This is a genomic window from Acinetobacter sp. FY731 (genome assembly GCF_059515905.1).
Window position 1 is genome coordinate 1 of the sequence record NZ_JCAKNB010000005.1, and the last position, 115,343, is coordinate 115,343.

The following is a 115,343-nucleotide window of genomic DNA, read 5'->3' on the forward strand; positions in this document are numbered from 1 at the left end:
GAATTAATGAGCTGGCGATGACTTACTCTCACATGGGTAACCCCACACTACCATCAGCGCTAAGAGGTTTCACTTCTGAGTTCGGGAAGGGATCAGGTGGTTCACTCTTGCTATTGTCGCCAGCACAACTGTTTATGGACTTATTCGGGTCTTATTTACATCAAATGATGTATGCCTTACTTCGTACCAAATAGAATTCATTAACAGATTATTTGAGTTAAAGTATAAGTTCTAGCGTATTCTGAATCAAGATCAGTCAGTGTTGACTGTTTGGTTTTGAATCGATTTCAGCTTTATACAACAACTGTTTGGGTGTTGTATAGTCAAGCCTCACGAGCAATTAGTATTGGTCAGCTTCACATATCACTATGCTTCCACATCCAACCTATCAACGTCGTAGTCTTCAACGGCTCTTTAGAGGAATAAATTCCTAGGGAAATCTTATCTTGAGGTAGGCTTCCCGCTTAGATGCTTTCAGCGGTTATCCCTTCCGAACATAGCTACCCGGCGATGCGACTGGCGTCACAACCGGTACACCAGAGGTTCGTCCACTCTGGTCCTCTCGTACTAGGAGCAGATCCTCTCAAATTTCCAACGCCCACGGTAGATAGGGACCGAACTGTCTCACGACGTTCTAAACCCAGCTCGCGTACCTCTTTAAATGGCGAACAGCCATACCCTTGGGACCTGCTTCAGCCCCAGGATGAGATGAGCCGACATCGAGGTGCCAAACACCGCCGTCGATATGAACTCTTGGGCGGTATCAGCCTGTTATCCCCAGAGTACCTTTTATCCGTTGAGCGATGGCCCTTCCATACAGAACCACCGGATCACTAAGACCTACTTTCGTACCTGCTCGACTTGTGGGTCTCGCAGTTAAGCGCGCTTTTGCCTTTATACTCTACGCGTGATTTCCGACCACGCTGAGCGCACCTTCGTACTCCTCCGTTACTCTTTAGGAGGAGACCGCCCCAGTCAAACTACCCACCAGACATGGTCCTCGCTCCAGATTATGGAGCAGAGTTAGAACCTCAATATTACCAGGGTGGTATTTCAAGATTGGCTCCACCGAAACTAGCGTCTCGGTTTCAAAGCCTCCCACCTATCCTACACAAGTAAGATCAAAGTTCAATGTCAAGCTGCAGTAAAGGTTCACGGGGTCTTTCCGTCTAGCCGCGGGTACACCGCATCTTCACGGCGAATTCGATTTCACTGAGTCTCTGCTGGAGACAGCGCCCCCATCATTATGCCATTCGTGCAGGTCGGAACTTACCCGACAAGGAATTTCGCTACCTTAGGACCGTTATAGTTACGGCCGCCGTTTACTGGGGCTTCGATCAAGAGCTTCGCTTACGCTAACCCCATCAATTAACCTTCCAGCACCGGGCAGGCATCACACCCTATACGTCCACTTTCGTGTTTGCAGAGTGCTATGTTTTTAATAAACAGTTGCAGGGGCCTGGTTTCTGTGGCTGTCAATAGCTCAGGAAGCAAGTTCCATCACCGTCAACAGCGTACCTTCTCCCGAAGTTACGGTACCATTTTGCCTAGTTCCTTCAGCAGAGTTCTCTCAAGCGCTTTGGTCTACTCGACCTGACCACCTGTGTCGGTTTCGGGTACGATTCCAGTGTAACTGAAGCTTAGAGACTTTTCCTGGAAGTATGGTATCAGCCACTTCGCTAGTAAACTAGCTTGCTATCAGATCTCAGCATAGAGCACCCCGGATTTGCCTAAGATGCATGCCTACTTCCTTCCACCTGGACAACCAACGCCAGGCTGACTTAACCTTCTCCGTCCTCTCATCGCATTACACTGAAGTATTGGAATATTAACCAATTTCCCATCGACTACGCCTCTCGGCCTCGCCTTAGGGGTCGACTCACCCAGCCCCGATTAACGTTGGACTGGAACCCTTGGTCTTTCAGCGTGCGAGTTTTTCACTCGCATTGTCGTTACTCACGTCAGCATTCGCACTTCTGATACCTCCAGCATGCTTCTCAACACACCTTCATCGGCTTACAGAACGCTCCCCTACCACTTGCAATAAATTGCAAATCCGCAGCTTCGGCATATAGTTTTAGCCCCGTTACATCTTCCGCGCAGGCCGACTCGACTAGTGAGCTATTACGCTTTCTTTAAAGGGTGGCTGCTTCTAAGCCAACCTCCTAGCTGTCTATGCCTTCCCACATCGTTTCCCACTTAACTATAATTTTGGGGCCTTAGCTGGCGGTCTGGATTGTTTTCCTCTTGACTACGGACGTTAGCACCCGCAGTCTGTCTCCCGGATAGTACTCATTGGTATTCGGAGTTTGCATCGGTTTGGTAAGTCGGGATGACCCCCTAGCCGAAACAGTGCTCTACCCCCAATGGTATTCGTCCGAGGCGCTACCTAAATAGCTTTCGGGGAGAACCAGCTATCACCGAGTTTGATTAGCCTTTCACCCCTATCCACAAGTCATCCCCTGGCTTTTCAACGACAGTGGGTTCGGTCCTCCAGTTAGTGTTACCCAACCTTCAACCTGCTCATGGATAGATCACCCGGTTTCGGGTCTATACCCAGCAACTAAACGCCCTATTAAGACTCGATTTCTCTACGGCTCCCCTATACGGTTAACCTCGCTACTGAATATAAGTCGCTGACCCATTATACAAAAGGTACGCAGTCACCGAACAAGTCGGCTCCCACTGCTTGTATGCATGCGGTTTCAGGATCTATTTCACTCCCCTCACAGGGGTTCTTTTCGCCTTTCCCTCACGGTACTGGTTCACTATCGGTCAGTCAGGAGTATTTAGCCTTGGAGGATGGTCCCCCCATATTCAGACAAGGTTTCACGTGCCTCGCCCTACTCGACATCATCATATAAGCCCTTTCGTGTACAGGACTATCACCCACTATGGTTGCACTTCCCAGAGCATTCCACTAGAACTTATATGACTTAATGGGCTGTTCCCCGTTCGCTCGCCGCTACTGAGGGAATCTCAATTGATTTCTTTTCCTAAGGGTACTGAGATGTTTCACTTCCCCTCGTTCGCCTCATAAACCTATGTATTCAGTTTATGATACCTACCTTATGGTAAGTGGGTTTCCCCATTCAGAAATCTCCGGATCACAGGATATTTGCCGCCTCCCCGGAGCTTATCGCAGGCTATTACGTCTTTCATCGCCTCTGACTGCCAAGGCATCCACCACATGCACTTAATTACTTGACTATACAACCCCAAACAGTCGTTAACCCTTACAAGTTAGGTTAGCAACAGAGCTTGTCTTACGACTTGCTCATACAGTTGGCGTCTTGTGCATTTAAGCACCGTACAGCTTCAATTAGATTCATATACCAAAACGCTTGATTCAGTTAATTTCGCTAGTACTCATTCTTTCTTTCGATTGAATGAGCATGAACAAATTATTTCAACTCAAATATATTCTGTTAATGATTAATCTAGCCTTCGTCAGGTCTAGACGCTGTGATAAATCACAGAACTTAATAAACAAGATCTTCGATCTCTTTTACTAAATTCTATAATCTAGCAACTTATCTTAATGTATGGTGGAGACTAGGAGAGTCGAACTCCTGACCTCCTGCGTGCAAAGCAGGCGCTCTACCAACTAAGCTAAGTCCCCAGCTTATCATATAGATTCGATGTCTCTGTGTTCTGTACTAATTGCTTAGGTAATCAGATTTGGTGGGTCTGACAAGACTTGAACTTGTGACCCCACGCTTATCAAGCGTGTGCTCTAACCAACTGAGCTACAGACCCTCAGATACATCTTCATGAAGAACAACTTGTTGTGGATTCTTACCAATCGTCAATCTTTCGTTAAGGAGGTGATCCAGCCGCAGGTTCCCCTACGGCTACCTTGTTACGACTTCACCCCAGTCGTCGGCCACACCGTGGTAAGCGTCCTCCTTGCGGTTAGACTACCTACTTCTGGTGCAACAAACTCCCATGGTGTGACGGGCGGTGTGTACAAGGCCCGGGAACGTATTCACCGCGGCATTCTGATCCGCGATTACTAGCGATTCCGACTTCACGCAGTCGAGTTGCAGACTGCGATCCGGACTACGATCGGCTTTTTGAGATTAGCATCCTCTCGCGAGGTAGCAACCCTTTGTACCGACCATTGTAGCACGTGTGTAGCCCTGGTCGTAAGGGCCATGATGACTTGACGTCGTCCCCGCCTTCCTCCAGTTTGTCACTGGCAGTATCCTTAAAGTTCCCACCCGAAGTGCTGGCAAATAAGGAAAAGGGTTGCGCTCGTTGCGGGACTTAACCCAACATCTCACGACACGAGCTGACGACAGCCATGCAGCACCTGTATGTAAGCTCCCGAAGGCACCAATCCATCTCTGGAAAGTTCTTACTATGTCAAGACCAGGTAAGGTTCTTCGCGTTGCATCGAATTAAACCACATGCTCCACCGCTTGTGCGGGCCCCCGTCAATTCATTTGAGTTTTAGTCTTGCGACCGTACTCCCCAGGCGGTCTACTTATCGCGTTAGCTGCGCCACTAAAGCCTCAAAGGCCCCAACGGCTAGTAGACATCGTTTACGGCATGGACTACCAGGGTATCTAATCCTGTTTGCTCCCCATGCTTTCGTACCTCAGCGTCAGTATTAGGCCAGATGGCTGCCTTCGCCATCGGTATTCCTCCAGATCTCTACGCATTTCACCGCTACACCTGGAATTCTACCATCCTCTCCCATACTCTAGCTTCCCAGTATCGAATGCAATTCCTAAGTTAAGCTCAGGGATTTCACATCCGACTTAAAAAGCCGCCTACGTACGCTTTACGCCCAGTAAATCCGATTAACGCTCGCACCCTCTGTATTACCGCGGCTGCTGGCACAGAGTTAGCCGGTGCTTATTCTGCGAGTAACGTCCAAGCATCTAGAGTATTAATCTAGAGCTCCTCCTCCTCGCTTAAAGTGCTTTACAACCAAAAGGCCTTCTTCACACACGCGGCATGGCTGGATCAGGGTTCCCCCCATTGTCCAATATTCCCCACTGCTGCCTCCCGTAGGAGTCTGGGCCGTGTCTCAGTCCCAGTGTGGCGGATCATCCTCTCAGACCCGCTACAGATCGTCGCCTTGGTAGGCCTTTACCCCACCAACTAGCTAATCTGACTTAGGCTCATCTATTAGCGCAAGGTCCGAAGATCCCCTGCTTTCCCCCGTAGGGCGTATGCGGTATTAGCAGCCGTTTCCAACTGTTGTCCCCCACTAATAGGCAGATTCCTAAGCATTACTCACCCGTCCGCCGCTAGAAATCAGTAGCAAGCTACCTATTCCCGCTCGACTTGCATGTGTTAAGCCTGCCGCCAGCGTTCAATCTGAGCCATGATCAAACTCTTCAGTTTAAAATCAGTAGTACCTTTAAAGGGTACCAATCTTGGCTCATCAATTTTCTGACAAATATTTCTCAAATAAACTTCGAGTAATTTCTACCATTAAATCAATGAAAATAATTTCGATTGATCAACCAGTAAAAATCCACACAAGTTGTTCTTCATAATCTCTTAATGATCTTCTTAAAGCTTCGTCAGCCTTAAGACCAACCCAACCATTTAACGTTTCGTTTAATGCATTGCGTTGGTGTGCTGCGTATTCTATACAGTTTCAAAACAAGAGCAACCCATTTTTCAAAGAAAATCATAAAAAATCATTCATGTGATTACTTTTCATACAAAAATATCCAAATTAAGGCAAAATCACAGTTGAAACCGACCAAAAAAAACACCAACACCAATGTCTTTATATAAAAAAACCACATCATCTGTGGCTTTTCATATCGTTATTCTTTATTGCTCTGCAAGCCAAGTCATAAACTTTTGTTTTTCTGCTTTTGTAGATTTTTTCCAAATCTGAATTAAGCGTTGATCTTGTCCATTTTGTATATTTAAATTTGACTGTTCTTCATTTTTTGAAAAACTCAGATTCGCTTGAGCTGTGTATTCAGGTGATGGTTGTGAAATTACTTGATTTCTACCTGCTAATTCACCTTCAACAAATAAATTACTCACAATTCCCAAATTTGATGACTTAGCACCTTGTTGTTTTACCAATAATTGATTCTTACTATTATACAAACCAAATATTGGTTGCTTTGCATAATCTCGAGCTGCATCTACATTTTGTGGATTATCTATAAGTGATAAAACGTAATTCTGATTATCATCTAATAATGGCGTTTTAATATTTACGATATTTGATCGAATAATTTCATGAGTTCCCATATTTTTATTTTCTTCAAAATATTGGGTGTATCTTACAGAGATTACATTTTCACCTACTTTTAATTGATGTGAATTTTTCTTAGAGCTAAAGATACCACTATTCACTTCCTGCCCATTAATCGCCGCAACTTTAATTTCTTCTGGTGTAGTTAATGTAATTGCAGCAAATGCAGGTATATTCATCATGAGTAAAGTTGCAAAAACAGACCATCTTTTTTTCATTAATACATATCTCATCATTTTAAGTTTGTCGAAACTATGAATGAGCTTAATGACACTTTCATTACAATGATGAATCACTTTATTTTTAAATAAAAAAAAGAGTGCCTTAGCACTCTTTTCCGATTAAGTAATACTACTTAAATGATTTAAAACGTTCTGCATCATCCATAAATGCTTTTTCACCTGCAGGCGCTTCGATAGAACCAAATACAAGCTGGGCACGTAACTTCCAATGCGCTGGAATATCAAATGTTTCTGCAACTTCCGCATCAACAATTGGATTGTAATGTTGCAATGATGCACCAATATTTTGTTCTGCTAACGCTGTCCATACAGCAAACTGTGCAATTGCTGTCGAATGTTCAGACCAAATTGGGAAGTTATCTGCATACGCTACAAAGTTTTCTTGTAAACCTTTAACTACAGCCTGATCTTCATAAAATAAGACCGTACCCTTACCTGCAGCAAAGCTTTGAATTTTAGCTTCTGTTGGTGCAAATGCATCAACAGGTACAATTTTACGTAAAGTTTCTAACGTAATATTCCAAAATTTAGCATGCGACTCACCAAACAATGTCACCACACGTGAAGTTTGTGAGTTAAATGATGATGGACTTAAGCGTACTGCTTGTTGAATTATTTCTTCAATTTCTACATCTGTTTGTTCTAAATTTTTTCCAATTGCATAAATTGTACGGCGTTTTTCTATATGTTTTAAAAATGACATTAAAGTTCCTCTTTGATCTTAAGATCAAGCTTTATTCGTTAAACATATCTTATTGTTTTTAATTTTTAGATAAATACCCAATTTCATTACATTGTGTTTTATTAATAGAACAATCTATCAATATTTAAACATTTAACTATGATAATGAGGCACATAAAATATCAATTATATGCACCTCGATTACTCATTCAAATTAATAAAAAATCTTAAATTGTTGTTGATAGTCTATATGTAGTTTTTCATCCACTTCTTGCTCAATAGAACCAAATACAAGTTGAGCTCGCAACTTCCAATTGGTATCAATATCAAAAGCCTGCGCAACATCCTCATCAATAATTGGATTGTAATGCAATATGGAAGCACCCATGTCTGAATCTGCCAATGCTGTCCATACGGCGAATTGTGCCATTCCAGAGGTTTGTTCAGACCAGATTGGAAATTCATCCGCATCAAAAGGACGTTTCTTTTGTAATTTCTTAATTACAGACTGATCCTCATAAAATAAAACAGTCCCATACGCCTTTAAACTCTGATCAATTTTAACTGCAATACCTGCAAATATATGATCTGGAACTATTTTGCGTTGCATATCTTTCACAATACCCCAAAATTTAGAATGTGATTTCCCATACAAAACCACAACACGAGTACTTTGTGAGTTATGTGCCGAAGGACAGCTACGCACAGACTCTTGAATAAGTTCAGTAATATAAGTTTGGCTAAAGCGAATCTTATTACCTAGTCGATTAACATTCCGTCGCTTTTTAAGCTGATCAATAAACGTAAGCGTATCTTCAGACTCATTGTTTTTCTTCTTCAACTTAAAGTCTTTTGTAATATCCGACGTTAAAACATGACCAATTTTATCTAATAATGCCATTACCTTCTTTTCCCCAAAAATCGGCATGAATATAATCTTTATTGTAATAACTTTATTTTCAATTACTTATCTATAAAACTTGCGACTGATGTTTTTTAAAACAGTTACTTAGCTCAAAAACAATAAACTCCGCATTTAGCGGAGTTTATGTGATGTAACCAACAATCTATTTAAAAATAAATATTTTTTATTTATCTGTTTCAAATAGTGCTGCCACAAATGATTTAGCTGAAAATGGACGTAAATCATCAATCTTTTCACCCACTCCAATAAAGCGAATAGGCACATGTGTACGACTTGCGATATTAAATAATACACCACCTTTTGCCGTACCATCCAACTTAGTAATCGTAATACCTGTTAAGCCAACTGCTTCATCAAACATTTCAACTTGATTAATTGCATTTTGCCCAGTACCTGCATCTACAACCAACATCACTTCATGTGGTGCTGTAGCATCACTTTTTTGCATCACACGCTTAACTTTAGTAAGTTCTTGCATAAGATGACCTTTGTTATGCAAGCGTCCAGCAGTATCTGCAATCAGAACATCTACCCCTTTTGCACGCGCACTTTCAAAAGCATCAAAAATAACAGAAGCACTGTCTGCACCATGACCTTGTGCAACAACAGCAACATCATTACGCTCACCCCAAATTTGAAGTTGTTCAGTTGCCGCTGCACGGAAAGTATCCCCCGCCGCAAGCATTACTTTTTTACCTTCGCCTTGAAGACGTTTTGCTAATTTACCAATAGTTGTTGTTTTACCAACTCCATTTACACCCACCACCAAAATTACATACGGCGATTTGTTAGGATCGATATGCATTGGTTTTACACGTGGCTCTAATAAAGCAACTAATTCTTCTTGCAATGCTTTATATAAAGAGTGCGAGTAAATCAAATCTCCACGATTTGTACGTTCCGTTAAGTTTGCAATAATCGTTTTCGTTGCTTCTACACCAATATCAGCAACAAGCAACTGCTCTTCAACTTCCTCTAATAACTCATCATCAATTTCTTTACCACCGATGAGAATATTAACCATACCATCGGCAAGGTTTTTACGTGTTTTGGTTAAGCCGTCTTTCATTCGGCTAAAGAAACCACCTTTTGCCTTTGTTTCTTCTTGTGCAACTTCTGTCGAAACACTTTCTACTGTTGGCACTTTTTCAACAATAGGCACATTAATTGAAGGTAAATTCGGTAAAGTAACATCGTCATCACCGATGTCAGCATCAATTAAAAACTTACTCTGCCCATTAGATTGCTGTTGCATGCCGAATCCCTAAAAACACTGCATTAAAATAAAAATGAAAGTCTAGCATAAACCATATAGTTTTACGTTGTATTGATTTACATAGATTTACCCAAAGATAAGCCCTATCGATCCTCAATAGACAAAGCAGGGAGCTCAGTTGCTTTACCAACTTCCACTTGATGAGCATGCATTAGGCGAAGATATTGACCAAAAATAATTTTAGGGTGCTGTAATAGACGCTCTGCCATTTCTTGGCTTTCAGGATATATCGGTTGACTGGCTATCATTCTAATTTGCTGAAATCTATCTGCATCTATAGGACGATACAAAGCAACTGTCGAAAGTAGCAAAATAATTGAAATAATAAAGATAATGAATGCGTTATAAATTTGCTCAAGCCTTAACTGAGCATAAAATTGCTTAATTTTTTGAATTTTACTGTACATGACTTACCTCGATTAAGAGGTAGTTTATGGTTGTCTTATATTATTCTCAAGGTATTCAGCTCAATTCTATCTATATTTCTAGCTAAAATTGAGCCCGAAACCATATTTAATGTAAAACTGGTGCTAGGAAAACAAAATATAAGACAACAGCAACAATCAACAATACACCGCACATCATTTTGACATAAGTTGAATTTTCATCTTCATGATGATGTGGATTCTCGTCTATCGCTAAACGCTGTAATTCATCATTATAGGTTTGATAAAACTCTGCCCGCTGCTCAACATTTAATTCACGCGTATAATCATAAACACGTTTTCTTTGTGCAAGACAAAAATCCCCCAAACGTAATTCGTTATGATAAATCGCCTCATCTAATTGTTTTCGATGTAATTGTGCTAAGCCGATAACTTGAGCTTTAATTGGCGGTAAATCTAAAGAAAGTCCATCTATTGTTGGTGCCATTTTTATTCCTCTCTTTTTGTAATAATTACTTAATAAATCGTTCACATATCATGCATACGACTATTATTTAATCATTTAAACCTAAATTAATATGACTTTCAAGGTTATTTGATTGACAATTCAAGCAATCTGTAATAATAGTTTAATAATAGAGTGTTAAAAATATCTAAAGACTCAAGATTGGTCTTTATAGTTTGAACATAATTACAATAAGGAGTTATATATGATTCAACAATTCTCTCAACAAGACTTAGAACATGTTTACGCAGATGCGGTAAATACAATCCAATACGAAATGAACTTTTCAGAAGCAGTCTCACAATTGGAAGGTGCAGCACGAGCTGGGCATGGTAAAGCGGCAATGTTTTTAGCAGAACTTTACTATCAAGGTTTCCGCGTAGAACGTGATTCACTTAAAGCGCAATTCTGGCAAAACCTAGCCACCATGCGAGCATAATGAAACGTCACTTAGGTGGCGTTTTTTATTACCTTTTTCATATAATTTTACGATTTTACGCAAAGCTTAAACAATACTGTCATTAGTAGCCTTTACAATATAGTCAAACAAACAACTAAGAATGATTATGTACAAGGTGAATCAATTAGATCCTTTACCCAAAGATTTTTTTCTAAAAATCACTATTTTAAAATCGATGATGTATTGTGGCGTACTTTGGGGTTTATATCATGAGGGTTGGGCAATGACGTCCGACCAAGAACATCATATCTTCCCCTTTTGGCTAAGCTGCTCACAAGCACAAATACATTCTCAAAAAAATTGGCCAAATTACATACCACGTAGAATTCCACCTGAGGACTTCCAAAAATCACTATTACCTACGCTAGCCCGCTTAAATGTAACACCAACGCTATACGACTCGAACCATCAAAAATTTAAATTTAGCTCGCAACTAATGAAATATTTTTTCTTCAACAATCCAGATAAATTACTTGCGTAGCAACATTAAATGCTTATATAAACAATACAAGGACATATTTAATATTCACAATTTCTGACGATAAATGTCTTTGTATTTATAAGATTTCACGTTAAGTTGAAGTAAACCACAAGAACAATGAGAAGAGGATAAGTTTTAATGAGCAATGTAGCACATGTTTTAAAAGATAAAGGTAATATTGCTATATATACCGTAAAACCAAATGCAACCGTACTTGAAGCAATTAAACTCATGGCCGAAAAAGGTATTGGTGCACTTGTTGTAACTGATGATAACGACAAAGTTGTAGGTATTCTGTCTGAGCGTGATTACACACGCAAAGTTATACTTATGGAACGTACCTCTAAAGATACAACTGTTAGTGAAATTATGACTGCCAAAGTTTTAACAGTAGAGACAACTACAACCGTGAAAGAATGTCTAAAATTAATGACAGATAAGCATTTACGTCATTTACCTGTTGTTGAAAATGAAAAGCTCATTGGTCTTGTTTCAATTGGGGATTTAGTTAAAACAGCAATGGATGACCAGAAAAAGTTAATTGATCAGTTACAGCAATATATTTCGGGTTGATTACTCACCCCAAACAGCATGTTTTCATTTTTTATGATGATTCATGCTGTTTTTTATTAGGCATTCCACAATGAATACAATTTCTTCTTATTATTAAGCTTAATCCATCAACATAAACACCTTGACCGAAAAAGCCTTGCTTACACCATGGACAAATCATTTTAGCTAAAAATATTAAACTTCCAACTAATGCATATGATAGAGCAAGCAAGATAAGCACCAATGTAATTACACTCTCACTCCCCCCAAAAAAAGCTAAAATACAATAAATACTGTATAAAAATATTGGCAATCCAATAAATAAACTCAATATAAAAATCAAGCGAAATCGTATCAAACTCCTATATTTTTCTTGCATACCCAACCCTATTCTTCTTATAAAAAGCCCCGAAACTTTCAGGGCTTTTTAACGTCAAAACTTAATTCAAACCCAATTTATCTGCAACGTAGTCAGAGTCTTTATCACCACGACCCGATACGTTTACAACAATTTTTACATTTTTAGGCAACTTCCCTGCTTCACGAATTGCCCACGCTACCGCATGTGAGCTTTCTAGTGCAGGCACAATACCTTCTACACGTGAAAGTGTCATAAAAGCATCTAAACATTCCCGATCTGTTGCCGTTGTATATTCAACACGACCTAAATCTTTTAATAAACTATGCTGAGGCCCCACACCAGGATAATCCAAACCAGATGCAATTGAATGCACAGGTAAAGGTTCACCTTGCTCATCTTCAAGAACATAACATGCCATACCATGAATTTGACTTGGCTTACCTAACGTCAAAGTCGCTGAATGCATATTTGTATCAAGCCCATGACCAGCGGGTTCCACACCCACCAGCTTTACATTTGGCTCATTCAAAAATGCAGTAAATGCACCAACTGCATTTGAACCACCACCCACACATGCAACAACATAGTCAGGATTTGCACCAAAACGCTCATTGGTTTGAACTTTAATTTCATCACCAATAATAGATTGGAAATCACGCACCATCATTGGGAAAGGATGTGGACCAACCACTGAGCCAATCGCATAAATGAAGTTTTTCGGATCTTTTAAATATTCATCAAAAGCACTATCCACAGCATCTTTTAAAGTTGCTGTACCACGCGTTACAGAAATTAAATTTGCACCCAAAATTTTCATTTTCACAACATTTGGATGTTCTTTTTCAATATCTACTTGCCCCATGTGAATTTCACATGGAATACCCACAAGTGCACACGCTGTTGCCAATGCCACGCCATGTTGACCTGCACCTGTTTCTGCAATCACTTTCGTTTTACCCATGTATTTAGCAAGCAATGCTTCACCTAAACAATGGTTAATTTTGTGTGCACCCGTATGGTTTAAATCTTCACGCTTTAGATAAATTTGAGCACCGCCCAATTTTTCAGATAAACGCTTTGCATGGAACAATGGACTTGGACGCCCCACATAATGTGCAAATAGTTCATTTAATTCATTTTGAAATTCGGGAGTTTTCCGAATTTCTTGATAGGCAACGTTAATATCATCCATTGCTTGTTTCAAATCAGGCGGAATAAATTGACCACCGTAATTACCAAAAAATCCATCTTCATTTGGCAAAGCAATGCCATTAATTTGATGATCCATAACGATCCTTAAACTTTCAATGTATATCAATAAAAAAGTGGTTTTATCATAAAACGATTTTGAGAAAATCTCTAATCACTCTAGATAAAACCACGTATAAATGTTTGGAATCAGCGGGCAAGATATTTTGTTAGATCTTCAACACCTTTGAGCGTCATTGGATACATCTTATCTTCAAAAATTTGCTTAATAAGTCCAATGGTCTGTGTATATTGCCAATAACTTTCTTCTTCAGGATTTAACCAAGCTGTTTTTTCAAAATGCTGACGCAAACGCTGTAGCCAAACATGCCCTGCTTCATCATTCATATATTCAACCGAGCCACCTATAGATTGTAGTTCATAAGGTGCCATACTTGCATCACCAACGACAATGACACGGTAATCTCGCCCATAAGTATTAAACAAATCCAATGTATTCATACGTGAAGATGATCGACGAATATTATCTTTCCATACATAGTCATATAAACAGTTATGAAAATAGAAATATTCAAGGGTTTTAAATTCTGTTTTAGCGGCACTAAATAACTTTTCACACTGAGCGATATGCGAATCCATAGATCCACCAATATCAAACAACATTAAGACCTTAATACGGTTGCGACGCTCAGGGACAAGTTGAACATCCAAAATACCCTGCTTTGCAGTTTCACGAATCGTGCCATCAATATCAAGCTCTTCGGCTGCACCTTGACGGGCAAATTTACGCAAACGACGTAATGCCATTTGCATTTGGCGTGTACCAAGAATCTGCTCATCATCTAAATTCCGATATTGGCGTTGCTCCCATACTTTTACAGCAGAGCGTTTACGTCCAGGTCCACCAATACGCACACCTTCAGGATGATCCCCATAAGCACCAAATGGTGATGTACCACCCGTGCCAATCATCTTGTTACCACCTTGATGCTTTTTATGTTGCTCGCGTAAACGATCTTCGAGCATTTTCATCAATTCTTCAAGTGAGCCTGCTTTTTTCAATTCTTCACGTTGTTCAGGCGTTAAATGCTTTTCTATCAGTTCTAAATCGAACCAATCTTTTGGGAGTTTATGAACTTGATTAAGCAAATCATCTAAATCGAATGTTGAAATACCATCAAAATAATCTTTCATCGCACGGTCAAATTTATCGAAATAACGTTCATCTTTAATCATTATGGTTTTAGCAAGTTGATAAAATTCCTCTTGATTCGCAAATACTAAACCTTCTGCTACAGCCTGATTTAAATCTATTAACTCGCGTGTTGAAACAGGCACACCATATTTTCTTAATGTATAGAACAATCTTACAAACATGATGAGCTTATTCCTTTTATTCAACCTAAACTATAATTGCATATTTGCAATAATTCTCTTTGTATTATCATTAAATGCCGATTATGAGTAAAGCGAGATTCATAGACGAGCCTGTCATCTTCACTTCAAAAATGAAGTAAATTTTGACAAGAAATAAATGATGATTAAGTTTGAATTATTTTTATACGATATAAAATATGAGGAGAAACCTTTATATCAACATATAAAAAGCCCCATAATTTGGGGCTTTGAATGATCCATTACAGCTTTTCAACTAAAATTCTATCTACAAGCTTGTTTCCAGTTTGCTTTTCATGGTTTTTACGGCGTACTTTCAGAACTTTCTCTTCTTGCAAATCTTGTAGCATTAATTCTACTGCTACCATAGCTTCAAGCTCTAAATCTTGCCCAATCCACTTTTGCTCACCAGCATCCATTAATACGATTTCATCATTTATTTGATCATACAGGCTCATAATTTCCTCACTTATCGCATTTAAACAGCATTTACTACCGAATGAATGGGGACACTATATACCTATTGATAAAAACTGCAACGTGTTCTGTGTTTCAATGATTTCAAATGATTTCAAATGATTTCAAATGATTTCAAATGATATAAACTGCGCTTGAAATACGAGATAATGACTATAAACTCAACAATAATGTGCCAATATTTCTCTACTACCACATAAAAGAAGTCTTAAATGAAGTTTAATCAAAAAATTATCTTTTCAACTGCCTTAGTTCTTTCATCAATTAGCATGACAACTCACTCTAAGCCAACTCAATTTTACAAACCGTATAAAAGCACTGAAACGGTTGAAAACATTCAACCTCGACTGTATAAAATTAATGATTTAAGAGTAAATTTAACAAGTCGTATGGAACGACCTGAATATTTAAATCAGGAAAGTATGACAACTCTTTATAAAGAAAAAATTGAAAGTAAATTAAAAGAAAAAAATATGCTTGCTGATGAAAACACAGTCACGCCAATTCATTTAAATTTAGAAATTAATCATAAACGTGTATTTATGGGCGAAGGTTTTTCTAGAGTTGGTAAAGAGGTACTTGTAGGTAATTATGCCTCTGGTGAACTTCAATATAATGCTACGATTACAGCCCACAATGTAGAACTTGCAAATTATAAATCGGAAAAATATATTGGTATTGGCAACCAAGGTACTTTCGGGAAAATGTTTAGAGACTTAGCAGGAAAAGGTAAACCTGAACATGAAATAATGGATGTAGATGCTTTTTCTAATAAAATAGTCAATGAATTACCAAAATAAAAAACCGCCTCAATTGAGGCGGTTTTTTATTTCATGCTTAAAAAATTAAGCAGTAATTTCATTTACAGCGGCAACTACAGCTTCAGTTGTAATACCGAAGTGTTGGTATAAATCTTTTGCAGGTGCAGATTCGCCGTAAGTTGTCATACCAATTACGCGACCATCTAAACCAACAAATTTCCACCAGTAATCTACATGTGCAGCTTCAACAGCTACACGTGCACGAATGGCAGCAGGTAGAACAGCTTCACGGTAAGCCGCATCTTGCTTAACAAATTCTTCAGCACACGGCATAGAAACAACACGCACACCTTCAAGTTGTGCATGAGCTTCCATTGCAAGTGAAACTTCCGAACCTGTTGCAATAATAATTGCTTTTAATTCACCTTTTTCTTTCGCAAGAACATAACCACCTTTCGCAACATCAGCAATTTGAGCATCTGTACGGGTTTGGAATGGTAAGTTTTGACGAGAGAAAATTAATGCTGTTGGACCTTCAGAACGTAACAATGCAGACTTCCACGAAATAGAAGCTTCTACAGTGTCACATGGACGCCATGTATTTAAGTTTGGTGTACCACGTAAAGATGCGATTTGCTCAACAGGTTGATGTGTTGGACCATCCTCACCAAGACCAATAGAATCGTGTGTATAAACATGAATTACGCGTTGTTTCATTAATGCAGACATACGTACTGCATTACGTGCATATTCCATAAACATAAGGAATGTTGCAACGTAAGGAATGAAGCCACCATGAAGTGCAACACCATTTGCAATTGCAGTCATACCAAACTCACGCACACCATAGTGAACGTAGTTACCAGCAGCATTTTCCTGAACGCCTTGAGCACCTTTCCAAAGTGTAAGGTTAGAACCTGCTAAGTCTGCAGAGCCACCTAGAATTTCTGGAAGTTGTGGTGCAAATGCTTGAATTGCATTTTGACTTGCTTTACGTGTAGCAATTGTTTCTGCTTTTGCATTTACTTCAGCAATATAAGCATCTGCAGTTGCAACAAAGTCAGCAGGTAAATCACCAGATAAACGGCGTTTTAACTCAGCAGCCTCTGTTGGGTATTTTTCAGCATACGCAGCGAATGTTTTATCCCATTCAGCTTCTGCATGCTTACCTTTCTCTTTAGCATCCCATGCTGCATAAATATCAGCAGGAATTTCAAATGCTTCTTCTGCCCAACCTAGTGCTTTACGTGTTAAAGAAATTTCATCGTTACCCAATGGAGCACCGTGACAATCTTCTTTACCTTGTTTGTTTGGAGAGCCTAAACCAATAATTGTTTTGCAAATAATGATGGTTGGTTTAGTCGTTTCAGCTTTTGCTTCCAAAGTTGCAGCACGTAAAGCATCGTTATCATGACCATCAACTTTAAGAACTTGCCAACCGTAAGCTAAGAAGCGTTGTTCTGTATCGTCAGAGAACCAACCTTCTACTTCACCATCAATTGAAATACCGTTGTCATCATAGTAAGCAACCAGTTTACCAAGACCTAAAGTACCTGCCAATGAACATGCTTCATGTGAAACACCTTCCATTAAGCAACCATCACCAAGGAAGCAGTAAGTGAAATGATCAACAACTTTAATATCATCTTTGTTGAATTGAGCTGCTAATGTTTTTTCAGCAAGTGCAAAACCAACAGCATTTGCAATACCTTGACCTAAAGGACCAGTTGTCGTTTCAATACCTGGTGCATAGCCTAATTCTGGATGACCTGGAGTTTTAGAGTGTAATTGACGGAAAGATTTTAAATCTTCAATAGAAAGATCATAACCCGTCAAATGTAACAATGCATAATGAAGCATTGAACCATGACCATTAGACAATACGAAACGGTCACGGTTAGCCCATTGTGGGTTTGATGGATTATGATTTAAAAATTCACGCCAAACTACGTCAGCGATATCTGCCATCCCCATTGGAGCGCCAGGATGTCCTGAGTTTGCTTTTTGCACAGCATCCATTGCCAATACACGAATTGCATTTGCAATACGACGTTCATTAAGCGGGGTTGTCATAGGTAGTATCCAGATATAGCGTTTAAATAAGTTAAAATGAATATAAATTCAAAGATAGGCCTATTGTCTTAAAAAAATACCCTAGCGTAAAGTGTGATAGACAACATTTATCCATTAGATACACAAAAGATTAAAAAACAGCCTATTTTTTAGCATAAAAGTCATTTTTAAATTTTTTAGCATACTTTACTTTATTCCTATTAATAAAAGTAATGATTACGCAGAAATACAATATTCCCATCAATTATCAGTATTACAAATTACAATATCAATTAAATTGATTAAATATTGGATCAATTTAAATACTTTTCGATAAGTTAAACTAGTCCACAATGTAAAGAAGTTGTACTATATTGCAACTTTAGAATTTAACTGTGTTAGGACTTATGCGCGAGTACGCTGTATTTACTTCAGAATCTGTAAGCGAAGGCCATCCTGATAAAATGGCTGACCAAATTAGTGATGCAATTCTGGATGCAATCTTAAAAGAAGACCCATATGCACGTGTTGCATGTGAGACGCTTGTAAAAACGGGTGCGGTAGTACTTGCTGGTGAAATCACAACAACTGCGAATGTCGACTTTGAAGCAATTGTTCGTAATACTGTAAACGGTATTGGTTACCACCATTCAGATCTTGGCTTTGATGGTTCTACTTGTGCCATTCTAAACATGATTGGTAAACAATCTCCCGAAATTGCTCAAGGTGTTGATCGTCAAAAACCTGAAGATCAAGGTGCTGGTGACCAAGGTTTAATGTTCGGTTACGCAAGTCGTGAAACAGATGTACTTATGCCTGCGCCTATTTCATACGCACACCGTTTAATGGAAAAACAAGCTGAGCTACGTAAACAAGGTACGCTTTCTTGGTTACGTCCAGATGCAAAAAGCCAAGTCACTTTTGCATACGAAAATGGTAAACCTGTACGTTTAGATGCTGTTGTACTTTCAACACAACATGATCCTTCTATTACTCAGTCTCAATTAAAAGAAGCTGTAATTGAAGAAATTGTGAAAAAAGTGATTCCTGCTGAAATGTTCCATGCAGAGACTAAATTCCATATCAACCCAACAGGTATGTTCGTAATTGGTGGCCCTGTAGGTGATTGTGGTTTAACAGGTCGTAAAATCATTGTAGATACTTACGGTGGTATGGCACGTCATGGCGGTGGTGCATTCTCTGGTAAAGATCCATCAAAAGTTGACCGTTCTGCTGCTTATGCAGGTCGTTATGTAGCAAAAAATATTGTTGCTGCAGGTCTTGCTGATAAGTGTGAAATTCAAGTGTCTTATGCAATTGGTGTTGCTGAGCCTACTTCTATTTCAATCAATACATTCAATACTGCTAAAGTATCTGAAGATTTGATTATTGCTTTGGTTCGTGAACATTTCGATTTACGCCCATACGGCATTACGCGTATGCTTGATCTGATTCAACCAATGTATCAACAAACTGCTTCTTACGGTCACTTCGGCCGCGAAGGTTCAGATACTGCATTTACATGGGAAAAAACAGATAAAGCTGAAGCACTAAAAGCTGCTGCTGGTCTTTAATCTTTAGATTTTCTAAAAAAGCCTGCATTTATGCAGGCTTTTTTATTTCATATTTATTTGTGCTTATCACTAATGATTTGCACAATACTGTGTGTTATTGGTATTTCTCTGTGATCTGTAAAATATAATTGCGTCATTTTAAGAATAACGACAAGCACCAAACAAGTTATCGAACAAAAAATCCAAAAACCATAAGGGCTTCTAATATTATGTGAACCACAATTTTGACATTCTTTTTCTGACGCCGTAACCGCTTGATTACAGCAGCCACAACGATACTGTGTAGATAACATAGAACCTCCTCACTCTCTTTATTTTCTTTTTTTATTTTTATTCCACAGTTTAACCAGCTGTGTTCAATAACAATATTTGATTACTAATTAATCATCAAGTTACATTTATTAATTTTTACATAACAACACAAATATGTCAGTTTAGAATTTAGGTGTACAATCCACCACTGTAAAGGAGCTAAATATGATTCAGTTAATTAAGAAAGGTGGTTTAAGAGAAAGAGCAAATCGAAGTCGCAAATACCTCGGCTCAGAAAACACTGAAACAACATTACAGCCAAATACATATGGGAATACGCAAAAAAAAGAGGAAACCATTGCTCCCCCATCTTTAGAGCATTTGAAATCTAAGCAAAAAAGTGATTAAAACATAGCAAAGGTTTCATAGCACAGCACAATTGCAAATATTAAAAATAAACAGCCGGATAATACATCGATATATGCACCCGCTCGCTGATAAGCATCTTTAATTTTAGGTTGCGACACAATCATCATTAAGATTACAAATGTAATAAAGGTTTGAATAGGAATAATGAAAGCCAATTGAGCTTTTAAATGCGCTCCAGCATTTACACTTAATGCTAAGGAAAATACACTACTAAAATAAATTAATGTTTTAGGATTCGCAAGATTCGTAAACAGTCCCAATAAAAAGTAATTTTCTTTCTTCTTTTCTACAACCATCTCTTCTGTTATTTGTACTTTTTCTTTAAGTAACTTTAAACCACCTCGCAACATCGCCCAGCCCATTTTTGCTAAAAACAAACTCCCCACAAACATTAAAACCTGTTGAATCCATGGAAACTGTTGTATTAATACTGTAAAGCCGAGTAATGTTAAAACTACCCAAACAACAATACCCAAAGAAATACCTAAAATAATTTTTAATGTATTTGTACGTGTTGTAGATGCTGCACTTTTTGCAATAAGTAAAACATCGGGACCTGGACTTAATTGAGCAATAAAGTGCAGTAAGCAAATCGTGATTAATAAAGACATTTTCTATCAAAGCAAATAGGTTCTAAGCATTATAATGCTAGCTGTACCAACAATCGTTTAATTAATTATAATTTTTTAAAATAGTGTGATTAAACCAAAAATTATTAATGCCAAGCTCTGTCTAGGACTAAAAAAAAACCCAACTTTGCTAAGCTGGGCTTTCATATACATTAAGTATTATAAACTTTCTACTTACAATTAATTAACATCTTTGAAATTGTTTACATCTTTAACATCTTTCATACCAATTTTTTTTGCATCAGGTGTAACTTCACGCGCCTCACCTTCAATAATTGTAGAATCATGACCACCTTGATGATTCTGCATATCTTGCATCTGGCGCATCATATCTGCAAAAGGATTTTGACCTTGAGCACCGCCCATACCATTCATATCGCCCATCATGCCACCCATCATTTTATTCATCATGGCTTGTTGACGTTTCATCATGGCGTTCATCATCGCTTGCTTAAAGATATTTTGCACACCAGGAATTAAAATAAGTACAGCTATCACATCTGTAATTAAACCTGGAATCATCAATAAAAAACCAGCAATAATTTTAGGTAAATTTCCTGTTAAAGCAGGATCTGCGCCCATCTGCCCCATTTGCATTTGTTGCATCTGTGGCATTACACCAGCTGAATATTTACGGATCATATTCAAGCCAATAAAAAATGCAGCAACAAACCAGAAGAAGACATACCACATACTGCCAACTAGGTCACCTACGCCAATCCATACCAAAACTTCTAGAATTAAGCCTGCTAATACAATAAGAAATAATTTCATGAAAATTAATCTGATCTCAATAAAATAAATAAAGTTTACCGATCAACTGCTTAACTACTATCAAGCTTTTTTGATGCGTTTTTATAACAATATGGGCATTCTAAAATTTTTAAAGGGTTTAAATTAAATCATGACCTATTTTTTTAAAATAATTTAAAAAATCTAATATTTAAAGCGGCAAAGGGTTCAGATCAGCTCAAGAATTATTCTTTACTTCAAGCTTTTATGAAAATACATACCATATTCATTGCCCTTATTATAATATTCATATTACATCCTTATATTATCCTTATAAATTCATGGCATTAATTATTGGTATTGACCCGGGTTCTCGCCTTACAGGCTACGGTATTATTGAACATGAAGGTTCAAAGCTCCGCTTTATTGATGCAGGAACAATTCGTACTGAAACAACAGAAATGCCTGAGCGATTAAAGCGAATTTTTGCTGGAATTGATCGTATTGTTAAATTCCATGGTCCTACCGAAGCAGCTGTAGAACAAGTTTTTATGGCACAAAACCCAGATTCCGCTTTAAAACTAGGTCAAGCTAGAGGGGCTGCCATTGCCGCCCTTACCAATTTGGATTTAAAAGTTGCGGAATATACAGCACGCCAAATCAAGCAATCTGTCGTTGGTTATGGCGCTGCAGATAAAGAACAAGTTCAAATGATGGTGATGAAACTTCTCGATTTAAGTATTAAACCTCAAGCCGATGCTGCCGATGCTTTAGCTGCTGCAATTTGTCACGCACATGCCTCTGGCAGCATGAGTAAACTTGCAGTTTTAAATGCTCTTGGCGGAATGGCACGTGGTCGAAGTAGAAGCTCTAGCCGCCGTAGATAATCTTACGTCACATAAAATTGCCTTCATTTATGAATACATGAAGGTAAGAATTCTTGAAAAATAAAGTAATAATTTATAGAGATTAAAACCTGATAGCATAAACATTCAAACATAAAAATAAAATTGAATCTGTCAGGATAAATAAAATGAAACATCTCTTTTTATTAGCACTGCTTTCAACGCCTTTCATCGTTTCAAATTATGCTCATTCTGGAATTTATCTTCAAAATTATGAAGCTCCACAAATTGTAAAATATGGCGTAAATACTGTTGTCTTTATAGAGCCTAAAAAAAATGCCTGTTTGAAAAAAATGTGTGCTGTTGTCACCCCTAAATGGAATTCTAGTGAACCTAAAAAATTACAATTAAGAAGTCATGTTGCACAATCACATGTCAATATTAGCTCCGCATCTATTCTTATTGATGGACAAGAAATTATTTTAAATACTGAAAAAGGAACAATATTAAGTGAAAATTTAGATGGTAGTAATAAGTTAAGTATGCAAAATCATTATGCACATTACGACATTATTGACCGAATTATCAGTGCTCAAGAGGCAACTATAAAAATACGAACCGCCAATGGAGAAACTGAATCACTTATCAAAACAAAGGGATTATTAAGCCAACAAGGGGAAGTCTTTGAAGCTTTTAAATCCAAAGTAAATTCAGAAAAGTTAAAACTAGGTATTGAATAACTCCAGCTTCTAAATTTATGAGCACTTATAACTTTAAATGTTGTGCAAAATCTTTTTTCATTTCTCGTATAGAGGGTTGCTTAGGATAAGTGGCGATCAGTATTCTGCCACTAAAGCGAATATTTTTTTGCTGATTAGAATCTATACGGATAAAAACCAGTTCATCTAGCTCATTTCGATGATCAATCTCACAGATCATCATTGTTCCATTTCGCTCAATTACAGAAAATTGAGGAAAATTGTTTTGAATAATTTGTTTAAATGATTGGCTTTTGGAGGAGTCTCCATCCATTTGTGTATACATAATCAGTGCAATACACAACAAAACCACCAACAAAACAATCGCATACTTATCCATTATTCTTCACGCCATAAAATTTAGATTACAATGTAATTACTTTGTATTAACTTTTCGATTTATCGTTTCATAAATTGCCTTAGGCATATTAAACGCCTGAATACCACACATTCCATTTTCAGCTAAACGATCCCCTGCAATGGCATGCAAAGTTACAATTTCATGTAAGGTAATTTCACTATCAAACTGTGCTTTTAAACTTGCAGCCATTCCCGATAAAACATCCCCCATTCCACCTGTTCCCATGCCCGAATTTCCAGCAGTACAAATCCAGAGTTTATTGTTTTCTAAAATTAGACTCCCTGAGCCTTTAAGCAACCATTGTCCACTATATTTTTCTTTTAGTGAATGAATGGCTTTTATTCGATCTTTTTCAATATCTAAAACCTGGCAATTTAAAAGTTTTGCAGCTTCGCCAGGATGTGGCGTTAAAAAAACTTTATCATTCACCTGTTGTGGATTTTCCGCCAAAAACCACAAAGCATCGGCATCTAATACAATGTCTAAATTTGATTTCAAAAGTAAATCAAACCACAAATTATATTGATTTTTAGCCCATTCATCACGCCCCAAACCCATGCCAAAACAAACAGCATCAATTTGGCTAAGTAAATTTTTAATCTCAATAATACTTAGGCTATTTATATCTTTAAGCATAATATTAGGTGATCGTGCCAAAATAGCCACATGATGCCGTACATCACAAACTACTGTCACTTTTCCTGCACCTACCGCAAAGGCAGATTCAGCCGCCATAATAACAGCACCGCCCATTTCAGCATGCCCACCCACAACTAAAACATGACCATAACTGCCTTTATGCCCAAAAGCTTTGCGTGCAGGTAAATGGATATTGGTTGATGCTAGTTGAGCAATTGGATGAATTTTTGAATCTAAAGGAATAAGAGAAATAGTATCTATTTCACCTGCATATTCCTTAGCTTTTCCTGTAAATAACCCTGCTTTTAAGCCTAATACTGTAAATGTATGATCTACCTTAATAGCATTAGGTAAAGGCTGACCTGTATTGGCTTGCAAACCACTAGGAATATCAATTGCAATTTTAAGAGCATTTTGAGCATTAATGCTATGAATCACTTTTTGCCATTTTTCATCTAATTGACGGTTTAATCCAATACCAAATAAAGCATCTACAAAACAGTCATATTTATGTTGAAAACTAAAATCTGATATTATTTTAATCTTCTCTTCTTTTGCTTCTTTATATGCACGATGTAAATCTTGTGAATCACCTAATTCAGCAGCATAAATATCAACATCAATTCCTTGGAGTTTTAAATATTTAGCAACCAAATAACCATCGCCTGCATTATTCCCCTGCCCACAACACACAGCAACACTTGAAACTTGATGGTGATTAAACAATGACATAAGACGCTGTGAAATTAACCAAGCAACTTGTTGCATTAAGCCATAAGAACTATTTTGATGAGCAAACCAACGCTGTTCCCATGCTTGTATATCGTAGCTATGATAAACTTGCTGATGCATTGTTATTCCTTCTTATTTCATTATGACATCATCCACAGCCAGTCAAAAAATTCCTGTCAATCAACAGGATCCTGAAGCGCTTAAGGCGTGGATTAAAGCTCAAGCTTTAGAACTCGGCTTTGCTGATTGTGTCATTGCACGTCCAGATGCTCAAGAAGAATTACCACGTTTACAAGAATATTTAGATCGTGGTTATCATGCAGATATGCACTTTTTAGCAGAAAATTTAGAGAAACGTGCCAATCCAATACTCTTAGTCCCGAATACCAAAAGCATCATTTGTGTGCGTATGAACTATTTGGTTGAATCACCAAAGCCTCGTTATGTACCCAATGAACCAAACTCTGCCATTATCGCGCGCTATGCACGTGGACGTGATTATCATAAAACCATGCGGGGTCGCTTAAAAACTTTAGCTTCTCGCATTCGTGAAAAAGTGGGAGATTTTGAATCTCGTCCTTTTGCAGATTCTGCGCCTATCTTTGAAAAATCTTTAGCTGAAAATGCTGGAATGGGATGGACAGGTAAACATACTCTTCTTATTCATAAAAAATCAGGCTCATTTTTTGTTTTAGGTGAATTGTTTACATCGCTCGATTTACCCTTTGATTCGCCCACTACAAAACATTGTGGTTCTTGTACTGCATGTATTGATATTTGCCCAACTCAAGCCATTGTAGAACCTTATATGCTTGATGCACGCAAATGTATTGCTTACCTCACGATTGAGTATCAGGGCATTATTCCAGAAGAATTACGCCGTGGCATAGGCAACCGCGTATTTGGATGTGATGATTGCCAACTCATCTGCCCATGGAATGGCTTTGCAAAAACAACACCTATTGAAGACTTTTACCCAAGACACGGCTTAGATCAAGTATCTCTTCTTGATTTATGGCAGTGGGATGAAGCAACCTTTTTAGCTAAAACTGAAGGTAGTCCGTTACGTAGAACAGGCTATCAAAGTTTTATGCGAAATATTGCAATTGGCTTAGGTAACGCACCATTTAATCAAGCAATTATCGATAGTTTAGAAAAAAGTAAACTACAGCATGATGATATTGTGCAAGTCCATATTGATTGGGCAATTCAAGAACAGCAAACAAAGCAACACAATATTTGATTTTTTATTCATCGATATTCAAAAACTATAAGAATAAAACCACCTTTCCACTTAAAAGCTAAGTTTGCAATATATGCGAAACATACAATCACAATCACAGCAAAATTAAAATTAAAGAAAAATAACTTTGTAAGCAATTAGGCGAAAAATACACTAATTTTGTAAGTATTTTAACATTTATCTTTTTTCTAATATTTAGTTTCACCATCGATAGATACTATCAAACTTGGTCTATATTGCCTTTTTATTGGTTCAAATCTTGCTATGATATTTGTAGATTAATTAATCATGGACTTTAATAATGATTCGTAATGATTGGACGCGTGACGAAATTCAAGATTTATACAACCAACCTTTTCTAGATTTGGTCTTTCAAGCACAACAAGTGCATCGTCAGCATTTTCCTGCAAATACGGTTCAGGTCAGCACCCTACTTTCAATCAAAACAGGTAAATGCCCTGAAGATTGCAAATATTGCTCTCAATCTGCACATTACGATTCAAAACTTGAAGCTGAAAAACGTATTGCTGTTACTAAAGTTATTGAAGAGGCAAAACAAGCATTAGATGCAGGTTCTACCCGTTTCTGCATGGGGGCTGCATGGCGTAATCCACACGAACGCGATATGCCTTACGTTCTCGAAATGGTTAAAGAAGTGAAAGCATTAGGCTTAGAAACGTGTATGACGCTTGGTATGCTAAACCAATCTCAAGCAGAACGCTTAAAAGATGCAGGTCTAGATTATTACAATCACAACTTAGATACATCTCGTGAATATTATTCAAATATTATTAGCACACGTACCTTCGATGATCGATTAACCACCATTGATTTTGTACGCAATTCGGGTATGAAAGTATGCAGTGGCGGTATTTTAGGTTTAGGCGAACATCAGAATGATCGTGTTGGCTTATTGCATGAACTTGCTACTCTCCCTATTCACCCCGAATCTGTGCCTATTAACATGCTTGTTCCTATTGAAGGAACGCCTTTAGCAGAAGTTGAAAAACTTGATGTAACTGAGTGGATTCGTAGTATTGCTGTAGCACGTATTATTATGCCAAAAAGTTATATTCGTTTATCTGCAGGTCGTGAGTCTATGTCTGACTCAGATCAAGCACTTGCATTTATGGCAGGTGCAAACTCTCTATTTTCAGGTGAGAAATTATTAACCACACCAAATGCAGGTGAAGGTAAAGACAAAATTTTATTTAAAAAACTTGGAATTAATACTGAAAAAGCTAAACCAAGTGTAAAAGAATTAAGCATAGATGCCATGTCTGCATAATGCTTTTTCTCTCATTCTATGTTTTAATAGACTTAGTATGAGATGAGCCTCTTACAGTATTTAGACTTAGATTCTAAATACGACTAGCCCCTAACCATGGGGCTTTTTATTGTCTAAAAACTTTATAAATACATTTTCTATCAGCTACACTATAAAAAACTCAATAACTCATTTTTATAAAAACTAATCACCAATATCAAACTGGATAAGTATGACAACTATATGCTTAAACATGATCGTTAAAAATGAAAGTAAAATTATTACAGATGCTTTTGACAATATAAGAAAGAATATCAATATTGATTTATTTATTATCAGTGATACTGGCTCAACAGATCACACTATTTCAGTAATGAAAGACTATTTTGAACAAAATAATCTTAACCATGAAATTCATTCAAATAAGTGGATTAATTTTGAGCACAATCGAAATATCGCTTTACAGTATTGTCTAAATAAAAGTGACTATATTTTATTTTTTGATGCAGATGATCGATTTATTAATCAAATAAGTTTACCTAAAAAATTAACAGCAGATGTTTATTCTTTAAAGTATAAAAGTGCACACAACTCTGGTTTCTTTTATTATCGAAACAGCTTAGTTAGAAATAATATTGGGCACTGGATTAGCGTTATCCATGAATCATTTATAATCACTAAAAAGAACTATACAAAAACAAATATTGATGGTGATTATTATATTCAGATTGGTCATTTTGGTGACCGCAGCCAAGATCCCAACAAATATTTAAATGATGCCCTTTTACTTGAACAATCTTTTTTAGAGCAATCAAACACTTCATTTTTAAAAGCACGTTATGCTTATTATTGTGCAACATCTTACTATAGTCATGGAGAGCCTAAAAAAGCCGTTGAATGGTTTAAAAAGCGTATAGAGCTAAAAGATATTTCTTTCGATTTTAATGAAGAATATTTAGCTTATAAGCATTTAGGTATGATCTATAAAGAATTAAATGATCATGCCAATGCAATTAACACTTGGCTTTTAGGTTGGAATAACCACCCAACAAAAGCTGAATTATTATATGAAGCTAGTCTTTTATATTCAGAAAATCAGCACTTTTTCTTGGCTTATAAAATTGCATTATTAAGTGAACAACTTTGCATAGAACCTATAAATACCGAATATTGTTATGAAGAAAATGTTTATCACTATGGATTAAATTATCAAATTTCAAAATATGGTGTGCAATATCATTTTTATAAAGAAGCCTTGCGTGCATTAATTCGCATTACCACAAAACCCTTTTTCTCTAAAGAACTGGTCGATCATGTTCTGGAATCTTTACTTCTGTTGGCACAGAAGAATATTTTAGACCATATATCTAGTGAGACCATCGAGCATTTAATGAATTATGCTCAATCAAATGAATGCACAAAAGTATTCATCAGGAATGAATTAATTGAGAAGTTAACTCAAATAAAATGATAAATTAATTTAGACATGAAGTTTTAAATACCTACCAAACATTTTATATAACTTTTTGATATAAAAGATAAACCTAAAATATTAATTCGGGGATAAATTTTTCTAACATCAAACTAAAAGTCTGCAATGTATTCGCTGCTACAATTGCTATCACAATTATTACTACTGTTTTTTCTATTATTTATCTTGGATGTCAAAAAAATCCAACCCCTATACTAAGCTCATTAACTTTAATTGGTAGCTTTATAGGTGCATTTGCAACATTAATAGCGGCTTATATTGCCTCATTACTATATAACGATTGGCGAAAGCCAATTATTTTAGAAAAAATATCAATTGAACAAAAAGATACATATTTATTAAGTCGTAAAATGAAGAGAAATATTGATGCTTCATTATTATTTTTACGAACTCAATCACCATCCCCTCTCACAGGTCTAAATAATGGTGACGAATTCTCACTAAAATATCAATTTTTAGTCAACAATATTTTAGATGATATAGATGACCTTTCTGGATTAGTAAAGCGTTACGAATCACACATCAATCCAAAATTAAAAAACTCTGAAATACATTTAAAGCAAATAGATAAATATATGAACTCGACCAAACAAGTTTACAAATTATTAGCTGAACCAAATCCTATTCTAGGCTATATCGAGTCCTACATGCAGGTTAAAGATGCGTATAATTCTAGAGATATATTTCAACCATTCGAAGATATTACTATAGGCTTACCAGATGAACTCTCTGAGTATTATTCAACCCTAATCTCCTACTAATAAATAATCTCTTCTAGATAAAACCACAAAAAACCCACGCTAAACGTGGGTTTTTCAAAACTAAAACGCTTAACGTCTTGCCATAAATGCTAAACGCTCAAGCAATTGAACATCTTGTTCATTCTTAATAAGTGCACCATAAAGTGGTGGAATTGCCTTCGTTTTATCTGCATTGCGAAGTACATCTTCAGGCATATCATCTGCCATTAACAAACTTAACCAATCAATTAATTCTGAAGTCGAAGGTGGTTTCTTCAAACCCGGAACTTTACGCAATTGAAAGAAAATTTGTAAAGCTTCATTGACCAATGTCGCTGAAATATTATTGAAATGTACATCAATAATTTCACGCATTGTTTCTTCATTTGGAAACTCAATGTAGTGAAAGAAACAACGACGCAAGAATGCATCTGGCAATTCTTTTTCATTATTTGAAGTAATAATTACAATTGGCCGCTGAGTCGCTGTAATGGTTTCCCCTGTTTCATAAACAAAGAAAGACATTTTATCGAGTTCATGCAACAAATCGTTCGGAAACTCAATATCTGCTTTATCAATTTCATCAATTAATAAAACACAACGCTCTTCACTAGTAAAAGCTTCCCAAAGTTTGCCCGGCTTAATGTAGTTTTTAATATCGTAAACACGATCATCACCCAACTGACTATCACGTAAACGTGAAACAGCATCGTATTCGTATAAACCTTGCTGTGCTTTGGTTGTCGACTTAATATGCCAAGTCATTAGCTTTAAACCAAGGCTCGATGCAACTTGCTCTGCAAGCAAAGTTTTACCCGTTCCTGGTTCACCTTTAACTAAAAGTGGCTTTTGCAAACTACGTGCAGCTTTAACAGCAAGTTTTAAGCTATCTGTAGCAATATATTGATCTGTACCCGAAAATTGTTGCGTATCAACCGACATGACTAAACCTTATTTTTTTTAATTTAAAGTGGCGAACTTTTTGTACTCTTTTCAATGCCTGCTTTGTTTGCACTGTATTTAGTCCATAAATAACCAATAACAGCTCCCAAACCAATCACAAACAAAATAAGAGAGGCATTTAATAAAATTAAAGGCGTGTCTTTGGTTAATACCCCAAAAACAACACCAAAAAATGCAGGCGCAATAGAGGCATTATTACCATCCGATGCTGTTGGTGTCAGCAATACTGCAAACACCACAATCCAACTCAAACCACCTAAAATTTTAGGTAGTCGTATTGCAATACCATACCAACACGCCAAAACAAGTACACTACCGAGTAAGTACACAGTAATAGCAATTGATTCTTCAGGAATTGCGTCCAACATTGAAAGAAAATTATCCACGGCACAACTCCTGAATTAAATTAAGCACCACGCAAGCCTTCAGGTGCAGCAGCATTTGGATTGATTAATCCTTCTGGCGGCACTTGAATAAAGAAACCTTTTGTTTCAATGGAATCCATCACATGCAAAACATTTACGCGTGCAAGTTTACGAGATTCACTTAACTCTAAATCCATAACAAAAGTTGCACGACCAAATGCTGTACGCATTGCTTCAGGCAAAACTTCTAAAGGATCTGTAGTTTCAGCTTCGTTTTCGCTTACTTCAGGACGGGCAATATAAAGATACATCTCATCTTTTTTGCTAGATTTGTAGATTGAACACAACATATTCGAATTAATACTCTTTTAACGCACAATAAAGCATACAACAAAAAAAAGACCGAAACATTAACGATTATTAACGCATCAGTCTAGATTTTGTATAAATGACATAAGTTTGAACGGTTTGTATGTATTTTATACAGAAACTTTCATTTGAGTTGATAAATAGTCGACATCATTATGAAGCGCATTTATTAATGGTTTCGTTAATAAATCATATCGCCAACCCAGTAAATAGTCTGGAAGGTCTTGTTCATCACTTTTAAATACAATGTGTTGATACAGTGCATTGAACCATTTTTTACGTAACAACACTTCTTTTGGAATTGTTGTTTCTAAAGATACTTGATCAATAATAGCATCTAACTTATCTGAAACTTCTTTAGAAGAATGACGAATTGGACGTGCCATACGTAAAGGCCATTCTTCTTGTGGCGGTAAAAACCTCAATAAATCGATAATTGTTTTACCATATTCACGAATAATATTTGGACGAATTTGCTTAATATTTGACAATAAAAAGTTGTTTTTTGGATTGCTTTCTACCAAATCAATCATTGTCGCATTTTTCAAAATAAAACTACGTGGTTGATTCAATGCTTTCGCCATTTGCTCGCGCCAAACCGCTAAATGCTGTAATTGCATAAGCTGACGGCGTGAATGTCTATAATTACCAACTTCAGCATAAAGTAGCTCTGTTGGTACTTCTGTACCAATTTCTTTGGTCAAATTACAACAATCTTCTAACGCAAATGAAAGAATATTTTTAGCTGAAAGTTCAGCCTGAATTTTCTCTGAAAGTTGCATAATATAAAGCACATCATTAGCAGCATAGTTCAACTGCTCAGTTGTGAGAGGTCTTGCCAACCAGTCTGAACGTGTTTGATCTTTATCAATATCAATATCTAAAACTGTTTTTAATGCATTTTGATAACTTACTTGCAGACCATGACCTAAAAAAGATAGCCCCACTTGAGTATCAAATACATTTGTTAAGTTTTTATTTTGCGCATAATGATAAATTAAATCGATATCTTCACTACAAGCATGGAAGATATTTTGTTTTGCGTTAAATAATTTATCCCAAAAGTCAGACAGCTCTAATGCTGTTCCATCAAGTAGATAAACTTGACCATCTACATTTATTTGAAAAACACCAAGTTTTGGCCACAGGGTATCTACTTTAATAAACTCAGTATCAAGTCCATAAGTATTGTATCGACTCATTAATGCTAAAACATTTTCAAAGTCTTTTTGTTGTTGAATAAATTGAAACATAACGACGAGATATGATTAAAGATTCTCTTTATCCTATTGTAAACAATAAATATGATTTAGCTATATGAAAACGTGGAAATAATCGTATTTTTATTGTCATTTACTGTGAATATTCACATTTTATTATTTGATTAATACTTTAAAACTATTAATAAAAACATATTTTATACCAATCAGTATATTTTATAATTAATGAAATAAACTTCGTAAAGCTTATTTCATTTGCATCCGATTATGAACAGCTTGACTCAGTGTATGGCTATCGACATATTCAAGCTCACCACCTTGTGGCACACCTTGCGCAATACGTGTTACATGTATAGGCAAATACTTTGTCGCTTCGACCAAATAATGCGCTGTAGCCTGACCTTCAACCGTTGCATTTGTTGCAAGAATCACTTCTTTTACTTTGCCATCGCTTAAGCGTTGAACCAAGTAAGGAATACCAATTTCATCAGGCCCTATACCATCTAATGGAGATAAATGCCCCCCCAAAACATGATATTTTCCTCTAAAACTGCCACTTTGCTCTATTGCCATCACATCTGCAGGTGATTCCACCACACATAATAAGTGCTCATCTCTTTCATGAGATACGCAAATATTGCAGACTTCATCTTCTGTTAAAGAATGACAAATGGTGCATTCATGAATATAACTTGTCGCCTCATTCAGCGCATGTGCTAAACCAACAGCACCCTCTTTATTTTTCATAATGAGGTGTAATGCCATACGCTGAGCCGATTTTGGCCCAACGCTTGGCAAAATACGCAGTGCTTGTACAAGTTGATCAAAACGATCACTAAACACTAATGCGATTCCTTAGAACAAGCCCGCTAAACCTGGTGGTAAACCCATGCCAGAATTTGCAGCTTTCATTTTTTCTTCAGAAACAGCTTCTGCTTGACGCGCAGCATCATTCATTGCAGCAGCAATTAAGTCTTCAATCATATCTGGATCATCTTGAAGAAGTTCAGGATTAATCTCGATACGTTTTACGACATTACGACAAGTCATTGTTACTTTCACTAAGCCGCCGCCTGCTTCTGCATGAACTTCAGTTTGGGCAAGTTCTTCTTTTGCCTTTTTCATGTTGTTCGCGACTTCTTTTTGCATGCGTTGAGCTTGCTGCATTAACATATTTACGTTCATAAAAAACTCCGAACAAATCTTAAATTAAATCTAAACCACGACGAATGTCGGCAATAATATCATTAATATCTTCCAAACCAACAGATACGCGAATTAAACCTTCACTAATTCCAGCTGCAACTTTTGCCTCAGCAGACATTCTGCCGTGAGATGTTGTTGCAGGATGCGTAATTGTAGATTTTGTATCACCTAAATTACTTGTAATAGATAAGAAATGTGTATTATCAATCACTGTCCATGCACCTGTACGCTCGCCTTTCACGACAAAAGATACAACACCACCAAAACCTGACTGCTGTTTTTTCGCCAATTCATGCCCTGGATGATGTGGTAAACCTGCGTAATATACTTTTTCTACGTTAGGATGTGCATCTAACCACTCTGCCAATATTTGTGCACTTGCACAATGCGCTTTCATACGCAGGCTTAATGTTTCTAAACCTTTTAAGAAAATCCATGCATTAAATGGGCTTAAAGAATTACCTAATGTACGAATAACACCTGTAATTTCTTCCATAAGTTTAGCGCTACCCACTACAGCACCACCCAATGCACGACCTTGACCATCGATGTATTTTGTTGATGAATAAATCACAAGATCTGCGCCAAATTGAATTGGACGCTGTAATACAGGTGTACAGAAGGTATTATCTACTGCAAATAAAGCACCATGCGCATGGGCAATATCAGCAATAGCTTGTAAATCACCCACTTGAGCCAATGGGTTAGATGGTGTTTCAATAAATAATAAACGTGTATTTGGACGAATTGCTTGTTTCCATGCGTCTAAATCACCTAAATCTACAAATGTCACTTCTACGCCAAACTTAATGACATATTTTTCAAACAAAGAAAGAATTGAACCAAATACTGCTCGCGAACATACAACATGATCACCAGACTTTAAGTACGCCAAAGTCACAGCATGTACACCAGCCATACCTGAACTTGTTGCTACAGCAGCTTCTGCACCATCTAAAACAGCTAAACGCTTTTCAAAAGCTTGAACCGTTGGGTTGGTATAACGTGAATATGTATTACCTTCAATTTCACCCGAGAACTTAGCAGCAGCATCCGCTGCGCTATCACATACAAAAGATGAAGTTAAGAAAATGGGTTCACTATGTTCACCTTCTGCGGTACGGTTATGCCCTGTGCGAATTGCTAAAGTTTCTAATTGGTATTGACTGTCGTCTTGTTGGCTCATTTCAATTATTCAGTCTTTGGACTGCCTTTGTAAACAATTGCCAACATTTTGAGCGTCTAAGGCATTTATGGTCAAGGTATAATATTGAAATATTGTTTAGTCTTCGTTCAAATCGGCAACGCTTGTGATAGATTTTTATATGAAACCATTAAAATTAATTCTTGAAAATCCAAGTAAAAAATTAAGAAATTTATCTATTCGAGTATTTCGACGAGAATCTTTGGTTCAATCTGAACAAACACCTTATGAAATTATTGATACTTATAAAAATACTCTTATTCGTTATTACGCATCTTCGAATAAAAAACACAAAGAACCTTTGATATTTATTCCACCTTTAGCAGTCAATACTGCAATTTATGACTTACATCCATACAGATCTTTAATTCACTACTTTCAAAATCAAGGTTTTGATATTTACCTATTACAATGGGATCGCTTCAATTCTAGTCATCATGCACTTAATTTTTTATATTTTATTGATGATTTAATCCCACATTGCATTAAACGCATTCAAACACATGCAAACTCTCAGCAAATTTCACTACACGGATGGAGCATGGGTGGGACATTTGTCACGCTTTATACGGCGCTTCACCAACCAAAATTTGTTAAAAATTTGATTGTTTTGGGCAGCCCTATTAACTCACATGCATCTGGCAAAATTGGGAAACTTTTTAAATACAGCCGCACATTCATCAATAAAAAATCAACGCTTAAACACTTTATTGCTAACGAAAATATTGCAACACCATATATTCATACACCAGGTATTATCAATTCAATTGGATTTAAACTGATTAACCCAAAATCTTGGATAGACAGCAAAATTCAACTGTTTAAAAAATTAGATAACACTCTATTTATAAGTGAACATGCCACTATGTCTCATTTTTTAAATCACATGATTGATTATCCTGGTGGCGTAAACAAAGACATGGTTTTAAATCTTTGGCTGAAAAACCCACTCAAATATGGACATATACAATTAGCGAATAAGCTCATCGAATTAAAAAATATAGACTGCTCTCTCTTTGTTGGCGCAGGAGACAACGATCAAATTGTTTCGGCAGAAGCAGCCAAGCCTTTAATTGAATTGACAAACAGTCAAGATGTCACGTTTACTCTTATCCCAGGCGGACATTTAGGGTTAATGTCTAGTCAGAAAAGTGCTGAACAATTTTGGCCCGTACTATCAAACTGGCTCGCACTTAGGTCTACAAAGTTATAGGGAAACATCATGATTCAATCAGTTGCATTTATTGGTTTAGGTGCTATGGGCTACAGAATGGCGGCACATCTTCCTAAACATTTCGACACAGTTTATGTTTGGAACAGAAACTTCGAAAAAGCCAAGCAACATGAAATTGAATATGGCACCCGAGCAGTAGACTTACAACAAGCTGTTCAGGCAGATATTATTTTTTCATGCTTACCTACAAGTAAAGATGTTGAAGAGTTAATTGCACGTACTCAATTAAAAGCAGGTTCAATTTGGGTCGATTGCACCAGTGGCGTACCCGAATCTGCGAAGCAACTTGCAGAACAACTCGAAAAACAAAATGTAACTTTCTTAGATGCACCTGTGAGCGGACAAACTATTGGTGCAGAAAATGCCACCCTTACGGTAATGGTTGGTGGAGATATAAATGCTTTTAACCAAGCGCTACCTGCAATTCAAGCATTTGGTAAGCTCATTAAACACGTAGGTACATCGGGTGCGGGTTTTGCTGTAAAAGCTGTAAATAATATGCTCTTGGCTGTTAACTTATGGTCTGTTGCTGAAGGATTCACAACACTAAAAGCACATGGTGTAGATTTAACAGAAGCACTCGACTGTATTAATGCTTCTAGTGGGAAAAGCGGTGTTACTGAAAATGTATTACCACAGCGTATCTTAAATAGAAGCTTTCCTTTAACTTTTGCCTTACCATTGCTTGCAAAAGATACAAGTATTGCTTTAAATTTAGCCCAAGATGTTAAATTACCTACTCCACTTTTGAGCTTAACTCAAAATCTCATACAAACAGCAAACTTAATGGCTGACACTGATGCCGATTTTTCTGCTGCAATAAAGTTGTATGAATCATGGAGTAAAATTACAATTAGCTAAATTCATGCCATTGATTAATACACATCGTACGTATTATTTTGATGTGTATTAATGATAAGCAATTACCTAGGATACTCTTATGAGAAAGTTAACTATTGCTGCCATAGCAAGCCTTACAACTTTAATTGGGGTAAATACTGCTTTTGCTTCTGAACAAGAATGTGCAAAACTGAAAAATGATTCAGATATTATTTATGCGTCTAAAGGTTTCTGTTTTAAAGATCCTGAAGCAAAATCACGCTTTAACAATAATGCTGATTGTTTTACAGATAAGCCAAAATTTTCTGATGCAGAGCAAAGAAAGCTTGACGCCATAAAGGATCGTCAGAAAGAATTGAAATGTAAATAATTACATTCGCAATATTCAATCAAGGAGTCCTCATGGCTTACGATGACCAAAACATTTTTGCAAAAATTCTTCGTGGTGAACTACCTGCTATTAAAGTTTATGAAGATGAACAAGTTCTTGCATTTATGGATATTATGCCTCAAGCAGATGGTCACACATTGGTTATTCCTAAATCACCAGCAGTCACTTTGTTAGATTTAGAACCTGAAACAGCAGCTTATACCATCCAAACAGTACAAAAAATTGCAAAAGCCATTGAAAAAGGCTTAGATGCTAAAGGTATTGTCCTTATGCAACTGTCAGGTACTGCAGCTGGTCAAACTGTTCCACATGTTCATTTCCATTTAATTCCAAGCTCTGTTCATGAACTTGGCAAACATGCACTTCAAATGGGTGATCAAGATAAAATTAAAGCGCTTGCTGAAAGAATTAAAGCTGCACTTTAAGATAAATATCAGTAAAAAAAGGAGCTCTTTTGAGCTCTTTTTTTATATCTAAATATTTAATTACTAATAAATTAACTCTCTCCAAAACATGAATCACAGTTAAATGTAGTTCCTGCATCTTTAATATTTTTGAAATAAATTCTTAATCTTACTGACTTATTTGTCATCAATACTGAGCTCCAAAGGAATGATGTAGTTACATAAAACTACCTCTACTCACGAATTTTAAGATCAATTCACAAAAAATCTGTATTGGAGTTACAAATGAAAAAGACACTTTGCGCATTAGCAATTGGGGCAACAATTTTTACACCTATTATGGCTGCAGCAGCTGACGTACAAGTTTATGGTCGCGCTCATGTATCTTTAGATTATTTAGATGATGGTAAAGACTATAACGAAGTAAACTTATCTTCAAACTCTTCACGCTTAGGCTTTAAAGTAAACCAAAAAGTAAATGATGACTTAAATGTTTTTGCTCAAATTGAACAAGAAATTAACTTCGCTAGCGGTGGTAATGACTCTAAAGGCGTAGACTTCGCAACTCGTGATACATTCGTTGGTTTAAAAAGCAATAGTTATGGTCAAGTACGTGTAGGTCGTTTCGATAGCCCATTTAAAGTTGCACGTAGCCCTATAAACCATTTTGGTGACATGGTAGGTGACGTTCGTAATGTTACTCGTCAAGGTAACTTAAAATTTGATGAGCGAAATGCCAATACAATTGAGTACAAATCACCAGGTTTTGGCAATGGTTTTAATGTTCTTGCCGCAATTTCAATGCATGACAAAACTCAAATTGAAAAAGAAGCAGATGGCAATAGTAAAAATAAAAATAAAGCCTATGACCTTGCTTTAACTTATAAGGCTGGTGCAATTGATGCAGCTGCTGCATACGAAAAATATGAAGAAAACTCATCAAATAAAGCAGGCAAAGGTCGTGATTCTTTCCGTATCGCAGGTGCGTACAACTTCACAGAACAATTTAACTTAGGTGCAATGTATCAAATCTCTCAACATGACGATGATAAAGCTAATCCTGATGTTCAAATTTTTGGTGTATCAGGTGAATATAAAATCACACCTAAAACATCAGTTCGTGGTGAATACTTCTACCGTGATGTAGATACTAGTAATGCCAATGCAAGCTTAATTGCAATTGGTGTAGAGCATAAGCTTGATAAAACATTACGCGTATATAGCAACTTATCAACAACTTTAAATGATACAGAATCTAATATTGTCCCTTGGAAAGAAGGTCGTAGTACAGCAGTTGATGGTGCTAAAGGAAAAGATGCAACTGCTCTTTCTCTTGGCTTACGTTACGACTTCTAAGTCCAAACGACACCCATAAAAAAACACGCAATTGCGTGTTTTTTTTATTTCTAAAATAAATTACTTATTTAAAAAGCCTGAAACTAGATTCATAACATTTGCAATATCTGAATTTGCTTCCGTATTACTGCTTTGCTCACCTTTCGGTGTTAATGAGTCAATAATTTGCGGTAATACCGTAGAAATAGCACTCAATACATCTTGCTTAGGTGCTTGAGCTTGCTGTGCCACTTGTTCAATGTCAGCATCTGAAAATAGGCTCTGAATATGCTGTGGATCTACCGCTGCGTTATCACCCTCACCTGTAGATACCCAATCCTCAACTTGGCTTGTTAAACCCTGTCCTTTTAAGCTATCTAAAGCACCTTGTAAACCACCTTGCTTCTGAATCCATGCAAGTACCAATGGCAGTACAGCAATAAGCAATTGAGTGCCACCACCTGTGTTTGAGCCTTGTTGAGATTGCCCACCAAACTGACCTAAAACAGAACCTAAAATTCCACCCAAACCACCTGTGTTAGATTGCTGATTTTGCCCACCTAATTGACCTAGCACAGAACCCAGAATACCGCCAAAGCTACTGTCTTGCTTTTGTTGCTGACCACCGCCAAGTGCCTGTTTAGCTAAAATTTCTACAATGTTATTTAAGTTTGTCATTTTTAGTTATTCCATAATATGTACATCGCTAGAATACCCTGAAAAATAAAAAAACATCTACCTTCATCGCTAAATTTACACACTTTTTAATATCGCTAACTCACCAACGAAATTTATCCCAATTTTCAGGATTTGCCCAAAATTTAGAGTTAAACCAATCAGGTACATGCTTATAAGTTAAAATATTAAATTGCCATAATGCAAAATCACGATCATGTATATTTTGATCAATCAGCTGAGTTAAGCCTAAAGCTCTTAGAAGTGATTCGTCTTGTCGTTTACTCACTACAACCAATCTCTTTGCCATCAAATCTCTTAATTTCACAAGCAGTTGAGATTTTTGTTGTACATCTAAATGCAAAGTTTCATCTGTATCAAATAATACAAATGCAAGATCATAACGTTGTGTAAATGGCAGATTTAAAAAATCAGATACGTTAAAATACGACCATTGAATTGATTGATGAAAACTGTATTGCTCTAGATTTTGACCAATACAAATTGCAGTGTGAATTGGCTGTTCTTTAGATAAATCGTCTAGCATTGAAGTGATGACGTTAAGTTCAGCCATAGCTGCTTCCTGTTATTAAAGTGAGTATCTTCATGGAATTACAAGGCATTTGCCACAAAATGCACGCTGGCCTCAAGGATGTTAGTTTAACTGATCATCAGACTCACAAAGCAAATGTTGAATATAAATTTATTTTAGATCGAACAGAATTTGACCTTCCATTTAGTTTAGGTCAAGAACTTGAAATTGAAACAACGGGAAACATCTACTGTATTTCTTGTGGTAGCAAAACATCGAAGTCTTTTTCACAAGGTCACTGTTTTAAATGTTTTAAAACTAAAGCATCTTGTGATATGTGTATTATGAAGCCTGAAACTTGCCACTACCACTTAGGTACATGTCGTGAAGAAAGCTTTGCCCAAGAGGTCTGCTTTCAACCACATATCGTATATTTAGCCAACTCAAGCGCCTTAAAAATTGGTATCACGCGCTTAGGGCAAATGCCTACCCGTTGGTTAGATCAAGGTGCAACCCAAGCCCTTCCTATTATGAAAGTAGGCTCACGTCGCCTTTCAGGCCAACTAGAAATTATGTTTGGTACTCAAGTTGCAGATAAAACAGATTGGCGTAAGCTTCTTAAAGGTGAAGCAGAACCACTAGATCTCATTCAGCTCAGAGATGAGCTTTTAATTGAGTTTGAACCACAAATTGAAATGATTCGTGATGAGTTTAGTATGAGTTTAGATTTCAATGAAAATGTTGAGATTCTAGAAGATGAGCTACCTCGAGAATTTGTTTACCCTATAGATTATTATCCTGAAAAAATTAAATCGCATAATTTAGATAAAACTCCAATTATTCGAGGAAAACTTCAGGGTATTAAGGGGCAATATCTAATTTTAGATACAGGTGTTATTAACATTCGAAAATATACAGGCTATGAATTAAAAGTTAGATCTGAATAAAATATTTTTATATTTAAGCGGATGTAGCCCTTTAGCTACATCCGCTTAAATTTTTTAAATCAGAAGTTTCCGAATATCCCTATAACCCGACTCTATTTTAATAAAATTTGCTTACACAAACACTACACTCAATAATGTAGATTTTCATGCTATTCACTACAGAAAACAACATCTTATATTTTTACAAAATGAAAAAATAATTCATTAGAGTAAGTAATTTATATCATAATAAATATTTATATATTTAAAACTTTGCTTACAATCTGCTAGCTTCATAGGCTAATAGTCCCTAAACCCTCGCTACAATTACATTATAAAAATCAAAAAAATGATACGAAACACCCATCAAAGCTACATATCTTAAGAAAATCGAAACGGGTATTAAATATTCTATCTACTTTCATAGTCGATAAATTAAATACTAACTATTCCAAAGCAACAGGATGTTGCTTTGAAGACATTTAAACGTGTCTTCGCTTTATAAAAGGTTCTTTAAATGCAAAAGTCAACAAAAATTCTTTTTGCAACCATTATTCCTACCCTACTTATCTCAAATACCTATGCAAGCGAACAAAGTGAAACAAAAGGCTTTTTAGAAGATACAAAGGGTTCCGTACTTTTTCGAACTAGGTTAAATACCCGTGATAAAAAAAATGGAAAAATGGATCAAAACTCGGCAGGACAAGGTGCCATTTTTAACTTAGATTCAGGCTTTACCCAAGGAACGGTTGGTTTTGGTCTGGGGGTCTTAACTGATGCTGGTTTTAAAATTGGTGATAATAGCCATGCTGGAACAGATATGATTCCCGCTGAGAATAATGGTGCAACAAATCAATTTGGACATGTAACACCAAAAGACCATTGGCTTCGAGGTGGTGGATATGTCAAAGCACGCATGTCAAACACTACGCTTGTCTATGGCACACAAATTGTTAATTCACCTGTTTTTGCAAGTAATATGGGACGTATTGCACCGGAATATTATGAAGGTGTTTCTATTACAAGTCATGAAATAGAAAACTTAGAATTAACCGCAGGGAAATACACTAAAAACGTACGTTCAGGTCAAACGAGCTCAGATGCAAATAATCTTGGCAAAGCTGTCACTTGGGGGGCTAAATACAAATTTAATGATCAACTAAGCACATCTTATTATGGCTTAGATATTAAAGACCGTCTGAAACGACACTATGTAAATACCAACTTTAAACAGCTACTAACCCAAGACAGCGCTTTAACTTACGATTTTAATGCTTATCACACCAAATGGGATGCTGAGGGAAATACATATTCTGAAACCACCAGTGATAAAAACAATCGTTTTAACTCGATTTGGGCACTATCTACAACCTATACCAAAGGTCCTCATGCCCTTATGCTCGCATATCAGCAAAATACGGGCAACACAGGTTATGACTACAATAACAATGCTGATGGTGGTGCAAGTATTGCATTACCAAACTCATATTTATCGGACTTTGCAGGTGCTGGTGAAAAATCTGTAAATATTCAATACAGCTTCGACTTTGCTGCGTTAAACATTCCAGGTTTATCATGGACAACCGCTTATGTTTATGGCTGGGACATCAATGTAGCAAATGCAGATCGAAGCCAATTAATTACAGACAATGCCAAAGAAACAGAGTTTTTTAATCAAATCAAATATACTGTTCAATCTGGTTTTGCAAAAGACGTAAGCTTACGTGCTCGTAATTATATTTATCGAGCAGATGAGGCTTACCGTAATAGCTATATGCCAAATACCAATGAATGGCGAATTTTTTTAGATATCCCAATTCAATTATTCTAATTTTTTCATAAAAAAACTCGGATCTAAATCCGAGTTTTTTTTATTGCTTTACACTATATCAATTACTTGATTTTAGCTTGAGACTTTAAATAAGCAGTATAAGCATCTAGCTCTTGTTGAGCACGAAGCTGTTGATACAGCTTAGACACTTCTTGAACTTGTTCTGCTGGTAATAAATCTGCCGCTGGATCTACAACATTAGACACAGCAACCACCACCATTTCATCAGGTAATTCTGCCGTAGTTACAGACCACATACCTTCTTTCGGTGGCATTACACTAAAAGCAGCACGCTCAATTGGACGCTTCAACAAACCATCAGCACGTGTAAATGTACCCGCATTTTCAAACTTAAGTCCACTTTCAGCAACAGCTGTTGCTGCAGGTTTAGTTTTAAAATCATTTAATGCTTTTTGAATTTTAACTTTTGCAGCAGCATACGCTTTTTGCTCAATTAATTTCGCTTTCACACGAGGTGTCGCATCTTTTAAGCTTTGTACGCCTGCATCCTGATAGTGACGAACTTTCACCCAAGCAACATCACCATTGGCAAGTTGAATGCTACTCGTAGCATTACGATCGCCATTTTTCACGTCATCATTAAATAATTTAGACTTAACACTGTGGTCACTTAATACAGCATGTTGTGAACCTAAAGTGAAATTGTTAACAGACTCTGTTTTTGCAGCTTTAACTTCTTGTGCCACAACATCCAAAGAGTCACTACCTACCACCATTTCATTTAAACTATTCACTGCATCAGCAAATGCATTTTCAGTTTTTGCTTTTTTAGCTTCAGCCGTTAAACGCTCTTTTTGACTTTCAAAGCTAGGAACCGTCACACTTGGTGATAAAGTTTGAATAATTTCATAACCAAACTGTGTTTTTACTGGCTTAGAAATTTCACCTACTTTTAATGATGCAACAGCTTTATCAAACTCATCACCAAATAAGCCTTTATCATAAGCAGCCAATTGACCACCGCTGTTTTTCGAAGTTGTATCATCAGAATACTTCTGAGCCACAGCCGCAAAAGTCGTACCACTGTTTAATTCTGCATAAGCAGCATCAATCAATTTTTTCGCTTCGGCATCTGTTTTACCATCTGTAGCAACTAAAACATGTTTAACTACAGGTTCAACTTTCGCTTTTTCAGCTTCAGCAAATTTTTCATACGCTTGCTGTAAGTCAGCATCGGTAATGACTACATCGTTAGCATCAAACATTGCAGGTGTAACAAGAATGTAATCTGCATCTACACTCGCAACTTGTTTAAATTGTTGAGTATGTTTGTTGTAATAATCTTGAATTTCTTGAGGTGTTACAGTGATATTTTTCTTGTAATCATCCAGTTTAATACTTGCTAAATGCAAAGTACGCTTTTCAGTTTGTAAATCTACAATTTGCTTCAGATCCACTTTACTCACTAAAGCATAATCAGAGATTGCAGCTGTCAAGTTTTTCAAAGCATGATCTTGTCTAATATTCATAATAAAAGACTGGGTATTTGGAAAACCTTGCGAACTTAAATAATTTGCAAATAACTCTTCTGAAAACTTACCATCTTTTTGAAAACTTGGCTGTTGTGCAATCATTTGCTCAATTTGAGCATCACTCAATGAAATACCCAATTTTTCAGCTTGTTGTAACAATAACGTGCGTGCAACAAGCATATCTAACGCTTTATTTTTAATAAAAGGTTGGTTCAGAAGTGTTTCATCTCCATTCGTATATTGAAGATACTGCTGCTGAAACGATTTCGTCAGTGCGTCTAATTCTTTTTGTGAAATATCTTGACCATTTATCGATTGAACAGAGTCTTTAGAATTACCGCCACTAAAATACCCTTCAATACCCACAAGCGCTAAAGGCGTCAAGAACAAAACGAGCAATACTTTGCCCAACCATCCTTTAATGACTTTACGAAACGATTCCATAAGTATTCCAAATTTTATTTATGCGCGATTTTAACCGAAAAACGATCTCGAATGAATCTGTACATCTAGTAATTGATCGTGAATTATAAAAAAACGCGCCGTAGCGCGCTTTTTTTGATTTAAAAAAGATTATGCAACAGAATCTTTTAAACCTTTACCAGCTTTAAAGCTTGGAACTTTACTTGCTTTAATTTGCAAAGTAGCACCAGTTTGTGGGTTACGGCCTGTGCGTGCAGCACGTTCTTTCACAGCGAAAGTACCAAAACCAACTAGAGTAACAGTGTCACCCTTTTTTAGAGCTTCTGAAATTGAAGCAATTGTCGCGTCTAAGGCTTTACCTGCATCAGTCTTAGACAATCCCCCTTTTTCTGCAATCGCATCAATTAATTCTGATTTATTCATGAAGATTAAGTCCTCTTAATTCGTTTATTTAAGGTACAAAAGTTTAATTTGAATTACCGTAATGCCTTTATAGCAATGGTTTAAGTGTAAAAGCAATACTTCATATACCGTTTTATGCAAAATAAGTTGTAAAAAAACGCCTAAAAAGCGTGAAACAGTTATTTCTATTTCATTTTTCCGTGATGAGTCTTTTTATTTCCTTATTTTCTTCTAACAAAGAATCCACTTTGTTGCTCAATTCTAATACGATTTTCTCTAAATGGTGAAGATCTTTTATCGAAACTAGACCAATTTTATTTAAAGAATGATGAATACTCTGATCTAGCAATCTTTCAAACTTATCCTTCGTTTCAAAAACAGACTCTTTCGCCTTCAAAGAAGTATCTTCAGCTGTATTTCCAGCACTTTCAGATGTTTTTAACTCCAGTTCTTCCCCAAACTGCACTAATGAGTCAAATAACTTATTTCCTTCTTCTTCGGCACGAGAGAATGCACCTAATCCAGCTAACCATATTTGCTTCGTATATTTTCTAAAGTCCAACTTCAATTTCTTTGAAGCCCTTTTGTTTATGGTCTTTTCATTTTCAATTTGAGTATTTTGAGAAATATCCTCTGAATCATTTTTTATTGATTTCATTCGAAAACTCACTGAATTATTTTATACCCTGTAAATGTATAAGATTTAATATTTATCCCATAATAACAAAATTAGTACTTGATCCTTTATCAAAACTGTTCTACAAAGCAACATTCTACATATTTAATGTTCTTACTATTTAAAAGGACATACTTGTTTTAGAGGGAATAATTTTCATGAACGAATCGCAACAAAGACAAAATGAAACACATTTGTTGCTGAATACAGTTCTCATTATTTTGGAAACTATATTTACACTAGTCCTCAAACATGATCGTGTTATTGCATTACAAGCAAAAAAATTTGTAGAAAATCAAATTTCTATTAAAGTTAACAGCTACATTCCTTTTTTTGATATTTACGTTCAATTTAATGAACACGGTATTCTTTTAGATCTAAAAGCACCTGCACAAGCAGTGGACTTAGATGTCCGTACATCTTTAATAGACTTAATTAAAATCTTTTTATTAGGCAATAAGCGTAGCATTAAGGCTATGCGTATAGATGGTGACATCACACTTAAAGATGAATTTAAGGATTTATTACTACTATTTAATGTACCCAAAATTTTATCTGATTGGAAACAATGGCTCAAAGAGCCTGTTGATGAACAAAATATTGAGACATCTAAAAAGAGAATTGCACCACTTTTAGAAAAAATTGAACATCAACGCACCAAAATTAATGAGCAACATGTCAAAATAAAGCAGTATAAAAATCGAATTCATCGCATACAGCGAAATCAAAAGCGATTAAACATACTATTTATTACAATTATTGCGCTTTTATTAACTTTATTAGTATATAATATGTTCGCATAAAAATTAGTAAAATAGCATGCTCTCTCGTAACACTTTCTCACCTTAAAAATACTTGACTATTTTAGTCAGGATTCATAGAATTGAACCATCTAGTCTAACCATGTGTATCGAATCATGCGCTTAACCACTCGCGGTCGCTACGCAGTGACTGCTCTTCTTGATTTAGCTTTGCAGCCAACTGAACAAACGATCACTCTTGCTGAAATTGCATCTCGACAATCTATTTCTGTGGCTTACCTTGAACAACTGTTCGCTAAATTAAAACGTCACGGCTTAGTTTCAAGTATTCGCGGTGCAAATGGTGGTTATCACCTTGCGCGTAGTGCTGAAGATATTACTGTGTTAGCCATTATTGAAGCTGTAAATGAAGCTGTTGATGCAACTCGTTGCGACCATAAAGGTAACTGCCAAAATGGCGCAATGTGCTTAACACATGATTTATGGCAAGAGCTCTCCCATCACATTGCCGATTATCTAGAAAAAATCACACTTGCTGATCTTGTAGCTAGAGACAACGTTCAAACCGTTGCAATTCGCCAAAATTCAGCTTCTTTTGATTCAGACTTATTATCGGTTACAGGTATTTGACATGAAACGTCCAATTTATCTAGATTACGCAGCAACAACTCCTGTTGACCCTCAAGTTGCGGAACGCATGGTTGAGTGTTTAACTTTTGATGGTACTTTTGGTAACGCAGCTTCTCGTTCACATGCTTATGGCTGGCAGGCAGAAGAAAAAGTTGAATATGCACGCGAACAAGTTGCTAACTTAATTAAAGCAGATCCTCGCGAAATCGTATGGACTTCTGGTGCTACAGAATCTGATAACCTTGCTCTTAAAGGTGTTGCTCAATTCTATGCATCTAAAGGCAAACATATCATTACAAGCAAAATTGAACATAAAGCAATTTTAGATACTTGTCGTGAATTAGAAGCAGAAGGCTTCGAAATCACTTATATCGAACCACAGCCTAAAACAGGTTTAATCACACCTGAAATGGTTGAAGCTGCAATTCGTCCAGATACAATTCTTGTTTCTCTTATGATGGTAAACAACGAAATTGGTACGGTAACTGACGTTGCTGCAATTGGTGAAATCACTCGTGCTAAGAAAATCTTCTTCCACGTAGATGCTGCTCAAGCTGCTGGTAAAATCGAAATCGATCTTTCTACAATGAAAGTAGATTTAATGAGCTTCTCTGCTCACAAAATTTATGGCCCTAAAGGCATTGGTGCTCTTTATGTACGTCGTCAACCGCGTGTACGTCTAAAAGCTCAAATGCATGGCGGTGGTCATGAACGTGGTATGCGTTCAGGTACTTTAGCGACTCACCAAATTGTTGGTATGGGTGAAGCTTTTGAATTAGCTGGTAAAAATCTAGCATCTGAACAAGCACGTATTCGTATTCTGCGTGACAAACTTTGGAATGGTTTACAAGGTTTAGAACAAGTCTTCTTAAATGGTCACCCGACTCAAAGCGTTGCGAACTACTTAAATGTAAGCTTCAACTTTGTTGAAGGTGAGTCTTTAATGATGGCACTAAAAGATGCTGCAGTATCTTCAGGTTCTGCATGTACATCTGCAACATTAGAACCATCTTATGTCCTTCGTGCACTAGGTCTTTCAGACGAACTAGCTCATAGCTCAATTCGTTTCAGCTTTGGTAAATACACAACTGAAGCAGATATTGACCATGTTCTTGAAGTGACTAAAACTGCTGTTCAAAAATTACGTGATCTTTCACCTCTTTGGGATATGTACAAAGACGGTATCGATCTTTCAACTGTTGAATGGGCTGAACATTAATTCATCCCCAAACAAGATAGTTTGAAATCAAACTATCTTGTTGATTAACTTAAATTCATCCCCATTAAATATTTGGCTGACCCCGAGTTTTGGAGACGCGTCATGGCTTATAGCGAAAAAGTAATTGATCATTACGAAAACCCTCGTAATGTTGGTGTTTTAGACAAAAACGCTGAAAATGTTGGTACTGGTATGGTTGGTGCACCAGCTTGTGGTGACGTAATGCGCTTACAAATCCAAGTTGATGACAACGGTGTAATTGAAGAAGCACGCTTCAAAACTTATGGTTGTGGTTCTGCTATTGCTTCTAGCTCACTTGTAACAGAGTGGCTAAAAGGCAAAACACTAGATCAAGCTCAAGAAATTAAGAATATTGATATCGCAACTGAACTTGCTTTACCACCAGTGAAAGTACACTGCTCTGTTTTAGCTGAAGATGCAATTAAAGCTGCTGTAGAAGACTACCGTAGCAAAAAAGCAAAAGCTTAATCGTTTTGCGTATTGAACAAAGTATCACGGAGTTTTCATGATCAATTTAACTGAAAATGCGGCTGCTCACATCAGCAATTACCTGAAAAATCGTGGTAAAGGTGAAGGCATTCGTGTTGGTGTGAAAACTTCTGGCTGTTCAGGTTTGGCTTATGTACTCGAATTTGTTGATGAAGTCGATACTCATGACCAAATGTTTGTTCAGCATGGTGTAAATGTTTTCGTTGACCCGAAAAGCTTGGTTTATCTTGATGGTATGGAGATGGACTATGTTAAAAATGGCTTAAATGAAGGTTTCGAATTCAATAACCCAAATAAAAAAGGCGAATGTGGCTGTGGCGAATCGTTCACAGTTTAATTTTCATTAGCCTTTTCACGTATTAAAACAGTGTCCAACACTGTTTTAATCGTATTTAATCTATATGATTTGCAAATTTATCGTGGACACAATTTCCCATGAATCATTTTGAGTTGTTCAATCTTCCCGTTGTTCTTGATATTAATTTAGCGACGTTAAAAGCTGAATTTTTAAAGCTTCAGCAGCAATATCATCCAGACAAAGCCGAAGATAAAGACCAAGCACTGATTAAATCGAGTGAAATCAACCAAGCTTATAAAGCATTATCAAATGTAGATAGCCGCGCGGCATATTTGTTAAGCTTAAAAAAGCAAGATTACCATTTAGATCAATCTATTGGTGATTTCGAATTTCTTCAATCTGCTTTAGAAATCCGTGAACAACTTGATGAAGCCCACTCTGCCGATGATCTGCAATCTCTTAAAAAAGAAGTTCAGCAGTGGATAGATGGCTTGGTTCGTGAGTTTAAAATTGATTACGATGATGAAGATTGGGCTGAAGCACGCGATACTGTTCGTAAACTACGCTTTTTCCAAAAAGTTTTGGCAGATATTAACAAAGCTGAAGATCGTTTCTTAGATGATGACAACTTCGACTTAGATGATGAATTTTAAGTTTTAAAGCTATTTAGCTTAAACAATTCAAGCATTATTTATTTTTTTACTTTTTAACGTGCAAAGGATGTAACACAATGGCTCTCTTGCAAATTGCAGAACCAGGTCAATCAAGTGCACCGCATGAACACAAAATTGCAATTGGTATCGATTTAGGTACAACACACTCATTGGTCGCAACAGTTCTTTCAGGTAAAGCCAAAGTGCTCAATGATGAACAAGGTCGCGTGTTACTTCCCTCTGTCGTACATTATGCTGATCAAACAACGCAATTTGGCGATGATGCAAAACCATTCTTAACAACAGATCCTAAAAATACAATTACATCTGTAAAGCGTTTTATGGGTCGATCAAAAGCCGACATTAAATTTCAACACCCATACACTCTTTTGGGTGAAGACAATCAAATGCCAGCATTTGAAACAGCACAAGGCCATAAAACACCTGTAGAAATTTCTGCTGAAATTTTAAAACAGTTGAAAGACCGTGCTGAATCTAGCTTAAAAAACCCGATTAATGGCGCTGTTATTACAGTTCCTGCTTACTTTGATGAAGCTCAACGTCAAGCAACTCGCGATGCTGCACAGCTTGCAGGTTTAAATGTTTTACGCTTATTAAATGAGCCTACTGCCGCTGCGGTAGCTTATGGCTTAGACCAAGAAGCAAATCTAGAGCATGATCAAAACTATGTGATTTATGATTTAGGAGGCGGTACATTTGACGTTTCAATTCTACGCTTCTCGCAAGGCGTCTTTGAAGTGTTAGCAACAGGTGGGCATACAGCACTAGGCGGTGATGACTTAGATCGTCTTATTGTCAAATGGGCAAAAAAACAGCTTAGTATCGATACCTTAGATGACACTGAATATGCACATGCAATAGTTGCTGCACGCCAAGCAAAAGAAGCATTAACTCATCAAGAAATTGTAAAACTAGAACTTGTTAATCAAGCTTTAACTCTTGATCGCCCAACATTTGAAGAAATTATCAAAATTGCGTTAGATAAAACTATCAGTGTTTGTAAACGTGTAATGCGCGATGCAAAACTTGATTTAGAAGATATTCAACGTGTGGTGTTGGTGGGTGGCTCTACTCGCTCTTATGCTGTTCAAAAAGCAGTACGCGAAGTTTTCAATCAAGAACCTCTTTGCACAATCAACCCCGATGAAGTTGTTGCAATTGGAGCATCTATCACCGCAAACCAACTTATTGGTAACTCTACAGATGGTTCGCTACTTTTAGATGTAACCCCACTGTCACTTGGTTTAGAAACCATGGGTGGGCTAGTTGAGCGCTTAATTTCACGCAACACCGCCATTCCCGTTGCACGTCGTCAAGAATTTACAACATATCAAGATGGTCAAACAGCCATGTTGATTCATGTTGTTCAAGGTGAACGTGATTTAGTTGAACACTGCCGTAGCTTAGGTCGTTTCGTACTTCGTGGTATTCCTCCAATGACTGCTGGTCAAGCACGAATTGAAGTAACATTCCAAGTAGATGCTGATGGCTTGTTAAGCGTTTCTGCCAAAGAAACAACCTCAGGTGTTCAAGCTCAAATTGATATCAAGCCATCTTATGGTTTATCTGATACAGATATGGAGCGTTTGCTAGTAGACGGTTTCAAATATGCAGAAGAAGATAAAAATCTTCGTCACTTACAAGAAACTAAAGTTGAAGCTAAACGCGAACTTGAAGCATTAGAACAAGCTTTAAAAGTTGATGCTCACCTTTTAGGTCAAGATCAACTTAACCAATTAACTCGTGCAAAAACACATTTAGAAACTCAAATTGAAACATCAGATATCAAAGCTATTGAAGATTCGGTTGAGCAGCTTAAAATACACAGTGATGCATTTGCTGCTGCTCGCATGAATCAACATATTGATGCCGCTTTAAAAGGCACCAAGCTTGATGACTGGTCAAACTCAAACTAATTTAAGGTAAAGAATATGCCACGTATTAAAGTTCTTCCACATGCGGTAATTTGCCCCGAAGGTGCTGAGTTTGAAGTTGAAGAAAACGCTAACCTTTGCGAAAGCTTACTCAAAAATGGTATCAAAATTGAACATGCTTGCGATATGTCAGCTGCATGTACAACTTGCCACGTTGTTGTACGTAAAGGCTTCGATGGCTTAGAAGAAATGAATGATGTTGAAGCAGACTTACTTGATCGTGCTTGGGGGTTAGAACCAGATTCTCGCCTCTCTTGCCAAGTTAAAGTTGTTGATGAAGACTTAGAAGTTGAAATTCCGAAGTACACGATTAACCATGCTTCTGAAAATCACTAATTCATATTTCAAAAAAAACCATGCAAAAGCATGGTTTTTTTAATCTAATAAAAATAAATATTAGTCTTCAACTATAACTTCATCAGATAAACGAAGTTTAACAATACCTTGCGAGTTCGTTAAAGCTTGTTGAGTTTGAATACGCTTAATCATTTTCTCTAATACATCAATGAGTTTTGAATATTCAAAGTTTTGCACTTCATCAAAGTTTAGCAACAAATGAAAACCTTTATATTCATAATCAAACCACTGCTGATATTCGGTTACATCTGACTTATACTTTTCCATTACCTGCCATGTTGGAACAGGCTCTTGTATCCCTTTTAATGAAATCGGCGCTCTTGGTGCACATAAATAGCTACTTTTCACTAAATTATATGTACTTTCTGATACCAAAATTTCATCAACTTCGGCTGCACTTTGCAAACGAGCCGCCAAGTTTGCATCACGCCCAACAATGGTATACGCCATACGGTATGCAGCACCATAATTACCAACGTGACAATAACCCGTACTAATTCCCATGCGAATATGTAACGCAGGATAACCCATTTTAATCCAACGTTCGCGTAACAGCTTCATTTGCTGACGCATCGCAATTGCCATTTCTACACATATCTTGGCATCTTGCTCTGGGCCTTGAGAATTTGGGTCGCCAAAGAAAATAAGAATGGCATCACCCATAAACTTATCTACTGTTGCTTCATAATGCTTAGCAATTTCGGTCATATGACTCAAATAATCATTTAAAACAAATGCCAAATCATCAGGAATAAGTGTCTCTGATAGCTCGGTAAATCCTTGAATATCAGAAAAGAAAATTGTCATTTTCTTACGCTTATATTCAATTTTTGCCTCAGACTCACCTTTCATAATAGATTGCCACAACTGTAAAGGCGCATAACGACTTAACTGATTAGCAAATTCCATATAACGGTGCATTTGAGAGTAATAATATTCTTGTTTTGCTGTTGCCATTTTTACACGGCGAATTTGATAAATTGAACCCATACCAAAAAAACCAATCACGCATAAAAATGCAAGAACAGTTAGCTCAACACTAGTTTGTTGAAAATATGGACCAAAACCAAATAAAAATATATTCGAAAAATAAAATATAACTATGCCAAAAAGCCCAGACACAGCAATAATAATGAATGGAACTTTAACATTAATTACCGTATACAGCAGCGAGACCAATGTTAAAAAAGTCAAAACAATATTGAGTTGAATCGCTGAAAGCGTAACGGCAACAATTGCAATATCAATAAGAAAAAAGATGTTTCTTCTTGCACGCACACCATTATATTTATATTCAAGCCACTGGCTTAACTTAGGCGTAAAAATAAGGAAAATGATAAGAAATAATGGAATATAGAGTTGATAGGTCGTATCGGGATAAGTGAAATAATAAACAATAAGAATTAATGCAAGACTACTATACCCTACAACTCTATGTAGGTATTCAAATTGCTTTGGATCTCTATCCATCAAAGTGTCTAATGACAAATCCTTTCTCCCCAAGGATTAAAGCCACGAAACCCCCTCGTGGCTTAACTAAGTCAATCAGTCCATTCTCCAGTCAAATGGCATTTCACCTTGACCACGTAGAGCAAGCATTAAAGTTTGACGCATATGCGCAAGTACTTCATTGCTATATGGAACTGCTTGAGAACCCCAAACAGGTTTAGGCCAAGCCACATCGTTTTGGTAACGAACAACATGATGAAAATGCAACTGAGGAACCATATTCCCAAGTGCAGCAACATTCATTTTATCCGCACGAAATACGCGTGATAATTGACTTGATAACCAGCTAGATTCACGTAAAAATTGTTCTTGATCTGCCTGACTAAGTTCATACAACTCTGTTATTCCTGGCACACGTGGAATCAAAATAAGCCAAGGAAATTGCATATCATTCATTAAACGACATGTTGATAACGGAAAGTCGCCGACAAAAAAAGTGTCTTGAGCAAGTTGTGGATGCAAACTAAACATATCTTTATTAATGATGCAAATTAGAATGATGGCTAATACTATCACATCCCAAAGGGTGTGAATATTCTATATAACGTGTTTCACTACAAATAACTGCTCATTTGTTTTGAACTCGGTCATACATTCATTTTTAATATTTTATTCCTAGGAATACAAGTACCTATTAAAAAATAATATAAATTTATGACCGATGGCAGCTTTCATTTCCTCGCTTTACGATGCTTTTAATTCATTGATCAAATGATTCAACACATCGTTTATAAACTGTAAACGCTTTGTGTGATCTTGAAGCATTACCGTAATTTTCAATCTCTGACCACCATCCATACGATAATAAGTCGGCTGCTTCTGCATCATTTGAATAATACTCATGGCTTGTACTGGCGTATCTGGAGAGAATTCAATATGTCCTCCATTCTCACCAATATCAACTTTGGTAATTCCCAAAGTTTCTGCTTTTAAACGTATTTGATGAACAGCAAATAATTGCTTAACCGATTGCGGCGGAATACCAAATCGGTCTATCAACTCCATTCGAATATTATCAAGTTTTTCTTGTGTATCCGTATTGCTAATGCGTTTGTAAAATAATAAACGCTGATGTACATCTCCTAGATAATCATCAGGAATTAATGCAGGCATATGTAAATTAATTTCAGCAGTTAATGATAATGGTGCATCAAAATTTGGCGTTTTACCTTTTTGAATGGCTTTAGTCGCCTTTTCAAGCATTTCCATATACAAACTATAACCAATGGCTTGCATCGAACCACTTTGCTGTTCACCAAGTAACTCACCTGCTCCGCGAATTTCCAAGTCTTCTGTTGCAAGCATGAAACCTGCACCCAAAGTAGACGCACGCTGAATAGCATCCAAACGCTTCTCTGCATCGCCTTTCAAGCCTTTAATAGATGGAACTAGCAAATAGGCATAAGCTTGATGATGCGAACGCCCTACACGTCCACGCAATTGGTGTAACTGAGCCAAACCAAGTTTATCTGCACGTTCAATTAAAATAGTATTCGCACTTGGAACATCAATACCTGTTTCAATAATTGTTGAACAAATCAATACATTATATTCTTTGTGATAGAACTGCTGCATAACCTGTTCAAGCTCACGTTCTCGCATTTGGCCATGTGCAACCGCAACACGTGCCTCAGGAACTAAATTACGAATGTTTTCTGCTGTTCGTTCAATCGTATCTACTTCATTATGTAAGAAATACACCTGACCACCACGTAATAATTCACGCAATATTGCCTCTTTAACTGCGTCATCTGTATGTTCTTGTACAAAAGTTTTTACAGCCAATCGACGTGCAGGTGGCGTTGCAATAATAGATAAATCACGCATACCACTAAATGCCATATTCAGCGTACGTGGAATAGGTGTTGCCGTTAATGTCAGCATATCGACATCAGCACGCATGGCTTTAATACGTTCTTTATCACGCACACCAAAGCGATGTTCTTCATCAACAATCATTAAACCTAAGTTTTTAAACTGAATGTTTTCTTGAAGAATTTTGTGCGTTCCAATCACAATATCCACTTTACCATCGGCTAAATCTTCAATGGTTTTGTTATGTGTTTTTGTAGAACCAAAACGAGAAAGCACTTCTATACGTACAGGCCAATCTGCAAAACGATCTTTAAACGATTCATAGTGTTGCTGTGCAAGTAAAGTTGTCGGAACAAGTACTGCAACTTGCTTATTATTTTGTACAGCCATAAAAGCAGCACGCATTGCCACTTCCGTTTTACCAAAGCCAACATCACCACAAACCAGCCGATCCATAGGTTTTGCAAGCTGCATATCATAAAGTGTCGCTTCAATTGCATTCGCTTGATCTAAAGTTTCTTCATAAGCAAAGCCTGAAGCAAATTGCATATACAATTTCTCATCACGCTCAAAACCAAAACCTGGCTTAGCCTGACGACGTGCCTGAATATGCAAAAGTTCTGCAGCAACATCATGTATTTGCTCTAAAGCTTTTCGTTTAGCCTTAGACCATGCATCTGTACCTAGCTTATGCAAAGGTGCAAGATCTGGATCACCACCGCTATAACGACTAATTAAATGCAAATTGGTCACAGGCACATAAACTTTTGCAGCATCGGCATAATCGAGCTGTAAAAACTCATGATCTTGATCATCAATACTTAAAGTAATTAAACCTGCATAACGCCCTACGCCATAATCAATATGAACCACAGGTGCGCCAATACTCAGCTCAGTTAAACTTCTAACCAAAAACTCTTCGGAAACTTCTTGCTGACGTTTACGACGACGCTGAACAACTCGATGCTCATATAATTGATTTTCAGAAATAACACTAAGTTTTCCTGAAAGTACCAAACCTCGGTCTAAAGGTGCACTTGTAATTGCAATAGACTGTGCCGATATCTGAAATTGCTCAAAAGTATCGACATTTGGAATATCACCTAAAGATGTGCGTAATGCATCTTTTAACGTTTCTCGTCGACCTGCACTTTCAGCGACAATTAAAACAGGATAAGTCGAGTCATCTACATATTTTTTTACAGCAGCAAATGGTTGTTCTTGCTTCGGATCTACAGGTAAACGAGGTGGAATTTCCGTATTTAAATTGGTAACACCTGCTTTTTCATCAAACACTTCTGCCGATACAACAATACGACCAAAACTATTTATTTGCTCTAGCACCTGATTTGGCTGTAAAAATAAATATTCGGGAGGCAAAATGGGTTGATCAACATTGTGACGACGATCTTCATAACGACGAACAATATCTTTCCAATAGTTAGTTAACTCATCATCTAAATGTGAATCTGTAATGACAATGCCATTCTTTGGTAAGTAAGATAGCAAGGTACTTTGGCTTTCCATGTCCTTTTGTTCAAAAAACAATGGGAAATAATATTCCAAGCCTGGGGATGCAATGCCCTCTAATGCATCTTGATAAATCGGATTCCGCTTAGGATTTGCCGATGGAAAAACCTCGGCATAACGATCTCTAAAGATAGATCGTCCCTCTTTAAGTGGAAACTCTTTTGCAGGCAAAACCACAAATTCTTTTAATGCTTCTGTTGTACGCTGTGTTTCTGGATCGAAAAATTTTAAGCTTTCAATTTCATCGTCAAATAAATCTATACGAATAGGTGCATTTTGCCCCGAAGCATAAATATCCATAATACTGCCACGTACAGCAAACTCACCATGATCATATACGGTATCTACAAGATGATAGCCAGCCTGAATCAATCTTATTTTTTGTTTTTCTAAATCAAATTTTTGCCCAATCTTAATATCAAAATGCTCACCTAAAACCCATGTGGTTGGTGCAACACGTTGCGCTAAAGTTGTAGCTGAAATAAGTAAAATACCTTGCGTTGGCATATTCGATAAAATAGATAAACGCTCAGACACAATATCTTGATGTGGAGATAATCGGTCATAAGGCAAAATTTCCCAATCAGGGAAAATAGTCGGCTTTATGCCATAGAATTCAAGCTCACTTTCAAGTTGCCCCAAATGCTGATTATTACGTGCCACAAGAATAAATAGTTGCTTATTTTGCTTGCTGATTTCTTTAAAAAGTAGTGCAGCTGCAGAACCTTGTAAATTACCTATCCAGCGTTTTTCACCTGTTTTAAGGCGTGGCAAATTGAGTTGAGCTATTTCTTGTTGGAACATTTATCTGACTTTTAAAGTTAAACAACGTGGTCGTATCTTAACACGATGCTTTTTTAGTTTAGATGAATTTTTATATTCAAGACTCAATAAAAAAGGCTTATATTTCTACAAGCCCATTTTCTTATATATTTTATTTTTTATCTCTTAAAAAATTTCGATAATATTCATTAAGTAGCTTTACCACCTGTTTAAGTTCAAGCAAGTTTTCTTTTGTATTTCCTAAACGAGCAACAAATCTTTGCGATGTAATTTCTAAATCAATTTTTTCATTAATAATCATACCCGCATCATAAAGGGCTTTTAAATCATCAAATTTTTTTACTCTACGATTCGATAAATACTCTAAACGTTCCGACCACTCATTAACAACAATGCTATCAATAATAAAACCCTGCTCTACATTATATTCAATATGATTTTCTTTTAAAAAAATCTGTTCGGGTGTTTCTTTATCACTTTTAAAAAAATCTACAATTTTATTTAGCATTTCAAATCAAATTTCATACAACTCTTAGCACTATATCTTAGTACTGCTCATGTATTTTCGCTATTTCTAATTACATGTAAAAATGGCGAACACTTATAGTTCGCCATTTTCACGCTTTATTTTATTTTTAAGTGTAGATTTCACCCAACTTATTTATTAAAGGTCAACTAGTTTAGTTTTAGAGACAATAACTCCATTATTGTCTGCATAAACATAATCACCTGAATTAAAGCGCACGTTACCAAGTGAAATTTCAATATCTACTTCACCCACGCCTTTGCGCGTACTTTTTTGTGGAATAGCAGCCAAAGCATGCACACCTAAATCAAGTTGAGCAATCGCATCTACATCTCGCACACAACCGTAAATAATCACGCCATTCCAATGATTTTGAACAGCAGACTCTGCAATCATATCTCCCATTAAAGCACAGCGCATAGATGCTCCACCATCTACAACCAAAACCTTTCCTGTACCGTCTGTTGCGAGTAACTCTTTTACACGAGAATTATCACCAAAACATTTGACAGTAACCACCTCACCACCAAATGTTTTACGTGCACCATAACTATTAAGAAACTTACCATCTAATGATGGAATCAAAACTTGAATATCTAAATCTGGATGATCATCCAATAAATCACAAGTTACAAATGGCACATTCGACACAGCGTAATCCCTCTATTTAGTTTTATGTATTGTTAAATTATCATAAATTTTAAATTGTTCAGTTTGATAAAGTGCAGCCTCGACCATAGTATAAGCCACCTGATCAGATGTCACTGGCTTATATTTAAAAGTCGATGGCACCAAATGCGAGAACTTTAAATATAATTTTTGAGTCAAATCTTCCAAAGTTCGCTGTTCATCTCTATGACCCAACAATAATGAAGGCTGAATAATAGAAACCTTTGAAAGTTGTAGACCCTGAATATATTGTTCTAGCTGACCTTTAACTTGATTATAAAAAAATTTAGATTGGGCATTTGCACCCAACGCACTCACCAACACATAGTGTGTTTTCGTATTTTGAAATAGATGTGCAAAATGTACATTCAGCTCATAATCAATATGAAAGAAATTTTCTTTAGAACCTGCTTTTTTTATCGTTGTCCCTAAACAACTAAATGCATGCGTATATTCTTGAACATCCGATGAATTGAGCAAAAAGAAATCATTCATTACAATTTGATGCACTTTTTTTAATTTTTTTAGCTCTTCATTTTCATTTCGAACAATTGCTGTAATTTTGTCACAATGTTGCGATTCATTTAGCAAATTGAGCAACCGCTTTCCCACCAAACCTGTTGCACCTATGACGATGGCACTTTTTATTGAGTTGATCATTTTAAAAGCAAACTCCTTTAATATTCCATAATATAACGCTTTATTCGTCTTTTTTATGCATCTAAAATGTAGTCAAACCAAGTCAAGACTTGACTTAACTGCATTATTTAATCAAAATATGGCACTTGTTTACGGGCTGGTGATCATTCTTCTGGAGATGGTTTTCAGATGCAATTTCAGCCCGCCCAGACCAATCTAATTCAAGGAGTGCACGAGTGGCAAACTCTGCTCAAGCTAAAAAACGTGCTCGTCAAAACGTTAAAGCACGTAAACACAACGCAAGCTTGCGTTCTATGGTTCGTACTTACATCAAACGTACAGTAGCTGCTATTGCTGCTGGCGACTATGCTGTTGCATCAGAAGCGTACAAAACTGCTGTACCTGTGATCGACCGTATGGCTGACAAAGGTATCATCCATAAAAACAAAGCTGCTCGTCATAAGAGCCGTTTAAACGCACAAGTTAAAGCATTAGCTAACTAATTTGTTGCAGTAAAAAAAGCCCTTTTAGGGCTTTTTTTATGCCTTTTATTTTTAAGTCATAATACCTACCAAACACATAAGACTTACGTTAATATTAGCCATTTTTTACTTTTAATATATATAAAGGCTTAATTTAAATGGGGTTTCGTGAAGATATTAACGGATTAAGAGCAATAGCCGTTCTCGCTGTTGTCTTATTTCATTTTAATCCACAATGGCTACCTGGTGGATTCGCTGGAGTTGATGTTTTCTTTGTCATTTCTGGCTTTTTAATGACCTCCATTATTTTCAGTGGTGTAGAAAAAAATACTTTTAATTTATTCAACTTCTACAATGCTAGAGCAAACCGAATTATTCCCGTACTTGCAGCCATGTCTGCAGTGTTACTTGTATTCGGTTGGTTTTACCTACTACCAACTGATTACCGTGATTTAGGACGTCAAGTTGAAAAAAGCTCTCTATTTATTTCGAATCTACTATTCGCAAAAGGTGGTGGGTACTTTGATACTGCAGAACATACTAAATGGCTTCTTCATACCTGGTCTTTATCTGTTGAATGGCAATTCTATATTTTTTTCCCAATCATCATTATTACGCTTAAAAAGTATCTAAGTTTTAGTAACTTGAAGCGTGTAGTTTTAGGCTTGTTCTTGGCAAGTTTTATATACTGTATTTATGCAACTTATAAAGACAGCAAAACAGCTTACTTTTTACTTACAAGCCGTGCATGGGAAATGTTACTTGGTGGTTTAGCATTCCTCTATCCCTGGTCACTAAAGAATAAGTCACATCAAAGAGTTACTCAGTGCTTAGGTATAGTCTTAATTATTGCCTCATATTTCTTAATTTCAAAAGATACGCCTTGGCCAGGATACATGGCACTAATACCAGTATTAGGTGCATATTTAATAGTCGTTGCTAACTATCAAAATAACTTCCTAATAAACAACCCTATTTCAAACCATATTGGTAAATGGTCTTATTCTATTTATGTTTGGCATTGGCCACTTGTAGTTTTAGGTTTTTACTTTGCGTTTGAAAATTGGTGGATTTATGGTATCCCATTATCTCTTTTACTTGGGTTCCTAAGTTATCAATTTATTGAAAAAATTAATTTCCTAAGATATTCATCTTGGAAAGATATCTTCAAAGTTAAACCTTTTTATATGTTTTTAATTATTGTAATTTGTGGATATATAATTAAAGAATTTGATGGCTTTAAAACCCACTATCCCCAACAAGTAATTAAGATATTGAAAGAAGGTGAAAACAACAACCCATATAAATGCGATTCCTCACTCCGAGATCGTAGCGTTGAAGAATGTATCATTGGGAATAAAAATAATATTAAAGCTATTATAATAGGTGATAGCCATGCAAATTCACTAACCACATCTGTTTCATCCATATTCAATACTAAAACTCAAGGCATAATTTCAATAACAACTTCAAGCTGCCCTTTTTTACTCGATATCAACATTAAAGATTTAGATCATAATGATGATTGTTATCAAATAAATAAAAGTCGCTTACACCTAATACAGTCATTAAAATATCAAAATACACCTATTGTTCTAATCTGGAGATCAAATGCATATATCGAAGGTCAAAATGACCCTGAACGCATTGAATACCCCAACAACCCAAATATTTTCTTAGAAGATAAATATCCCCTATCTAGAAAAGAAGCCTATGATGCTTTCAATAAAAGCCTCTCAACGACAATTTGTACTATATCTAGAACTAATCCAATATATATAGTACAACCAGTTCCAGAAATCCCCCTTAATGTTCCCAAAAGAATGGCTCTCAATCTATTATGGGACGTGAATCAACCAATTTTATACCCATACCAAGATTATCTAACTAGATCTAGTAAAACTAGAGAAATTATAAATAATGTCGCACAAAAATGCGGAGCTAATGTATTAGATCCCGCAAAAATTTTATGTAAATCAGGTCAATGTATTTCTGAACACAAAGGGCTCCCAATCTATCGAGATGGTGACCATCTCAGTGAGTATGGAAATAAACTTCTAACACCAATGTTTAAAGAAGTCTTAAATCCATAAAATAAAAAAAGCCCTTTTAGGGCTTTTTTTATGCCCGTACTTTATTAAAAGTAAACAATACTCATTCCATTTTTTATTCAAATTACCAATTCAGAGAATAATAATCCCATAAAAAAAGTATGGTATTATTTTTTAGTCGTTACATTCCATATAAGCAAATTTTCTTAATTTGGGGCAACATAATGATTAATAAATTTCTACCAACACTCGACAAATTTCAAGAAACAGAAAATCAGTATATTGAATACTTCAATTCAAAAGGTGAAACCGACATCATTGGTAAAGTCATTTCTAATATGAAAGGCACTGCTGAAATTCAAGCCTCCCAAGGTGTCGACTCATGGTTAGGTTACGGTGTTTACTTACCTGCCATTGAACGGATATTTGCCCTACATGAAGGTGAATCTGAAGAAGAATTCTATTCACGCACAAAATACCCTAAAGATGTTGTACACGCCTACACCATTCCAGAACATGATATTGCAACGCTAATTGCCGCAGACAAATACAATCGAATCCATCAACAAAGTATCCCTGTAAATACCTATGTCTGGCCTTTAAATGATGATGGCTTTACGATTAATTTATTGAAATTTGAAAATCGATTAAAAGCAAAAATATGATATTAAAAAAGCCAGTTACTCTTTAAATAACTGGCTTTTTTGAATAACTCGCTTTTTAAAATTTTAACCAACCAAACCATTGTTTTTTTCAAAATCACGTATATCAAGCTGATGTATTTCACCACGCCAAATCCATTTTAGCTGAGATTCTAAAAATACATCTCCTTCAAACCAAACAAATAAACCTTCCATCATTTTTGGCCAATCTTCTTTGGTAATGACTGAACGACCCGAAATTACAGCTAAAATTGCCGCCAAAATCGTGTCGTGACTCACAGCCAAACTTAATCCATTTTTTTGCTCAGGATGCGTATTATAAATAAGCTCAAGTACATCTACCGCACCATGAATGGGTTTTTTCATACCTGGTAATGCATTGTTTACAAAGCTATTAATAAAACCTAATGCGCCCTGCTCTTTGAAATATGGACCTGCTTGCTTAATATCAAGTACAAAACTTCCAGGCTCTACCAACAATCCCTGTTCAATAATTTCAATATTATGTGTATGCAGCGTCTCACCGATATCATCAGCTCCCTGAATCATCAGTGCTGCCGTGTCAATACATCGTTGAATTGGGCTAGATATACAATGTTTTATTGAGCGATCTGTATTTTTAATTAAATACCCACCCCATGCTTCCGCAAGATCTCGACCTTGATTCGTGAGTTGTAAGTCATATCCAGCCAAGCCTTTACCAGCCACTTCTTCACGAATTGAATGACGCGTAAATAATGTTACAGGCACTTTTGTATCAGGCAATAAATCAATTGCCTTTAACATACTTGCTGGAAGAAGATCTAATGCCATAATAAAAACATTGAAAGGATTTACCCCACTATATCACGAAGCAATATTTGCTCAATGCTTACTAGCCATAAGTTCTACTGCTTGAAATGCCAATTTTTTCATATCTTCATTCTTATATGCGATGAAACCATCATTTAACAATGTTTCTCTTTGATTATATAAAAATGCACGACCTTTAAAGTCAACCAAGCCACCACCAATACGTTCAAGCAGACATTGCCCTGCACTCGTATCCCATTCACATGTAGGATGGAATCTTGGATAAATATCAATTTGATCTTCAAGCATCATACAAAACTTATAAGCACTTCCCGCCTTAAATTCCGAATAGGCTGTTAATTCAGATATTGCTTGTAAATATTGCTCATATTTTGGTTTTTTTTGACTACTTTGACTTAAACCAATTTTAATAATTGTATCGTCACCCTTCTTTGAATAAATTGACCATTGTCGTGTTTCTATTTCATATTTAAGAGGAAAACCACTTTCAGGTGCAATATACAAAGTTCGCTCACAAGGAATCGCAAGAACGGCAAAACTTGTATTTTCTCCATCAACTAAACTTAAATTAATGGTAAATTCAGGTCGCTTATGCAAAAACTCCTTGGTTCCATCTAAAGGGTCTAACATCCAAAATTTTTGCCAATTTTGTCGAGTTAAATGATCACCTTCTTCCGAAAGCAAAGGTAATCTAGATATTTCCGCCAAAACTAATGTCAAAAAATGATTCACTCGATAGTCTGCCTGCGTTACAGGTGTATTGTCTTGTTTTTTCTCTATATCAAAAGCCGAACCTGAGCAATATTGTTGATATTCTTCTCGCAAAATTTCACATGCTTGTGTCAGAATGGGAACAAGCTGTAAAGTCAAACTATCTTGCGGCGCTGTTGTAGGCTTAAACATAGATTACCTTTAAATATGTCAAATCACTCTAAAAAACCAACAATCATTTTCGACATGGACGGAACTTTACTCGACCTTGCTTATGATGATTTTATTTGGAATCACCTATTACCCATTCGTTATGCAGAAATGCATCAATGCACAATAGAACAAAGTAAAAATACACTTTTTGAATTTTACCAAGAACATAATCATACGCTAAATTGGTACTCTTCACGCTTTTGGACAGCAAAAGTTGGAGTAGATGTTTTGGCTATGCAAATTGAATATAAAGATAAAGTCAAAAAACGTGAAGGTTGTTTAAAGCTCCTCAACTATTTAAAAGATAACAATTATCCAATTTGGTTAGCGACTAATGCAGATAGCGCAGGCTTAAAATTTAAATTAGAAAAAACGCATTTAGCAGAATATTTCGATGTAATTGTTAGTTCTGAAACAATTGGTCACGCCAAAGAATTTGTTGAATTTTGGCAAATACTCGCCAAACAACATCCTTTTGATGCTGAAACAAGTTATTTTATTGATGACACTGAAAAAGTGCTCAATGGCGCAAAAAACTTCGGTATTCAAAACCTTTTTAGTATACAGCAACCCTCTTCCGATAATGCTCCGCGCACGGAATTTGCATATCCTATGTTAAATAACTTAACTGACTTAATTCAACATTTAGAACAATCCGAGGAACGTGAAAAATATGCGTAAATCGAACCTAGCACCAGATGCTGTTGGCATGCGTGTCGATAAATGGCTTTGGGCTGCTCGCTTCTTCAAAACACGCTCTATTGCAAAACATGCAATTGAAGGCGGTAAAGTTCATCAAAACGGTGAACGCGTGAAAGTATCGCGTGAAGTTCGTATAGGTATGGAACTTACAGTTCAGCAAGGCATAGAAAAAAAATCTGTGATTGTTAAGGCACTGTCTGATGTTCGAGGTCCTGCACCCGTTGCACAACTCCTTTATGAAGAAACCGAAGTCAGTATTGCACGACGAGAATTGATTAATACCCAAAGAAAGATGCATAATCTAGCTCGACCTGATCACCGCCCAAGCAAAAAAGATCGTAGGGATATCAGCAAGTTCAAACAAGAAAATGATCAACAATTTGACCAGTCTTGGTCTTATAATGATGATTGATAGAAGCGTCATATTGTGTCGCACACAATATGATTTCAATAGAACATAAGTAAACTTTCTGTCACTATAGGCATGTGGAAATCGATTGAATCAAATACATCCACTTGAATATATTATTTAGTGACATCGTGTTGAGGTTATAAGATGGATGAGAATAAAGGTAAGGCGCTAAATGCTGCACTTAGCCAAATTGAAAAACAATTTGGTAAAAACACAGTTATGCGTTTAGGTGATAACACTGTACAAGCTGTAGAAGCAATCTCAACAGGTTCACTCACTCTTGATATCGCACTTGGTATTGGTGGCTTACCAAAAGGTCGTATCGTAGAAATCTACGGTCCAGAATCTTCTGGTAAAACAACCATGACATTACAAGCTATTGCTGAATGTCAAAAAGCTGGTGGCACATGTGCTTTTATCGATGCAGAACACGCACTTGATCCTCAATATGCACGCAAACTTGGCGTAGATATCGACAATTTACTTGTTTCTCAACCAGATAACGGTGAACAAGCACTTGAAATTGCAGATATGCTTGTTCGCTCTGGTGCAATCGACATGATCGTAGTCGATTCTGTTGCCGCACTTACACCTCGTGCAGAAATTGAAGGCGAAATGGGTGACTCTCACATGGGTCTTCAAGCACGTTTAATGAGCCAAGCACTTCGTAAAATTACAGGTAATGCTAAGCGCTCTAACTGCATGGTGATCTTCATTAACCAAATTCGTATGAAAATTGGTGTGATGTTTGGTAGCCCAGAAACAACAACAGGTGGTAACGCTTTAAAATTCTACGCGTCTGTACGTCTTGATATTCGTCGTGTTGGTCAAGTTAAAGAAGGCGATGAAATTGTTGGTTCTGAAACAAAAGTTAAAGTTGTGAAGAACAAAATGGCTCCTCCTTTCCGTGAAGCATTATTCCAAATTCTTTATGGTAAAGGTGTTAACCACCTTGGTGAATTAATTGATCTTGCTGTACAACAAGAAATTGTTCAAAAAGCAGGTGCTTGGTATTCATATCAAGGCGATAAAATTGGTCAAGGTAAAAACAACACCATTCGCTATTTAGAAGAACATAAAGATTTAGCTGAAACAATTGAAAAACTAATTCGTGAGCAACTGCTTACAACAGGTACAGTTGTTGAAGATACAGATGAGCAAGAACCTGATCTTTTAGATGCTTAATTCCATCATTTAGATCATCTTTAAGCATTCATACAGAGCGCCCTTCGGGGCGTTTTGTTATTATATCTAAGTATTTATTCGCAAATATTTTTCACTGAGAAAGTCATGTCCGACGCAAAGTTTAATAAACTTCTCGATTATGAAATGCTAAAACAACAATTTGGTGATGAGGAGGATCAAGCTCAAATATCATCAGCACCTTCTGGTTTAGCCTTTAATCCTGAAGAGCGTCTTTTTAGCCACACAACTACTGAAGATAAAAAACCTGGCTTAACAGGCTCTCGCTTGCGTTCTTATGCCTTTGCAGTACTAACACGTAAGGAATATTCAAAAGCGGAACTCATCGAAAAACTCGCGCTATATGCAGACAATCGAGATGAAGTTCTCGAGCTTGTCGATGAGTTATCTAAAGAAAACTACCAAAGTGACCAACGTGTTGCTGAAATTATGCTTTCAAGCCAAAAGCGTAAGGGGAAAGGCCCAAATCAGATTAAAATGAAACTGAAAAATAAAAAAATTGATGCGGCATTAATTGCAGATGAACTCAAAGAAACAGACTGGATTCAACAAGCCTACGAACTAAAAGTCAAAAAGTACGGAACTGAAGTCACTAAAGACCCAAAAATTAAAGCCAAGCAAATACGTTTTTTGATGTATCGAGGTTTTGAAATGGATGCAATTATAAAAGCAATTAATAGAAAGCCGAATGATTTTGAATAAATAGAGATAAAAATTTAGAAAAGGAAGGTTTAAATATTTTTATTATAAAACTGGTGGCAACCCTACCAGCAAGACTTCGGCACATCATTATTCTGTTACCGTTGCTACCTTCCGGTCCTGGCGGGGTTCACAGAGAACAATTGCGAAGTAACCGGCAGGGCTACCATTGCAAGGACAGAGTATAGAGATTTTTAATGAACTTGCAAGCGTACAAGGTTAATTTTCAGCAATGATTCATCCAATTGATTATTAATAAAACAAAATAATTTTTTATACACTTTGTCTTCAATATTATTCACTACAATCAATAACACTTAAAATAAAGTAACATTGTAAAAGCATATTGCAATTCACTGTTCAGACGTTTTAAATGTCTACATCAAACAAATCTTTGGTCATACCTATTGATCAATACTGCAATCTAAAATGGATATTACATTATGCTAAAAAAGCATACTCTATTTACAATAACATTGCTCTGCTCTGCTCCACTCTACGCAATTCCTATTGAATCTCGTGGATTGAGCCAAGATGCTGGAAATTACACAGCAACAACAGCAACTGCCATTAATGTATCAAATTCACCAAATGATGACTCTACTATTACGCCCACTAATATTAATTGGCAGCTCATGCAAAAAGCAGAGCGCTTAGAAAACGAATTACGCAGCTTACGCGGAAAGATAGAAGAACAAGATAATGAAATTGCTCAACTCAAACATGACTTGCAAAATCGCTATACAGATTTAGATCAGCGTTTAGAGTTACTTCAAGAAAAAGTTGACCCAGACTCTGTTGCTAAAGAGGAGGATAACCAACAAGATACTGTACCCAGTACAAAATAAAGTAGAAGCTACTCCTCAAGTTCAACCTAAAACAGTACAAACTTCGGTAGCACCTAAAACCACCAATAACACATCAACAACCAGCTCCGACAAAGCTGCATATACTGTTGCCCTAGAAGCATATAAGCAAGGTGGTGCGAAAAAAGCCATAGCCCCAATGCAAGCTTTTATCAAGAACCATCCTAATAGTGCTTATATTAGTAATGCATATTTTTGGTTAGCAGAGTTTAATTTAGGAATCGATCCAGCAAATTATATTGAAGCTAAAAAGAATTTTGAAATTGTTGCAAATAAATACCCAAATTCATCAAAAGCTTCAAGTGCATTATATCGACTGCATAGCATTGCACTTAATGTTGATAAAAACACCGCTTTAGCCAATAAATATAAAAGCCAAATTTTAACGAACTACCCTAAATCGGAAGAAGCAGGTTTTCTTAAAAAATAAGACTTAGAAATAAAAAAAGACACTAAAAGTGTCTTTTTTTTATTTCTTAAAACATCTATTAGCGGACAATACCACGCTTAGATTGCTCTACAGAATCAATAAAACGCTGAACCTCAGGAACCGTTGGTAAAATTTCATTACGGATTTTCTCAACCGCTTCCGTTGTCGTTAAACCAGCTTTGTAAATCAATTTAAAAGCATCACGAAGCCCTTGAATAACTTCTTTCGACCATCCCTTACGACGCATACCTTCAACATTCATTGCAGAAGCATGCGCAGGATTGCCTGACACCATAACATAAGCAGGAACATCTTTTAAGATTAAAGATGCACCACCAATCATGCTATAAGAATCAATTTTACAGAATTGATGTATACCAGAGTTACCGCCAATAATAACAAAATCACCTATATGCACATGTCCTGCAACACCCACATTATTTGCGAAAATATTATGATCTCCCACTAAACAGTCATGTGCAATGTGTGTATTTACCATAAGTAGGTTATAACTACCTACTTTTGTTAAGCTATTATCTTGTATCGTACCTCGGTGTAAGCTGCAATGCTCACGAATCGAGTTATGATCACCAATTTCTAGCCATGTTTCTTCGCCAGCATATTTTAAGTCTTGGCAAACTTCCCCAACACTTGCAAATTGAAAAATTTCGTTATTTTTTCCAATGCGCGTATACCCACCAACAACAACGTGTGAGTGTAACTTTGTGCCTGAGCCAATACTAACCTTAGGGCCAATAATACAATATGGACCGATTTGCACATCTGCTGCAATTTCAGCAGATGGGTCAATAATAGCCGTTGGGTGAATAAGTTCGTTATTACTCATGCCTGCCCTGTTCTTTGGTGTGAAATTATGATTTCTGCAGCTGCGGCAACAACACCATCAACTGAAGCAGTACAATGATACTTGTAAATGCCACGCTTTTGCATCACTAATTCAGATTTTAATACAAGTTGATCGCCAGCAACCACTTGTTTCTTAAATCTAACTTTCTCTGCACCAGCAAACAAGAACAAAGAACCCGGTCTTGGTTTCTCATCATTCATGATAAAACCTAAAACACCAGACACCTGTGCCAATGCTTCAATAATAAGAACACCCGGCATAATAGGATATTCAGGGAAATGTCCTTGAAAAAATTCTTCATTAATTGTGACATTTTTATAGCCAACAATCGAATTTTCAGTCACCTCAGTTACACGATCAACAAGTAAAAAAGGATATCTGTGTGGAAGATATTCACGAATTACATTAATGTTCATTGGTAATGTCGGGATCGTGAATGTTGTAGTATTAGACTCTGTCATCATAGTTATTTACGCAATTTAAATGTTGATTCAAGGGATTCAATTTGTGATTGCATATGATCAAGTCGTTTGACCAATTGGGTCAATGGCACATCTGCTAATTGTTTAAAGCGAACTGCAGCCTTTTTCCAGGAATTTGACTCCATCAGCGCAGTACCCGATGAATAACTACCAGCTTTAGAAATATTATTTGTCACCATTGACATTCCTGTGATTGTTACATTATCGGCAATATTAATGTGACCAACAATACCAACCGCACCTGCAAGCACACAGTTTTTGCCAATTGTTGTACTTCCAGCAATACCACATTTTGCAGCAATTGCCGTATTTGCTCCAATTTTCACATTATGAGCAACTTGCACAAGGTTATCAATAATGACACCATTTTCTAAAATAGTGTCATCTAAAGCACCACGATCGATACTACAATTTGATCCGATTCGTACATCATCACCCACAACAACTGAACCTAATTGTACAATTCGATGCCACTTTCCTTGATATGGAGCAAAACCAAAACCTTCTCCACCAACAACCGTATTTGCATGAATACGAACACGATTACCAATTTTACATGCGCCCGTTAAAGTCACATGTGAGTCGATAAAACAGTTTTTTCCAACCTCAACAAAATCATCAATTTTCACATGAGAGTGAATAATGGAATCATCACCTACAACACAATTTTCACCAATCACAACATAGTGACCAATATATGCAGTATCTGAAATTATTGCGGAAGGATGAATCTGCGCGGTATTTTCAATACCACGCTCAATTTGTTTACGCTCAAATACATGTGTCAAAATTGCAAATGCAAGATACGGGCTATCTACAACTAAAAAATTAGAATGATAACCCTCAAGCAAATCTTTATATGCTGATGTCACAATTAAGGCACCAGCTTTTGATTCTTTCGCCTGATTAATGTATTTCTCGCCATTTACAAACGCAAGCTGATGTTCATTTGCATTTTCAAGACTAGCCAATCCTTTAAACTTAAGATCAGCCTGTCCCAACACCTTCGCTTGTACTTGCTGTGCAAGAGCATCTAAGCGATAAAATTGATGATTCATAAATTATTTAATTGCATTAACCTTTTGAATGATTTTATCAGTTAAGTCAGTGCCTGCGTCAGCTGCAAGTACTGAATTTTTGTTTAAAACCAAGTCCAATTTATTTTCTTTGCGTAATTGTTCAGCAGCAGTTTTTACACGCGTTTCAAATGTTGTATTTGTTGCTTGCATAGTTGATTGAACTTTAGACTGAACTTGTTGCTGCAAAGAATTCAATTGAGTAGCTTTTGCTTCAAACTGCCCTTTTAAAGCATCAATTTCAGCTTGAGTTTTAGCAGTATTACCTTTTTGTTGAATACCTGCCAAATCTTTTTGAAGTTGTTCAATTTGAGTTGTTTGAGACTTAATTGATTGCTGCAAGCTACTTTGTTGCTGCTTTAAATAAGTACTACCTTGTACGACTTTTTCAACATCAACCACACCGTAATCTGCTGCTTGTGCTGCTGTAAATACAAAACCAGAAGCCAATGCTAGTAATACTTTTTTCATTTTTTAAAATCCTAAATTGATATAATAATATTAGCCGTACTTAGAAAGTACGACCAATTTCAAATTGAATGCTCTTTGTTTCATCACCTGGCTTATCATTTAGTGGGTATGCATAGCTCAGAGATAATGGACCAATCATAGTAATCCATGTAAATCCAACACCTACGCTATAACGCATATTACCCATATCAAAGCCATTATTATCTTTACAATATTGCTTACCTTCAGCTGAGCTTGGTACATTACATTGCGTATCAAATACCTGAGCACCTTCAGCAAAAACAACTGGTCTAAATTGACGTGCCCAATCTCCCTTAAATGGAACTGGTAAGGCAAGCTCTGTACCAAATTGCACTAAAGCATTACCACCAACTTCTTCCTCATTCTTATAACTACCGCCATTTTCATAGTCAACACTCGGATATTTAGGGCCTAATGTACTATTATCATATCCGCGTACTGAGCCATAACCACCAGCATAGAAGTTTTTATAGAATGGCAAATCATTACCATAACCTAACTTACCATAACCACGGATAACAAAATCTTTACCTAATGGGAAAAAGACCTGAGCATCATAAGTTAACTTTTGGTATTCAACATCACTTCCTGGTATTGCAATTTCAGCATTAATACGATGTGAAGTACCTGATGTTGGAAATAATGGACGGTTAAGCGTATTGTAAGACCAACCCAAATTCAGGTTATAGGTTAAAAAATCACCTTTAAATTCCGTACCCGTTTCACAAACAGGTGAACCAACTGTACCTCGAGGGCAAGCATTGCCATACTTCGTTGTTTTACCACCATTTTCTAATAAATAATCACGGATATAAGTTGAAACGTAAGGACCAGTCGTTACTTCAGTCTTATCAATATTTAAACCCATGCTCACGCTTTGGTTTTCATCAATTGGATAACCAAATGTTAAACCACCACCCAAACTATCTGTAACGTAATTATTAACGTTATAGTTATCATCTAACTTTGTTTTACGGTAGTACATGTTATATCCACGACGAACACCATCGATGGTGAAGTATGGATCAGTAACACTTAAGTTGTAGTAATCTTGTGTTTGCGAACGAGATAAATCAATTGCAACACTATTACCTGTACCAAAGAAGTTCGTTTGACTTAAACCCGCTTGGTAGGTCATACCACCGCTTTGTGAGAAACCAACAGCCAATGTACTTGTACCTGAGTGTTGCTCTTCAACAGCAACATTTAAATCAATCTGGTCAGGTGCACCTGGTACACGCTCAGGTTTTACATCAACAGTTTTGAAATAACCCGTACGCTCTAAACGCACTTTAGATAAATCAATTTTCTCGTTACTTGCCAATGCGCCTTCCATTTGACGCATTTCACGACGAAGTACTTGATCATCCGTTTTAGTATTACCAGCGAAGTTAATACGACGCACTGTAACTTTCTGACCTGGATTGATATAGTAATTTAAGCCGACTTGCTTTGTTTCATTATTAATTTCAGGAACAACATTTACTTCTGCATAGTAATAACCAGCATTGCCGTATTTACGCAGTAGCAATTGCTTTACATTATTTACTTTTTCTTGCGAATAAATGTCGCCATCTTTATAAATTTGTAGCGCCTTCAATTCATCAGAAGAGAAAAGAGCATCACCTAAAAACTTAGTTTCAGCAAATTTGAATTGCTCACCTTCGTCCACAGACACTTCAACAAAAATATTTTTCTTATCTTCACTAATATTCAAATGAGAGTTATTAATATTGAAATTAATGTAACCTTTGTTTAAATATAAAGCGCGAAGTGACTCTAAACTTGCAGCCATTTTTTCACGTGCATAACGATCATTACGCGTAATAATCGAATTCCAACCGCTTTCTTTAATAGCAAATACTTGTTTAATATCATCGTCTTTAAAAACAGTATTACCAATAATATTAATATCAACGACTTTAGACGCTTTACCCTCAACAAATTCAACCGTTAAATCTACACGATTGTTTGGACGTGCTGTAGTAATAACTTTAACACTAGCTTCATAGCGACCTTGTTGCATATATTGCTGAGTTAATTCTGATTCAAGCGTTTGAATTACAGATTGTTTTAGAACCTCACCTTCAGCAACTCCCATTTTCTTTAAGCCTTCTTGCAGGGCTTCTTTAGGAATAAGCTTGTTACCCTTGAATTCAACTTTAGAAATAATTGGGCGTTCTACAACACTGTAAACCAGCACATCATTTTCATTTGATACCTTAATATCATCAAATAAACCTGATGCATATAAAGAACGAATCGTGTCTGCTAGAACAGCATCATTCACACGATCACCGCTATTTACAGGAATCAAACCATAAACACTGGCTGGCGTTAAGCGAACAAGTCCATCTATTTTTATATCTCTAACGACAAAATCATTTGCTGCATATACTTGTTGTGCTGCTGCCATCGCACTGATAAGTGCTAAAGGCATAAAAAGGTTTTTGTGATGCATGCCAGTGTTTTCCAATGTTAATTTATATCATCCACGTTTTTATAAACGCATAAAGTCGTTAAATAACGCCAAGAGCATCATGCTCCCTAGCAATACCATACCAATTTTCAAACCAACTATTTGTATTTGTTCAGAAACTGGTTTACCTCGAATTAGTTCTATAAAATAATAAACTAAATGTCCACCATCAAGCATAGGAATTGGTAATAAATTTAATATACCTAAACTTACACTCATGAGCGCCATAAATGAAATAAAAGTTTGCCACCCCATTTCAGCACTTTGCCCAGCAACTTTCGCAATAGTGATTGGACCAGATAAATTATCCAAACCAATTAAACCACGAAACATTTTAACAATTGAATTTAAAATCATCCCTGAAATTTGACCGGTCTTATCTACCGCCATGGTCATTGCTTCAAGTGGAGAATATTGAATCATTTGTTTATATTCAGCAGGTACTTTAACCTTTCCAGGATCACTTTGTACACCAAGGACACCAGAAATATTTCCCATATTATCTCGTTTACCCTGAGGCATAACTTCAAGATGAACCAGTTTATTCTGTCTTAATACATCAATTTTTAGTAACTTTTCAGGAGATGCTTGTACAACTCGTACAACATCAAACCAATCATTCATTTTAACGTGATCAATTGCAACAATTTTATCGCCTTCTTTCATACCTTGACGAATTGCAGCACCATCATCACTTAATTTAGTAATAACCGCAGCAATATGTGGTCGATATGGCGTAAAGCCTAAAGTATCTAAAGGTGATTTGCTTTGATCTTTTAAAAAGTCTTGAATAGGTAACTTGAAATTCTGTGCTTGTCCAGCTCTATCGGCATCAACACTAATAACACCTGTTTCACCCGCGCGGTCCACAAGTGCAAAATTCAACTTTTCCCATGATGTAACATCTGTCCCATCAATCGCTGTAATTTTATCGCCCACTTGCATTTTAACAGTTGCCGCAGGAGAATTTGGAGCAATGCTTCCTACTCGAGTATTCAACTGTTCTTGTGAGGGTAAGAATAAAATCCAAAATAAAAACACAGCAAAAGCTAAATTAATTAATGGTCCTGCAGCAACAATCGCTATGCGCTTCCAAGGATGCTGTCGATTAAATGCTTTGGGTAAATCTTCTTCTGCAACATTACCTTCTCGCTCGTCTAACATTTTGACGTAGCCACCCAAAGGTAATGCCGACAACTGATACTGAATACCTGATTTTTTTGAAGTCCATTTTAAAAGCGTTGGACCAAAACCAATTGAATAAACAAGAACCTTAACACCTAATTTTCGTGCTACAAAATAATGACCAAATTCATGAATCGCAATTAAAGGACCAAGTAATAAAATAGCAGCGACGATTATAAAAATAGCACTCATCTTATTCTTCCTTTAATAACCAACCACAAACTTTTCAGCAACTATACGAGCTTGTTGATCAATTTGTAAAATTGTTTCAATTGAATCCGCAGATCCATTTGCAATATTGTCCAATGTTTTTTCAACGATTTTAGGTATTTCCGTAAATTTTATTTTACTTTCCAAAAATGCAGCAACCGCAATTTCATTTGCTGCATTTAAAATAGCTGGTGCTAGACCACCCACTTTCATCGCTTGTCTTGCTAAATTTAGTGCAGGAAAACGCAAGGTGTCAGGCTCTTGAAAATTCAACTGATTATTAACAAATAAGTTAAGCGGTGGCACATGTGTCTGAATACGCTCAGGCCATGCTAAAGCATGAGCAATAGGCGTACACATATCAGGATTACCCATTTGCGCCAAAGTTGAACCATCCACATATTGAACTAATGAATGAATAATACTTTGTGGATGAATGACAACTGTAACAAATTGTTCTTCAATCGCAAACAGATGACAAGCTTCAATTAGCTCTAAGCCTTTATTCATTAAAGTTGCAGAGTCAACAGATATTTTTTGACCCATAGACCAATTAGGGTGCTTACAGGCCTGTGCAGGCGTAACAGATGCCAACTGTTCTAGAGTGTGATTTAAAAAAGGACCACCCGAAGCTGTAAGGAGTATTTGAGAAACACCCTGCTTTGGTTTCCCATTACGCTCAGTTTGTAGGTAATTTTGCGGTAGGCTTTGAAAAATTGCGTTATGTTCTGAATCTACAGGTAAAAGCAAAGCATTAGATTCACGTGCTGTTTGCATCATGATATCGCCAGACATCACCAAAGCTTCTTTATTTGCAAGTAATACTCGCTTACCCGCCTTTACAGCAGCCAAAGTTGGCATTAAACCAGCAGCACCTACAATTGCAGCCATAACCACATCCACAGATGGATGCTCTGCAACAGCAATTAAACCTGCTTCATCAGATAAAATTTCAATATCAGATAAATTTTCAGCTTTTAATTTTTCTCTTAATTCATCTACTTTTTGCGTAGGAACTACAGCAATTTTAGGATGAAACTGTTTACATATTTCTACAAGCTCATTAATTCGACTATATGCAGTCACTGCAAAAACAGAATATTGATCTGGATGTTGTTGCAGTATTTTTAAAGTACTTTGACCAATTGAACCTGTAACACCTAATATACAAACAGTTTGAGACATTTATAAATCTACGCCAATAAGTTTTAAAACATACATACCTGCTGCGAACACAGGAGCTGCTGCAAGCAAAGAATCAATTCGATCTAATACACCACCATGACCTGGTAAAATACGACCTGAATCTTTAATACCAGCACGACGTTTAATCATAGATTCTAATAAATCTCCCAATACCGAACTAAAAACAGTAAGGACTGAAAGAATTAAAAATAAAATATGTTGTGCAATCGTTAAATCAAGGTAAATTGCTTCAACAACCACAATAATAGCCATTGAAACAAATACACCACCCAATAATCCTTCAATAGATTTATTTGGACTTACATGTGGTGCAAGTTTACGCTTTCCTAATTTACGCCCAACAAAATACGCTCCACTATCGGCACCCCATACCAATAAGAATAGGTACATAAGCCACCAAGGTGAACTATCCCATACAGAGAAAATTGCGGTGATTGCAGCAGAAATTAATACAAAACCAATCAGTTTAAGGCTTGCATTGTACCAACCATCATATTCAGGATAAGACTTCACCCAATGAATACTTAGTACCCAAATAAAAATTGATGCTATCCATAGCAACAGTGCAATTTCACTGTAATAGAGAGCAAGAGTAGATAGTGCAGCAGTAACAATACCAAAGCCCCAAGCTATTGGCTTAATTACATTTGTAGAGCTTCTTGGCATAAGCTTAAACCACTCATACCCTGCAACCCCAGCAGCAACAATCATTAGCACAAGCATTGGGTAATGTGATTGCGTTGCAAACATACAACTTAAAACCACAGCAACCAAAACCAATGCGGTAATAATCCGCTCTAACATGTATTAATTCTCGAAATTTTTTTGTTGAACTTGCTCTGATGTTTTACCAAAACGACGTTCACGACTTACAAACTCTGCTATCGCAACATCGAATTCTTCAACAGTAAATTCAGGCCATAATGTTTTTGTGAAATATAATTCAGCATACGCTGCTTGCCACAATAAGAAATTAGATAAACGATAATCACCACCTGTTCGAATGAGTAAATCCACCGCAGGCAAATCACTTAAACTTACATACTGACCAAAAAGATCTGTATCGATGTCATTTATTTTTAATTTTTCATTTTGAACATCAAGGGCTATTTGCTTTGCCGCTTGCGCCATATCCCACATACCACCATAACTAATTGCAATAGTTAAAGTCATACTGTCGAACTTAGCAGTCCTTTCTTCAGCTTGCAACATAAGGTCGCGTAATTTAGGAGATAAAGGAGACCTATCCCCAATAAAACGCAAGGAAATATTAAATTCTTCCATACGTGGAATCTGCTCAAGAATTGTATCTTCCAACAATTGCATGAGTAAATCCACCTCAAATTGAGGGCGATTCCAATTTTCACTTGAAAAAGCAAAAACCGTCAGTGCCTGAATATTTCTTTTACGGCAGTGCTCTACAATTGGATCTAGGACATTTTTACCTTCACGGTGTCCACCACCTGTATCCAATTGATTTTTTTTAGCAAAACGATTGTTGCCGTCCATAATAACGGCAACATGTTTCGGAAGATATAAACAGTCTTCAACTTGGGTCATTTAATCAGACCTTCATTAATTCTGCTTCTTTCGCAGCTAAGCGTGAATCTACTTCTGCTACGAATTTATCTGTCATTTTTTGAACATCATCACCTGCACGGCGTTCATCATCTTCAGAAATTTCTTTTTCTTTCAACAATGCTTTCACATCGCCCAAAATATCACGACGGATGTTACGAAGTGCAACTTTTGCATTTTCAGCTTCTGAACGTGCAACTTTTTGCATGTCTTTACGTGTTTCTTCAGTCAATGCTGGAAGTGGTACACGAATCGCATCAGCAGTAATTGGGTTTAAGCCCAAATCTGATTCACGAATGGCTTTATCAATTGCAGAAACCATTGTGCGTTCAAATGGTTGAACTAACAATGTACGTGAATCTTCAACACCCACGTTTGCTACTTGGTTCAAAGGTACGTCTGAACCATAATACGGTACCATTACACCATTTAGAATTGATGGATGCGCGCGACCTGTACGTACTTTAGCAAAACCTTGATCTAAAGACTCGAGAGTCTTATGCATGCGTTGTTCGCCGTCTTTTTTAAGATCGTTAATCATATGATCTTCCTTACTAAATTCTTAAAAGATGTAATTTCAAAATAGCTTGTAGTATAAAGAGCTTTCAGGCTCACGTACATTAATTCGTAACGTGAGTACCCTCTTTTTCGCCCATTACAACTGAAAGTAGAGAACCTGATTTATTCATGTCAAATACTTGAAGTGGTACATGGTGATCACGACATAAACAAATTGCCGTTAAATCCATCACACCTAATTTCTCATCTAACACTTGGTCAAATGTTAAAGTATCGTATTTAACAGCATCATCAAATTTACTTGGATCTTTGTTGTATACGCCATCAACTTTAGTTGCTTTCAAGATTAAGTTTGCTTCAATCTCGATACCACGTAAGCATGCTGCTGTATCTGTTGTGAAGAATGGATTACCCGTACCTGCAACAAATACACATACTTCGCCTTGTGTTAAATGACGAATTGCATCACGGCTTGAGTATTGTTCAACAACCGCACCAATTGGTAATGCAGACATTAAACGTGTTTTGATATTACGGCGCACTAACGCATCACGCAATGCCAAACCATTCATAACAGTTGCAAGCATACCCATTTGGTCACCTGTTACACGACCAACTAAGCCGTCTTTTTGTAACTGGCTACCGCGATATAAATTACCACCACCAACAACAATACCGACTTGAACACCTAAACCCACTAAGTGAGCAATAGATAACGACATTTGATCGAGTACTTGTGCATCGATACCCATATCTTTATTACCAGCAAGTGCTTCACCTGATAGCTTCAATAAGATACGTGCATAACGTGGTTTTTTTGAATCCAACATCATAAAAAGCTCCGATTCTTTACAAACTATTTTTATATTTAACTTTATTAGGCAGATTTGATGCGAATTAACTTAGCAAACAAGTCATACTCATCTGCATCAGTAATTTCAACTTCAAGTAAATCACCCGCTTTGATTTGTGTCTTGTCGATATCTTCAACAAAAACATTACCATCAATTTCTGGTGCATCTGCATAAGAACGTGCTACAGCAACTGGAAACTCTTCTTCCAAATCATCTACAAGCACAGTCATAATTTGACCGATACGTTTTTGAAGTTTAGCGGCTGAAATTTCTTGCTGAACTTGCATGAAACGCTCATAACGCTCTTGTTTGATTTCTTCAGGCACATGATCAGGCAAGTCATTTGCCGTTGCACCTTCTACAGGTGAATACGTAAAGCAACCAACACGATCTAACTGTGCTTCTTTCAACCAATCCAATAACATTTGGAAATCTTCTTCAGTTTCACCTGGGAAGCCAACAACAAATGTTGAACGAATAACAAGATCAGGACATTTTTCACGCCAAACTTTTAAACGATCTAAAGTATTTTCACTATGAGCAGGTCGCTTCATAAGTTTTAATACTTTTGGACTTGCGTGCTGGAAAGGAATATCCAAGTAAGGCAAAATTTTACCTTGTGCCATTAGATCAATAACAGCATCTACATGCGGATATGGGTATACATAATGTAAACGAACCCAAATACCTAACTGACCTAAAGCTTCACACATGTCGAAGAATTTAGTCTTAACAGGCTGACCATTCCAAAAATCGAGTTTGTACTTGGTATCTAAACCATAAGCAGAAGTATCTTGGGAGATAACTAATACTTCTTTTACACCCGCATTTTTTAATGCTTGTGCTTCGCTTAATACAGAACCAACAGGACGAGAAACCAAATCACCACGCATACTTGGGATAATACAGAATGTACAACGATGGTTGCAGCCTTCTGAAATCTTCAAATAAGCATAATGTTTAGGCGTAAGGCGAATGCCTTGCTCTGGAACTAAGTCGATAAATGGATTATGTTTTGGTGGCTCAGGCACATATTCGTGCACAGCTTCCATCACTTCTTGATATGCCGCCGCACCTGTAACTTTTAATACATTTGGATGCATTTGGCGAATTTTGTCTTCGTCTTTACCCAAACAGCCTGTCACAATAACACGACCATTTGCACTCATGGCTTCGCCAATTGCGTCTAAAGACTCTTGCACTGCAGATTCAATAAAACCACAGGTATTTACAACAACTAAATCCGCACCGTCATAATCTGACGCTACATCATAACCTTCAGTCTTTAACTGAGTTAAAATTCGTTCGGAATCTACCAATGCCTTAGGACAACCTAAAGAAACAAAACCGACTTTGGGGGATTTCATGAATCTGCGCTCCACTAGAATGCGCATATTGTATGTCTTTTCTGAAGATAAAAATAGTTATAAAGCCCACTCTTTACATGTCGCACCAAAATACAGCCATAAAAATAAACACATATTCACACACGCACCATTATTGTGCATAAGCTATTTACATTATTCAGCCTATCCGCTATACCTTTTTAAATAAGAACAATTTCAGGGCGGTTTTATGTTTTTAGCAACAATTTATGCCCAATTTAGACAAGTTGGCGCAGATGTTGCAGTAATTTGGCTCAATTAATGTTCTTCATTCAAAATTATTGCTTTACGAAGATGCTTAAGCATTATTCAAACAGGACTTTATAACAAATGGATCAAGACTCAACTATCGACTATCGTTTGTTGGTAGATAACTTGGCAACAGCCATTCTACTTGTCGACAGTAATCTTAATATTTTTTATCTCAACTCATCTTGCGAAGCTTTGTTTGATATTAGTTTATTACGCGCTGAAGGTCAGCCTGTTCTTAATTTACTTCATGTTCCAAGCGATGAATTTAACACCAAAGAAGCCTTAAATAATTCTATTCGTACAGGGCAACCCTACACACGTCGTGAAGCAACCATTAATGTGAACTTCAAAGACATTCACGTTGATTACTCTGTCTCATTACTTAATTATGCTAAAACTTATCATCCTTTGCTTTTAATTGAACTAAATCCAATTGATCGAATGTTGAAAATTTCAAAAGAAGAAAATTTAATTCAACAACACCAAGTGGCTCGCCAGTTAATACGTGGCGTTGCACATGAAATCAAAAACCCACTAGCAGGAATTCGCGGCGCGACACAATTATTAGCACGTAGTTTAAACGATCCTCAATATGCAGAATTTACCGACATTATTATTAGTGAAGTAGATCGTTTACGTACACTTGCAGATACCATGCTTGGTTCACGCCAACTTCCAAGTTATGAACCAACAAATATACATGAGCCATTAGAGCGTGTTCGCTCACTCATTGCCAATCAAACCAAAAAGAAAATTAAAATTACACGTGATTATGATCTATCACTTCCCTATGTACTTGCAGATCGAGATCAACTCATTCAAGTCATGCTAAACATAGGTGCAAATGCTGTCCAAGCCATAACAGAAAATAAAGAATTCTTTATAGAACACCAACCCGAACTTATTCTTAGAACTAGAATTCAACGCCTGGTAACCATTAACAGTGTATTGCACCGTTCTGCCGTACGTATAGATATTGAAGATAATGGACCCGGTGTCCCTGAAGAAATTGTGGAATCCGTTTTTTATCCACTTGTAACAGGTCGTGCTAAAGGCACTGGGCTTGGTTTAAGTATTGCACAAAATATTATGCATCAACATAACGGAATGATTGAATGCCAATCAGTTCCTGGAAAAACAATCTTTAGCTTATATTTACCTTGGGAGTCGAATCATGTCGCGAAATAAAATATGGGTAATTGATGACGATCGCGCCATGCGCTGGGTACTAGAAAAAACATTTAGAGAAGAAGGTTTCGATGTTACAAGTTTTGAAGAAGCACAATCTGCTTTAGATCAACTTACATTAGAAGCACCCGATGTAATTTTAACTGACATTCGTATGCCGGGTATCGATGGTCTTACTTTCTTAGGAAAAGTTAAAGCTAACTTCCCCGACCTTCCTGTCATTATTATGACGGCGCATTCAGATTTAGAATCTGCAGTTTCAAGTTATCAAACAGGTGCTTTTGAGTATTTACCAAAACCATTTGATATTGACGAAGCTCTAGCTTTAGTGAATCGTGCAATTTTACACATTACCAAATTACAGCAACAAGAATCTGCAAAAACAACATTGCCTATTCAGTCAACTGAAATTATTGGTGAATCACCTGCTATGCAGGAAGTATTCCGTGCAATTGGTCGTTTATCACAATCACATATTACCGTTTTAATTAATGGCGAATCTGGTACTGGTAAAGAACTTGTTGCACATGCACTTCACCGTCACTCTCCACGTAGTAGCAAACCTTTTATTGCGCTCAACATGGCTGCCATTCCAAAAGATCTGATTGAAACGGAATTATTTGGACATGAAAAAGGTGCATTTACAGGGGCGAATACACAACGTCAAGGACGCTTTGAACAAGCCAATGGCGGCACGCTATTTTTAGATGAAATTGGCGATATGCCATTTGAAACACAAACACGTCTATTACGTGTTTTAGCAGATGGTGAGTTCTACCGCGTTGGCGGACACATTCCTGTAAAAGTTGATGTCCGTATTGTTGCAGCAACACATCAAGACTTAGAAAAATTAGTGCATGATGGACGTTTCCGTGAAGACTTATATCACCGCTTAAACGTTATTCGAATTCATATTCCAAAACTTGCACATCGCAGTGAAGATATCCCTATGCTCGCACAGCACTTCCTTGCACGTGCAGGCAAAGAACTTGGTGTAAGCCCAAAAATCTTACGTCAAGAAACACAAGAATACATTCAAAAACTGCCTTGGCCGGGTAACGTGCGACAGCTTGAAAACACATGTCGTTGGTTAACCGTCATGATTACAGGTCGAGAGGTTTATCCTGAAGATTTACCTTCCGAGCTCAAACAAATTCCATTGAACAAAATGCCTGAAGGTGAAATTCCACCAAATATTGAGCGCATTACTATTCATCACTGGGATGAGTTATTGGGTCAGTGGGCAGGTCAAAAGCTTCAAAATGGTGAAATGAAAATTTTAGACATTGCCATTCCTATGTTTGAACGCTCACTCATTAATGCAGCACTGCAACAAACACGTGGTCGTAAGCGCCATGCTGCCGAATTACTTGGCTGGGGGCGCAATACTCTTACTCGAAAATTAAAAGAACTTGGTATGGACACCACAGATGATGATGTTGAGGAGGAAGTCGAAACATCGAATTAACATCATCTCCGATAAATAAAAAAGCTCCTTAATGGAGCTTTTTTATTTATTTAAAATTTTAATTAGTAGTCCATTAAGCTTGAACAAAGCCCACATATCTAGAAAGATTTTGAGCACCTAAATCACTTTGATAAATCATATAATTTGGATAGTTTGTTTCCGTTAATTCTTTAAACATATTAAGCTGATCATCATGTGCATGAATTTCATCTACACTACGTGACATACTTTGCTCAAATTCATCTGAAATATATTCAAAACCTAAATCCATCGCAATAAACAAAACATGTTCACATGGCTGAACATATTGCTCTTCAGACCAGTCAATCACAGCATGCTGGCAATGAGGACATGTAATATTATCTGTTGCATTTATATTAGTTTGAATAAGTTGATAAGCCATTTGAGTCACAGCAAAAAATTTGAATGTGCAATAGTATAAAAGAATCTATAACAAAACTTAATTAAAGAATTCAACCACTGCCGTATCCATACTAAACATAGCTGCAACAATTTTTAATTGCATACACTCAACACGATTTTTAAGAAAACTCGAGTTTTCACATAATCCATTCACAATATTCAAAGCATTTTCTTTAATAGCTAACTTCGCAATTTCACATAATGCTGCTGTTTTATTATTTTCATAAACACTCATAACCGTAGGTTTAATATCATCTACAATATGCTGTAAATTTTCTGGCAATACATGATCTAAATCATGTAAGGCATTAATCGTTGAGGTAATTGCCCCACAATCACTATGCCCCAACACAACAACAAGCGGAATTTCGTATTGCTTTATAGCATACTCAATACTCCCAATTTGAGATGATTTTGCAATATTTCCAGCAACTCGAATCACAAATACATCACCAAAACCTTGTGAAAATATTTGCTCTGGCAATACCCTAGAATCCGAACAGCTTAATATCACAACTTGTGGAGATTGGTCAGATTTCATAATTTGTTGTGCATTTTCAAAGCAGTGAGTAGCTATTTCCCCTGAACAAAATTTACGATTACCCTCTACCAAAATATTTAAAGCTTGCTCTGCCGTGTAACGCATAATGAGAACTACAAAATAAAATCACCGCATATTAGAGATAAGTAAATTAAGCAACAAATAAATCCTGCTAAAACACACTATTTTAAAACATAAGTGCATCGCTTTCTTATATTTTAGCCATTAAAAAAAATTGTAATTACTTTAAAAATTTACCAATTAAAAATTGACTTTATAGAACAATAAAAATTTAATAGTCTTATTGTTGCATAAAGAGAATATTAAAATGCTCACGGATTTAGATGATTTTTTTTGCTTTTCTGTCGTTGTAGAACATGGTGGATTTAGCGCCGCCGAACGTGCAACCGACATTCCAAAATCAAAATTAAGTCGTCGTGTTTACAATCTTGAAGAGCGATTAGGTGTTCGTCTTATTCAACGTAGTTCTCGCCATTTCGCAGTAACCGATATTGGAATGAATATCTATCGTCACACACAAGTCATGCTAAATGCAGCTCAAGCTGCACATGACCTTGTAGATCATTTAAGTGCCGAACCTAGAGGCGTCATTAAAATAAGTGTGCCCGTTACCATCGCACAAAATGAAATGGCAAAAATACTTCCCCATTTTATTAAAAAGTATCCTGAAATCAAACTACAAATGATGGTGACCAACCGTAGAGTTGACATCATAAATGAAGGTTTTGATATTGCTTTACGTGTTCGCTCGAGTTTAGATGATGACCCTAGTTTAGTATTACGTCGCTTCGCCACCATTGAGCAACATCTATTTGCAACTCAAGCCTACTTAAATCAGCATGGTGAGCTAAAAAAACCTGAAGACTTAGCGGAACATCAAATTTTAAGCATGGCAGATGAACATTTAGATCAATTTATTACTGTTCACAATAGTAAAAATGAACAGAAAAAAATTAAGGTCAACCCAACCATTATGGGTTCGGACTTACTCATGCTAGCCCAACTGACTAGCCAAAATTGTGGTGTAGCATTATTACCAGATAGTATTGCAAGCGATTACATACAAAGCGGAAAACTAGTACGTGTCTTACCAGACTGGAAAGCCCAACATGGTATTTTTCATGCAGTATATCCATCTAAACGTGGTTTACTTCCTGCTGTTCGTGTATTTATTGATTATCTTGTTGAGCAGCTTAGTAAGCACTAAATTAATGTCACCCATGAAACAAAAAAAAGCCCATCCTTGATGGGCTTTTTAAATAAAAAGCTAAATTATTTTTTAAATTTCAAGATAAGAACCTACACCTTCAGGCCATGGTGTTAATAATTCAAAACCTGTATCGGTTACAACAACCATATGCTCCCATTGCGCCGACAATGAGCGATCTTTAGTTACTACAGTCCAACCATCTTTAAGCTCTTTAACACCAGATTTACCTGCGTTAATCATCGGCTCGATAGTAAACACCATTCCTTTTTTAAGAATCATGCCCTGACCAGCTTGACCATAGTGTAAAACGCTCGGTTGCTCATGATAAGTAGTACCAATACCATGACCACAATATTCACGTACAACAGTATAACCATCTCTATGTGCAACAGATTGAATAGCAAAACCAATATCACCTAATGTTGCACCTGGCTTAACAGCATGAATACCAGCAACCATTGCCTCATAAGTCGTATCACATAGTTTTTTTGCAGCAGGAGAAACGCTACCAACATAATACATACGGCTTGTATCGCCAAAGTAACCATCTTTAATAATTGCGACATCAATATTAATAATATCGCCATCTTGCAGAACTATTTTTACAGATGGAATACCATGACACACGACTTCATTTACAGAAATACACGTAGTTTTTGTATATCCATAATAACCAACATTGGCTGGAATAACTTTTAGTGTATTTATAATATAATCGTTACAAATATCATCTAAATATTCAGTCGTGACACCCGGTTTTACATATTCCCCTATCATCGCTAAAACTTGTGCAGCAAGTCGCCCCGAAATACGCAACTTTTCTATATCTTGCTCAGTTTTAATTTTAACAGCGGAAGCTCGCATTTCTTTATGTCCAAAATTAAGTGAATACTTATTATAAACCTTTTAAATACGTATGTGAGATACACCCTCAAATTATCAAATACATCTGATGATTGGTTTTTAAACACTTAACCTTTTTTTACAAAATATATTTCAATTCATTTTTATAAGAAAATATCGAAACAATATTTAATTTTATTTAATTAACAATTTAAAATCATACAGATAATTTAAACATCATTTTATTAATAGTTTTATTTTATATTTCGCACACTAAAAGCCCTCATTTTTCAATATATTTTGATTAGAAAATAAGAGTTTATTCCTCTAAAATCGCCCTTTTTGTTATTAACCGATCTCCTTCATGACGAATTTACGTACACGGGATATTATTGCCTTAGGTTTCATGACCTTTGCACTATTTATCGGTGCAGGCAACATTATTTTCCCACCTATCGTGGCACAACAAGCTGGTGAACACGTTTGGTTATCAGCTTTTGGTTTCTTAATCACAGCAGTTGGCTTACCTGTTATCACAATTATTGCTCTTTCACGTGTTGAAGGTTCAATTGAAAAATTAAGTTCTCCTTTAGGTAAAGTAGCAAGCTTAATTTTAACAATTTCATGTTATTTAGCTGTTGGTCCGCTTTTTGCAACGCCGCGTACAGCGACAGTTTCTTATGAAATTGGCTTCTCTTCTTATTTTGGTACTTCTGCATCAAGCTTGCTTATTTATAGTGCAATTTATTTTTCACTTGTAACACTTGTTTCTTTATACCCAAACAAAATCTTAGATACTATTGGTTATTTTTTATCTCCATTAAAAATTCTTTCTTTAGTTATTCTAGGTGTTGCTGCATTTTTAATTCCAGCAGGAACTATTCCACCTGCAATTGGTAATTATATAGAAAGCCCAGTTTCAGAAGGTTTTGTAAATGGTTATTTAACCATGGATACTCTTGGTGCTTTAGTTTTTGGTATTGTGATTATTAATGCAATTCGCTCACGTGGCGTAACAGATGCAAAACTCACAACCAAATATGCTGTTATCGCAAGTATTATTTCAGGTATTGGCTTAACCCTTGTTTATCTCAGCTTATTCAAACTTGGTTTAGGGAGTCATGATGTAGCAGCAAATGCAACAAATGGTGCGGTTATCCTACACGCATATGTTCAACACGCATTTGGTGACTTCGGCTCTATTTTCTTAAGTGCGATGATCTTTATTGCATGTATGGTTACAGCAATTGGCTTAACATGTGCATGTTCAGAATATTTCTCTCAAATCACTAAGATCTCTTATAAAACTTGGGTGTTCATTTTAGTTGGTTTCTCATTCGTTATTTCCAACTTAGGTTTGACAAAGCTTATTGCTTTCTCGGTACCAGTTTTAAGTGCAATTTACCCTCCTGCTATTGTCGTTATTCTTTTAGGTTTCTGCTGGAAGTTCTTTAATAACCCATCACGCGTAATTACACCTGTAACAGCAATTGCTTTGTTATTTGGTATAGCGGACGGCTTAAAAGTTGCGGGCTTTGAACAATTCTTACCTGATGCCTTAACTCGCCTACCTTTAAGTGCACAAAATTTAGCATGGTTAATACCATCTCTATATGTACTCGTTATTTGCATTGTGATCGATAAAGTTAAAAAATAATCAACATTAACTTTTCTAAGAAATAGAATTTTACCCAAATACTATTTTTCATATAGCCAATAACTGCCTCGTTTTATCCAAACAGGCAATTATTGCTTATAGATCACAATCCAAAACCTTTTTTAATATAAAAATTTAGACTTTAATCTAATAAATTTGGCACGTATCCTGCTTTTAAGTTATAAATGATTTCTTAACTCTGTATTCACATTAGGTAAACACTTATACGTCTTTACCCAAACAGATAAGTATCATTTACTCAGTAAATAGCAGTATCACCTATTGAAATACCAGCAAAAAAGTGATATAGTTGTCAATCAAAACCCGATAAAAATACTATGAATTAACAACACCCTAAGGAGGCCTGAAAATGTTTTCTCCATTTTTAAATAAAGCAGTCTTCATTAATATGCTTAAAACGAAACACATGGTGACTTATTTAAGCACCACGTTTGCTCTTATGATGATTTTAGCGCTACATGGAATGATTCAAGGAAACTTAAAACCTGAGTTCTTCGTCTATGCCTTTGTCGTATCACTCGCTTTTGCCATGTGGAATCTTGCAGACCACAAATGTCGAAAAACACTCAAAAGCCAAACTTCTGATTAAAAGGTGGATGCTAAGCATCCATCTTTAAAAGTAAAAAAACATTCACAACTATTATAAAAATTATATTTTCTATTTTTAAAATTTCAACTTAATCAAATAACTGACCTCCTAAGTCAAAAAAATGACTGAGCTTCCTCTTATAACTTGTGTACATTAATTGTCATTATCTCTTTCCCATTAAAGAAACACTATGACTGCATCTGAAGATATTAAAATTAAGTGTAAAGATAACTATGTTTTATCAGGACGCTTTTACCCATCAACAAACAATACTAGCAACAATTTTCCTATTTTAATTTGTCCTGCCACAGGTATCACAAAAAATTTCTACCACCCATTTGCACAGTGGTTAAGTGAACAAGGTTATAACGTATTAAGTTTCGATTTTCGAGGAATTGGTGATTCGTTACACGGACATCTTAAAAACTCAAAAGCCAGCATTGTACAATGGGGACAACTTGATATTCCTGCTGCAATTGAAGCGTTACTCGCTAAAACACAAGAAAATAAAGTTATTCTTTTAGGTCATAGCGCTGGTGGACAACTTTTAGGTATTGTGCCTAATTATGAAAAAGTTGCTAAAGTTATTGCTGTTTCAGGTTCAACTGGACACGTTAAAGGCTTAAAAGGACGTACCAAAATTTTAGCCCCTGTTATGTTCAAAGGTATTTTTCCTATCGCTAGATTTACTCTTGGATATGGTCCTACAAATGCTATTGGCATGGGTGAAAATTTACCGAAAGATGTAGCAAAACAATGGGCCCAATTTTGTGGAAAAGCCGGCTATATTATTAATGCTATTGGCGATACAGTCGATGCCCATGATAATTTTCACGAAAAAATTACAACACCTATTACCGTGCTTTGGTCATCTGATGATGAAATTGCAACAAAAGAGAATGTAAAAGACTTGCTTCGCTTATACCCAAATAGCAAAACTGAAATGATTGAACTTATACCTCAAGATTATGGACACAAAGCAATTGGACATATGCTTATGTTTAAAAAATCTCATCAAAACTTATGGTCAGCCATTGAAAATAAACTTCAACATATAAAATAAATATCTACCATTACTTTACTACCCTTCAACAAAAAGCCCCACAGATGTGAGGCTTTTTTTTATATACACTTAAAAATTAGTGACGAATAAGAACCGTTTTAATTCGATTAGACTCCATTTCAGTCACTTCAAAATGAACACCGTTATATTTCAACTCGGTACCCACTTCAACTTCACCTTCAACTTTTTCTAGAATTAAACCAGCAACACTAATATAACCAGCATCTTCTTCAACTAGATCTAACATACCTAGTTCAAGTTCAAGTTGATACACATCAAGCATACCGCTAGCTTTCCATGTTGTATCATCCAATTTCACCAAATCTAATTGCTCATCCGCATCTGGGAATTCACCCGCAATTGCTTCAAATACATCCAATGGAGAAACCAATCCTTGTACAACACCAAACTCATCACTCACTAATACTAATGAACCTTTTGAAGTCCTTAAAGTATTAATTGCATCAATGACTTTCATTTTTTCAAAAATGTAAATTGGGCGATGACGTTTAATTAAATCCTTGAGTTGCTCTTGATCATCGACAACATCAAGTAATTCTTTTGCACGCACAACGCTAATAACTTTATCTAAGCTACCGCGACACACTGGAAACAAGCTATGCGGTACAGATAAGATTTTTTCACGAATTTCTTCAGGACTATCATCTAAATCAACCCAAGAAATTTGACTTCTTGGCGTCATAATAGAAGCAACTGAACGCTCGGCAAGTGTTAATACACCACCAATCATATAACGCTCTTCGTCAGCAAAAGTATCTTTAGCCTCACTCACCTGACCATCAGCATCTTGAGTTGCAATTTGCCCACCCATCAATTTAAAAATTGAGTCTGCCGTACGGTGACGTAATGGAATTTTAGATTCATGCTTTACTACATTTCGCTTAGAGAATTGGTTAAATGCTTCAATTAAAATTGCAACACCAATACCTGAGTAAATATAACCTTTAGGAATATGGAAGCCAAAACCTTCAGCAATTAAGCTAATACCGATAAGTAAAAGGAAGCTTAAACAAAGAATAACAACAGTAGGATGTCTATTGACAAACACTGTTAATGGTTTAGATGCAATTAACATCACAACCACAGCAATGGTAACAGCAGCCATCATCACGTAGATATTATCTACCATACCAATAGCAGTAATTACCGAATCGAGGGAGAATACAGCATCTAGCACAACAATTTGCGCAACAACCATACCAAATCCAGCATACACAACCTCTGAAGTTGACTGTACTTCTGGTTTCCCTTCAATTTTTTCATGTAGCTCTGTAACTGCTTTATACACTAAGAACAAACCACCAAATAACAGAATCAAGTCTCGTCCTGAAAAAGACAAGTCTGCAAATTCAACAATTGGTTTTGTAAGAGTGACTAACCAAGCAATAACAGAAAGAAGTCCCAAGCGCATAATTAACGCTAAAGAAAGACCAATAATACGTGCTTTATCACGTTGTTCAGGGGGAAGTTTTTCTGCCAAAATAGCGATAAAAACTAAATTATCAATACCAAGAACAATTTCCAAAATTATCAGTGTTATTAAACCAACCCAAATTCCCGGATCTAATAGAAACTCCATTAGTTAAATTCTCCGTTCTGGTTAGTTGGAAACTGTATATCAAGACCTGCGCTCTGCGACGGATCCATGTTTTTAACCTTTTCAACAATAGTTAAAACTATTATGCACAAAGTTGAAATTTTGTAATTCATTTTTTTAAAATATTTTGTAAATTATTGATACCTCTAATAATGCTTCTGCATTTTCTATAAAGAACTCGGAATAAATAGAACAAAAAACACCCTTAAAAACACAATTTAAAACATATATATTTTAAACAAAAATATAAATATTAAACTTAAACTACTAATATTAAATACTATTAATCCATTTTTTAAAAAAATAAAGACTTGCAAATAGTGTTTAACTTCACATAAAATAGTAAAATTTCAGATATTAAAATTAAAAAACAATTCCAATATATAGGCTACATCATGAGCAAAAAATACTCAAAATTTCTTCCCTCATCGGAAAATTTTTCATTAGAACAATTCCCATACTACTGGATTGCACAGGTTTACTCTCAACAAGTTAATCAAGTTGATCATGCCTTAAAGAAATACGGCTTAGATAACTCACGTCGTCGCATTTTAATGGCATTAAAAGCAAATTCAGATGCGAGTGTTTCTGACCTTTCAGATATGGTTGTATCTAAAATGTCGACAACCACAAAAATTGTATATCGCTTAAAAGATGAAGGTTTGGTACACACTTATTCATGTGAAGATGATGCGCGTATTACACGTGTTTTACTCACTGAAAAAGGTATTGAAATGACAAATAAAATCAGTGATTTAACATCAGTCGTTTTAGAACAATCTTTTGATGGATTAACACCATTACAAATTGAAAAAATGATGGAAAGCTTACGTCACATTTTCAAAAATTTATCTCGTTAATTTTTTTAAATATAAAATCAATAAATAAATTAGATTCTATCTCCTTAATTTCTAATAATCTCTAAATATTAATTTAGACAGCTCTGAACATAAAAAAAGCCTCTTACGAGGCTTTTTTTATTTAACAAATGAAATTAATCACCCGTATAACCTTTTAATTTCAAACGATAAGCATGTAAAAGCGGCTCAGTATATCCTGAAGGTTGCTCTGCACCTTTAAACACTAAGTCATAAGCAGCTTTATACGCATAACCATCAAAACTTGGAGCCATTGGCGTATAGAGTGGATCATTCGCATTTTGCTCATCCACAATTTTAGCCATACGCTTCATAACTTCTTCAACCTGCTCTTTCGTTACAATACCGTGACGTAACCAGTTTGCAACGTGCTGTGAAGAAATACGTAAGGTTGCACGATCTTCCATTAAGCCAACGTTATTGATATCGGGCACCTTCGAACAACCTACACCCAAGTCTACCCAACGAACAACATAACCTAAAATACCTTGTAGGTTATTTTCCAGCTCATTGTTTTTCTCTTCAGCAGACCAATTTGTATTTGTTGCTAAAGGTGGAGTTAACAAATCATCTAAAGGAAGAGCTTCCGTTTGTAGCAATTCTTTTTGACGTTCAGATACATTACATTGGTGATAATGAATCGCATGAATTACCGCACCCGATGGTGATGGAACCCATGCACAGCTTGCACCTGCTTGAGGATGTTCAATTTTGGTTTTGTACATATCTAAAAGCATATCTGGTTTTGGCCACATACCTTTACCAATTTGCGCTTTACCACGTAAACCAGTTTGAAGACCAATCATCACATTACGGTTTTCATACGCAGGGAACCAAATTTGAGACTTCACTTCAGTTTTACGAACAAATGGACCTGCTTCCATAAAGGTATGAATTTCATCCCCTGTACGATCCATGAAACCTGTATTAATAAAGATTGTGCGATCTTTTGCTGCCGCAATACAGTTTTTCAAGTTTACAGATGTACGACGCTCTTCATCCATAATACCGATTTTTAATGTTTTAGCAGGTAAACCAAGTGCTTGCTCTGCACACTCGAATAATTCAACAGCAAAAGCAACTTCTTCTGGACCATGCATTTTTGGCTTAACAATGTACATAGAACCCTTACGTGAGTTTCTATTTTCGTTTTCACCTTTAATATCTGCAAACGTCAATAATGGTGTAATTAATGCATCCATAATACCTTCGTAGATTTCAGCACCATCCACAAGAATTGCTGGATTAGTCATTAAATGACCAACATTACGAAGAAGCATTAATGAACGACCATGAAGTTTTGCTTCACTGCCTGTTAAATCTGTATACGTACGATCTTTATTTAATGTACGTGTAATCGTTTTGCCATTTTTTTCAATAGATTCAGATAAAGTACCTTTCATTAAGCCTAACCAATTACGGTAGCCTTCTACTTTTTCTTCTGCATCTACTGCAGCAATTGAATCTTCTAAATCTTGAATCGTTGTTACAGCAGATTCAAGAACAAGATCTTTTACGCCCGCCGCATCCGTTTGACCAATTGGGCTTGTTGCATCAATTTCAATAATTACATGCAAACCATTGTTCAATAGAATGATTTCTTTAGGTGCTAGTGCATCACCATTAAAACCAACAAATTGAGCTTCATTTGCTAAAGTTGTTGTTGAACCATCTTTTAACGTTACAGCTAGTTTTTTACCTTCAACCATGTATTTGGTCACATCTTCATGTGAACCTGCTAACAACGGGAAAGTTTCATTTAAAAAGTTTTTAGCGAATGCAATCACTTTTGCGCCACGAACTGGGTTATAGCCTTTACCCTTGTCAGCGCCACCATCTTCTGGAATTACATCAAAACCGTAAAGAGCATCATATAAAGAGCCCCAACGTGCATTTGCAGCATTTAAGCAATAACGTGCATTACGAACAGGTACAACAAGTTGTGAACCTGCTAAAAGCGCTATTTCTTCATCTACATTTTCAGTTGTAATTTGAAAATCTTCTACTTCTGGTAATAAGTAGCCAATTTCTGTCAAGAAAGCTTTGTAAGCTCCTAATTCAAATTTATTATTGCGGTGCCATTCATCAATTTTCGCTTGAATGTCATCACGCTTAGCAAGCAGTGCTTTATTTTTAGGACTAAGATCAACGACAACTTGTTCAAAGTTTTTCCAGTAAGTTTCACTGTTTAAACCAGAACCTGGTAATGCTTCATTTTCGATAAAATCGTAGAGTTCTTTAGCAATTGCTAACTTGCCTTTTTGAATACGTGCAGTCATTGTCTTTCCTGATATTGCTACTTTTTATACAAGAGTTTCTAGTATACCCATTTATACTTTGCTGAATAGCATTATCACATTGCTAAATAATCATCATTTATTATCAAATAGATAGATTTACTTTTAATAAATTTTAGATTAAAAATACAACAACGCTATTCTGCTGAATACTCATTTATAATGTATAAATTTCTTGTATGAAGAAATTAGACTTAAGTTCAGATTTTTGTTTTAAAACCATACAAAGTCTAGCGTTCATTAAACTAAATGAACAAAGATTAAGCCATGAATAGATCGTATTGTCGACCCATTCAACAAAAATATATAATAAAAAAGCACCCAATTTGGATGCTTTTTTTATTCACTTTATACGTATATTAAAGTTGCTTATGTGCTGTATTTAAGTACTCATCCGATTGCATTTCAAGCAAACGTGAACGCGTGCGTTCAATTTCAAAGGCTAATCTTTCACCACTATACAAATCAATAATCGAATCTTCTGATGTTAAAATAAGCTTTACACCTCGATCGTAGAATTCATCGACCAAATAAATGAAACGTCTTGTACCTTCAGACAACACATCATTCAAGTGAGGTACATTACTCACTAAAACAGTATTATAAACATTAGCAATCTCAATAAAATCTACTGGACTACGTGGCTTCAAACATAGTTCTGAATACTCACACCATAAAACATCTTCTGTATGACTAATTGTTTCAACAGTTCGGCTATTAATAATAATCGACTCTTGTGATTGTACTTGCGTTTGCGTTAATGCGGCGTAACGCTGAGAGATCCACAATTGATGTTCATGTGTTAATGGTGATTTAAACAATTGTGCCTGCTTCAACACACGTAAACGGTAATCCACCCCCGCATCTACATTTAAAATTGTGCAGTTTGTTTTTACCAATTCAATGGTTGGTATAAAGCGATCACGATGAATACCATTTTTATATAAACCATCTGGAGCAATATTTGATGTTGCAACCAACGTCACACCACGGGCAAAAAGCTTTTGGAATAAATCACTTAAAATCATTGCATCCGTTACGTTTGATACGAAAAACTCATCAAAACAGATCACAACAGCTTCTTTATAAATTTGATCAGCAACCAAATCTAATGGGTTTCTTTGACCCGAAAGCTTATTCAATTCTTTATGTACATGCTGCATAAAGTGGTGAAAGTGCATACGCATTTTTCGACGAAATGGAACAGAGTCATAAAACTGATCCATCAGCCATGTTTTACCACGACCAACACCGCCCCACATATACACACCTTTAGGTGGTACTTGTTTACGAAAACGACGAAATGCTTTTTTAGATGCTTTATAACGCTGAATTAATTCTTGCCATACTCGATCTAACTCATGCACAGCCTGAGCTTGAGCTTCATCTGGCATAAATTGCCCAGATGATATTGCTTGGGCATATCGTTCTGCGGGTGATACTGGACTAAACGCTGTATTTGTTGAGTTTAAATCTGACATATTTTTCAAGGCTAATTTTGGGGCTGATGGATTATAACGAAGATTCTCATACATTATATATAACACTTTTGCATAAATTAACTTAGGCTATTTATATTGCCGAGGACTATAACCAAACCATCGTTTAAAGGCATGATTAAAAGCCGCAGGCTCAGAATAACCCAATAATTCTGCAATGTTTTCAATTGAATATTGAGGATATTCAATTAATTTAAGTGCTTTTTGTTTAATGATATCTTCACGAATTTGCTTATAACTAGTTTGCATTTTACATAACTGATGACGCAAAGTTCTTTCAGGAATATTAAGTGCTTTTGATGTTTCAGCCATTGTAGGCATTACACCTTGCTGTAGCTCTAAATAGTCTTTTACACATTGTATAAGAGGTGGTTTTATATCCACTTCACGCAAACGACATAACTCATTTTCACATTTTTGCTCATAAGCTTTAAATGAAGCAAAATCTGCTGAAACCACCTTCATACTCAAAACATCACGATCAAAATAAAATACTGCTTGCTTGGCATTAAACTCAATCTCATCTCCAAAAGTATCTATATACATTTGGTTTAAATGAAAAGTTTTGGGCGTTTCAAATGGTAAACCAACCTTTATTGAAGGGGATTTTAAACCCAACATTCTAAATAAATCATGAATAAACCGATATGTTCCAGAAATCTCACAATGTGCTAAAAACAAACCCAATTGCGTTTGCAAATTCACGGGTTTTAAAATCAAAGCCACTTTATCATCAAAATATTGAACATCTAAGTGCCCATTTAAATGAGTTAAACGATGATACTCTATGCCTTTTTCAAGCACTTTTTGAATATTATCGCTTGCAATAAGCAGCATAAGTAGTGGACCATAACCTACTAAAGAGTAATGCTGACCGATGCCCAACCCCTGCTCAGGAGCAAAGCCATCACCCAATATGGTCAAAACATCTTGCTCTAAGTTGGGATGAATAACTGAACTCAGATCAAGTGTATTTTCACTCAGTCCAATTCTTTCTAATTTTTGGTCGACATTAATTCCCGCTTTACGCATTCCTTGAATTAAATACAACAGACTTAGAATTGATCTTTTCATGAAAAATAAAATGAGTGCTTTTGTATTTTTTACTCTATTTCATATCTCTTTCATATTGCCGAAACTATCAATCTTTCCACCATCATCCCCACCCAACATATTAAAGCATTAATTTATACTCAATATATTCAACATAAAAAACAACTTTATACCAATGATAAATACAAACTTATTTTAAAGTCTGCATAATAGACAGGTTTTTATTAACTACTATTATCCATGCAATCTATTTGGCTTATTACTCAACTACTCATTTGCCTAGCATTAGGCTTTATATGTGCTCATCGCATTCCAAAATTTATAGAAAAAGCATCATTTAAAGTTTTACCTTATTTTTCATATATTTTACTTTTTGCAATCGCTTTTGAATTCTCACAAATTATCGAAACCATTACACACCCTCAACTCATACTTAAGAATGCAATCATCCTTTCTTTAAGCACAACTTTTGGTGCATTTATATGCTGTTATCTCATTTTTAAAACAGTGGGATATACAACTACTCATGGAAAAGTCTCTTTAGACTTATTCCTAAAATCTTTATTTAATATTAGTTATGCGCTTATTGTATTAGCAGCTGGTTACTTTAGCTCATTCCTCTTACAGTCTGCCGATTACACAATACATTTAAATTCGTGGACTTTACTGCTTATTTTTATGTTTTTAATTGGCTTAGATTTAGCTCATTCCCCACTCGATAAATCTTGGATAAATTGGAAAATTTTACTTGTTCCGATTGGTGCAATTATTGGTTCATTACTTGGTGCGTGTTTTAGCATATTAATCATTCAAAATATCGCATTAAAAGATCTTATTATGCTTTCTCAAGGTTATGGATTTTACTCTATGACAGGCATCGTTATTACAGAATTACGTAATGCAGAATTAGGCAGTATTGCCTTAATGAATGATTTATTGAGAGAAATTATTGCAATTTTACTGATGTATACTTTAGGTTGGAAATATCCTAGATCTGCAATCGCATCAGCAGGCGCAACATCTATGGATGCAACACTACCTATGGTGAAACAAGCCTGTGGTAATGACTTTATTCCACATGCAATGGTTAGTGGATTTATTCTTTCTATTCTTGCACCTATTGCTGTGAGCATATTGGCTGCGATTTAATTTTTTTAATAACACACTCAATCCCCCCCACAGTCCCTCTTTGTAAAGAGGGATCGCTACTCCCTTTTGAAAAAGGGAGGTTGGGGGAAGTTTTTACAATGTCGCCAAAATATCTTGCAATGTCTGACTCGGATTTTCAGATTTAGTAATTGGTCGACCAATAACCAAATGGGTAGAACCATCAAGCATTGCTTGTTTTGGTGTCACAATACGTTTTTGATCATCCGCATTTGAACCTTCAGGTCGAATACCTGGTGTAACTAAAGCAAAGTCTTTCCCTAAAGCTTCACGTAACATTTTTGCTTCTTGAGCTGAACACACTACACCGTCTAAACCACTCTCTTTCGTTAAAGAAGCTAAACGTTTTACTTGCTCAAATGGTTCAATATCTAAACCAATATCTTTAAGATCTTCACGCCCCATAGACGTTAAAACCGTTACCGCAATTAACTGTGTATTATAATTCCCAACTTTTAAACGCTCTACACAAGTTTCCATCATCTTGCGACCACCAGAAGCATGAACATTAACCATCCACACCCCCATATCCGCTGCAGCACACACTGCTTGAGCTGTTGTATTTGGAATATCATGGAATTTTAAATCAAGGAAAACTTCAAAGTTTAAATTATGTAAGGCTTTTACTACACCCGAACCCTCATGTGTAAATAACTCTTTACCAACTTTTACTCGACACAATGCAGGATCCAACTGCTCTGCCATTTTTAATGCGTCATATTGGCTTTTAGCATCTAATGCAACAATGATACTCAAGAGATTTACCTATCGTTCAGACAAAAAGAAAGCACATTATAAAGCTTATTCACTAATGAACAAAGGAATTAAAAAGTTAGTTATATGAAACAATTATTTTTACTTACACTTCTTCACATATTCAGGCATAAAAAAACACCCAGCAGAAATCTACGGGTGTTTGATTAATAGGTATCACAAACATCATGCCACTTTAAAATAACATCATGTTAATTCTTAAATTACAACACAAAATTAGTTTTGATGATCTTCAGCACTTACATCTAAAACTGTTTTTTCATGTCGCTTATTTGCTGCTGCTTCTGCTGCCGCCAATTGAGCAGTTTGAATTTGCTCTTTACGAAGATAATCAATGTCTTTACGTAAACGTTTAATTTCCCAACTTTGTTGGAATACACGGAAAATTTGCACACCAAGCAATAACCCTAAAACAATCCCCAAAGAAAGTGTTAGTAATAACAACAATCCTAAGCGCATTGCAGGTACTTGCGTAAACAATAAGTCTACAGATAGCTCGGTACTATTTTGTAGAACTAATGCCAGTGAATAACCAAATAGTACAAGTAAAATTATAACCAATACGTAGCGCATAAATACTCCGTTAAATATTTTTATTGCGCGGATTCATTCACTGCATCACGTAATGCTTTACCTGGCTTAAAGTGAGGCACAGCTTTTGCTGCAACCTCAACCGACTTACCAGTCTTCGGATTACGACCCACACGTGGTTCACGATGATGGAGTGCAAAACTACCAAATCCACGAATCTCAATTCGATCATCTGCAGATAACGATGCAATCATTTGATCGATCATTATTTTAACAGCTTCTTCCACCAATGGCTCAGCCAAATGTGGATTTTTTAGAGAAATACGCTCTATTAAGTCAGACTTATTAAGTGCTTCGCTAGTCATCTACGACCTCTTTAATTATCAAGCTACTTTAACATACCTATGATAATAACCTGTTTAAATACAAAACGGTAGCGTAATAAGTTAATACTACGCTACCGTTTATTGTATTTGTGTAAAAAGTATTAGTTAATTTACATTAATAATACCTTTAAACGAATACTTAGTTGCCCATTTGAGCTTTGATCAAATCACCAATAGTCTTAGGACCATTGTCTGAGCTAGTCGCTGCAGTTTTCAAATTAGCAACAGCTTCTTTCTCTTCAGCTTCGTCTTTCGCTTTGATAGACAAGTTGATAGCACGTGACTTGCGGTCAACGTTAATGATTTTAGCTTCAACTTCTTGACCAACTTCAAGGAACTTAGTTGCATCTTCAACGCGATCGCGATTGATTTCAGATGCTTTAAGAGTCGCTTCAACTTCGTCAGCTAACTTAACAGTAGCGCCTTTAGCGTCAACTGCAGTTACAGTACCTTTAACCAATGCACCACGTTCGTTCGCAACTAAGAAATCATTGAACGGATCGTTGTTCATTTGCTTGATACCAAGGCTAATACGGTTGCCGTCAGCATCTACAGATAAGATAACCGCTTCAACAGTGTCACCTTTCTTGTAACGACGGATAGCTTCTTCGCCTTGTTCGTTCCAAGAAATATCAGATAAGTGAACTAAGCCATCGATACCGCCAGGTAAACCGATGAAGATACCGAAGTCAGTGATTGACTTGATAGTACCTGAAACTTTTTCGCCTTTATCATGGTTTTTAGAGAACTCTTCCCATGGGTTAGCACGAGTTTGTTTAATACCAAGAGAAATACGACGACGTTCTTCATCAACTTCAAGAACCATAACATCAACTTCATCACCAATCTGAACTACTTTAGATGGGTGGATGTTTTTGTTAGTGTGATCCATTTCTGAAACGTGTACTAAACCTTCAACGCCTTCAGCGATTTCTGCGAAACAGCCGTAGTCAGTTAAGTTAGTTACGCGAGCTTTAACGATAGAACCTTTAGGGTAACGGTTCATGATCGCTAACCATGGATCTTCGCCTAATTGCTTAAGACCTAAAGATACGCGGTTACGTTCTTTGTCAAATTTAAGTACTTTAACAGTAACTTCTTGACCAACTTCAACAACTTCTGAAGGGTGCTTGATGCGTTTCCAAGCCATATCAGTGATGTGAAGAAGACCGTCAATACCGCCAAGGTCAACAAATGCGCCGTAGTCAGTAAGGTTTTTGATCGTACCAGTAACAGTTTGACCTTCTTCAAGCTGAGCAAGAAGAGCTTCACGGTCAGCTGAAGATTCAGCTTCCATAACAGCACGACGTGAAACAACAACGTTGTTACGTTTAGCGTCAAGTTTGATTACTTTGAATTCTAACTCTTTACCTTCTAAGTGAGTAGTATCACGAATAGGACGAGTATCAACTAAAGAACCTGGAAGGAATGCACGTACTGGACCGATGTCAACAGTGAAACCGCCTTTAACTTTACCAGAGATAACACCAGTAACGATTTCGCCGTCTTCAAAGATTTTTTCAAGTTTAGTCCAAGTTTCAGCGCGTTTAGCTTTTTCGCGTGAAAGAACTGTTTGACCCATACCGTTGTCAAGAGCTTCAACAACAACGTCTACAGTGTCGCCAACTTGAACTTCAAGTTCACGTTGTTCATTTAAGAATTCAGCACGGTCAACAACGCCTTCAGATTTAAGGCCAGTGTCAACAGTTACCCAGTCAGAGTCGATGCTTACTACAACGCCTTGGATGACAGCACCCTTTTCAACGTTGAGGTTTAATTCGCTTTCTTCAAAGAGGGCTGCAAAAGATTCGGTCATGATATACCTGATAAAGTCAGCGGTCTTGGATCAGACAAGGCCGGTTTAATTAAGCATCTACATAGTCCATATAAAACTGATCAAGCTATGCGTTTGCTGAAAATATTGAGTTATTTGGCTAATTGCTGATTTACATAAGTAATCATCAGCTTAAATACTTCATCAATGTTCAATGTTGAACTATCAATGATGTACGCATCATCAGCAGGCTTGAGTGGAGCGACTTCTCGTTCCATATCTCGTCTATCACGTGCTTCGATATTAGCTAAAATGTCGCTTATTTTAACATCTAGCCCCATACCCTGCAACTGGTTTACACGTCGCTCGGCTCTAGACTGAGCAGAAGCTGTCAAATATATCTTTGCTTGCGCTTCTGGAAAAATGGTCGTTGCCATATCTCGACCATCTGCAACAAGCCCAGGTGCTTGTGCAAAATCACGCTGACGTTGTAACAAGGCAGTTCTAAGTTCTGGAATTGCAGCAACTTTTGATGCAAAAGAACCAACTTCTTCTGTTCGAATTTCTTGTGACACATCTTCATGATCTAACAGAACTTTTGTACCTTGTTCACCACTTAAAAATTGAATATTTAATTGTGACGCAATGTGTACACACTGTGCTAACTGAGTATCTAATTGATCAAGTAATTGTTTATTCTTCAATGACAATCCAAGCAAACGATAAAGCGCACCAGAATCTAAAAGATGAAATTGATAATGCATAGCTAGTTTTGCAGCAAGTGTCCCCTTACCTGAACCACTTGGACCATCAATTGTAATAATTTGAACTGTCATTAGATTTCCGTTTGAACTGATACAGTTTTAGCGAGTTTAGAGAAGCCTAGTTTAATCCCAGATTTTAGCTGCGCAAGAATTAATTTACTTACAAACGGCAACCTCATCTGCAATTCAATGGTGTAATTTACACGGGTAACATGACGATCAATCGCTTCAAATGTGATAATCCCAATATGATGTTTAACCAATGGGTTTTTAATAATTTTATATTCAATACGCTCATTGGGTAGCAATAAGGTAATTTGCTCTTGTAAAGGCTTAATTTTACCAATACCCAATTTCCTAATCGACCCAACCCCATCTGGACGACTTGTGTCTAACGAATCTTTAATACGCTCAACTTGCATAGGCGCAAACGCTACATTATAAGTGTCATGTTTCGACAGCAATTCAAATACTTGCTCGATTGGCGCATTAAAGTCTTTTGTAATAGATATTGAGTTCATTATTTTATCCAACATTATTTTTGCGTAAATTAAGACTAAATATATTGATCTATTCTATTTTATTCTCGAACTTTTCAATATTTTTTAACTGACGCTTTTGCTCTCTACGCATTTTAAAAAAGGCAGATAATTGAGCAGAACACTCATTAGCTAAACAGCCCGATTCAAATTCAAAAACATGATTATAGTAACCACTACTTAACAACTGACGTGCACTAATTAACGAACCAGCCTTAGGTTCAGTTGTCGCAAAAACAACACGTTGAATTCGAGAATGAATTAAAGCACCCACACACATCGTGCATGGCTCAAGCGTCACATAAAGCGTGGCATCTTCAGGCAATCGATAATTTTTAATATGCTCACATGCTTGTCGAATCGCAACAATTTCAGCATGTGCTGTTGGATCATTTAAGGAAATTGGTGCATTGAAGCCCGAACCAATAATTTCGTTCCGGCTTACAATAATAGCACCTACTGGAATTTCCCCAATTGAGGCAGCTTGTTCAGCTTGCTCAATTGCCTGCTGCATCCAATATTCATCGGTAAAGCTTTCAGACATAACTTAACTAATTACACCATAATGCTTAAGCAAGATATTCCAACTTTCAATTGTTGTTACAGGCGGGTTATCCGCTAAAATTCCTTTTAGAGATAAGTCTACGCCCTTATACCATTCAGGTGATAAATCTTTATCAACCAAACGAGCACGTACACCCTCTACAAAGTCAGGATGACGGATTTTCCAATCTGAAATTTGGCGCTCAAGCTCAAATACTTCATTCCAAGAATGTATTTGCTTACCCCATTGCCACAACAACCATGTTAAAGCAGCGGTAGTTGGAGAACCTTTTTGTAAATTCTCACTTGCCTGACGTAGCCAATCACTTCGTGCATCACTTAAACCAATAATAGATTCATAGTCATGTTCAAAATTCACACCACGGCACACACTTTGAATAACATCTAGAGAGTTTTGCAATGGACCAGGACCAACAGGTCTATGCATACTATTTAGCGTGTCATCAATGGCACGAAAATCACCTGCTGGATAGTGATTCCAATCAATATTAATCACTTTGCTTAACACAGAATCACGTTGAGCATCACAAATATGAGTTGCCCACCCAATTCCGTATGCTCCCGCAGCAGTCATAATTGAGCCCGTTAAGCCCGTAAACAAACCAATTGCTCCACGGTCAGCTAAAAAGCGTGTTGCACCAACATCCGGATATAAACCAATGTTAATTTCAGGCATTGCTAAACGTGAATATGGTGTCACTAAACGAAATGGTGCAGCCATAAATAAGCCTAAACCACCACCCATTACATAACCTTCACCCCAAACCAAAACAGGTTTAGCATAATTATGAAGAAGTAAATCTAGAGCATATTCTTGTTCAAAAAAACTATTTGCTGTATCAACTTCATCATTAATTACAAGTTGACGCAGTTTACGAACATCACCACCCGCACAAAATGCCTTTGGTGTTGTTGAATCTAGCCAAATTGCCTTAACGCTATCATCTGTATGAAAGTCTTGAAAAACTTCCAATAAAGCCGTAGCAATAGACTCATCTAAAGCATGTAAAGATTTCGGACGATTTAATCGAACTATGCGCCATCCATTGATAGCTTCCTCAACAATTAAGTCAGGATGATAATTTTTTGAAATGGGAGAATATGTCATGCGTCCAGCTGCCAATCTATAGGCTCAATGCCATTTTGTTTAAGATAATTATTTGTTTTTGAAAACGCTTTACAACCAAAAAAACCACCTCGGTTTGCTGCCAATGGAGATGGATGAGCAGCTTTTAATACCAAGTGTTTGTTTTGATCGATTCGTTGTCCTTTACGTTGTGCATACGCCCCCCATAGAATGAAAACAATATGCTCACGTTGTTCATTTAATACATCAATCACATGATCTGTAAAATCTTCCCAGCCACGTTTTTGATGCGACGTTGGTTGTCCTGCTTCCACCGTCAATACACTATTTAAGAGCAGTACACCCTGTTCTGCCCAACGACTTAAATCACCATATTTTGAAACTGGGAGCTCTAAATCATTGTGTAACTCATGAAAAATATTACGCAAAGATGGCGGTAATGCAAGCCCTCTTTGTACAGAAAAGCTTAATCCATGTGCCTGATTCGGTCCATGATAAGGATCTTGCCCTAAAATCACGACCTTTACATTAGGTAAAGGTGTTGTATTTAAAGCATTAAAAATAAGATGGCTTGGTGGATAAACTACTTTCTCTGCTTTTTTCTCTTGAATCAAGAAGTCCTTTAACTCATCCATTTTAGGACTGAGTAAAAATTCACTTAAACTATCTTTCCAACTTGCTTCCAACTGCACTTTTTCTAACTTCGCAAGCTGTAGATCTGTTAAAGGCATACTTCTTCCTTAATTCCTAATTTATGTCCAAATGTTATAAATACTTACAGTTTTACCTGTAAATCAACTACTGGGTTCTGAAATTTAATTCCTTTTTTTAGATTTTCATACATTGATGAATCTGCCCATTCGGCTTGAATTTGTTCAGAAAACTCTATTTGATCCAATGCTAACAAGCCCATTTGCTCATTACTAATATCTTCTGCAAAGCTTTGTGCATATCCTGTATCTGTTTCGTGAACAATCACAGAATACACTTCAACATCACCTTCACCATTTCGAGTTTCTGTCGATGCTAAAACTTGTTGCACTAAATAAAAGAAAATACGTGAAAATTGTTCTGCCGATGGCGATACAGGTAAAGAAACCCAACGTGCACTAAATGTTTTACACGCTTGAATATATTCTTTACTGTCATGTTCCCAAAAACAAATCGCATGATCAAAAGAGTCAATAAGGTCTTTAATCACACCTTTCAACAAACCAAAATCATATACCATTTGACCATGATCTAATTTTGTCGCTTTAAGTAACAACTCAACCTTGTAACTATGGCCGTGTATAGAACGCTTACAACGATCTGACGTGCAATTACGTACAACGTGGGCGTTTTCAAACTTAAATAACTTACGAATGATCATATGTCGTGGTATATAAAATATTAATAGGGATTTATTCGATTATAATGCAAAAATCCTATTACAAGCATTAATTTTATAGTTCATTATAATAGGGAAAACATATCATCGTTATTTTGGATAACTTAAACTATAAAATTTAGTTCAACATCCTATAACTTCACACTTTAACAACGCCTTAAAAGCAACTTCATTATTCAAAATTAGTCTTTAATTTACTTAAATAAAACTCATTTTTATTATTTTTAGGTCTTAAAAACCATTTAAATATAATATTTCGACACAAATTGCAGTAAATATCAAAATGCGTCGAAATAATTATTTTTTATACTGCTAAATCTAGAACTTTTACTTGTTTCGGTATTGCTAGTGCTTGGTCTATGTAGGCAACACGTAATGTATCTCGTGAGCCCAAATAGCGTTGATAGAAACTAGAGTTCAAAATTGCAGCCGCACCATACGTTAAACCCCAAATAGATGCAAGATAATCTCTTACAGACATGGCACTTTGGATAGATGCTAAATAGGTTTCCGTCATACGAATAATAATACGTAAGCGTTGCTTTCTGACTTGATATAACTCGGTAAATAAATGATTTACACCCACACCCGTTGTAGATAGTCTTTCTTCAATTTGATGAAACAAAACCGTTCTCTCTGGATGATGCAGGTGATGCAACATAAAGAATGCCAAATGTTCAGGAAATGCTTTTTCAGCATCCTTAATCATTTCTAATAACATCATTTCATTGCGAATAATAAGCATCATATAGAGCTCATCTTTGCTCTGAAAGTGTTTATAAAGCGTACCTTTTGCCAAATCTAATTCAGCAGCTAAAGCATCCAGCGTCATTCCCGCTTCGCCATTTTCAAGAAGCAATTGCTCTGCAACTTGAAAAATTAAGGTTTCTCTTGCTCGAAACTGAGCCTGACGATCCATCTTCACCCTATAAACTCTCTTTTGCTTTTATCCATCTTCTGATGGCATTTATTTCATGTTTAGGAGGTTTTCAAAGTTTTTCTTTGTTATGAAAGCCATTTCCTCAAGTGACTTATCATATACATCACTTAATGCTTTGGCTACATAGGGAACGTACTTTGGTTCATTAGACTTTCCTCTATAGGGCATGGGTGCCAAATAAGGACTATCTGTTTCAATAAGCACACGATCTAATGGAACTTGCTTTGCAACATCACGTAAATCTTGTGCATTTTTAAACGATACAATACCTGAAAAAGAAACATAATATCCGCAATCAAGCACTGCTTTTGCTGTTTCCCAATCTTCGGTAAAACAGTGCAAAATACCATGTGTTGATTTTTCAGCACGGATAATATCAATCGTGTCAAATTTTGCTGACCGAGTATGAACCACCACAGGCTTTTTAACACTTTGCGATGCGTGAATGTGTCGAGCAAAACATTCTTTTTGTTCAGCTACAAATTCTGTGCTGTGAAAATAATCTAAACCTGTTTCACCAATTGCCCAAACCTTTTCTGCTTGTGCAAGCTCAATCAAATATTCTGTAGTTGCTCGTGCCATAACAGCTGGATCTTCACAAGGATGAACTCCAACCGTATAACCCACATCTGCATGACGAGCAGCAATTTTTGCAAGCTCAATATGATCATCTAAGTCTACAGAGATACCCATAAATTTTGATACACCCGCTTCGCGAGCTTGTGCCAACGCTAAATCTAACTGACCGTCATAAGGCGTTAAATCAAGCATAGTTAAATGGCAATGCGTATCTACAAACACGATGATTTCCTAAGTTACACTGAATTACATAGTGTAACTATTACGGCCTGCCGCTTTAACCCCTGCAAGCAATTTTTCTGCTTCAGACTTGTAAAAAATACCCTTTTCACCTGTCAGCTGAATACCAAATCCCTGCAATTTAATTCCATTTTGTTTGTGAGAAATCCAAATCACTTTACCTGTGAGTGGAATTTTTTGAGATTGTTCTGGCAAAGTCGCCAAAACAAAAACTTCTTCCCCCATTTTTACAGGTTGCTTTGATGGAATAAATAATCCTCCACCTGCAACATACGGCATATAGCTCTGGTAAAGCATATCTTTATCTAGAATATTTGCTTGAATAATACCGCCACGTGGTTGCATATTTTTCCCCTAAACATTCATAAGCTTGATACAAAGTTGGTCAACAACCAAATTTCCTTGTACATTTTGCTCGGTGAGTTTTTTTGCTTGTTGTATTTCTGAATATATCCCAAATAATGCCTCGAGTGAATATTGTTCAACCAAAACACTAAAATCTATATCTATATTTTTCACTTGCTGTTCTAGTTTTACACAAATTAAATCAGCTAAAAGATATTCAAACATTTGCATAAAATCTGAGAAGCTCAGTTCTTTATTCCACTTGCTTGCAATCGCCAATGGCATATTTTTTTGGGTCACTAATTTTTGCCAATCTTGAACAAATAAACCACGCTTAACAACCCAATCTTTTGCAGCTAATTGCAAAGCAAACAAAGGCATCTGATTTGATAAATTCAATAGCAGCGGAATTTGTGATTGTAATTCTTCCGTTAAATTTTCAAGTAAAAATTGAGTCGTTTGATTAGACTCAACTCGATCTAAAGCAAAATGTTGCAATCTACTTCGAATAGTTGCAGGTAACTTTAAATAATGATCCGCTAATAAAATAATAATCGTGCGCTCACCTGGCTCTTCTAAGGTTTTTAGAAGTGCATTTGATGATGCAATATTTAAAGCTTCAGCAGGCTCGATAACAATTACACGCCAACCATCTACCGTTTGTTGCACAAAAGGCTGTAAATCTCTCACCTTTTCAATTTTAATTTTAGCATTTTGTTTTTTATTGTCTTCATCGGTTGAAACATATACGTAGTTCGGATGCGTATCTGCCTTCAACCAAAGACAACTTCCACATGTACCGCAAGGTTCATTTTTTTCATGTCGATTTAAACACAAAACCCATGCAAGAAATTGTTGCGCAAATGCCTCTTTTCCACAGCCCTTTTTGCCATAAAAAAGCAACCCATGTCCAATTTTAGGAAAACGTGATGTCAGGTTTTCCCAAACTTGTTTTTGCCATGGATACACTTGTCCACGCTGTTCTTGCATGTTAAATCCCTAAATTATAGAAAAGCAGAAACATCCATCGCATTTAAACGATCTAAATCTTCTTGAGTATCTACACCCGGTGGTAAATTTGCTTCTGCAACTGCAATGGCAATTTTATGACCGTTTTCCAAAACACGTAACTGCTCAAGACTTTCTAGTTTTTCTAAAGCACCCATATCCCAAGTCACATATTCTTTTAAAAGCTGTACGCGATAAGCATACAAACCCAAATGACGAAATGCTTGATCATGTAGTTTTTGTTCAGCCGTTTTAGCACCATCACGATCATAAGGAATGGTCGCTCGGCTAAAGTATAAAGCTTGGTTATGCTTAGACATCACCACTTTAACAATACTATCACGCTTAAATTCTTCTAAATTAGAAATAGGCTCACACAATGTAGACATCGAGCTTGTCGGTTGATCCACCAATAACTGTGCAACTTGCTTCACCAATTTAGCAGGTAAAAGTGGTTCATCACCTTGCACATTTACAATAATATCTTCACTCGCCCAACCTTTAATGCGAGCAACCTCACTTAAACGATCTGTACCTGATGGATGATCTTTTGATGTCAAAACAACATCAACTCCATTAGCACGACAAATTTCTGCAATTCGCTCATCATCTGTCGCCACACATAGATCATCAAATCCTTCTACTTTTTTCGCTTGGTCAACAACACGCAAAATCATTGGCCGACCATGAATTTCAAGCAACGGCTTCCCAGGTAAACGAGAGCTTGCAAAGCGAGCAGGAATAACGATGTGTTTCATATACAAACCTTAATGAATTTGAATGCCTAGGTTTTTAAGCTGATTATTTAACAATACATAACAGTCTTGGCTTAACACAGCCTCGACAGGAACCACCCAAATTTCACGCTTAAAATCTGGATTTTTCTTTAAAAGTGGTAATAGTTTAACTGCATCTTTTTCTGTCGTAATAATTGGATTTGCATCTTCAAATTGTAAATCTTGAATTTCATAGTCATGATGATCTGGAAACTCATGACACTGGAATTGGTGCACACCAAGCGATTGAAGTGTTTTATAAAATCTTTGCGGATAGCCAATACCAACCACAGCATAATAATCAAGACTTCCATCAAAAAATGTATCTTTATTTGTATTTAACAAATATGGCGTCGAGACTTCCAAGTGCATATTTAAATCAGACTGAGGGTGAGCCGCATGTTCAATCACTGTTGCGGTATCTAAGCGACTCTTAGGCTCACGTAGATAACCCTCAGGTAATATTTTTTCATTACCTAAACCACGATTATTATCAAGAACAATCCACTCTAATTGACGATTTAAAGCGTAGTGCTGTAAACCATCATCACTAATAATTAAATCTAACTTGTGCTTAGAAAGTAATAATTCAATATTTTTTTGTCGGTTTGCACCAACCACCATCGGAACACCGGTAGACTGGACAATCAAACAGGGTTCATCACCGACTTCATCAGGTTCAGAATCCATATCAACATATGCAGGGAAAGGACCTTTTCCACCATACCCCCGACTAATTACACCAACACACACACCTATCGACTCTAAATAGTCAACCAAGTGAATAAGCAATGGTGTTTTTCCACTCCCACCCACCGTAATATTACCAATGACCATCACGGGTACAGGCGCTGTATAAGATGGCTTAATACCTGCCAAATATAGCTTATGATTCAACTTAGATATTGAACGATATAAAATAGAAAGTGGTCGGAGCACAATTAACCACTTTGCTTGTCTATTCCAAGCATTCTGAATAAATTGCGCAACCGACATTTAAATTTTATTCCTCAAAATTACGTTGATGTAATTGGAAGTACGCACCTTTTTTATTCAACAACTCTTGATGAGTACCACTTTCGAGAATACGCCCTTGATCCATAACCACAATACAATCTGCATTTTCAATTGTAGATAAACGATGTGCAATCACAATGGTTGTACGATCTTTCATTGCAGCATCAAATGCACGCTGAATATAATATTCAGACTCATTATCAAGTGCACTAGTCGCTTCATCTAAGATTAAAATAGGTGAGTTTTTCAAAATGGCACGCGCAATTGCAATACGTTGACGTTGACCACCAGATAAATTTAAGCCTTGTGCACCCAACTCTGTATTATAACCATTCGGCAAATCCATAATGAAATCATGTGCATAAGCTGCCTTAGCTGCTGCAACAACATCTTCATCACTTGCACCTTCCAACTGTCCGTAAGCGATATTTTCACGCACTGTACGGTTAAAAAGAACAACCTGTTGATTTACCATTGCAATTTGTGTTCTTAGACAATTTAGCTCGATATCGTGAATATCAATACCATCTAACTTTAAGCTGCCTGAAGATATTTCTTGATAGCGAACGAGTAAATTAACAAGCGATGACTTACCCGCACCAGACCGACCTACTAGAGCAACCGTATCCCCCACGTTAATATCAAGTGAAAAGTCTTTGATTGCCTCACATCCATCTGAATATTGCATATTTACATGATCAAATTGCACATTGCCTTTTAATTCTGGTTTTAAAGTTCCTTGATTATCTTCTTCTTCCATATCAATTAATTCAAATACAGAATGTGCTGCAGCTAAACCACGTTGTAATTTTTCATTCACTTCTGTTAAAGCCTTAACCGGCTTACTCAACATACCAGCAGCGGTAATATATGCAACAAATGCACCTGCTGAAATATCTTGTAAGATTTCTGGTCTTAACGCAATCCAAATAATAATCCCCATTGCAAATGCCATGCAAAGTTGCACAATTGGACTATTCAGCTGTGCAATTGCTGTCATTTTTAAACCACGACGTAAATTTTCCATAGAGTGCCATTTAAAGCGCTCATGCTCGTAAGTTTGCCCACCAAACCCCTTAACAACAACATTACCATTCACCGTTTCTTGAACTACATGGTTAACATCACCCATCGTATCTTGAACAAGAACAGATAATTTACGCATGCGTTTTCCAGCTTTACGTACAAGCAAGCCAATAAGTGGAGCAAAAATTAAAATACAGAGAGTTAGACGCCAGTTGGTATAAATTAAGAAACCAAGTAAACCAATTGTAATTAAACCTTGTTGCACGACCGTTCTTAAAGACTCAGTTGTAGCAGCAGTCAATTGTTCAACGTTGAACATAATTTTTGCTGTGATATGTCCACTACTATTATCTAAAAAATACTGTGTCGGAAGACGTAAAATTTTTGCAAAAACTTCCTGTCTAACATTAAATACTAAGTGTCGAGAAATCTTTGCGGTATAATAGCCACCAATGTATTGCCCCAAACCACGGAAGAAAACCATAGCAACAACAAGCAATGGAAAAATTGTAGTAAAGCTCGTATCTCGATGTTGAATTGCATCAATAATTTTTTCTAAAAGCTTTGCTACACCAACTTCAGTAGCCGCACTTAAAGTAAAACCAATAAATACAAGAATAGCTAAGCCCCAAAAAGGGATTAAGTATTTAAGTAATCGACGATAGACCTGAAGATCTTTCTTCACTAATAACCTCGGGTTGGTACTTTTGTACTAATATTAATATTAACAAAACCAAGCTGACCTGCAACATCCATTACACGTATCACATCTTGATGTGCTGCCTTAGCATCGGCGGCAATAACAAACATTAAATCTCGACGATCATTCGAAATTTGTTTAACTGCTGTGTTTAAGTCTGCCGCCTCATTCGTTGAGAGCGCTTGACCATTCACAGAATAATATCCCGAAGCATCAACCACAACTTCAATTTTGTGATCATATTGTTTAGGTGGAACACCTTGTGCATCAGGTAATGTTAAATTCATTCGGCTCATTTGGTTAAATGTCGTCGACAACAATAAAAAAACCAAAATAAATAACAAGCAATCAATCATGGGCGTTAAATTAATATGAATATCTTCAACTTGTGAACGCTTAAATTTCATAAGCTCACCTTATTCAGATTGATCATTGTTTTCATGCTTTTTATTTTCAACAAAAAGCCCCGCATGAAACAAGGTTGCTTGCTGTTCTAACTCTGCAATATATTCTTGTACAAGTCGTTGAAAATAACGATATGCAAACAATGCTGGAATTGCAATCAACATACCTGCAGCAGTTGTAATTAATGCTTTAGAAATCCCTGGAATCATTAATGTTGGATTACTTGCCGATCCAACATCAATCATTAAAAAAGATTCAATAATACCTAAAACCGTACCCAACAAACCTAGCAATGGCGCAACGGCACTTAATGTTCCTAAAAAGTTAATATTCTTTTCTAAATAACCAATTTCCTGAGATGCAGTTGCTTCCATTTGTGCACGTACATATTCAGAGGAATGATTTCTACTCTGATAACCTGACAAAAAAATACGACCTAAAGGACTTTCTTGTAAAGAGGTCGACTGTTTTAATTGCTGTACAACTGTTGTCGTACTTTGCCCCACTTTTAATAAAATAGCATTGGGTAAAATGATCGATTTTTTTAAGCGAAGAAAGCGTTCAATTGAAATAGCTACGGTAAAAATTGAGCATAACACCAACGGTAGCATCAACCATCCGCCCGCTTTTACTAATTCCCACATTTGTTTTTCCCCAATAAATCACAAAACATTCATTACTTAGATAAACAGATATTTAAAATACCATCTAACTCATCTAATGAATGATAGCTAATTACAAGCTTTCCTTTACCCTGCTTATTGTAATCAATTTTCACATCTGCACTAAAACGCTCAGATAACTGTTGAGACAATTGTTGAATATCATATGAAACTTCTTCTTTCTGTTTTTCTACTTTAGGTGCACTCAGCTCACGAACCAATTGTTCGGTCTGACGTACAGATAAACTTTTTTCAATTACAGTTTCTGCAACCTTTAACTGATCTTTAGCTTTTAACGTCAAAATTGCACGCGCATGCCCCATATCAAGCAAGCCTTGTTGCATAAAGTCTTTCACTGCATCTGCAAGTGACAATAAACGCAACAAGTTACTTACCGTAGTACGTGCTTTACCCACAGTTTCCGCAATTTCT

Annotated in this window: 116 protein-coding genes, 2 tRNA genes, 3 rRNA genes, 1 other RNA gene and 1 pseudogene (1 of these 123 running past the window's edge); 43 read left to right on the plus strand and 80 right to left on the minus strand. The window is 36.4% G+C overall.

Translation table 11 applies throughout. The annotated features are described in order from the left end of the window. Positions 1-9: 9 nt before the first annotated feature. From rrf to AC5YC8_RS08070, 11 genes are all read right to left on the minus strand, one after another. Positions 10-124: ribosomal RNA gene (gene rrf / locus AC5YC8_RS08020) — 5S ribosomal RNA — on the minus strand. A 195-nt stretch (positions 125-319) separates the two neighbouring features. Then, positions 320-3,210 (minus strand): 23S ribosomal RNA (locus AC5YC8_RS08025). 336 nt (positions 3,211-3,546) lie between these two features. Beyond that, positions 3,547-3,622: transfer RNA gene (locus tag AC5YC8_RS08030), tRNA-Ala, on the minus strand. A 60-nt stretch (positions 3,623-3,682) separates the two neighbouring features. Beyond that, positions 3,683-3,759 (minus strand) — tRNA-Ile (locus AC5YC8_RS08035). Positions 3,760-3,820: 61 nt separating this feature from the next. Next, positions 3,821-5,358, minus strand: a 16S ribosomal RNA gene (locus AC5YC8_RS08040). Together the 16S, 23S and 5S rRNA genes with 2 tRNA genes alongside form the textbook arrangement of a ribosomal RNA operon. A gap of 441 nt (positions 5,359-5,799) precedes the next feature. Next, complete coding sequence (locus AC5YC8_RS08045; protein ID WP_496164154.1) at positions 5,800-6,456, minus strand: DUF2057 family protein; 657 nt, start codon at positions 6,454-6,456, stop codon at positions 5,800-5,802. A 133-nt stretch (positions 6,457-6,589) separates the two neighbouring features. Beyond that, on the minus strand, positions 6,590-7,183 hold the full coding sequence (locus AC5YC8_RS08050) for a nitroreductase family protein (RefSeq protein WP_496118545.1): 594 nt from the start codon (positions 7,181-7,183) through the stop codon (positions 6,590-6,592). A gap of 193 nt (positions 7,184-7,376) precedes the next feature. Continuing rightward, positions 7,377-8,063, minus strand: coding sequence for a nitroreductase family protein (locus AC5YC8_RS08055; RefSeq protein ID WP_496164155.1), 687 nt, complete (start codon positions 8,061-8,063; stop codon positions 7,377-7,379). A gap of 187 nt (positions 8,064-8,250) precedes the next feature. Beyond that, entirely contained in the window at positions 8,251-9,342 is a 1,092-nt protein-coding gene (ftsY, locus tag AC5YC8_RS08060) for a signal recognition particle-docking protein FtsY (protein ID WP_496164156.1), read from the minus strand. Between the two features lie 104 nt (positions 9,343-9,446). Beyond that, positions 9,447-9,770 (minus strand): hypothetical protein, encoded by a 324-nt coding sequence (locus AC5YC8_RS08065; protein WP_496164157.1) that lies wholly within the window; start codon positions 9,768-9,770, stop codon positions 9,447-9,449. A 106-nt stretch (positions 9,771-9,876) separates the two neighbouring features. Next, complete coding sequence (locus AC5YC8_RS08070; RefSeq protein ID WP_496118538.1) at positions 9,877-10,236, minus strand: hypothetical protein; 360 nt, start codon at positions 10,234-10,236, stop codon at positions 9,877-9,879. A gap of 223 nt (positions 10,237-10,459) precedes the next feature. Between AC5YC8_RS08070 and AC5YC8_RS08075 the strand changes: the two genes are divergently transcribed. The 3 genes from AC5YC8_RS08075 to AC5YC8_RS08085 all read left to right on the plus strand — a co-directional run bounded on the left by AC5YC8_RS08075 (position 10,460) and on the right by AC5YC8_RS08085 (position 11,768). Continuing rightward, positions 10,460-10,693: a hypothetical protein gene (locus AC5YC8_RS08075; RefSeq protein ID WP_496164158.1), complete on the plus strand. Its 234-nt coding sequence runs from the start codon at positions 10,460-10,462 to the stop codon at positions 10,691-10,693. Between the two features lie 127 nt (positions 10,694-10,820). Continuing rightward, complete coding sequence (locus AC5YC8_RS08080; protein WP_496118535.1) at positions 10,821-11,195, plus strand: DUF2750 domain-containing protein; 375 nt, start codon at positions 10,821-10,823, stop codon at positions 11,193-11,195. A 138-nt stretch (positions 11,196-11,333) separates the two neighbouring features. Next, the gene (locus tag AC5YC8_RS08085; RefSeq protein WP_496164159.1) at positions 11,334-11,768 is read left to right on the plus strand and encodes a CBS domain-containing protein; all 435 of its coding nucleotides are present in this window, start codon (positions 11,334-11,336) and stop codon (positions 11,766-11,768) included. A gap of 31 nt (positions 11,769-11,799) precedes the next feature. Here AC5YC8_RS08085 and AC5YC8_RS08090 read toward each other — a convergent pair whose 3' ends face one another. The 4 genes from AC5YC8_RS08090 to AC5YC8_RS08105 form a co-directional block, all read right to left on the minus strand. Beyond that, positions 11,800-12,126: a hypothetical protein gene (locus tag AC5YC8_RS08090; protein ID WP_496164160.1), complete on the minus strand. Its 327-nt coding sequence runs from the start codon at positions 12,124-12,126 to the stop codon at positions 11,800-11,802. A gap of 61 nt (positions 12,127-12,187) precedes the next feature. Further along, complete coding sequence (gene trpB / locus AC5YC8_RS08095) at positions 12,188-13,396, minus strand: tryptophan synthase subunit beta (protein ID WP_496164161.1); 1,209 nt, start codon at positions 13,394-13,396, stop codon at positions 12,188-12,190. Between the two features lie 110 nt (positions 13,397-13,506). After that, on the minus strand, positions 13,507-14,694 hold the full coding sequence (locus AC5YC8_RS08100) for a vWA domain-containing protein (protein ID WP_496164162.1): 1,188 nt from the start codon (positions 14,692-14,694) through the stop codon (positions 13,507-13,509). Positions 14,695-14,954: 260 nt separating this feature from the next. After that, positions 14,955-15,170, minus strand: a complete 216-nt coding sequence (locus AC5YC8_RS08105) for a hypothetical protein (protein WP_496118529.1) — start codon at positions 15,168-15,170, stop codon at positions 14,955-14,957. Between the two features lie 231 nt (positions 15,171-15,401). Between AC5YC8_RS08105 and AC5YC8_RS08110 the strand changes: the two genes are divergently transcribed. Continuing rightward, entirely contained in the window at positions 15,402-15,989 is a 588-nt protein-coding gene (locus tag AC5YC8_RS08110; RefSeq protein ID WP_496164163.1) for a hypothetical protein, read from the plus strand. Positions 15,990-16,034: 45 nt separating this feature from the next. Here AC5YC8_RS08110 and tkt read toward each other — a convergent pair whose 3' ends face one another. After that, positions 16,035-18,023: a transketolase gene (gene tkt / locus AC5YC8_RS08115; protein WP_496164164.1), complete on the minus strand. Its 1,989-nt coding sequence runs from the start codon at positions 18,021-18,023 to the stop codon at positions 16,035-16,037. A 386-nt stretch (positions 18,024-18,409) separates the two neighbouring features. On the opposite strand from tkt, the gene metK reads away from it, so the two are divergent. Next, the gene (gene metK, locus AC5YC8_RS08120) at positions 18,410-19,576 is read left to right on the plus strand and encodes a methionine adenosyltransferase (protein ID WP_496164165.1); all 1,167 of its coding nucleotides are present in this window, start codon (positions 18,410-18,412) and stop codon (positions 19,574-19,576) included. 477 nt (positions 19,577-20,053) lie between these two features. Continuing rightward, the gene (locus AC5YC8_RS08125; protein WP_496164166.1) at positions 20,054-20,236 is read left to right on the plus strand and encodes a hypothetical protein; all 183 of its coding nucleotides are present in this window, start codon (positions 20,054-20,056) and stop codon (positions 20,234-20,236) included. On the opposite strand, the gene AC5YC8_RS08130 is transcribed toward AC5YC8_RS08125, so the two are convergent. Together AC5YC8_RS08130 and AC5YC8_RS08135 are read right to left on the minus strand one after the other, a co-directional pair. Next, positions 20,233-20,868 carry a LysE family transporter gene (locus tag AC5YC8_RS08130; RefSeq protein ID WP_496164167.1) on the minus strand — a complete coding sequence of 212 codons (636 nt, stop codon included), beginning with the start codon at positions 20,866-20,868 and terminating at the stop codon, positions 20,233-20,235. The genes AC5YC8_RS08125 and AC5YC8_RS08130 overlap by 4 nt on opposite strands. Before the next feature lie 198 nt (positions 20,869-21,066). Next, on the minus strand, positions 21,067-21,660 hold the full coding sequence (locus AC5YC8_RS08135; protein WP_496118515.1) for an FxsA family protein: 594 nt from the start codon (positions 21,658-21,660) through the stop codon (positions 21,067-21,069). A gap of 299 nt (positions 21,661-21,959) precedes the next feature. On the opposite strand from AC5YC8_RS08135, the gene ruvC reads away from it, so the two are divergent. Then, entirely contained in the window at positions 21,960-22,505 is a 546-nt protein-coding gene (ruvC, locus tag AC5YC8_RS08140) for a crossover junction endodeoxyribonuclease RuvC (protein ID WP_496164168.1), read from the plus strand. 146 nt (positions 22,506-22,651) lie between these two features. Then, on the plus strand, positions 22,652-23,203 hold the full coding sequence (locus tag AC5YC8_RS08145; RefSeq protein ID WP_496164169.1) for a hypothetical protein: 552 nt from the start codon (positions 22,652-22,654) through the stop codon (positions 23,201-23,203). Between the two features lie 25 nt (positions 23,204-23,228). On the opposite strand, the gene AC5YC8_RS08150 is transcribed toward AC5YC8_RS08145, so the two are convergent. Both AC5YC8_RS08150 and AC5YC8_RS08155 read right to left on the minus strand, forming a co-directional pair. Next, entirely contained in the window at positions 23,229-23,561 is a 333-nt protein-coding gene (locus AC5YC8_RS08150) for a hypothetical protein (RefSeq protein WP_496164170.1), read from the minus strand. Positions 23,562-23,597: 36 nt separating this feature from the next. Then, positions 23,598-25,073, minus strand: a complete 1,476-nt coding sequence (locus AC5YC8_RS08155; protein WP_496164171.1) for an NAD(P)H-hydrate dehydratase — start codon at positions 25,071-25,073, stop codon at positions 23,598-23,600. Between the two features lie 22 nt (positions 25,074-25,095). Here AC5YC8_RS08155 and queG point away from each other — a divergent pair, with 22 nt between their 5' ends. From queG to AC5YC8_RS08175, 4 genes are all read left to right on the plus strand, one after another. Continuing rightward, positions 25,096-26,196 (plus strand): tRNA epoxyqueuosine(34) reductase QueG, encoded by a 1,101-nt coding sequence (gene queG / locus AC5YC8_RS08160; protein WP_496164172.1) that lies wholly within the window; start codon positions 25,096-25,098, stop codon positions 26,194-26,196. A gap of 298 nt (positions 26,197-26,494) precedes the next feature. After that, positions 26,495-27,484 (plus strand): biotin synthase BioB, encoded by a 990-nt coding sequence (gene bioB / locus AC5YC8_RS08165; RefSeq protein ID WP_496118554.1) that lies wholly within the window; start codon positions 26,495-26,497, stop codon positions 27,482-27,484. Positions 27,485-27,716: 232 nt separating this feature from the next. Beyond that, positions 27,717-28,934 carry a tetratricopeptide repeat-containing glycosyltransferase gene (locus tag AC5YC8_RS08170; protein WP_496164173.1) on the plus strand — a complete coding sequence of 406 codons (1,218 nt, stop codon included), beginning with the start codon at positions 27,717-27,719 and terminating at the stop codon, positions 28,932-28,934. 371 nt (positions 28,935-29,305) lie between these two features. Beyond that, on the plus strand, positions 29,306-29,716 hold the full coding sequence (locus AC5YC8_RS08175; RefSeq protein WP_496164174.1) for a hypothetical protein: 411 nt from the start codon (positions 29,306-29,308) through the stop codon (positions 29,714-29,716). A gap of 69 nt (positions 29,717-29,785) precedes the next feature. Here the strand turns inward: AC5YC8_RS08175 and AC5YC8_RS08180 are convergent, their stop codons facing one another. The 7 genes from AC5YC8_RS08180 to AC5YC8_RS08210 form a co-directional block, all read right to left on the minus strand. Beyond that, positions 29,786-30,637 carry an AAA family ATPase gene (locus AC5YC8_RS08180; protein ID WP_496164175.1) on the minus strand — a complete coding sequence of 284 codons (852 nt, stop codon included), beginning with the start codon at positions 30,635-30,637 and terminating at the stop codon, positions 29,786-29,788. A gap of 23 nt (positions 30,638-30,660) precedes the next feature. Continuing rightward, positions 30,661-31,026: a hypothetical protein gene (locus AC5YC8_RS08185; protein ID WP_496164293.1), complete on the minus strand. Its 366-nt coding sequence runs from the start codon at positions 31,024-31,026 to the stop codon at positions 30,661-30,663. 38 nt (positions 31,027-31,064) lie between these two features. Further along, the gene (locus tag AC5YC8_RS08190; RefSeq protein WP_496118495.1) at positions 31,065-31,373 is read right to left on the minus strand and encodes a YcgL domain-containing protein; all 309 of its coding nucleotides are present in this window, start codon (positions 31,371-31,373) and stop codon (positions 31,065-31,067) included. A gap of 129 nt (positions 31,374-31,502) precedes the next feature. Further along, positions 31,503-32,645, minus strand: a complete 1,143-nt coding sequence (locus AC5YC8_RS08195; protein WP_496164176.1) for a ribonuclease D — start codon at positions 32,643-32,645, stop codon at positions 31,503-31,505. Between the two features lie 213 nt (positions 32,646-32,858). Then, positions 32,859-33,455 (minus strand): recombination mediator RecR, encoded by a 597-nt coding sequence (recR, locus tag AC5YC8_RS08200; protein WP_496164177.1) that lies wholly within the window; start codon positions 33,453-33,455, stop codon positions 32,859-32,861. A gap of 12 nt (positions 33,456-33,467) precedes the next feature. Further along, positions 33,468-33,797 carry a YbaB/EbfC family nucleoid-associated protein gene (locus tag AC5YC8_RS08205; RefSeq protein ID WP_154773682.1) on the minus strand — a complete coding sequence of 110 codons (330 nt, stop codon included), beginning with the start codon at positions 33,795-33,797 and terminating at the stop codon, positions 33,468-33,470. A gap of 19 nt (positions 33,798-33,816) precedes the next feature. Continuing rightward, the gene (locus tag AC5YC8_RS08210; protein ID WP_496118490.1) at positions 33,817-35,004 is read right to left on the minus strand and encodes an O-succinylhomoserine sulfhydrylase; all 1,188 of its coding nucleotides are present in this window, start codon (positions 35,002-35,004) and stop codon (positions 33,817-33,819) included. 139 nt (positions 35,005-35,143) lie between these two features. On the opposite strand from AC5YC8_RS08210, the gene AC5YC8_RS08215 reads away from it, so the two are divergent. From AC5YC8_RS08215 to AC5YC8_RS08235, 5 genes are all read left to right on the plus strand, one after another. Beyond that, a complete protein-coding gene (locus tag AC5YC8_RS08215; protein ID WP_496164178.1) occupies positions 35,144-36,235 on the plus strand; it encodes an alpha/beta fold hydrolase in 1,092 nt (363 codons plus the stop codon). A gap of 9 nt (positions 36,236-36,244) precedes the next feature. Continuing rightward, positions 36,245-37,117, plus strand: a complete 873-nt coding sequence (locus AC5YC8_RS08220) for an NAD(P)-dependent oxidoreductase (protein WP_496164179.1) — start codon at positions 36,245-36,247, stop codon at positions 37,115-37,117. A 79-nt stretch (positions 37,118-37,196) separates the two neighbouring features. After that, a complete protein-coding gene (locus tag AC5YC8_RS08225) occupies positions 37,197-37,466 on the plus strand; it encodes a YARHG domain-containing protein (RefSeq protein WP_496118485.1) in 270 nt (89 codons plus the stop codon). Positions 37,467-37,498: 32 nt separating this feature from the next. Further along, positions 37,499-37,912 carry an HIT family protein gene (locus AC5YC8_RS08230; protein WP_496118484.1) on the plus strand — a complete coding sequence of 138 codons (414 nt, stop codon included), beginning with the start codon at positions 37,499-37,501 and terminating at the stop codon, positions 37,910-37,912. Positions 37,913-38,176: 264 nt separating this feature from the next. Then, complete coding sequence (locus AC5YC8_RS08235; RefSeq protein ID WP_496164180.1) at positions 38,177-39,247, plus strand: porin; 1,071 nt, start codon at positions 38,177-38,179, stop codon at positions 39,245-39,247. Between the two features lie 60 nt (positions 39,248-39,307). On the opposite strand, the gene AC5YC8_RS08240 is transcribed toward AC5YC8_RS08235, so the two are convergent. After that, positions 39,308-39,904: a YidB family protein gene (locus AC5YC8_RS08240; protein WP_496164181.1), complete on the minus strand. Its 597-nt coding sequence runs from the start codon at positions 39,902-39,904 to the stop codon at positions 39,308-39,310. A gap of 100 nt (positions 39,905-40,004) precedes the next feature. Continuing rightward, complete coding sequence (locus AC5YC8_RS08245) at positions 40,005-40,475, minus strand: DUF6231 family protein (RefSeq protein WP_496164182.1); 471 nt, start codon at positions 40,473-40,475, stop codon at positions 40,005-40,007. Between the two features lie 32 nt (positions 40,476-40,507). On the opposite strand from AC5YC8_RS08245, the gene AC5YC8_RS08250 reads away from it, so the two are divergent. Together AC5YC8_RS08250 and AC5YC8_RS08255 are read left to right on the plus strand one after the other, a co-directional pair. Continuing rightward, positions 40,508-41,380 carry a DUF2797 domain-containing protein gene (locus AC5YC8_RS08250; protein ID WP_496164183.1) on the plus strand — a complete coding sequence of 291 codons (873 nt, stop codon included), beginning with the start codon at positions 40,508-40,510 and terminating at the stop codon, positions 41,378-41,380. A gap of 496 nt (positions 41,381-41,876) precedes the next feature. Continuing rightward, positions 41,877-43,190, plus strand: a complete 1,314-nt coding sequence (locus AC5YC8_RS08255) for an OprD family outer membrane porin (RefSeq protein WP_496164184.1) — start codon at positions 41,877-41,879, stop codon at positions 43,188-43,190. 62 nt (positions 43,191-43,252) lie between these two features. Here the strand turns inward: AC5YC8_RS08255 and AC5YC8_RS08260 are convergent, their stop codons facing one another. The 3 genes from AC5YC8_RS08260 to AC5YC8_RS08270 form a co-directional block, all read right to left on the minus strand. Further along, positions 43,253-45,127 (minus strand): SurA N-terminal domain-containing protein, encoded by a 1,875-nt coding sequence (locus tag AC5YC8_RS08260; protein ID WP_496164185.1) that lies wholly within the window; start codon positions 45,125-45,127, stop codon positions 43,253-43,255. Between the two features lie 129 nt (positions 45,128-45,256). Beyond that, positions 45,257-45,529 (minus strand): HU family DNA-binding protein, encoded by a 273-nt coding sequence (locus AC5YC8_RS08265; RefSeq protein WP_152873538.1) that lies wholly within the window; start codon positions 45,527-45,529, stop codon positions 45,257-45,259. Between the two features lie 169 nt (positions 45,530-45,698). Beyond that, positions 45,699-46,166 (minus strand): phasin family protein, encoded by a 468-nt coding sequence (locus AC5YC8_RS08270; protein WP_496164186.1) that lies wholly within the window; start codon positions 46,164-46,166, stop codon positions 45,699-45,701. Positions 46,167-46,342: 176 nt separating this feature from the next. Here AC5YC8_RS08270 and AC5YC8_RS08275 point away from each other — a divergent pair, with 176 nt between their 5' ends. The 8 genes from AC5YC8_RS08275 (at position 46,343) to fdx (ending at position 52,546) form a co-directional block, all read left to right on the plus strand. Next, complete coding sequence (locus tag AC5YC8_RS08275) at positions 46,343-46,987, plus strand: hypothetical protein (RefSeq protein WP_496164187.1); 645 nt, start codon at positions 46,343-46,345, stop codon at positions 46,985-46,987. A 114-nt stretch (positions 46,988-47,101) separates the two neighbouring features. After that, entirely contained in the window at positions 47,102-47,575 is a 474-nt protein-coding gene (locus tag AC5YC8_RS08280) for an Rrf2 family transcriptional regulator (protein ID WP_496118470.1), read from the plus strand. Between the two features lies 1 nt (position 47,576). Then, complete coding sequence (locus AC5YC8_RS08285) at positions 47,577-48,794, plus strand: IscS subfamily cysteine desulfurase (protein ID WP_496118469.1); 1,218 nt, start codon at positions 47,577-47,579, stop codon at positions 48,792-48,794. Between the two features lie 102 nt (positions 48,795-48,896). Continuing rightward, positions 48,897-49,283 carry a Fe-S cluster assembly scaffold IscU gene (gene iscU / locus AC5YC8_RS08290; protein ID WP_154772905.1) on the plus strand — a complete coding sequence of 129 codons (387 nt, stop codon included), beginning with the start codon at positions 48,897-48,899 and terminating at the stop codon, positions 49,281-49,283. Positions 49,284-49,320: 37 nt separating this feature from the next. Then, positions 49,321-49,641 (plus strand): iron-sulfur cluster assembly protein IscA, encoded by a 321-nt coding sequence (gene iscA / locus AC5YC8_RS08295; RefSeq protein WP_154772906.1) that lies wholly within the window; start codon positions 49,321-49,323, stop codon positions 49,639-49,641. A 98-nt stretch (positions 49,642-49,739) separates the two neighbouring features. Beyond that, complete coding sequence (gene hscB / locus AC5YC8_RS08300) at positions 49,740-50,255, plus strand: Fe-S protein assembly co-chaperone HscB (protein ID WP_496118467.1); 516 nt, start codon at positions 49,740-49,742, stop codon at positions 50,253-50,255. Between the two features lie 77 nt (positions 50,256-50,332). Next, the gene (hscA, locus tag AC5YC8_RS08305) at positions 50,333-52,192 is read left to right on the plus strand and encodes a Fe-S protein assembly chaperone HscA (RefSeq protein ID WP_496164188.1); all 1,860 of its coding nucleotides are present in this window, start codon (positions 50,333-50,335) and stop codon (positions 52,190-52,192) included. A gap of 15 nt (positions 52,193-52,207) precedes the next feature. Further along, a complete protein-coding gene (gene fdx, locus AC5YC8_RS08310; RefSeq protein WP_496118464.1) occupies positions 52,208-52,546 on the plus strand; it encodes an ISC system 2Fe-2S type ferredoxin in 339 nt (112 codons plus the stop codon). Positions 52,547-52,606: 60 nt separating this feature from the next. Here the strand turns inward: fdx and AC5YC8_RS08315 are convergent, their stop codons facing one another. The 6 genes from AC5YC8_RS08315 to AC5YC8_RS08340 form a co-directional block, all read right to left on the minus strand. Beyond that, positions 52,607-54,055 carry an adenylate/guanylate cyclase domain-containing protein gene (locus AC5YC8_RS08315; RefSeq protein ID WP_496118462.1) on the minus strand — a complete coding sequence of 483 codons (1,449 nt, stop codon included), beginning with the start codon at positions 54,053-54,055 and terminating at the stop codon, positions 52,607-52,609. 57 nt (positions 54,056-54,112) lie between these two features. Then, a complete protein-coding gene (locus tag AC5YC8_RS08320; RefSeq protein WP_496118460.1) occupies positions 54,113-54,547 on the minus strand; it encodes an HIT domain-containing protein in 435 nt (144 codons plus the stop codon). A gap of 213 nt (positions 54,548-54,760) precedes the next feature. Continuing rightward, a complete protein-coding gene (gene mfd, locus AC5YC8_RS08325; RefSeq protein WP_496164189.1) occupies positions 54,761-58,225 on the minus strand; it encodes a transcription-repair coupling factor in 3,465 nt (1,154 codons plus the stop codon). A gap of 130 nt (positions 58,226-58,355) precedes the next feature. Further along, the gene (locus AC5YC8_RS08330; protein ID WP_496164190.1) at positions 58,356-58,712 is read right to left on the minus strand and encodes a hypothetical protein; all 357 of its coding nucleotides are present in this window, start codon (positions 58,710-58,712) and stop codon (positions 58,356-58,358) included. Positions 58,713-58,868: 156 nt separating this feature from the next. Continuing rightward, positions 58,869-59,381 (minus strand): ribonuclease E activity regulator RraA, encoded by a 513-nt coding sequence (rraA, locus tag AC5YC8_RS08335; RefSeq protein ID WP_496164191.1) that lies wholly within the window; start codon positions 59,379-59,381, stop codon positions 58,869-58,871. Between the two features lie 12 nt (positions 59,382-59,393). Beyond that, the gene (locus tag AC5YC8_RS08340; protein WP_496164192.1) at positions 59,394-60,059 is read right to left on the minus strand and encodes an NAD(P)H-binding protein; all 666 of its coding nucleotides are present in this window, start codon (positions 60,057-60,059) and stop codon (positions 59,394-59,396) included. A gap of 215 nt (positions 60,060-60,274) precedes the next feature. On the opposite strand from AC5YC8_RS08340, the gene rpsT reads away from it, so the two are divergent. The 3 genes from rpsT (at position 60,275) to AC5YC8_RS08355 (ending at position 63,236) form a co-directional block, all read left to right on the plus strand. Beyond that, positions 60,275-60,541, plus strand: coding sequence for a 30S ribosomal protein S20 (rpsT, locus tag AC5YC8_RS08345; RefSeq protein WP_004696602.1), 267 nt, complete (start codon positions 60,275-60,277; stop codon positions 60,539-60,541). 137 nt (positions 60,542-60,678) lie between these two features. Continuing rightward, positions 60,679-62,613, plus strand: coding sequence for an acyltransferase family protein (locus tag AC5YC8_RS08350; protein ID WP_496164193.1), 1,935 nt, complete (start codon positions 60,679-60,681; stop codon positions 62,611-62,613). A 182-nt stretch (positions 62,614-62,795) separates the two neighbouring features. Next, positions 62,796-63,236: a hypothetical protein gene (locus AC5YC8_RS08355; protein WP_496118450.1), complete on the plus strand. Its 441-nt coding sequence runs from the start codon at positions 62,796-62,798 to the stop codon at positions 63,234-63,236. 63 nt (positions 63,237-63,299) lie between these two features. Here the strand turns inward: AC5YC8_RS08355 and AC5YC8_RS08360 are convergent, their stop codons facing one another. Together AC5YC8_RS08360 and AC5YC8_RS08365 are read right to left on the minus strand one after the other, a co-directional pair. After that, positions 63,300-64,046, minus strand: a complete 747-nt coding sequence (locus AC5YC8_RS08360; RefSeq protein WP_496164194.1) for a histidine phosphatase family protein — start codon at positions 64,044-64,046, stop codon at positions 63,300-63,302. Positions 64,047-64,097: 51 nt separating this feature from the next. Next, on the minus strand, positions 64,098-64,949 hold the full coding sequence (locus AC5YC8_RS08365) for a 3'(2'),5'-bisphosphate nucleotidase CysQ family protein (RefSeq protein WP_496164195.1): 852 nt from the start codon (positions 64,947-64,949) through the stop codon (positions 64,098-64,100). Between the two features lie 15 nt (positions 64,950-64,964). Here AC5YC8_RS08365 and AC5YC8_RS08370 point away from each other — a divergent pair, with 15 nt between their 5' ends. The 4 genes from AC5YC8_RS08370 (at position 64,965) to AC5YC8_RS08385 (ending at position 67,989) form a co-directional block, all read left to right on the plus strand. Next, the gene (locus AC5YC8_RS08370; RefSeq protein WP_496164196.1) at positions 64,965-65,651 is read left to right on the plus strand and encodes an HAD-IA family hydrolase; all 687 of its coding nucleotides are present in this window, start codon (positions 64,965-64,967) and stop codon (positions 65,649-65,651) included. Continuing rightward, positions 65,644-66,084 (plus strand): RNA-binding S4 domain-containing protein, encoded by a 441-nt coding sequence (locus AC5YC8_RS08375; RefSeq protein WP_496118443.1) that lies wholly within the window; start codon positions 65,644-65,646, stop codon positions 66,082-66,084. Before AC5YC8_RS08370 ends, AC5YC8_RS08375 begins: the two co-directional genes overlap by 8 nt. Before the next feature lie 144 nt (positions 66,085-66,228). Beyond that, positions 66,229-67,269 carry a recombinase RecA gene (gene recA, locus AC5YC8_RS08380; protein WP_496118441.1) on the plus strand — a complete coding sequence of 347 codons (1,041 nt, stop codon included), beginning with the start codon at positions 66,229-66,231 and terminating at the stop codon, positions 67,267-67,269. Positions 67,270-67,374: 105 nt separating this feature from the next. Then, positions 67,375-67,989, plus strand: a complete 615-nt coding sequence (locus AC5YC8_RS08385; RefSeq protein ID WP_496164197.1) for a regulatory protein RecX — start codon at positions 67,375-67,377, stop codon at positions 67,987-67,989. Positions 67,990-68,049: 60 nt separating this feature from the next. Here the strand turns inward: AC5YC8_RS08385 and ffs are convergent. Then, positions 68,050-68,146: signal recognition particle sRNA small type (ffs, locus tag AC5YC8_RS08390), an RNA gene on the minus strand. 280 nt (positions 68,147-68,426) lie between these two features. On the opposite strand from ffs, the pseudogene AC5YC8_RS08395 reads away from it, so the two are divergent. Continuing rightward, positions 68,427-69,282 (plus strand): annotated as a pseudogene (locus AC5YC8_RS08395) (YbgF trimerization domain-containing protein). A gap of 58 nt (positions 69,283-69,340) precedes the next feature. Here AC5YC8_RS08395 and lpxA read toward each other — a convergent pair. The 12 genes from lpxA to rimO all read right to left on the minus strand — a co-directional run bounded on the left by lpxA (position 69,341) and on the right by rimO (position 81,598). Next, the gene (gene lpxA / locus AC5YC8_RS08400; RefSeq protein ID WP_496164198.1) at positions 69,341-70,129 is read right to left on the minus strand and encodes an acyl-ACP--UDP-N-acetylglucosamine O-acyltransferase; all 789 of its coding nucleotides are present in this window, start codon (positions 70,127-70,129) and stop codon (positions 69,341-69,343) included. Continuing rightward, the gene (gene fabZ / locus AC5YC8_RS08405; RefSeq protein ID WP_496118550.1) at positions 70,126-70,611 is read right to left on the minus strand and encodes a 3-hydroxyacyl-ACP dehydratase FabZ; all 486 of its coding nucleotides are present in this window, start codon (positions 70,609-70,611) and stop codon (positions 70,126-70,128) included. Before fabZ ends, lpxA begins: the two co-directional genes overlap by 4 nt. 5 nt (positions 70,612-70,616) lie before the next feature. Further along, positions 70,617-71,690, minus strand: a complete 1,074-nt coding sequence (gene lpxD / locus AC5YC8_RS08410; protein ID WP_496118436.1) for a UDP-3-O-(3-hydroxymyristoyl)glucosamine N-acyltransferase — start codon at positions 71,688-71,690, stop codon at positions 70,617-70,619. Between the two features lie 3 nt (positions 71,691-71,693). Continuing rightward, the gene (locus AC5YC8_RS08415) at positions 71,694-72,179 is read right to left on the minus strand and encodes an OmpH/Skp family outer membrane protein (RefSeq protein WP_496164199.1); all 486 of its coding nucleotides are present in this window, start codon (positions 72,177-72,179) and stop codon (positions 71,694-71,696) included. Between the two features lie 40 nt (positions 72,180-72,219). Then, positions 72,220-74,661: an outer membrane protein assembly factor BamA gene (bamA, locus tag AC5YC8_RS08420; RefSeq protein ID WP_496164200.1), complete on the minus strand. Its 2,442-nt coding sequence runs from the start codon at positions 74,659-74,661 to the stop codon at positions 72,220-72,222. 39 nt (positions 74,662-74,700) lie between these two features. Beyond that, positions 74,701-76,056: an RIP metalloprotease RseP gene (gene rseP, locus AC5YC8_RS08425; RefSeq protein WP_496118432.1), complete on the minus strand. Its 1,356-nt coding sequence runs from the start codon at positions 76,054-76,056 to the stop codon at positions 74,701-74,703. A 12-nt stretch (positions 76,057-76,068) separates the two neighbouring features. After that, a complete protein-coding gene (gene ispC, locus AC5YC8_RS08430; protein WP_496164201.1) occupies positions 76,069-77,259 on the minus strand; it encodes a 1-deoxy-D-xylulose-5-phosphate reductoisomerase in 1,191 nt (396 codons plus the stop codon). Next, the gene (locus tag AC5YC8_RS08435; RefSeq protein WP_496118428.1) at positions 77,260-78,084 is read right to left on the minus strand and encodes a phosphatidate cytidylyltransferase; all 825 of its coding nucleotides are present in this window, start codon (positions 78,082-78,084) and stop codon (positions 77,260-77,262) included. Between the two features lie 3 nt (positions 78,085-78,087). Next, positions 78,088-78,840, minus strand: a complete 753-nt coding sequence (uppS, locus tag AC5YC8_RS08440) for a polyprenyl diphosphate synthase (protein ID WP_496164202.1) — start codon at positions 78,838-78,840, stop codon at positions 78,088-78,090. 4 nt (positions 78,841-78,844) lie between these two features. Next, positions 78,845-79,399 carry a ribosome recycling factor gene (gene frr, locus AC5YC8_RS08445; RefSeq protein WP_496118424.1) on the minus strand — a complete coding sequence of 185 codons (555 nt, stop codon included), beginning with the start codon at positions 79,397-79,399 and terminating at the stop codon, positions 78,845-78,847. A gap of 79 nt (positions 79,400-79,478) precedes the next feature. After that, positions 79,479-80,207 carry a UMP kinase gene (gene pyrH / locus AC5YC8_RS08450; protein ID WP_496118549.1) on the minus strand — a complete coding sequence of 243 codons (729 nt, stop codon included), beginning with the start codon at positions 80,205-80,207 and terminating at the stop codon, positions 79,479-79,481. A 47-nt stretch (positions 80,208-80,254) separates the two neighbouring features. After that, on the minus strand, positions 80,255-81,598 hold the full coding sequence (rimO, locus tag AC5YC8_RS08455) for a 30S ribosomal protein S12 methylthiotransferase RimO (protein ID WP_496118422.1): 1,344 nt from the start codon (positions 81,596-81,598) through the stop codon (positions 80,255-80,257). A gap of 348 nt (positions 81,599-81,946) precedes the next feature. On the opposite strand from rimO, the gene glnL reads away from it, so the two are divergent. After that, positions 81,947-83,056 carry a nitrogen regulation protein NR(II) gene (glnL, locus tag AC5YC8_RS08460; RefSeq protein ID WP_496118420.1) on the plus strand — a complete coding sequence of 370 codons (1,110 nt, stop codon included), beginning with the start codon at positions 81,947-81,949 and terminating at the stop codon, positions 83,054-83,056. Further along, complete coding sequence (gene glnG, locus AC5YC8_RS08465; protein ID WP_496118418.1) at positions 83,043-84,524, plus strand: nitrogen regulation protein NR(I); 1,482 nt, start codon at positions 83,043-83,045, stop codon at positions 84,522-84,524. Before glnL ends, glnG begins: the two co-directional genes overlap by 14 nt. A gap of 73 nt (positions 84,525-84,597) precedes the next feature. Here the strand turns inward: glnG and AC5YC8_RS08470 are convergent, their stop codons facing one another. Both AC5YC8_RS08470 and AC5YC8_RS08475 read right to left on the minus strand, forming a co-directional pair. Continuing rightward, a complete protein-coding gene (locus AC5YC8_RS08470) occupies positions 84,598-84,927 on the minus strand; it encodes a hypothetical protein (protein ID WP_496118416.1) in 330 nt (109 codons plus the stop codon). A gap of 57 nt (positions 84,928-84,984) precedes the next feature. Beyond that, positions 84,985-85,593, minus strand: coding sequence for a carbonic anhydrase (locus AC5YC8_RS08475; protein ID WP_496164203.1), 609 nt, complete (start codon positions 85,591-85,593; stop codon positions 84,985-84,987). 223 nt (positions 85,594-85,816) lie between these two features. On the opposite strand from AC5YC8_RS08475, the gene AC5YC8_RS08480 reads away from it, so the two are divergent. Further along, on the plus strand, positions 85,817-86,716 hold the full coding sequence (locus tag AC5YC8_RS08480; protein ID WP_496164204.1) for a LysR family transcriptional regulator: 900 nt from the start codon (positions 85,817-85,819) through the stop codon (positions 86,714-86,716). Positions 86,717-86,788: 72 nt separating this feature from the next. Here the strand turns inward: AC5YC8_RS08480 and map are convergent, their stop codons facing one another. Continuing rightward, complete coding sequence (gene map / locus AC5YC8_RS08485; RefSeq protein ID WP_496164205.1) at positions 86,789-87,583, minus strand: type I methionyl aminopeptidase; 795 nt, start codon at positions 87,581-87,583, stop codon at positions 86,789-86,791. A 343-nt stretch (positions 87,584-87,926) separates the two neighbouring features. Between map and brnQ the strand changes: the two genes are divergently transcribed. The 3 genes from brnQ (at position 87,927) to AC5YC8_RS08500 (ending at position 90,892) form a co-directional block, all read left to right on the plus strand. After that, complete coding sequence (gene brnQ / locus AC5YC8_RS08490; protein ID WP_496164206.1) at positions 87,927-89,219, plus strand: branched-chain amino acid transport system II carrier protein; 1,293 nt, start codon at positions 87,927-87,929, stop codon at positions 89,217-89,219. Positions 89,220-89,589: 370 nt separating this feature from the next. Continuing rightward, the gene (locus tag AC5YC8_RS08495; RefSeq protein ID WP_496118408.1) at positions 89,590-89,829 is read left to right on the plus strand and encodes a hypothetical protein; all 240 of its coding nucleotides are present in this window, start codon (positions 89,590-89,592) and stop codon (positions 89,827-89,829) included. Between the two features lie 190 nt (positions 89,830-90,019). Beyond that, positions 90,020-90,892 (plus strand): alpha/beta hydrolase family protein, encoded by an 873-nt coding sequence (locus tag AC5YC8_RS08500; protein WP_496164207.1) that lies wholly within the window; start codon positions 90,020-90,022, stop codon positions 90,890-90,892. 76 nt (positions 90,893-90,968) lie between these two features. Here AC5YC8_RS08500 and AC5YC8_RS08505 read toward each other — a convergent pair whose 3' ends face one another. Further along, positions 90,969-92,492, minus strand: a complete 1,524-nt coding sequence (locus AC5YC8_RS08505; RefSeq protein ID WP_496119356.1) for a TerC family protein — start codon at positions 92,490-92,492, stop codon at positions 90,969-90,971. A 413-nt stretch (positions 92,493-92,905) separates the two neighbouring features. On the opposite strand from AC5YC8_RS08505, the gene AC5YC8_RS08510 reads away from it, so the two are divergent. Further along, positions 92,906-93,370: a MarR family winged helix-turn-helix transcriptional regulator gene (locus tag AC5YC8_RS08510; RefSeq protein WP_496164208.1), complete on the plus strand. Its 465-nt coding sequence runs from the start codon at positions 92,906-92,908 to the stop codon at positions 93,368-93,370. A gap of 134 nt (positions 93,371-93,504) precedes the next feature. Here AC5YC8_RS08510 and AC5YC8_RS08515 read toward each other — a convergent pair whose 3' ends face one another. The 3 genes from AC5YC8_RS08515 to AC5YC8_RS08525 form a co-directional block, all read right to left on the minus strand. Then, positions 93,505-95,667, minus strand: coding sequence for a malate synthase G (locus AC5YC8_RS08515; RefSeq protein ID WP_496164209.1), 2,163 nt, complete (start codon positions 95,665-95,667; stop codon positions 93,505-93,507). A gap of 377 nt (positions 95,668-96,044) precedes the next feature. Further along, positions 96,045-97,166, minus strand: a complete 1,122-nt coding sequence (gene zapE, locus AC5YC8_RS08520; RefSeq protein WP_496164210.1) for a cell division protein ZapE — start codon at positions 97,164-97,166, stop codon at positions 96,045-96,047. Between the two features lie 87 nt (positions 97,167-97,253). After that, positions 97,254-98,258: an AraC family transcriptional regulator gene (locus AC5YC8_RS08525; RefSeq protein ID WP_496164211.1), complete on the minus strand. Its 1,005-nt coding sequence runs from the start codon at positions 98,256-98,258 to the stop codon at positions 97,254-97,256. Between the two features lie 219 nt (positions 98,259-98,477). Between AC5YC8_RS08525 and AC5YC8_RS08530 the strand changes: the two genes are divergently transcribed. Continuing rightward, the gene (locus AC5YC8_RS08530; protein WP_496164212.1) at positions 98,478-99,386 is read left to right on the plus strand and encodes a LysO family transporter; all 909 of its coding nucleotides are present in this window, start codon (positions 98,478-98,480) and stop codon (positions 99,384-99,386) included. 93 nt (positions 99,387-99,479) lie between these two features. Here AC5YC8_RS08530 and pyrF read toward each other — a convergent pair whose 3' ends face one another. The 20 genes from pyrF to AC5YC8_RS08630 form a co-directional block, all read right to left on the minus strand. Beyond that, positions 99,480-100,160 (minus strand): orotidine-5'-phosphate decarboxylase, encoded by a 681-nt coding sequence (gene pyrF / locus AC5YC8_RS08535; protein WP_496164213.1) that lies wholly within the window; start codon positions 100,158-100,160, stop codon positions 99,480-99,482. Positions 100,161-100,394: 234 nt separating this feature from the next. After that, a complete protein-coding gene (locus AC5YC8_RS08540; RefSeq protein ID WP_496119338.1) occupies positions 100,395-100,751 on the minus strand; it encodes a lipopolysaccharide assembly protein LapA domain-containing protein in 357 nt (118 codons plus the stop codon). Positions 100,752-100,771: 20 nt separating this feature from the next. Beyond that, positions 100,772-101,074, minus strand: coding sequence for an integration host factor subunit beta (locus AC5YC8_RS08545; RefSeq protein WP_496119336.1), 303 nt, complete (start codon positions 101,072-101,074; stop codon positions 100,772-100,774). A gap of 160 nt (positions 101,075-101,234) precedes the next feature. Continuing rightward, positions 101,235-102,911 (minus strand): 30S ribosomal protein S1, encoded by a 1,677-nt coding sequence (gene rpsA, locus AC5YC8_RS08550; RefSeq protein WP_496164214.1) that lies wholly within the window; start codon positions 102,909-102,911, stop codon positions 101,235-101,237. A 110-nt stretch (positions 102,912-103,021) separates the two neighbouring features. After that, positions 103,022-103,705 (minus strand): (d)CMP kinase, encoded by a 684-nt coding sequence (gene cmk / locus AC5YC8_RS08555; RefSeq protein WP_496119332.1) that lies wholly within the window; start codon positions 103,703-103,705, stop codon positions 103,022-103,024. Further along, entirely contained in the window at positions 103,705-104,154 is a 450-nt protein-coding gene (locus AC5YC8_RS08560; protein WP_496119330.1) for an SRPBCC family protein, read from the minus strand. The genes cmk and AC5YC8_RS08560 overlap by 1 nt, the downstream gene beginning before the upstream one ends. Positions 104,155-104,203: 49 nt before the next feature. Further along, positions 104,204-104,716, minus strand: coding sequence for a tRNA adenosine(34) deaminase TadA (gene tadA, locus AC5YC8_RS08565; protein WP_496164215.1), 513 nt, complete (start codon positions 104,714-104,716; stop codon positions 104,204-104,206). A gap of 3 nt (positions 104,717-104,719) precedes the next feature. Further along, positions 104,720-105,844 carry an enoyl-CoA hydratase/isomerase family protein gene (locus AC5YC8_RS08570; RefSeq protein WP_496164216.1) on the minus strand — a complete coding sequence of 375 codons (1,125 nt, stop codon included), beginning with the start codon at positions 105,842-105,844 and terminating at the stop codon, positions 104,720-104,722. Further along, the gene (gene ung, locus AC5YC8_RS08575) at positions 105,841-106,554 is read right to left on the minus strand and encodes a uracil-DNA glycosylase (RefSeq protein ID WP_496164217.1); all 714 of its coding nucleotides are present in this window, start codon (positions 106,552-106,554) and stop codon (positions 105,841-105,843) included. Before ung ends, AC5YC8_RS08570 begins: the two co-directional genes overlap by 4 nt. A 44-nt stretch (positions 106,555-106,598) precedes the next feature. Then, on the minus strand, positions 106,599-107,195 hold the full coding sequence (locus tag AC5YC8_RS08580) for a 6-pyruvoyl trahydropterin synthase family protein (RefSeq protein WP_496164218.1): 597 nt from the start codon (positions 107,193-107,195) through the stop codon (positions 106,599-106,601). Between the two features lie 322 nt (positions 107,196-107,517). Continuing rightward, positions 107,518-108,132 carry a TetR/AcrR family transcriptional regulator gene (locus AC5YC8_RS08585; protein WP_496119320.1) on the minus strand — a complete coding sequence of 205 codons (615 nt, stop codon included), beginning with the start codon at positions 108,130-108,132 and terminating at the stop codon, positions 107,518-107,520. A 48-nt stretch (positions 108,133-108,180) separates the two neighbouring features. After that, positions 108,181-108,954, minus strand: coding sequence for a TatD family hydrolase (locus AC5YC8_RS08590; protein ID WP_496119318.1), 774 nt, complete (start codon positions 108,952-108,954; stop codon positions 108,181-108,183). Between the two features lie 24 nt (positions 108,955-108,978). Next, a complete protein-coding gene (locus tag AC5YC8_RS08595; RefSeq protein WP_496164219.1) occupies positions 108,979-109,317 on the minus strand; it encodes a PilZ domain-containing protein in 339 nt (112 codons plus the stop codon). 9 nt (positions 109,318-109,326) lie between these two features. Continuing rightward, complete coding sequence (locus AC5YC8_RS08600) at positions 109,327-110,307, minus strand: DNA polymerase III delta subunit-related protein (RefSeq protein WP_496164220.1); 981 nt, start codon at positions 110,305-110,307, stop codon at positions 109,327-109,329. Between the two features lie 14 nt (positions 110,308-110,321). Beyond that, on the minus strand, positions 110,322-111,083 hold the full coding sequence (gene kdsB, locus AC5YC8_RS08605) for a 3-deoxy-manno-octulosonate cytidylyltransferase (RefSeq protein ID WP_496119312.1): 762 nt from the start codon (positions 111,081-111,083) through the stop codon (positions 110,322-110,324). A 9-nt stretch (positions 111,084-111,092) separates the two neighbouring features. Further along, entirely contained in the window at positions 111,093-112,097 is a 1,005-nt protein-coding gene (gene lpxK / locus AC5YC8_RS08610; protein ID WP_496164221.1) for a tetraacyldisaccharide 4'-kinase, read from the minus strand. 7 nt (positions 112,098-112,104) lie between these two features. Further along, positions 112,105-113,829, minus strand: a complete 1,725-nt coding sequence (gene msbA, locus AC5YC8_RS08615; protein WP_496164222.1) for a lipid A export permease/ATP-binding protein MsbA — start codon at positions 113,827-113,829, stop codon at positions 112,105-112,107. Continuing rightward, positions 113,829-114,251 carry an ExbD/TolR family protein gene (locus AC5YC8_RS08620; RefSeq protein WP_496164223.1) on the minus strand — a complete coding sequence of 141 codons (423 nt, stop codon included), beginning with the start codon at positions 114,249-114,251 and terminating at the stop codon, positions 113,829-113,831. The genes msbA and AC5YC8_RS08620 overlap by 1 nt, the downstream gene beginning before the upstream one ends. A 9-nt stretch (positions 114,252-114,260) precedes the next feature. After that, entirely contained in the window at positions 114,261-114,893 is a 633-nt protein-coding gene (locus AC5YC8_RS08625) for a MotA/TolQ/ExbB proton channel family protein (RefSeq protein WP_496164224.1), read from the minus strand. Between the two features lie 32 nt (positions 114,894-114,925). Then, a protein-coding gene (locus tag AC5YC8_RS08630) for a ParB/RepB/Spo0J family partition protein (protein WP_496164225.1) crosses the window boundary here: on the minus strand, positions 114,926-115,343 show its final stretch. 470 nt of this gene lie beyond the right edge of the window; 418 of the gene's 888 nt are visible here — the last part of the coding sequence; the start codon falls outside the window, past its right edge; it ends in the stop codon at positions 114,926-114,928.

What these genes read in the sequence shown, in the direction of transcription:
- AC5YC8_RS08045 (WP_496164154.1), bottom strand. Translation starts at nt 6,456, where the DNA reads ATGAAAAAAAGATGGTCTGTTTTTGCAACTTTACTCATGATGAATATA.
- AC5YC8_RS08050 (WP_496118545.1), bottom strand. Translation starts at nt 7,183, where the DNA reads ATGTCATTTTTAAAACATATAGAAAAACGCCGTACAATTTATGCAATT.
- AC5YC8_RS08055 (WP_496164155.1), bottom strand. Translation starts at nt 8,063, where the DNA reads ATGGCATTATTAGATAAAATTGGTCATGTTTTAACGTCGGATATTACA.
- ftsY (WP_496164156.1), bottom strand. Translation starts at nt 9,342, where the DNA reads ATGCAACAGCAATCTAATGGGCAGAGTAAGTTTTTAATTGATGCTGAC.
- AC5YC8_RS08065 (WP_496164157.1), bottom strand. Translation starts at nt 9,770, where the DNA reads ATGTACAGTAAAATTCAAAAAATTAAGCAATTTTATGCTCAGTTAAGG.
- AC5YC8_RS08070 (WP_496118538.1), bottom strand. Translation starts at nt 10,236, where the DNA reads ATGGCACCAACAATAGATGGACTTTCTTTAGATTTACCGCCAATTAAA.
- AC5YC8_RS08075 (WP_496164158.1), top strand. Translation starts at nt 10,460, where the DNA reads ATGATTCAACAATTCTCTCAACAAGACTTAGAACATGTTTACGCAGAT.
- AC5YC8_RS08080 (WP_496118535.1), top strand. Translation starts at nt 10,821, where the DNA reads ATGTACAAGGTGAATCAATTAGATCCTTTACCCAAAGATTTTTTTCTA.
- AC5YC8_RS08085 (WP_496164159.1), top strand. Translation starts at nt 11,334, where the DNA reads ATGAGCAATGTAGCACATGTTTTAAAAGATAAAGGTAATATTGCTATA.
- AC5YC8_RS08090 (WP_496164160.1), bottom strand. Translation starts at nt 12,126, where the DNA reads ATGCAAGAAAAATATAGGAGTTTGATACGATTTCGCTTGATTTTTATA.
- trpB (WP_496164161.1), bottom strand. Translation starts at nt 13,396, where the DNA reads ATGGATCATCAAATTAATGGCATTGCTTTGCCAAATGAAGATGGATTT.
- AC5YC8_RS08100 (WP_496164162.1), bottom strand. Translation starts at nt 14,694, where the DNA reads ATGTTTGTAAGATTGTTCTATACATTAAGAAAATATGGTGTGCCTGTT.
- AC5YC8_RS08105 (WP_496118529.1), bottom strand. Translation starts at nt 15,170, where the DNA reads ATGAGCCTGTATGATCAAATAAATGATGAAATCGTATTAATGGATGCT.
- AC5YC8_RS08110 (WP_496164163.1), top strand. Translation starts at nt 15,402, where the DNA reads ATGAAGTTTAATCAAAAAATTATCTTTTCAACTGCCTTAGTTCTTTCA.
- tkt (WP_496164164.1), bottom strand. Translation starts at nt 18,023, where the DNA reads ATGACAACCCCGCTTAATGAACGTCGTATTGCAAATGCAATTCGTGTA.
- metK (WP_496164165.1), top strand. Translation starts at nt 18,410, where the DNA reads ATGCGCGAGTACGCTGTATTTACTTCAGAATCTGTAAGCGAAGGCCAT.
- AC5YC8_RS08125 (WP_496164166.1), top strand. Translation starts at nt 20,054, where the DNA reads ATGATTCAGTTAATTAAGAAAGGTGGTTTAAGAGAAAGAGCAAATCGA.
- AC5YC8_RS08130 (WP_496164167.1), bottom strand. Translation starts at nt 20,868, where the DNA reads ATGTCTTTATTAATCACGATTTGCTTACTGCACTTTATTGCTCAATTA.
- AC5YC8_RS08135 (WP_496118515.1), bottom strand. Translation starts at nt 21,660, where the DNA reads ATGAAATTATTTCTTATTGTATTAGCAGGCTTAATTCTAGAAGTTTTG.
- ruvC (WP_496164168.1), top strand. Translation starts at nt 21,960, where the DNA reads ATGGCATTAATTATTGGTATTGACCCGGGTTCTCGCCTTACAGGCTAC.
- AC5YC8_RS08145 (WP_496164169.1), top strand. Translation starts at nt 22,652, where the DNA reads ATGAAACATCTCTTTTTATTAGCACTGCTTTCAACGCCTTTCATCGTT.
- AC5YC8_RS08150 (WP_496164170.1), bottom strand. Translation starts at nt 23,561, where the DNA reads ATGGATAAGTATGCGATTGTTTTGTTGGTGGTTTTGTTGTGTATTGCA.
- AC5YC8_RS08155 (WP_496164171.1), bottom strand. Translation starts at nt 25,073, where the DNA reads ATGCATCAGCAAGTTTATCATAGCTACGATATACAAGCATGGGAACAG.
- queG (WP_496164172.1), top strand. Translation starts at nt 25,096, where the DNA reads ATGACATCATCCACAGCCAGTCAAAAAATTCCTGTCAATCAACAGGAT.
- AC5YC8_RS08170 (WP_496164173.1), top strand. Translation starts at nt 27,717, where the DNA reads ATGATCGTTAAAAATGAAAGTAAAATTATTACAGATGCTTTTGACAAT.
- AC5YC8_RS08175 (WP_496164174.1), top strand. Translation starts at nt 29,306, where the DNA reads ATGAAGAGAAATATTGATGCTTCATTATTATTTTTACGAACTCAATCA.
- AC5YC8_RS08180 (WP_496164175.1), bottom strand. Translation starts at nt 30,637, where the DNA reads ATGTCGGTTGATACGCAACAATTTTCGGGTACAGATCAATATATTGCT.
- AC5YC8_RS08185 (WP_496164293.1), bottom strand. Translation starts at nt 31,026, where the DNA reads ATGTTGGACGCAATTCCTGAAGAATCAATTGCTATTACTGTGTACTTA.
- AC5YC8_RS08190 (WP_496118495.1), bottom strand. Translation starts at nt 31,373, where the DNA reads ATGTTGTGTTCAATCTACAAATCTAGCAAAAAAGATGAGATGTATCTT.
- AC5YC8_RS08195 (WP_496164176.1), bottom strand. Translation starts at nt 32,645, where the DNA reads ATGTTTCAATTTATTCAACAACAAAAAGACTTTGAAAATGTTTTAGCA.
- AC5YC8_RS08205 (WP_154773682.1), bottom strand. Translation starts at nt 33,797, where the DNA reads ATGAACGTAAATATGTTAATGCAGCAAGCTCAACGCATGCAAAAAGAA.
- AC5YC8_RS08210 (WP_496118490.1), bottom strand. Translation starts at nt 35,004, where the DNA reads ATGAGCCAACAAGACGACAGTCAATACCAATTAGAAACTTTAGCAATT.
- AC5YC8_RS08215 (WP_496164178.1), top strand. Translation starts at nt 35,144, where the DNA reads ATGAAACCATTAAAATTAATTCTTGAAAATCCAAGTAAAAAATTAAGA.
- AC5YC8_RS08220 (WP_496164179.1), top strand. Translation starts at nt 36,245, where the DNA reads ATGATTCAATCAGTTGCATTTATTGGTTTAGGTGCTATGGGCTACAGA.
- AC5YC8_RS08225 (WP_496118485.1), top strand. Translation starts at nt 37,197, where the DNA reads ATGAGAAAGTTAACTATTGCTGCCATAGCAAGCCTTACAACTTTAATT.
- AC5YC8_RS08230 (WP_496118484.1), top strand. Translation starts at nt 37,499, where the DNA reads ATGGCTTACGATGACCAAAACATTTTTGCAAAAATTCTTCGTGGTGAA.
- AC5YC8_RS08235 (WP_496164180.1), top strand. Translation starts at nt 38,177, where the DNA reads ATGAAAAAGACACTTTGCGCATTAGCAATTGGGGCAACAATTTTTACA.
- AC5YC8_RS08240 (WP_496164181.1), bottom strand. Translation starts at nt 39,904, where the DNA reads ATGACAAACTTAAATAACATTGTAGAAATTTTAGCTAAACAGGCACTT.
- AC5YC8_RS08245 (WP_496164182.1), bottom strand. Translation starts at nt 40,475, where the DNA reads ATGGCTGAACTTAACGTCATCACTTCAATGCTAGACGATTTATCTAAA.
- AC5YC8_RS08250 (WP_496164183.1), top strand. Translation starts at nt 40,508, where the DNA reads ATGGAATTACAAGGCATTTGCCACAAAATGCACGCTGGCCTCAAGGAT.
- AC5YC8_RS08255 (WP_496164184.1), top strand. Translation starts at nt 41,877, where the DNA reads ATGCAAAAGTCAACAAAAATTCTTTTTGCAACCATTATTCCTACCCTA.
- AC5YC8_RS08260 (WP_496164185.1), bottom strand. Translation starts at nt 45,127, where the DNA reads ATGGAATCGTTTCGTAAAGTCATTAAAGGATGGTTGGGCAAAGTATTG.
- AC5YC8_RS08265 (WP_152873538.1), bottom strand. Translation starts at nt 45,529, where the DNA reads ATGAATAAATCAGAATTAATTGATGCGATTGCAGAAAAAGGGGGATTG.
- AC5YC8_RS08270 (WP_496164186.1), bottom strand. Translation starts at nt 46,166, where the DNA reads ATGAAATCAATAAAAAATGATTCAGAGGATATTTCTCAAAATACTCAA.
- AC5YC8_RS08275 (WP_496164187.1), top strand. Translation starts at nt 46,343, where the DNA reads ATGAACGAATCGCAACAAAGACAAAATGAAACACATTTGTTGCTGAAT.
- AC5YC8_RS08280 (WP_496118470.1), top strand. Translation starts at nt 47,102, where the DNA reads ATGCGCTTAACCACTCGCGGTCGCTACGCAGTGACTGCTCTTCTTGAT.
- AC5YC8_RS08285 (WP_496118469.1), top strand. Translation starts at nt 47,577, where the DNA reads ATGAAACGTCCAATTTATCTAGATTACGCAGCAACAACTCCTGTTGAC.
- iscU (WP_154772905.1), top strand. Translation starts at nt 48,897, where the DNA reads ATGGCTTATAGCGAAAAAGTAATTGATCATTACGAAAACCCTCGTAAT.
- iscA (WP_154772906.1), top strand. Translation starts at nt 49,321, where the DNA reads ATGATCAATTTAACTGAAAATGCGGCTGCTCACATCAGCAATTACCTG.
- hscB (WP_496118467.1), top strand. Translation starts at nt 49,740, where the DNA reads ATGAATCATTTTGAGTTGTTCAATCTTCCCGTTGTTCTTGATATTAAT.
- hscA (WP_496164188.1), top strand. Translation starts at nt 50,333, where the DNA reads ATGGCTCTCTTGCAAATTGCAGAACCAGGTCAATCAAGTGCACCGCAT.
- fdx (WP_496118464.1), top strand. Translation starts at nt 52,208, where the DNA reads ATGCCACGTATTAAAGTTCTTCCACATGCGGTAATTTGCCCCGAAGGT.
- AC5YC8_RS08320 (WP_496118460.1), bottom strand. Translation starts at nt 54,547, where the DNA reads ATGTTTAGTTTGCATCCACAACTTGCTCAAGACACTTTTTTTGTCGGC.
- mfd (WP_496164189.1), bottom strand. Translation starts at nt 58,225, where the DNA reads ATGTTCCAACAAGAAATAGCTCAACTCAATTTGCCACGCCTTAAAACA.
- AC5YC8_RS08330 (WP_496164190.1), bottom strand. Translation starts at nt 58,712, where the DNA reads ATGCTAAATAAAATTGTAGATTTTTTTAAAAGTGATAAAGAAACACCC.
- AC5YC8_RS08340 (WP_496164192.1), bottom strand. Translation starts at nt 60,059, where the DNA reads ATGATCAACTCAATAAAAAGTGCCATCGTCATAGGTGCAACAGGTTTG.
- AC5YC8_RS08350 (WP_496164193.1), top strand. Translation starts at nt 60,679, where the DNA reads ATGGGGTTTCGTGAAGATATTAACGGATTAAGAGCAATAGCCGTTCTC.
- AC5YC8_RS08355 (WP_496118450.1), top strand. Translation starts at nt 62,796, where the DNA reads ATGATTAATAAATTTCTACCAACACTCGACAAATTTCAAGAAACAGAA.
- AC5YC8_RS08360 (WP_496164194.1), bottom strand. Translation starts at nt 64,046, where the DNA reads ATGGCATTAGATCTTCTTCCAGCAAGTATGTTAAAGGCAATTGATTTA.
- AC5YC8_RS08365 (WP_496164195.1), bottom strand. Translation starts at nt 64,949, where the DNA reads ATGTTTAAGCCTACAACAGCGCCGCAAGATAGTTTGACTTTACAGCTT.
- AC5YC8_RS08370 (WP_496164196.1), top strand. Translation starts at nt 64,965, where the DNA reads ATGTCAAATCACTCTAAAAAACCAACAATCATTTTCGACATGGACGGA.
- AC5YC8_RS08375 (WP_496118443.1), top strand. Translation starts at nt 65,644, where the DNA reads ATGCGTAAATCGAACCTAGCACCAGATGCTGTTGGCATGCGTGTCGAT.
- recA (WP_496118441.1), top strand. Translation starts at nt 66,229, where the DNA reads ATGGATGAGAATAAAGGTAAGGCGCTAAATGCTGCACTTAGCCAAATT.
- AC5YC8_RS08385 (WP_496164197.1), top strand. Translation starts at nt 67,375, where the DNA reads ATGTCCGACGCAAAGTTTAATAAACTTCTCGATTATGAAATGCTAAAA.
- lpxA (WP_496164198.1), bottom strand. Translation starts at nt 70,129, where the DNA reads ATGAGTAATAACGAACTTATTCACCCAACGGCTATTATTGACCCATCT.
- fabZ (WP_496118550.1), bottom strand. Translation starts at nt 70,611, where the DNA reads ATGACAGAGTCTAATACTACAACATTCACGATCCCGACATTACCAATG.
- lpxD (WP_496118436.1), bottom strand. Translation starts at nt 71,690, where the DNA reads ATGAATCATCAATTTTATCGCTTAGATGCTCTTGCACAGCAAGTACAA.
- AC5YC8_RS08415 (WP_496164199.1), bottom strand. Translation starts at nt 72,179, where the DNA reads ATGAAAAAAGTATTACTAGCATTGGCTTCTGGTTTTGTATTTACAGCA.
- bamA (WP_496164200.1), bottom strand. Translation starts at nt 74,661, where the DNA reads ATGCATCACAAAAACCTTTTTATGCCTTTAGCACTTATCAGTGCGATG.
- rseP (WP_496118432.1), bottom strand. Translation starts at nt 76,056, where the DNA reads ATGAGTGCTATTTTTATAATCGTCGCTGCTATTTTATTACTTGGTCCT.
- ispC (WP_496164201.1), bottom strand. Translation starts at nt 77,259, where the DNA reads ATGTCTCAAACTGTTTGTATATTAGGTGTTACAGGTTCAATTGGTCAA.
- AC5YC8_RS08435 (WP_496118428.1), bottom strand. Translation starts at nt 78,084, where the DNA reads ATGTTAGAGCGGATTATTACCGCATTGGTTTTGGTTGCTGTGGTTTTA.
- uppS (WP_496164202.1), bottom strand. Translation starts at nt 78,840, where the DNA reads ATGACCCAAGTTGAAGACTGTTTATATCTTCCGAAACATGTTGCCGTT.
- frr (WP_496118424.1), bottom strand. Translation starts at nt 79,399, where the DNA reads ATGATTAACGATCTTAAAAAAGACGGCGAACAACGCATGCATAAGACT.
- pyrH (WP_496118549.1), bottom strand. Translation starts at nt 80,207, where the DNA reads ATGTTGGATTCAAAAAAACCACGTTATGCACGTATCTTATTGAAGCTA.
- rimO (WP_496118422.1), bottom strand. Translation starts at nt 81,598, where the DNA reads ATGAAATCCCCCAAAGTCGGTTTTGTTTCTTTAGGTTGTCCTAAGGCA.
- glnL (WP_496118420.1), top strand. Translation starts at nt 81,947, where the DNA reads ATGGATCAAGACTCAACTATCGACTATCGTTTGTTGGTAGATAACTTG.
- glnG (WP_496118418.1), top strand. Translation starts at nt 83,043, where the DNA reads ATGTCGCGAAATAAAATATGGGTAATTGATGACGATCGCGCCATGCGC.
- AC5YC8_RS08470 (WP_496118416.1), bottom strand. Translation starts at nt 84,927, where the DNA reads ATGGCTTATCAACTTATTCAAACTAATATAAATGCAACAGATAATATT.
- AC5YC8_RS08475 (WP_496164203.1), bottom strand. Translation starts at nt 85,593, where the DNA reads ATGCGTTACACGGCAGAGCAAGCTTTAAATATTTTGGTAGAGGGTAAT.
- AC5YC8_RS08480 (WP_496164204.1), top strand. Translation starts at nt 85,817, where the DNA reads ATGCTCACGGATTTAGATGATTTTTTTTGCTTTTCTGTCGTTGTAGAA.
- map (WP_496164205.1), bottom strand. Translation starts at nt 87,583, where the DNA reads ATGCGAGCTTCCGCTGTTAAAATTAAAACTGAGCAAGATATAGAAAAG.
- brnQ (WP_496164206.1), top strand. Translation starts at nt 87,927, where the DNA reads ATGACGAATTTACGTACACGGGATATTATTGCCTTAGGTTTCATGACC.
- AC5YC8_RS08495 (WP_496118408.1), top strand. Translation starts at nt 89,590, where the DNA reads ATGTTTTCTCCATTTTTAAATAAAGCAGTCTTCATTAATATGCTTAAA.
- AC5YC8_RS08500 (WP_496164207.1), top strand. Translation starts at nt 90,020, where the DNA reads ATGACTGCATCTGAAGATATTAAAATTAAGTGTAAAGATAACTATGTT.
- AC5YC8_RS08505 (WP_496119356.1), bottom strand. Translation starts at nt 92,492, where the DNA reads ATGGAGTTTCTATTAGATCCGGGAATTTGGGTTGGTTTAATAACACTG.
- AC5YC8_RS08510 (WP_496164208.1), top strand. Translation starts at nt 92,906, where the DNA reads ATGAGCAAAAAATACTCAAAATTTCTTCCCTCATCGGAAAATTTTTCA.
- AC5YC8_RS08515 (WP_496164209.1), bottom strand. Translation starts at nt 95,667, where the DNA reads ATGACTGCACGTATTCAAAAAGGCAAGTTAGCAATTGCTAAAGAACTC.
- zapE (WP_496164210.1), bottom strand. Translation starts at nt 97,166, where the DNA reads ATGTCAGATTTAAACTCAACAAATACAGCGTTTAGTCCAGTATCACCC.
- AC5YC8_RS08525 (WP_496164211.1), bottom strand. Translation starts at nt 98,258, where the DNA reads ATGAAAAGATCAATTCTAAGTCTGTTGTATTTAATTCAAGGAATGCGT.
- AC5YC8_RS08530 (WP_496164212.1), top strand. Translation starts at nt 98,478, where the DNA reads ATGCAATCTATTTGGCTTATTACTCAACTACTCATTTGCCTAGCATTA.
- AC5YC8_RS08540 (WP_496119338.1), bottom strand. Translation starts at nt 100,751, where the DNA reads ATGCGCTACGTATTGGTTATAATTTTACTTGTACTATTTGGTTATTCA.
- AC5YC8_RS08545 (WP_496119336.1), bottom strand. Translation starts at nt 101,074, where the DNA reads ATGACTAGCGAAGCACTTAATAAGTCTGACTTAATAGAGCGTATTTCT.
- rpsA (WP_496164214.1), bottom strand. Translation starts at nt 102,911, where the DNA reads ATGACCGAATCTTTTGCAGCCCTCTTTGAAGAAAGCGAATTAAACCTC.
- cmk (WP_496119332.1), bottom strand. Translation starts at nt 103,705, where the DNA reads ATGACAGTTCAAATTATTACAATTGATGGTCCAAGTGGTTCAGGTAAG.
- AC5YC8_RS08560 (WP_496119330.1), bottom strand. Translation starts at nt 104,154, where the DNA reads ATGAACTCAATATCTATTACAAAAGACTTTAATGCGCCAATCGAGCAA.
- tadA (WP_496164215.1), bottom strand. Translation starts at nt 104,716, where the DNA reads ATGTCTGAAAGCTTTACCGATGAATATTGGATGCAGCAGGCAATTGAG.
- AC5YC8_RS08570 (WP_496164216.1), bottom strand. Translation starts at nt 105,844, where the DNA reads ATGACATATTCTCCCATTTCAAAAAATTATCATCCTGACTTAATTGTT.
- ung (WP_496164217.1), bottom strand. Translation starts at nt 106,554, where the DNA reads ATGCCTTTAACAGATCTACAGCTTGCGAAGTTAGAAAAAGTGCAGTTG.
- AC5YC8_RS08580 (WP_496164218.1), bottom strand. Translation starts at nt 107,195, where the DNA reads ATGATCATTCGTAAGTTATTTAAGTTTGAAAACGCCCACGTTGTACGT.
- AC5YC8_RS08585 (WP_496119320.1), bottom strand. Translation starts at nt 108,132, where the DNA reads ATGGATCGTCAGGCTCAGTTTCGAGCAAGAGAAACCTTAATTTTTCAA.
- AC5YC8_RS08595 (WP_496164219.1), bottom strand. Translation starts at nt 109,317, where the DNA reads ATGCAACCACGTGGCGGTATTATTCAAGCAAATATTCTAGATAAAGAT.
- AC5YC8_RS08600 (WP_496164220.1), bottom strand. Translation starts at nt 110,307, where the DNA reads ATGCAAGAACAGCGTGGACAAGTGTATCCATGGCAAAAACAAGTTTGG.
- kdsB (WP_496119312.1), bottom strand. Translation starts at nt 111,083, where the DNA reads ATGAAACACATCGTTATTCCTGCTCGCTTTGCAAGCTCTCGTTTACCT.
- lpxK (WP_496164221.1), bottom strand. Translation starts at nt 112,097, where the DNA reads ATGTCGGTTGCGCAATTTATTCAGAATGCTTGGAATAGACAAGCAAAG.
- AC5YC8_RS08620 (WP_496164223.1), bottom strand. Translation starts at nt 114,251, where the DNA reads ATGAAATTTAAGCGTTCACAAGTTGAAGATATTCATATTAATTTAACG.
- AC5YC8_RS08625 (WP_496164224.1), bottom strand. Translation starts at nt 114,893, where the DNA reads ATGTGGGAATTAGTAAAAGCGGGCGGATGGTTGATGCTACCGTTGGTG.